The 115343-nt window shown below is 60.8% G+C and carries 107 protein-coding genes, 4 tRNA genes, 1 rRNA gene, 1 other RNA gene and 1 pseudogene (2 of these 114 only partly in view); 44 read left to right on the forward strand and 70 right to left on the reverse strand.

The window, feature by feature from the left end; genetic code table 11:
• On the forward strand, positions 1 to 344 hold the 3' portion of the coding sequence (locus O8W32_02955) for a CBS domain-containing protein (protein WII09800.1). 187 nt of this gene lie to the left of the window's left edge; only the last 344 of its 531 coding nucleotides appear in the window; the start codon falls outside the window, past its left edge; its stop codon occupies positions 342 to 344.
• Between the two features lie 5 nt (positions 345 to 349).
• Here the strand turns inward: O8W32_02955 and O8W32_02960 are convergent, their stop codons facing one another.
• On the reverse strand, positions 350 to 1279 hold the full coding sequence (locus tag O8W32_02960; GenBank protein ID WII09801.1) for a ribonuclease Z: 930 nt from the start codon (positions 1277 to 1279) through the stop codon (positions 350 to 352).
• 33 nt (positions 1280 to 1312) lie between these two features.
• A complete protein-coding gene (locus O8W32_02965; GenBank protein ID WII09802.1) occupies positions 1313 to 1528 on the reverse strand; it encodes a hypothetical protein in 216 nt (71 codons plus the stop codon).
• A gap of 105 nt (positions 1529 to 1633) precedes the next feature.
• On the opposite strand from O8W32_02965, the gene rpe reads away from it, so the two are divergent.
• From rpe to ileS, 3 genes are all read left to right on the forward strand, one after another.
• Positions 1634 to 2290 carry a ribulose-phosphate 3-epimerase gene (gene rpe, locus O8W32_02970; GenBank protein ID WII09803.1) on the forward strand — a complete coding sequence of 219 codons (657 nt, stop codon included), beginning with the start codon at positions 1634 to 1636 and terminating at the stop codon, positions 2288 to 2290.
• A gap of 55 nt (positions 2291 to 2345) precedes the next feature.
• Complete coding sequence (fen, locus tag O8W32_02975) at positions 2346 to 3320, forward strand: flap endonuclease-1 (protein WII10039.1); 975 nt, start codon at positions 2346 to 2348, stop codon at positions 3318 to 3320.
• Positions 3321 to 3449: 129 nt separating this feature from the next.
• The gene (ileS, locus tag O8W32_02980) at positions 3450 to 6410 is read left to right on the forward strand and encodes an isoleucine--tRNA ligase (GenBank protein WII09804.1); all 2961 of its coding nucleotides are present in this window, start codon (positions 3450 to 3452) and stop codon (positions 6408 to 6410) included.
• 107 nt (positions 6411 to 6517) lie between these two features.
• Here the strand turns inward: ileS and O8W32_02985 are convergent, their stop codons facing one another.
• The 3 genes from O8W32_02985 to O8W32_02995 are packed head-to-tail and all read right to left on the reverse strand — an operon-like array spanning position 6518 to position 9697.
• Positions 6518 to 7294 (reverse strand): DUF126 domain-containing protein, encoded by a 777-nt coding sequence (locus O8W32_02985; protein ID WII09805.1) that lies wholly within the window; start codon positions 7292 to 7294, stop codon positions 6518 to 6520.
• Positions 7291 to 8475 carry an aconitase X catalytic domain-containing protein gene (locus tag O8W32_02990; protein WII09806.1) on the reverse strand — a complete coding sequence of 395 codons (1185 nt, stop codon included), beginning with the start codon at positions 8473 to 8475 and terminating at the stop codon, positions 7291 to 7293. The genes O8W32_02985 and O8W32_02990 overlap by 4 nt, the downstream gene beginning before the upstream one ends.
• Positions 8476 to 8512: 37 nt before the next feature.
• The gene (locus O8W32_02995; protein ID WII09807.1) at positions 8513 to 9697 is read right to left on the reverse strand and encodes an MFS transporter; all 1185 of its coding nucleotides are present in this window, start codon (positions 9695 to 9697) and stop codon (positions 8513 to 8515) included.
• 141 nt (positions 9698 to 9838) lie between these two features.
• Here O8W32_02995 and O8W32_03000 point away from each other — a divergent pair, with 141 nt between their 5' ends.
• Positions 9839 to 11056 (forward strand): AAA family ATPase, encoded by a 1218-nt coding sequence (locus O8W32_03000; GenBank protein ID WII09808.1) that lies wholly within the window; start codon positions 9839 to 9841, stop codon positions 11054 to 11056.
• A gap of 73 nt (positions 11057 to 11129) precedes the next feature.
• Here O8W32_03000 and O8W32_03005 read toward each other — a convergent pair whose 3' ends face one another.
• The 4 genes from O8W32_03005 to O8W32_03020 form a co-directional block, all read right to left on the reverse strand.
• Complete coding sequence (locus O8W32_03005) at positions 11130 to 12836, reverse strand: IS1634 family transposase (GenBank protein WII09809.1); 1707 nt, start codon at positions 12834 to 12836, stop codon at positions 11130 to 11132.
• A gap of 425 nt (positions 12837 to 13261) precedes the next feature.
• On the reverse strand, positions 13262 to 19147 hold the full coding sequence (locus tag O8W32_03010) for a DUF4011 domain-containing protein (protein WII09810.1): 5886 nt from the start codon (positions 19145 to 19147) through the stop codon (positions 13262 to 13264).
• 4 nt (positions 19148 to 19151) lie between these two features.
• Positions 19152 to 19919, reverse strand: coding sequence for a phospholipase D-like domain-containing protein (locus tag O8W32_03015; GenBank protein ID WII09811.1), 768 nt, complete (start codon positions 19917 to 19919; stop codon positions 19152 to 19154).
• 633 nt (positions 19920 to 20552) lie between these two features.
• Positions 20553 to 21035: a GNAT family N-acetyltransferase gene (locus O8W32_03020; GenBank protein WII09812.1), complete on the reverse strand. Its 483-nt coding sequence runs from the start codon at positions 21033 to 21035 to the stop codon at positions 20553 to 20555.
• Between the two features lie 427 nt (positions 21036 to 21462).
• Here O8W32_03020 and O8W32_03025 point away from each other — a divergent pair, with 427 nt between their 5' ends.
• Complete coding sequence (locus tag O8W32_03025; protein WII09813.1) at positions 21463 to 22797, forward strand: putative DNA binding domain-containing protein; 1335 nt, start codon at positions 21463 to 21465, stop codon at positions 22795 to 22797.
• Positions 22798 to 22896: 99 nt separating this feature from the next.
• On the opposite strand, the gene O8W32_03030 is transcribed toward O8W32_03025, so the two are convergent.
• From O8W32_03030 to O8W32_03060, 7 genes are all read right to left on the reverse strand, one after another.
• Positions 22897 to 22970: transfer RNA gene (locus tag O8W32_03030), tRNA-Arg, on the reverse strand.
• A 122-nt stretch (positions 22971 to 23092) separates the two neighbouring features.
• The gene (locus O8W32_03035) at positions 23093 to 23287 is read right to left on the reverse strand and encodes a 30S ribosomal protein S27ae (protein WII09814.1); all 195 of its coding nucleotides are present in this window, start codon (positions 23285 to 23287) and stop codon (positions 23093 to 23095) included.
• Between the two features lie 5 nt (positions 23288 to 23292).
• Complete coding sequence (locus tag O8W32_03040) at positions 23293 to 23625, reverse strand: 30S ribosomal protein S24e (GenBank protein ID WII09815.1); 333 nt, start codon at positions 23623 to 23625, stop codon at positions 23293 to 23295.
• Entirely contained in the window at positions 23625 to 24128 is a 504-nt protein-coding gene (locus tag O8W32_03045) for a GTP-dependent dephospho-CoA kinase family protein (GenBank protein WII09816.1), read from the reverse strand. The genes O8W32_03040 and O8W32_03045 overlap by 1 nt, the downstream gene beginning before the upstream one ends.
• A gap of 6 nt (positions 24129 to 24134) precedes the next feature.
• Complete coding sequence (locus tag O8W32_03050) at positions 24135 to 24332, reverse strand: DNA-directed RNA polymerase subunit E (protein WII09817.1); 198 nt, start codon at positions 24330 to 24332, stop codon at positions 24135 to 24137.
• Positions 24332 to 24949, reverse strand: coding sequence for a DNA-directed RNA polymerase (locus O8W32_03055; protein ID WII09818.1), 618 nt, complete (start codon positions 24947 to 24949; stop codon positions 24332 to 24334). The genes O8W32_03050 and O8W32_03055 overlap by 1 nt, the downstream gene beginning before the upstream one ends.
• Before the next feature lie 66 nt (positions 24950 to 25015).
• A complete protein-coding gene (locus O8W32_03060) occupies positions 25016 to 25504 on the reverse strand; it encodes a hypothetical protein (GenBank protein ID WII09819.1) in 489 nt (162 codons plus the stop codon).
• Positions 25505 to 25700: 196 nt separating this feature from the next.
• Between O8W32_03060 and O8W32_03065 the strand changes: the two genes are divergently transcribed.
• Genes O8W32_03065 through O8W32_03075 form a run of 3 tightly spaced genes read left to right on the forward strand, consistent with a single transcriptional unit; the run spans position 25701 to position 28838 of the window.
• Entirely contained in the window at positions 25701 to 26711 is a 1011-nt protein-coding gene (locus tag O8W32_03065) for a deoxyhypusine synthase (GenBank protein ID WII09820.1), read from the forward strand.
• A 9-nt stretch (positions 26712 to 26720) separates the two neighbouring features.
• A complete protein-coding gene (locus O8W32_03070; protein WII09821.1) occupies positions 26721 to 27746 on the forward strand; it encodes an isocitrate/isopropylmalate family dehydrogenase in 1026 nt (341 codons plus the stop codon).
• Between the two features lie 30 nt (positions 27747 to 27776).
• Positions 27777 to 28838: a uroporphyrinogen decarboxylase family protein gene (locus O8W32_03075; GenBank protein WII09822.1), complete on the forward strand. Its 1062-nt coding sequence runs from the start codon at positions 27777 to 27779 to the stop codon at positions 28836 to 28838.
• 2 nt (positions 28839 to 28840) lie between these two features.
• On the opposite strand, the gene O8W32_03080 is transcribed toward O8W32_03075, so the two are convergent.
• The 4 genes from O8W32_03080 to O8W32_03095 form a co-directional block, all read right to left on the reverse strand.
• A complete protein-coding gene (locus O8W32_03080; protein ID WII09823.1) occupies positions 28841 to 29212 on the reverse strand; it encodes an SMR family transporter in 372 nt (123 codons plus the stop codon).
• A gap of 1 nt (position 29213) precedes the next feature.
• Entirely contained in the window at positions 29214 to 29552 is a 339-nt protein-coding gene (locus O8W32_03085; GenBank protein ID WII09824.1) for an SMR family transporter, read from the reverse strand.
• 65 nt (positions 29553 to 29617) lie between these two features.
• Positions 29618 to 30673, reverse strand: a complete 1056-nt coding sequence (gene pylB / locus O8W32_03090; protein ID WII09825.1) for a methylornithine synthase PylB — start codon at positions 30671 to 30673, stop codon at positions 29618 to 29620.
• Positions 30674 to 30890: 217 nt separating this feature from the next.
• On the reverse strand, positions 30891 to 31187 hold the full coding sequence (locus O8W32_03095) for a hypothetical protein (protein WII09826.1): 297 nt from the start codon (positions 31185 to 31187) through the stop codon (positions 30891 to 30893).
• Between the two features lie 245 nt (positions 31188 to 31432).
• On the opposite strand from O8W32_03095, the pseudogene O8W32_03100 reads away from it, so the two are divergent.
• Positions 31433 to 31702 (forward strand): annotated as a pseudogene (locus O8W32_03100) (AAA family ATPase).
• A 584-nt stretch (positions 31703 to 32286) separates the two neighbouring features.
• Here the strand turns inward: O8W32_03100 and O8W32_03105 are convergent.
• Positions 32287 to 33855, reverse strand: a complete 1569-nt coding sequence (locus O8W32_03105; GenBank protein WII09827.1) for a Fic family protein — start codon at positions 33853 to 33855, stop codon at positions 32287 to 32289.
• Between the two features lie 251 nt (positions 33856 to 34106).
• Positions 34107 to 34193, reverse strand: a tRNA-Leu gene (locus O8W32_03110).
• 179 nt (positions 34194 to 34372) lie between these two features.
• On the opposite strand from O8W32_03110, the gene rnpB reads away from it, so the two are divergent.
• The 6 genes from rnpB to O8W32_03140 all read left to right on the forward strand — a co-directional run bounded on the left by rnpB (position 34373) and on the right by O8W32_03140 (position 39763).
• Positions 34373 to 34669, forward strand: an RNA gene (gene rnpB / locus O8W32_03115) — RNase P RNA component.
• Between the two features lie 64 nt (positions 34670 to 34733).
• Positions 34734 to 35414: an HAD family hydrolase gene (locus tag O8W32_03120; protein WII09828.1), complete on the forward strand. Its 681-nt coding sequence runs from the start codon at positions 34734 to 34736 to the stop codon at positions 35412 to 35414.
• A gap of 256 nt (positions 35415 to 35670) precedes the next feature.
• Positions 35671 to 36312, forward strand: coding sequence for a corrinoid protein (locus tag O8W32_03125; GenBank protein ID WII09829.1), 642 nt, complete (start codon positions 35671 to 35673; stop codon positions 36310 to 36312).
• Positions 36313 to 37434, forward strand: a complete 1122-nt coding sequence (locus tag O8W32_03130; protein WII09830.1) for a uroporphyrinogen decarboxylase family protein — start codon at positions 36313 to 36315, stop codon at positions 37432 to 37434. It abuts the gene before it with no gap.
• On the forward strand, positions 37431 to 37745 hold the full coding sequence (locus O8W32_03135; GenBank protein ID WII09831.1) for a hypothetical protein: 315 nt from the start codon (positions 37431 to 37433) through the stop codon (positions 37743 to 37745). Before O8W32_03130 ends, O8W32_03135 begins: the two co-directional genes overlap by 4 nt.
• A 5-nt stretch (positions 37746 to 37750) precedes the next feature.
• Positions 37751 to 39763: a hydantoinase/oxoprolinase family protein gene (locus O8W32_03140; GenBank protein WII09832.1), complete on the forward strand. Its 2013-nt coding sequence runs from the start codon at positions 37751 to 37753 to the stop codon at positions 39761 to 39763.
• 7 nt (positions 39764 to 39770) lie between these two features.
• Here O8W32_03140 and O8W32_03145 read toward each other — a convergent pair whose 3' ends face one another.
• The 11 genes from O8W32_03145 to atwA all read right to left on the reverse strand — a co-directional run bounded on the left by O8W32_03145 (position 39771) and on the right by atwA (position 51003).
• Complete coding sequence (locus O8W32_03145) at positions 39771 to 40271, reverse strand: GNAT family N-acetyltransferase (GenBank protein WII09833.1); 501 nt, start codon at positions 40269 to 40271, stop codon at positions 39771 to 39773.
• A 95-nt stretch (positions 40272 to 40366) separates the two neighbouring features.
• Positions 40367 to 43090 carry an FAD-binding oxidoreductase gene (locus tag O8W32_03150; protein WII09834.1) on the reverse strand — a complete coding sequence of 908 codons (2724 nt, stop codon included), beginning with the start codon at positions 43088 to 43090 and terminating at the stop codon, positions 40367 to 40369.
• 73 nt (positions 43091 to 43163) lie between these two features.
• Complete coding sequence (locus O8W32_03155) at positions 43164 to 43598, reverse strand: GIY-YIG nuclease family protein (protein ID WII09835.1); 435 nt, start codon at positions 43596 to 43598, stop codon at positions 43164 to 43166.
• Positions 43595 to 44539 carry a methanogenesis marker 7 protein gene (locus O8W32_03160; protein WII09836.1) on the reverse strand — a complete coding sequence of 315 codons (945 nt, stop codon included), beginning with the start codon at positions 44537 to 44539 and terminating at the stop codon, positions 43595 to 43597. Before O8W32_03160 ends, O8W32_03155 begins: the two co-directional genes overlap by 4 nt.
• The gene (locus tag O8W32_03165; GenBank protein ID WII09837.1) at positions 44532 to 45113 is read right to left on the reverse strand and encodes a methanogenesis marker 17 protein; all 582 of its coding nucleotides are present in this window, start codon (positions 45111 to 45113) and stop codon (positions 44532 to 44534) included. The genes O8W32_03160 and O8W32_03165 overlap by 8 nt, the downstream gene beginning before the upstream one ends.
• 8 nt (positions 45114 to 45121) lie before the next feature.
• Positions 45122 to 46354, reverse strand: coding sequence for a methanogenesis marker 15 protein (locus O8W32_03170; GenBank protein ID WII09838.1), 1233 nt, complete (start codon positions 46352 to 46354; stop codon positions 45122 to 45124).
• Complete coding sequence (locus O8W32_03175; protein WII09839.1) at positions 46351 to 46803, reverse strand: methanogenesis marker 5 protein; 453 nt, start codon at positions 46801 to 46803, stop codon at positions 46351 to 46353. Before O8W32_03175 ends, O8W32_03170 begins: the two co-directional genes overlap by 4 nt.
• The gene (locus O8W32_03180) at positions 46800 to 47225 is read right to left on the reverse strand and encodes a methanogenesis marker protein 6 (protein WII09840.1); all 426 of its coding nucleotides are present in this window, start codon (positions 47223 to 47225) and stop codon (positions 46800 to 46802) included. Before O8W32_03180 ends, O8W32_03175 begins: the two co-directional genes overlap by 4 nt.
• Complete coding sequence (locus tag O8W32_03185; protein ID WII09841.1) at positions 47222 to 48736, reverse strand: methanogenesis marker 3 protein; 1515 nt, start codon at positions 48734 to 48736, stop codon at positions 47222 to 47224. The genes O8W32_03180 and O8W32_03185 overlap by 4 nt, the downstream gene beginning before the upstream one ends.
• A complete protein-coding gene (mcrC, locus tag O8W32_03190; protein ID WII09842.1) occupies positions 48733 to 49353 on the reverse strand; it encodes a methyl-coenzyme M reductase I operon protein C in 621 nt (206 codons plus the stop codon). Before mcrC ends, O8W32_03185 begins: the two co-directional genes overlap by 4 nt.
• A 21-nt stretch (positions 49354 to 49374) precedes the next feature.
• Positions 49375 to 51003 (reverse strand): methyl coenzyme M reductase system, component A2, encoded by a 1629-nt coding sequence (gene atwA, locus O8W32_03195; GenBank protein ID WII09843.1) that lies wholly within the window; start codon positions 51001 to 51003, stop codon positions 49375 to 49377.
• 145 nt (positions 51004 to 51148) lie between these two features.
• Here atwA and O8W32_03200 point away from each other — a divergent pair, with 145 nt between their 5' ends.
• Genes O8W32_03200 through O8W32_03215 form a run of 4 tightly spaced genes read left to right on the forward strand, consistent with a single transcriptional unit; the run spans position 51149 to position 54851 of the window.
• Positions 51149 to 52120 (forward strand): DUF2111 domain-containing protein, encoded by a 972-nt coding sequence (locus tag O8W32_03200; protein ID WII09844.1) that lies wholly within the window; start codon positions 51149 to 51151, stop codon positions 52118 to 52120.
• Positions 52121 to 52169: 49 nt separating this feature from the next.
• A complete protein-coding gene (locus O8W32_03205) occupies positions 52170 to 52847 on the forward strand; it encodes a hypothetical protein (GenBank protein ID WII09845.1) in 678 nt (225 codons plus the stop codon).
• Positions 52848 to 52906: 59 nt separating this feature from the next.
• Entirely contained in the window at positions 52907 to 53572 is a 666-nt protein-coding gene (locus O8W32_03210; protein WII09846.1) for a DUF6198 family protein, read from the forward strand.
• Positions 53573 to 53609: 37 nt separating this feature from the next.
• Entirely contained in the window at positions 53610 to 54851 is a 1242-nt protein-coding gene (locus O8W32_03215; GenBank protein WII09847.1) for a YcaO-related McrA-glycine thioamidation protein, read from the forward strand.
• Positions 54852 to 55010: 159 nt separating this feature from the next.
• Here O8W32_03215 and O8W32_03220 read toward each other — a convergent pair whose 3' ends face one another.
• The 9 genes from O8W32_03220 to O8W32_03260 all read right to left on the reverse strand — a co-directional run bounded on the left by O8W32_03220 (position 55011) and on the right by O8W32_03260 (position 63260).
• A complete protein-coding gene (locus O8W32_03220) occupies positions 55011 to 55871 on the reverse strand; it encodes a metal ABC transporter permease (protein ID WII09848.1) in 861 nt (286 codons plus the stop codon).
• The gene (locus O8W32_03225; protein WII09849.1) at positions 55868 to 56572 is read right to left on the reverse strand and encodes an ABC transporter ATP-binding protein; all 705 of its coding nucleotides are present in this window, start codon (positions 56570 to 56572) and stop codon (positions 55868 to 55870) included. The genes O8W32_03220 and O8W32_03225 overlap by 4 nt, the downstream gene beginning before the upstream one ends.
• 4 nt (positions 56573 to 56576) lie before the next feature.
• Positions 56577 to 57506, reverse strand: a complete 930-nt coding sequence (locus tag O8W32_03230) for a zinc ABC transporter substrate-binding protein (protein WII09850.1) — start codon at positions 57504 to 57506, stop codon at positions 56577 to 56579.
• 237 nt (positions 57507 to 57743) lie between these two features.
• Positions 57744 to 58028, reverse strand: a complete 285-nt coding sequence (locus O8W32_03235; protein ID WII09851.1) for a DUF2098 domain-containing protein — start codon at positions 58026 to 58028, stop codon at positions 57744 to 57746.
• Positions 58028 to 59692: a coenzyme-B sulfoethylthiotransferase subunit alpha gene (mcrA, locus tag O8W32_03240; GenBank protein WII09852.1), complete on the reverse strand. Its 1665-nt coding sequence runs from the start codon at positions 59690 to 59692 to the stop codon at positions 58028 to 58030. The genes O8W32_03235 and mcrA overlap by 1 nt, the downstream gene beginning before the upstream one ends.
• A 1-nt stretch (position 59693) precedes the next feature.
• A complete protein-coding gene (mcrG, locus tag O8W32_03245) occupies positions 59694 to 60473 on the reverse strand; it encodes a coenzyme-B sulfoethylthiotransferase subunit gamma (GenBank protein ID WII09853.1) in 780 nt (259 codons plus the stop codon).
• Between the two features lie 2 nt (positions 60474 to 60475).
• Entirely contained in the window at positions 60476 to 60901 is a 426-nt protein-coding gene (gene mcrD, locus O8W32_03250; protein WII09854.1) for a methyl-coenzyme M reductase operon protein D, read from the reverse strand.
• A gap of 19 nt (positions 60902 to 60920) precedes the next feature.
• On the reverse strand, positions 60921 to 62249 hold the full coding sequence (mcrB, locus tag O8W32_03255; protein ID WII09855.1) for a coenzyme-B sulfoethylthiotransferase subunit beta: 1329 nt from the start codon (positions 62247 to 62249) through the stop codon (positions 60921 to 60923).
• A 288-nt stretch (positions 62250 to 62537) separates the two neighbouring features.
• A complete protein-coding gene (locus O8W32_03260) occupies positions 62538 to 63260 on the reverse strand; it encodes a DUF169 domain-containing protein (protein ID WII09856.1) in 723 nt (240 codons plus the stop codon).
• Between the two features lie 196 nt (positions 63261 to 63456).
• Between O8W32_03260 and argF the strand changes: the two genes are divergently transcribed.
• Complete coding sequence (argF, locus tag O8W32_03265; protein WII09857.1) at positions 63457 to 64374, forward strand: ornithine carbamoyltransferase; 918 nt, start codon at positions 63457 to 63459, stop codon at positions 64372 to 64374.
• Positions 64375 to 64430: 56 nt separating this feature from the next.
• Here argF and O8W32_03270 read toward each other — a convergent pair whose 3' ends face one another.
• Positions 64431 to 65876, reverse strand: coding sequence for a DHH family phosphoesterase (locus tag O8W32_03270; GenBank protein WII09858.1), 1446 nt, complete (start codon positions 65874 to 65876; stop codon positions 64431 to 64433).
• Between the two features lie 87 nt (positions 65877 to 65963).
• Between O8W32_03270 and O8W32_03275 the strand changes: the two genes are divergently transcribed.
• The 3 genes from O8W32_03275 to O8W32_03285 all read left to right on the forward strand — a co-directional run bounded on the left by O8W32_03275 (position 65964) and on the right by O8W32_03285 (position 68019).
• A complete protein-coding gene (locus O8W32_03275) occupies positions 65964 to 66692 on the forward strand; it encodes a metallophosphoesterase (GenBank protein WII09859.1) in 729 nt (242 codons plus the stop codon).
• Positions 66693 to 66795: 103 nt separating this feature from the next.
• A complete protein-coding gene (locus tag O8W32_03280; protein ID WII09860.1) occupies positions 66796 to 67845 on the forward strand; it encodes an MtaA/CmuA family methyltransferase in 1050 nt (349 codons plus the stop codon).
• A 100-nt stretch (positions 67846 to 67945) separates the two neighbouring features.
• Positions 67946 to 68019, forward strand: a tRNA-His gene (locus O8W32_03285).
• A 365-nt stretch (positions 68020 to 68384) separates the two neighbouring features.
• On the opposite strand, the gene O8W32_03290 is transcribed toward O8W32_03285, so the two are convergent.
• Positions 68385 to 69506 (reverse strand): IS110 family transposase, encoded by a 1122-nt coding sequence (locus tag O8W32_03290; protein WII09861.1) that lies wholly within the window; start codon positions 69504 to 69506, stop codon positions 68385 to 68387.
• 239 nt (positions 69507 to 69745) lie between these two features.
• On the opposite strand from O8W32_03290, the gene O8W32_03295 reads away from it, so the two are divergent.
• The 3 genes from O8W32_03295 to O8W32_03305 are packed head-to-tail and all read left to right on the forward strand — an operon-like array spanning position 69746 to position 72741.
• Positions 69746 to 70441, forward strand: coding sequence for an NYN domain-containing protein (locus O8W32_03295; protein ID WII09862.1), 696 nt, complete (start codon positions 69746 to 69748; stop codon positions 70439 to 70441).
• The gene (locus tag O8W32_03300) at positions 70428 to 71276 is read left to right on the forward strand and encodes a hypothetical protein (protein WII09863.1); all 849 of its coding nucleotides are present in this window, start codon (positions 70428 to 70430) and stop codon (positions 71274 to 71276) included. Before O8W32_03295 ends, O8W32_03300 begins: the two co-directional genes overlap by 14 nt.
• A 10-nt stretch (positions 71277 to 71286) precedes the next feature.
• Positions 71287 to 72741, forward strand: coding sequence for an RtcB family protein (locus O8W32_03305; GenBank protein WII09864.1), 1455 nt, complete (start codon positions 71287 to 71289; stop codon positions 72739 to 72741).
• Here the strand turns inward: O8W32_03305 and O8W32_03310 are convergent, their stop codons facing one another.
• Both O8W32_03310 and O8W32_03315 read right to left on the reverse strand, forming a co-directional pair.
• Entirely contained in the window at positions 72742 to 74058 is a 1317-nt protein-coding gene (locus O8W32_03310; protein ID WII09865.1) for an HD domain-containing protein, read from the reverse strand.
• Positions 74055 to 74546 carry an RNA-binding protein gene (locus tag O8W32_03315; GenBank protein ID WII09866.1) on the reverse strand — a complete coding sequence of 164 codons (492 nt, stop codon included), beginning with the start codon at positions 74544 to 74546 and terminating at the stop codon, positions 74055 to 74057. The genes O8W32_03310 and O8W32_03315 overlap by 4 nt, the downstream gene beginning before the upstream one ends.
• 97 nt (positions 74547 to 74643) lie before the next feature.
• Here O8W32_03315 and O8W32_03320 point away from each other — a divergent pair, with 97 nt between their 5' ends.
• Positions 74644 to 75363: a hypothetical protein gene (locus O8W32_03320; GenBank protein WII09867.1), complete on the forward strand. Its 720-nt coding sequence runs from the start codon at positions 74644 to 74646 to the stop codon at positions 75361 to 75363.
• A 57-nt stretch (positions 75364 to 75420) separates the two neighbouring features.
• On the opposite strand, the gene O8W32_03325 is transcribed toward O8W32_03320, so the two are convergent.
• Both O8W32_03325 and O8W32_03330 read right to left on the reverse strand, forming a co-directional pair.
• Positions 75421 to 76017, reverse strand: coding sequence for a flavodoxin family protein (locus O8W32_03325; GenBank protein WII09868.1), 597 nt, complete (start codon positions 76015 to 76017; stop codon positions 75421 to 75423).
• A complete protein-coding gene (locus O8W32_03330) occupies positions 76014 to 76430 on the reverse strand; it encodes a glyoxalase (protein ID WII09869.1) in 417 nt (138 codons plus the stop codon). Before O8W32_03330 ends, O8W32_03325 begins: the two co-directional genes overlap by 4 nt.
• Positions 76431 to 76559: 129 nt before the next feature.
• Between O8W32_03330 and O8W32_03335 the strand changes: the two genes are divergently transcribed.
• Both O8W32_03335 and O8W32_03340 read left to right on the forward strand, forming a co-directional pair.
• A complete protein-coding gene (locus O8W32_03335) occupies positions 76560 to 77468 on the forward strand; it encodes an Mrp/NBP35 family ATP-binding protein (GenBank protein ID WII09870.1) in 909 nt (302 codons plus the stop codon).
• A complete protein-coding gene (locus O8W32_03340; protein ID WII09871.1) occupies positions 77465 to 77845 on the forward strand; it encodes a hypothetical protein in 381 nt (126 codons plus the stop codon). The genes O8W32_03335 and O8W32_03340 overlap by 4 nt, the downstream gene beginning before the upstream one ends.
• Here the strand turns inward: O8W32_03340 and O8W32_03345 are convergent.
• The 6 genes from O8W32_03345 to O8W32_03370 form a co-directional block, all read right to left on the reverse strand.
• The gene (locus O8W32_03345; GenBank protein ID WII10040.1) at positions 77817 to 78440 is read right to left on the reverse strand and encodes a radical SAM protein; all 624 of its coding nucleotides are present in this window, start codon (positions 78438 to 78440) and stop codon (positions 77817 to 77819) included. The two genes, O8W32_03340 and O8W32_03345, sit on opposite strands and share 29 nt — an antisense overlap.
• Positions 78441 to 78445: 5 nt before the next feature.
• The gene (queC, locus tag O8W32_03350) at positions 78446 to 79132 is read right to left on the reverse strand and encodes a 7-cyano-7-deazaguanine synthase QueC (GenBank protein WII09872.1); all 687 of its coding nucleotides are present in this window, start codon (positions 79130 to 79132) and stop codon (positions 78446 to 78448) included.
• The gene (locus O8W32_03355) at positions 79132 to 79608 is read right to left on the reverse strand and encodes a 6-pyruvoyl tetrahydropterin synthase family protein (GenBank protein ID WII09873.1); all 477 of its coding nucleotides are present in this window, start codon (positions 79606 to 79608) and stop codon (positions 79132 to 79134) included. Before O8W32_03355 ends, queC begins: the two co-directional genes overlap by 1 nt.
• Entirely contained in the window at positions 79605 to 80354 is a 750-nt protein-coding gene (gene mtxX, locus O8W32_03360; protein ID WII09874.1) for a methanogenesis marker protein Mmp4/MtxX, read from the reverse strand. The genes O8W32_03355 and mtxX overlap by 4 nt, the downstream gene beginning before the upstream one ends.
• 138 nt (positions 80355 to 80492) lie before the next feature.
• Positions 80493 to 81479 carry a diphthamide biosynthesis enzyme Dph2 gene (gene dph2, locus O8W32_03365; GenBank protein WII09875.1) on the reverse strand — a complete coding sequence of 329 codons (987 nt, stop codon included), beginning with the start codon at positions 81477 to 81479 and terminating at the stop codon, positions 80493 to 80495.
• A complete protein-coding gene (locus O8W32_03370; protein ID WII09876.1) occupies positions 81479 to 82000 on the reverse strand; it encodes a 50S ribosomal protein L16 in 522 nt (173 codons plus the stop codon). Before O8W32_03370 ends, dph2 begins: the two co-directional genes overlap by 1 nt.
• A gap of 289 nt (positions 82001 to 82289) precedes the next feature.
• On the opposite strand from O8W32_03370, the gene O8W32_03375 reads away from it, so the two are divergent.
• Genes O8W32_03375 through serS form a run of 3 tightly spaced genes read left to right on the forward strand, consistent with a single transcriptional unit; the run spans position 82290 to position 84232 of the window.
• Positions 82290 to 82682, forward strand: a complete 393-nt coding sequence (locus tag O8W32_03375) for a ribonuclease P protein component 4 (GenBank protein WII09877.1) — start codon at positions 82290 to 82292, stop codon at positions 82680 to 82682.
• Entirely contained in the window at positions 82636 to 82932 is a 297-nt protein-coding gene (locus O8W32_03380; protein ID WII09878.1) for a YhbY family RNA-binding protein, read from the forward strand. The genes O8W32_03375 and O8W32_03380 overlap by 47 nt, the downstream gene beginning before the upstream one ends.
• A 10-nt stretch (positions 82933 to 82942) precedes the next feature.
• Positions 82943 to 84232 (forward strand): serine--tRNA ligase, encoded by a 1290-nt coding sequence (serS, locus tag O8W32_03385; protein ID WII09879.1) that lies wholly within the window; start codon positions 82943 to 82945, stop codon positions 84230 to 84232.
• A gap of 26 nt (positions 84233 to 84258) precedes the next feature.
• Here serS and O8W32_03390 read toward each other — a convergent pair whose 3' ends face one another.
• From O8W32_03390 to O8W32_03400, 3 genes are read right to left on the reverse strand one after another with little or no spacing between them, the layout of a single operon-like run.
• Positions 84259 to 85296 carry a tRNA-dihydrouridine synthase gene (locus O8W32_03390; protein WII09880.1) on the reverse strand — a complete coding sequence of 346 codons (1038 nt, stop codon included), beginning with the start codon at positions 85294 to 85296 and terminating at the stop codon, positions 84259 to 84261.
• Positions 85293 to 86441, reverse strand: coding sequence for an HD domain-containing protein (locus tag O8W32_03395; protein WII09881.1), 1149 nt, complete (start codon positions 86439 to 86441; stop codon positions 85293 to 85295). Before O8W32_03395 ends, O8W32_03390 begins: the two co-directional genes overlap by 4 nt.
• Positions 86438 to 86767 carry a hypothetical protein gene (locus O8W32_03400; GenBank protein WII09882.1) on the reverse strand — a complete coding sequence of 110 codons (330 nt, stop codon included), beginning with the start codon at positions 86765 to 86767 and terminating at the stop codon, positions 86438 to 86440. The genes O8W32_03395 and O8W32_03400 overlap by 4 nt, the downstream gene beginning before the upstream one ends.
• A 129-nt stretch (positions 86768 to 86896) precedes the next feature.
• Between O8W32_03400 and O8W32_03405 the strand changes: the two genes are divergently transcribed.
• Genes O8W32_03405 through mvk form a run of 3 tightly spaced genes read left to right on the forward strand, consistent with a single transcriptional unit; the run spans position 86897 to position 89579 of the window.
• Positions 86897 to 88048 (forward strand): pyridoxal phosphate-dependent aminotransferase, encoded by a 1152-nt coding sequence (locus tag O8W32_03405; protein WII09883.1) that lies wholly within the window; start codon positions 86897 to 86899, stop codon positions 88046 to 88048.
• Positions 88045 to 88569: a hypothetical protein gene (locus O8W32_03410; protein ID WII09884.1), complete on the forward strand. Its 525-nt coding sequence runs from the start codon at positions 88045 to 88047 to the stop codon at positions 88567 to 88569. The genes O8W32_03405 and O8W32_03410 overlap by 4 nt, the downstream gene beginning before the upstream one ends.
• Positions 88566 to 89579: a mevalonate kinase gene (mvk, locus tag O8W32_03415; GenBank protein ID WII09885.1), complete on the forward strand. Its 1014-nt coding sequence runs from the start codon at positions 88566 to 88568 to the stop codon at positions 89577 to 89579. Before O8W32_03410 ends, mvk begins: the two co-directional genes overlap by 4 nt.
• A 55-nt stretch (positions 89580 to 89634) precedes the next feature.
• On the opposite strand, the gene O8W32_03420 is transcribed toward mvk, so the two are convergent.
• The 3 genes from O8W32_03420 to O8W32_03430 are packed head-to-tail and all read right to left on the reverse strand — an operon-like array spanning position 89635 to position 92650.
• Positions 89635 to 90831: an NAD(P)/FAD-dependent oxidoreductase gene (locus tag O8W32_03420; protein WII09886.1), complete on the reverse strand. Its 1197-nt coding sequence runs from the start codon at positions 90829 to 90831 to the stop codon at positions 89635 to 89637.
• Entirely contained in the window at positions 90828 to 91001 is a 174-nt protein-coding gene (locus O8W32_03425; GenBank protein ID WII09887.1) for a 4Fe-4S binding protein, read from the reverse strand. The genes O8W32_03420 and O8W32_03425 overlap by 4 nt, the downstream gene beginning before the upstream one ends.
• Positions 91002 to 91006: 5 nt before the next feature.
• Positions 91007 to 92650: a radical SAM protein gene (locus O8W32_03430; protein ID WII09888.1), complete on the reverse strand. Its 1644-nt coding sequence runs from the start codon at positions 92648 to 92650 to the stop codon at positions 91007 to 91009.
• Positions 92651 to 92789: 139 nt separating this feature from the next.
• Here O8W32_03430 and O8W32_03435 point away from each other — a divergent pair, with 139 nt between their 5' ends.
• The 3 genes from O8W32_03435 to O8W32_03445 all read left to right on the forward strand — a co-directional run bounded on the left by O8W32_03435 (position 92790) and on the right by O8W32_03445 (position 101237).
• Positions 92790 to 96725: a hypothetical protein gene (locus tag O8W32_03435; protein WII09889.1), complete on the forward strand. Its 3936-nt coding sequence runs from the start codon at positions 92790 to 92792 to the stop codon at positions 96723 to 96725.
• Positions 96726 to 96804: 79 nt separating this feature from the next.
• Positions 96805 to 97818 (forward strand): 50S ribosome-binding GTPase, encoded by a 1014-nt coding sequence (locus tag O8W32_03440; protein WII09890.1) that lies wholly within the window; start codon positions 96805 to 96807, stop codon positions 97816 to 97818.
• Complete coding sequence (locus O8W32_03445) at positions 97815 to 101237, forward strand: DNA polymerase II large subunit (GenBank protein WII09891.1); 3423 nt, start codon at positions 97815 to 97817, stop codon at positions 101235 to 101237. The genes O8W32_03440 and O8W32_03445 overlap by 4 nt, the downstream gene beginning before the upstream one ends.
• A gap of 58 nt (positions 101238 to 101295) precedes the next feature.
• Here O8W32_03445 and O8W32_03450 read toward each other — a convergent pair whose 3' ends face one another.
• From O8W32_03450 to O8W32_03495, 10 genes are all read right to left on the reverse strand, one after another.
• On the reverse strand, positions 101296 to 102192 hold the full coding sequence (locus O8W32_03450) for a DNA-directed RNA polymerase subunit D (GenBank protein WII09892.1): 897 nt from the start codon (positions 102190 to 102192) through the stop codon (positions 101296 to 101298).
• 12 nt (positions 102193 to 102204) lie between these two features.
• Positions 102205 to 102594 carry a 30S ribosomal protein S11 gene (locus O8W32_03455; GenBank protein ID WII09893.1) on the reverse strand — a complete coding sequence of 130 codons (390 nt, stop codon included), beginning with the start codon at positions 102592 to 102594 and terminating at the stop codon, positions 102205 to 102207.
• Entirely contained in the window at positions 102594 to 103238 is a 645-nt protein-coding gene (locus tag O8W32_03460) for a 30S ribosomal protein S4 (protein WII09894.1), read from the reverse strand. Before O8W32_03460 ends, O8W32_03455 begins: the two co-directional genes overlap by 1 nt.
• 10 nt (positions 103239 to 103248) lie before the next feature.
• Positions 103249 to 103833, reverse strand: a complete 585-nt coding sequence (locus tag O8W32_03465; protein ID WII09895.1) for a 30S ribosomal protein S13 — start codon at positions 103831 to 103833, stop codon at positions 103249 to 103251.
• Between the two features lie 210 nt (positions 103834 to 104043).
• A tRNA-Leu gene (locus tag O8W32_03470) sits at positions 104044 to 104129 on the reverse strand.
• A gap of 79 nt (positions 104130 to 104208) precedes the next feature.
• A complete protein-coding gene (map, locus tag O8W32_03475) occupies positions 104209 to 105099 on the reverse strand; it encodes a type II methionyl aminopeptidase (protein ID WII09896.1) in 891 nt (296 codons plus the stop codon).
• Positions 105092 to 105730: an L-threonylcarbamoyladenylate synthase gene (locus O8W32_03480; protein WII09897.1), complete on the reverse strand. Its 639-nt coding sequence runs from the start codon at positions 105728 to 105730 to the stop codon at positions 105092 to 105094. The genes map and O8W32_03480 overlap by 8 nt, the downstream gene beginning before the upstream one ends.
• 1 nt (position 105731) lies before the next feature.
• Positions 105732 to 106337: an MBL fold metallo-hydrolase gene (locus O8W32_03485; protein WII09898.1), complete on the reverse strand. Its 606-nt coding sequence runs from the start codon at positions 106335 to 106337 to the stop codon at positions 105732 to 105734.
• A gap of 125 nt (positions 106338 to 106462) precedes the next feature.
• Positions 106463 to 109373, reverse strand: a 23S ribosomal RNA gene (locus O8W32_03490).
• A 334-nt stretch (positions 109374 to 109707) separates the two neighbouring features.
• A complete protein-coding gene (locus tag O8W32_03495; protein WII09899.1) occupies positions 109708 to 110121 on the reverse strand; it encodes a DUF61 family protein in 414 nt (137 codons plus the stop codon).
• A gap of 194 nt (positions 110122 to 110315) precedes the next feature.
• On the opposite strand from O8W32_03495, the gene nifB reads away from it, so the two are divergent.
• The 5 genes from nifB to O8W32_03520 form a co-directional block, all read left to right on the forward strand.
• Entirely contained in the window at positions 110316 to 111557 is a 1242-nt protein-coding gene (nifB, locus tag O8W32_03500; protein WII09900.1) for a nitrogenase cofactor biosynthesis protein NifB, read from the forward strand.
• A gap of 92 nt (positions 111558 to 111649) precedes the next feature.
• A complete protein-coding gene (locus O8W32_03505; GenBank protein WII09901.1) occupies positions 111650 to 113431 on the forward strand; it encodes an ABC transporter ATP-binding protein in 1782 nt (593 codons plus the stop codon).
• Positions 113428 to 114510: an ABC transporter transmembrane domain-containing protein gene (locus tag O8W32_03510; GenBank protein WII09902.1), complete on the forward strand. Its 1083-nt coding sequence runs from the start codon at positions 113428 to 113430 to the stop codon at positions 114508 to 114510. Before O8W32_03505 ends, O8W32_03510 begins: the two co-directional genes overlap by 4 nt.
• Positions 114423 to 115175 carry an ATP-binding cassette domain-containing protein gene (locus O8W32_03515; protein WII09903.1) on the forward strand — a complete coding sequence of 251 codons (753 nt, stop codon included), beginning with the start codon at positions 114423 to 114425 and terminating at the stop codon, positions 115173 to 115175. The genes O8W32_03510 and O8W32_03515 overlap by 88 nt, the downstream gene beginning before the upstream one ends.
• Positions 115176 to 115256: 81 nt before the next feature.
• Positions 115257 to 115343, forward strand: the beginning of a protein-coding gene (locus O8W32_03520) for an alanine--tRNA ligase (GenBank protein ID WII09904.1). Its footprint extends 1686 nt past the window's final position; 87 of the gene's 1773 nt are visible here — the first part of the coding sequence; the start codon lies at positions 115257 to 115259; its stop codon lies beyond the right edge, outside the window.

The raw sequence follows: 115343 nt of genomic DNA on the forward strand, positions 1-115343 counted from the left end.
CCAAGGACATCGTCAGCGTCCAGAGCACCGACAGGGTGCGCGTGGCCTCCGAGCTGATGAGGACCACCGGGTTCTCCCAGCTCCCGGTCCTGAAGGGGGACACCCCCGTCGGCAGCATCTCCGAGAAGAGCATCTTCGAGAAGATCCGCGCCGGGAAGACCATGGAGGAGCTCAAGGACGCTCAGGTCTCGACGGTCATGGACGATTCGTTCCCCGTGGTGAACGAAACGACCCCGGTATCCTCGGTGACCGGGATGATGAGCGACTGCGGCGCCGTCCTGGTCGCCAAGAAAGGGAAGCTCGTCGGCATGATCACCAAGGCCGACATCCTGAAACTGGTCTGATGACTTCACCAAGAGCGTCGGCGGATCTCCGTCAGGCCGGTCCTGGAAAGGCGGTACTGGCACATATCCGACGGTATGCGGAGGTTATCCCCGAAGACCGCGCGGGCGTCGTTCTCGACGGGCCCCGTGTCCTTCCCGAACCTCCCGCTCAGGTGCACCAGGAACAGGTACCTGCAGCCGGCCTCCAGCGCGTCGCGGGCCGCTTCGGCCGCCGTGCTGTGGAAGCGCTCCTCCGCCATGGCCGCCTCAGCCGAGGAGTATGTGGATTCGTGGATGATCGCATCGGCCCCTTTCGATGCCTCCACGATCGACCTGCAGGGGCGGGTATCGCCGGTGTACACCACCGACAGGCCTGGGTGGGGCGGGCCCGTGATGTCCTCCAGCCTGATCCCCCTGACCGTCCCTCCCTTCTCGAGCTCGGAGAACTCCGGCCCGGTTATGCCGTATCCCTTCGCCTTCTGGGCATCGATCTTCCCGCGCGAGGGCGGCTCGGACAGCCGGTAGCCCAGGGACGGCACGCCGTGGACGGTCGCGAACGCCTCCGCCTCCAGGTTCCCGATGGGCACCCTGTCCCCCGGCGACAGGTCCCTGGAGTCCACTTTGTAATCGAACTCCCCGCCGCAGACCCTGTTCACCATGTCGAGGGCGTCCGAGAACCCCTCGGGCCCGCATACGGTGAGCGGGTCCTTCCGTCCCATGAGCCCCATCGTCTGCATCAGGCCCGGGAGGCCGTAGAAATGGTCCCCGTGGAGATGCGTCACCAGGACCGCGGAGACCTTCATGAGGGAGAACGGGGAGACCATGAGCTGGCGCTGGGTCCCCTCGCCGCAGTCGAAGAGGACGACCTCCGGCCCGCTGCGGACCGCGACGCACGGGAGGCCCCGGTCCCTGGACGGGACGCTCGCCCCGGTCCCCAGGAACAGAATGTCCATCATCCCGCGCGCCTCCGGATAATGTACCGGACTTCCTCAGTACACGGAGTCCAGGGACCTCTCGGTCTTGGTCTCCTTCTTGTACTGCTTGTAGTGCTCCTTGCACAGATGGACCGAGCGCGCCCCGGAGTCCTTCAGCTTCAGGGAGCATTTCGCAACCTGCTTCATGTTGAGGGAGCGCTCAGCCTCGCAGCTGCAGCCCTCCACATCGCATATCTCGACCTTGGCCCCATGGCCAGCCGTTCCTGACATGCTGCGGTCATCGCCGTCGGGATATAAATTTCGGACGGTCGGACAACAGACCCAGAGGTCGGGCCGACGGCAATACTTTTTACCTGATTCGGCGATTGGCGGTGCATGACCAAGATTGCCCCGTCGATGCTCTCATGCGATTTCTCCAGGCTCGGTGAGGAGCTGGCGAGGATCGAGAGGTCCGGGGCCGACTGGGCCCACCTCGACGTCATGGACGGGATGTTCGTCCCCAACCTGACCTTCGGAGCGCCGGTGATAAAGTGCGCCAGGAAATGCTGCGGGCTGCCGTTCGACGCCCACCTTATGATCGAGGACCCCGTGCGCTACGTAGAGGATTTCGCGAAAGCGGGATGCGACTCGATCACCGTGCACGCGGAGGCCGACGGCGACGTGATGGCCGCCGTGAAGAAGATCAAGGACCTGGGCCTGAGGGCGGGGATCACCATCAACCCGCCGGCGGACGTCAGCATGCTGGACCCCTATCTTGACAAGGTCGACATGGTCCTCATAATGACCGTGAACGCCGGGTTCGGCGGGCAGAAGTTCCATCCGGAGTGCCTGCCCAAGATAGAAGCGGTCAGGAGATGGGCGGAGGACCACAACCCCGCCCTGGACATCTCGGTGGACGGAGGGATCAACCGCGAGACCGGGAAGCTGTGCGCGGATGCCGGCGCCAACGTCCTGGTCGCCGGGAGCGCCCTGTTCAAGCTACCCGACATGACCGAGGAGATCGCGCTGTGGAAGAAGTTCGGGAGGGACTGAGACGGGAGTAAACCTATCAGACCTCGTCGAGGCCGAGCAGATCGAGCCCTCCGACCTGAACGGAAGGAAAGTGGCGATCGACACCTACAACATAGCCTACCAGTTCATGTCGGCCATCCGCCAGCCGGACGGGTACCCGCTCTGCGACAGCAGGGGGAGGACCACCTCGCACCTCACCGGGCTCCTGCACAGGAGCGCCAGCCTGGTGGAGGCCGGCATAGAGCCGATCTTCGTGTTCGACGGCAAGCCCCACCCCCTGAAGCGCGCGACCCTCGACGAGAGGAAGGCCCGCCGGGACGAGGCCGAGAAGGAATGGAGGGAGGCCGTCGAGCGCGGCGACCTCAAGACCGCCCGCACGAAGGCCCAGCAGACCTCGAGGATGACGGACGACGTCAGGGAATCGGCGAGGGAGCTCATCGGGCTCATGGGGTTCCCGATCGTCCAGGCCCCGTCGGACGGGGAGCAGGAGGCCGCGTACATGTGCATCAAGGGCGACGTCTACGCCGCCGCGTCCCAGGATTACGATTCCCTCCTCTTCGGGACCCCTACCCTGGTGAGGAACCTCACCCTCACCGGCAGGAGGAAGGTGCCGGGGAGGGACGTCTACCGGGAGATCAAGACGGAGATCATAGACTCGGCCGAATGCCTGTCGAAACTGGGCATCACCCGCAGCCAACTCGTCGACATGTGCATGCTCATGGGCACGGACTTCAACGCCGGGATCAAGGGCATCGGGCCCAAGAAGGCACTGAAGTACATCCGCGAGAACGGGGACCTGGAGCACGTCCTCGCCAGGATCGGGGAGGACATACCCGACCGCGACGAGATCAGGGACATATTCCTGAACTACAAGGGCGCCGACGGGTACGATACCCAGTACACCGAGCCGGACCGCCAGGGGGTCATCGACATGCTGGCCGGGTACGATTTCTCCGAGGACCGGGTGGCGGCCGCCCTGGACAGGATCGATAAGGCGCGCGCCGAGCAGAAGAAGAAACGCCAGCAAAGGTCCCTGGACGCGTTCTTCTGAGGCCCCTCCGCCCGGGCGCCGAAAGACCCAGACGCATATCCGCTCAGTCTTCGGCAAGCTATATAACATCGGAGCCGATGGTCGGGCCGTGAACGGCGGCAAGATATACCCCGTTCAGAAGGACGAGCGATGATAAAGCAGATCCAGGCCAGTTATTCCGCCCCCAAGGCGGAGAAGGACGTCCAGGAGCTCTGGGCGTCGGAGCATGCATACGAGAAGACCAAGGAACTGAGGGAGCACGGACCGGCGTTCTACTTCCTCGACGGCCCCCCTTACACGACGGGATCGATCCACCTCGGGACGGCGATGAACAAGACGGTCAAGGACATCCTCATCCGCTACTGGAGGATGAACGGCTACAATGTCCGCGACCAGCCCGGGTTCGACATGCACGGCCTCCCCATCGAGGTCCAGGTCGAGAAGAAGATCGGGGTCCACTCCAAGAAGCAGATCACCGACGAGATCGGCATAGACAAGTTCGTCACGACCTGCCAGGACTTCGCCTACGGGCTGCATGCCAGCATGACCGACGCGTTCAAGAGGCTGGGGGTCTGGATGGACTGGGACCACCCCTATCAGACCCTGAAGCTCGATTACATGGAGTCCGCCTGGTGGACCGCCCAGCAGGCGTTCAGGAAAGGGCTGCTGAAGGACTCGTCCAGGGTCGTCACCTGGTGCCCCCGCTGCGAGACCGCCCTCGCCGAGGCCGAGATAGACTACTGGGACGAGACCGACCCCTCCGTGATGGTCAGGTTCCCCCTGGCCGACGGGAGCGGGACGTCGCTCCTAATCTGGACCACCACCCCCTGGACCCTGCCCTCCAACGTGGCCGTGGCCGTCCACCCGGACGAGACCTACGCCAGGGTCCTCATGAAAGCGGAAGACGGCAGGTCCGAGACCGTCATCATAATGAAGTGCCAGGCGGAGTTCGTCATGCAGAAGGGAGGCTACACCTCCTTCGAGATCCTCGGCGAGATGCAGGGGAAGGACCTGGTCGGCACCGGCTACGTCCCGCCCTTCGAGATCGGGGACTGCCTGAAGAGGACCGACTACACCTACAAGGTCGTCACCGCCGATTACGTCGAGAAGGACAACACCGGGCTGGTCCACACCGCGACCGGGTTCGGTCCCGACGACTTCGAGACCGGCAGGAGGTTCGGCATACCCGCGTTCTGCCCGGTGGACGAGTCCGGGAGGTTCACGCAGGACTTCCCGATGATGGCCGGCAAGAAGGTCCGCACCTGCAACGACGAGGTCATCAAATACCTGCAGGAGAAGGACATCCTCTACAACACCTCCAAGATCAAGCACAGGTACGGCCACTGCTGGAGATGCAAGACCCCTATAATCTACAGGAACACCCGCCAGTGGTTCATCGAGGTCCCCAAGGTGAAGGACACCATGCTCTCCGAGATCGACCGCGTCAAATGGACCCCCGAGTGGGCCGGCGCCGCCAGGGAGAAGAACTGGGTGGAGGGCGCCCGCGACTGGTGCGTCTCGAGGCAGAGGTTCTGGGGCATCCCCCTCCCCATCTGGGAATGCTCCTGCGGCGAGAAGAAGGTCGTCGGCCAGTACGACGAGTTGAAGGAAGGCGAGGGGTACACCGAGGGCATGGACACCCACCGCCCCTGGATCGACGGCGTGACCTTCAAGTGCCCCAAGTGCGGCGGCACCATGCGCAGGATCCCCGACGTCATGGACGTCTGGTTCGATTCCGGCGTCGCAGCATGGGCGGACCTCGGTTACCCCCACAGGAAGGAGGAGTTCCAGAAATGGTGGCCCCCGAAGTTCATCGTCGAGGCCCAGGACCAGACCCGCGGATGGTTCTACACCCAGCTGGCGGCCGGCGTCGTCTCCTTCGGGCGCGCCCCGTACGACGAGGTGATGATGCACGGGTGGATGCTCGATTCCAAGGGCAGGAAGATGTCCAAGTCCCTCGGTAACGTCGTCACCCCCGAGGAGGTCATCGACCAGTACGGCGCCGACGCCCTCAGGTTCTACATGATCATGGTCAACGCCCCCTGGGAGGACACCTCCTTCCAGAAGACCGGCCCCAAGGACGCCTGGAAGGTGCTCAACACCTTCTGGAACGTCATCAACTTCGCGGCCATGTACATGTCCATGGACGGGTACGACCCCGCTGAGCACAGCCTCGAGAGCATCATGCCCCACCTCAGGAACGAGGACAAATGGATGCTCTCCAGGACGGAGAAGATGAAGGCGGCCGTGACCGAGGGCATCGAGAGCAGGGAGCTCCAGAAGGTCGTCCGTGCGCTGTCCGACTACATCATGGAGGACCTCTCCCGCTGGTACCTGCACCTGATAAGGGACAGGAGCTGGGACGAGGAGAGCTCGGAGGACAAGACCGCCTCCTACTTCATGCTCCACCGCTCGATCATGAGCGCGGCCATAGCCCTCGCCCCTGTCTGCCCGCACATCTCGGAGATCGCTTACGGCGCCATGGACGGGAAGAAGCTCACCGTCCACATGGAGGACTGGCCCAAGCCCGACATGAGCCTGGTGAACGAGGACCTCGAGCACAGCATGTCCCTGATCCAGAACATCATCGAGACCGTCGCGGCCGAGAGGGCCAAGACCGGGTCCAAGCTCAGGTGGCCGCTGAAGGCGGTCTACGTCCGCGGGGCCGACGAGAAGGTCAACTCGCTCGTGAAGGTCTTCGATTCTGTCCTGGCGCAGCAGGGCAACATCAAGAGCATCGATTACCTCCCGCCCAACGGAGAGGTCGTCGGCAAGAGCGATATCGAGCCGGTGCCGTTCTCGGAAGGGGAGCTCTTCATCGATTTCGAGATCACTCCCGAGATCGAGGCCGAGGGATACGCCCGCGAGCTGATCAGGAGGATCCAGCAGATGAGGAAGGACATGAAGCTGAACGTCGAGGACTACATCAACGTCGACGTGAAGGCCGAGCCCCGCCTCACCGCCCTGTTCGAGACCTGGAAGGACCATATCATGTCCGAGGTGCGCGCCAAGCAGATCGTCTTCACCGACGAGCCCGCCGGCGAGTCCGTCAAGGACTGGGACATCACCGGGAAGAACGTCACCATCGGAGTGGCGTCCACCAGGATCTGATCCCGGAAAAACCCTGGGGGAGAACATCTCCCCTGTATTCTCTTTATCTGAAAGCTCTGGCGCATCCCGCTCCCTCCCGAGAGCGGGATGCATACCGGGCGGCCGGATCAAACGGCCTTATGCAGCAAAGCCCCGACTATGCCGCCGACCCCGTCGACGAGCTCCTCTTCCGGGATGCTGCCGGACTCCGCCCATTTGTAAGAGACGTTCTCGCCGTTCAGTTTCACATCCTCCGAGGCGACCCTGTAGAGGAACGGATGCACGTCCCAAACGGTGTTCCCCTCCCTCACGAGGATCTCCTCTCCGGCGGCGTCCGGGAACCCGACGGAGATCCCGGTCTCCTCGGAGATCTCCCTGCGGGCGGCCTCCTCGGGGGTCTCCCCCCTCTCGACGCTGCCCGACACGAGGGAAATCTTCCCGGGGAACGAGTGCGCATGCTCCGGCCTCTTCAGGTACAGCACCTTCCCGCCGCAGACGAGGACGGAGGAGACGGTGTGCCTGAGCTCCACGCCCTTCAGCTCCACGTACCCGCGGGACCCGTCGACGGCAACCTCATCGCCGTCGCGGAAGAGGGAGACGTCGATACCGTCGACCATGGGCACGGACGAGATGACCGCCCCGGTGGTGACGATGGTCTCGGCGCTCCTGTTCACAAGTGCCAGAGGCGCCTTCCCGTGGACCATGAGGTCGTAGACAACGTACGATCCGACGGTGGACCCCTTCCCGTTCGGGAACATGAACACCCTGCCGGCGATGTTCCCGTCTCTGACATGCAGGTCCCCGGTGGAGCCGTCCACGCCGCCCAGGAAGCTGAACGCCTCCGGATAGGTCACAGCGGTGCCCTCGGCGAAGCCGGGGGATATCGCCCTGCCCTTCATGATCATTCTATCACCTTCAGCAAGTCGGGGATATCAGCGAACATGACCTTCTGGGAGCAGAGGGTGGGCAGGTAGTTGCCGGCCTTGGCGGAATTGGTGGCCGTCCTCCGGAAGGTGCCCTCGATGGGCGCCACCACCATGCAGGTGTCCGCCAGGACGGGGCCGAACTCCTCCATCACCTTCACGTCCTCGGCGCACTGCTCGCGCACGGATTCCGAGGTGCAGAACCAGATCTCCGTGTCCCTGTTCCTCTTCTTCTTCCCCTTGAGCATCGACGCTATGTCGTGCATCTCCTTGGGAGAGAGGTGGGGGCATCCCAGCGCGATCAGCTGGACATCGTCCGCGGTGTTCAACTTGTCGTACGCGGCCTTCATCTCTTCCTTCCCTATGCTGATGTGCTCCAGGCCGGAGATGTCGAGACCGTCCTTAGCCTCGGGGGTGCATCCCTCGGCATGCCAGAGCGCCACGGAACCGGCGGCCGCCATGGCCGCCGAGAGGGTTTTGGCGTCCTCGATCGCGATGTCCCTGAGCCCGCGGAAGTAAGGGACCCCGCGGCCCATCTCCATCCCTACTGCCTGTCCCAGAAGGGAATAATCGAACACCGATCCCCCGAAGTCCGAGACGTCTATGACCTTGGTCGGTCTCCTGTTGGCGTCGAGATGGAGGCCGTAGTTGGCGGTCTTGCCGATAATGGCGGCGGCCAGGGCGCCCGGCCCGCCTTCGCGGTTGGTCCTGGCTCCGAAATACGAATTGGCGACAGAGAGGGCAGAGGACTCCGCCCAGGCGATGTGCTGCCCTTTCTTCGGGACGTTGTCGCCGAGGTACGGGGTGCAGGAGCAGGTCTTCCTTATCCCCATCTTCCCGTACAGGTCGATGATCTCCAGCTGCTTCTCCGCGAACTCGGGGGAGATGTGCATCTCCTTCCAGCGCCCGCGGTCCATGCCGACCGGGTTGAGGGTCGAGGGAACTGAGACCTTGGCCCCTCCGGCGGCAAGGTCGGAGAGGTACTTCAGCCCGCCGTCGCCGATCGTCTTGTAGGATGCGCCCGAAAGATGGGCGGATGCGATGTCCACGAGGCTCTCCGCGCCGTAGACCTTGCCCAGGGCCACGACCAGCTCCATGGCCTTCTGGAAGCCGGCGCCCTTCTCGCCGTCCAGGACGGCCTGCTCCTCATCCGTCAGTATCATGGACGGACCATGGCGTTCCGGCTATTATAGGCTGACCTCACGCCCCGGCCGCGCCTGAAGCATCGCGGCGCTTCATGGCCGCGATGAGCACAACGGCGGTGAACAGCGCCGCGGCCATGCCGAGGATGCCTCCCACATACCCGATGTCGCCGACAGACAGATTGTCAGTGACCGCCCCGCCCAGGATCGAGCCCATGGCAATCCCTACATTGTATATCCCGGACTGGAGAGACATGGCGATGGCGGCGGAGTCCTGCTGGGAGGCATGCAGGGTCTCGTTCTGGAAGGAGATGTTGAACATGGTGTGGGACATCCCCCAAAGGATCACCAGCAGGAGCACCGCGATCTCGAGTTCCGCGGCGGCAGCGAGAGCCAGCATCGACAGCGACGAGAACGTCAGCGCGGACATTATGAAGGCATACCTCGCGGAGCCGTACTTCTTGGTGAAGAGAACGCTCCCGATCAGGCCGGCGAGCCCGAAGATGATGAGCGCGGCGGTGATCATGTTCTCCGACATGCCTGCGGTCTGGAGCATGAAGGGCTCGATGTAGCTGTACGCAGTGTAATAGCCGGTGACGTAGACCGCGATGACCAGGTATATCCCCATCAGGACACGGTTCCTGAATATCTCCGGAAGCCGCCTGACGGTGAAGGTTCCGGGGTTCTCCACCCTTGGGAAGACGATGGCCAGCATGACTAGGACCGCCGCTGCCGCCAGCGCCATGGCGATGAACGCCATCCTCCACCCCAGCGCGAGCCCTATGACCCTTCCCAGGGGCAGGCCGATGACCATCGCGAGAGAGGTGCCGGTGGCGATCAGGCTCAGCGCCACCTTCTGATGCTCCCTGTCCACCACCCTGACCGCCAGCGGGGCCGCGATCGACCAGAACACTGAATGCGCCACGGCCACTCCGAGACGGGACGCCATCAGCATCCAATAGGACGTTGAGATGCCTGACATGAACTGGAAGACGGCGAAGAGGACCACCGTCATCAGGAGCATCCTGCGGTACTCCATCTTCCTGAGGAGGAGCATGATCGGGAGCGACAGGATGGCGACGGCCCAGGCGTAGACGGAGATGATGAGCCCGGCCTTTGATTCCGAGATGCTGAAATCATCCGAAATGGCCGTGAGCAGCCCGATGGGCATGAACTCGGACATATTGAAGATGAAAACGCTGAGGGCGATGCCGATCAGCGGTAGCCACTGCCTGCCGCTCATTTATCTCACTCGGACGGGCTTGTTCTAACCTGTTGAAATAACCATCGCCTGTACGCCGACGATGGCATAAGCAGGTATTGCCGTAATTTTTTTACTGAAGATAGGAAACCGTTAAAAGAGATGTGCGGCCATAGCGATTTGATGGCACAGCGTGCATCGAACAATGGAAACACCATGCTCAGGAAGTTCTCTGTGGAGAACTACAAGAACTTCTGCGATAAGGCCGTCCTCGATTTCACTGCTGTCAGAGACTATTCGTTCAGCAAAGACTGCATCAGGAACGGCCTCCTCGACAAGGCGGTCCTGATCGGGAAAAACGGCAGCGGAAAGACCAACCTCGGTTTCGCACTTTTCGATATAGTCTACACTCTGACCGACAATCAGTCTGAGATCCATCAAACTGATGAGCAAAGCTTCATCAACGGCGACAGCAGAGGGAACGAAGCCGCATTCTGCTATGAGTTCCAGCACGGCGATTCGATCATTGAATACTCCTACAGGAAATCCTCTCCGTTCAAGATCACATATGAAAAGTTAGCAGTCGGCGGGAAAACTGTCTTTGAGATAGAAGATGCAAAACTTACATCCCTGGATGCCCAACTGATGAGTGCGATCGGCGCCGGAGATCTTCAGTTCTCCGCATACGGCGGTTCGCTCGCATTCTTCAGGTACGTGGCCCACAATACGCCGCAGTCTCCTGAATCTCCGGTGTATTGGATAACCGATTTCGTCAGGAGGATGCTGTATTTCAGGTCTGTACAGGACGGAAACGTCTACATCGGCCTGACCAAGGGGCAGGAATCGTTGGACCAGTATCTGATAGAGAACAACTTGGTCGATGATTTTCAGAGATTCCTGAACGATACTGCAGGCTTTGAAATGAAGCTGTCGACAGTGGATACTGAGGCCATGCCGAGCATAGTCGTTCAGAGATTCCGCAAAAAGCCAGTGCTGCTGAGCGCCGTGGCATCAAGCGGAACCAAGGCCCTCGAGCTCTACTACTATTGGAGCAGAAGATTCGATGATGCGTCATTCATATTCATTGACGAGTTCGATGCGTTCTACCATTACGAACTTGCAGAGAATATGCTGAGGAACGTACTGAAGATAAGATCTGCCCAGATAGTTCTGACGACTCACAATACAGGCTTGGTAGGAAACGATCTCCTTAGGCCGGACTGCTATCTGATGATCGATGACGGACAGATAAGATCGTTTTCCGGATCGACAGGCCGCGAGATCCGCAAAGGGCACAATCTGGAGAAGATGCTCCGTAAGGGAGAGTTCGATGGCGGAGATAATCCTGTTCATAATCGAAGTGGAGAGCGAGCCACGATTCCTGAAAAAAACATGAGTTAATCGTCTCGAACCTGAGGTTGAAACCTATTCCTGTGAATCAATCTTCACTGAAATTCTCGGATTTGTAGGTACATCAGGAATCCGCCAAAGCTGATTCCGGAATGTAAGTGTACGGTTTCAGGACCAGGGTCTTTGGCGGATGCGGCACCTTGAGATCATCCATGAACCTGCGGTTCCGTTTGGTGATCTCCAATACCCTCCATTCCCCCTTCTTTCCGATTGCCAGTATGTTGTCCATGGACTGGAGGACGGTCCGCACGGGTTCCCCGTGCCTGCTGTCCCGAAGCTCTTTCGCCATGGTGCACCATAATATCAGAGCAACGAACTTGATCAGCAGACGGCCCTTGGCCGTCTGCGGATCCTTAGTCCTGAACCTGTTCCCGTCCAATTCGTTCTTCATCACATCGAATGCTTGTTCCACATATGTCCTGCAGTCGTAGCAGGACATCATGTCCTCCCAATCCTCTATCCCTTTGCAGAACATCACGAACATGCCGTTGCGGTTCATGGAGAACGACATGGCATTCTTCCTGCGCTCTATCCTGAGTTTCCCTTCCCCATCCACGCTCAGGTCGAAGTATTTCGCATACGGTCCCGCGAGTCTCTTCGCTTCCTTCACCGCCGTGTACGGATTGGTCTCGGACAATCTCTTCTCTATGTCCAGGATCGCTTTGTACACCGTATCCGCATCCTCTGCCGCCTTCTGCCTGTCGTAGCAGGCATACGCCTTCATCCTCATGTTCTCCGGAGCATCCGCGAAACGCGGATCCTCCGGCAGGATGAGTTCGTATTCCGCAGTATCATTGGAGTCCTCATCCTCCGTTTCGGGTTCCGCTCTGGGGACTATGGCCACTTCCGATTCCAGCACGGAATATGTATGTTCATCATGCAGCCTCAGCGAATCGGCATGGTGCTTCTCCTTCACGAGTCTGGAAAGGAGGGCCTTAACACACCTGGTTGCCTTCTTCCCGGGGATCACGAAGGATACCTCCTTCTCCAGCAGATACTTCAGATTGGATGCGGAACCGAATCCCCTGTCCATGATGAGAGAACAATCGCCTTCCTTCAGTTCCCCCACACGTTCCACCGTCCTTTCCAGTGTCCTTAGATCGGGAATCGACCCCGGATACAGTTCGAACATCACCGGTATGCCGGACTTGTCGGTGACAAGTCCGAAGTTCAGCTGTTTCATCTTCTCTTTATCGCGGTTGTATCCCCATTCCGCCCATTCCCTCATCCTGCTGTGGCTGGAAACCGATGTTAGATCGAATGTCAGAGTGCCTTCGGCCCTTGCCAGTCTCCTTTCGAACAGGTTCTCGAGGCTGCCCAGGCTCTCTCCCAGGAACTTTGTGAATTCCGACAATCTGGGAGAGGAGAATCTCCCTTCCAGCCCCAGCATCTCCCCGATCAGGCAGCCGTCGACGGTATCCTCCACGGACGAGAACGGTCCTCCGGATAATGCCTGTGCCACGGCACAGGCGAGTATCCGGTCCCCTTCAGGACCGAAACAATAGAAGAGATCCTCCCTCAGCCCGATGCGTTCAGATATGCTCTTGAGCATATGCGAACCCCCGAATCTCTTCCCGGTTATGTCCTCATCCGACAGGAAAGAATCCGTCCGAGCACGATTTTTCTTGGGAATTATTTTTCCGCTCTCTTCGTCAAGAATCCCGATATATTCATTCACGGTCTTCGGATACTTGCTTCCTGGCTCGTACACAGAGGTGCTTCTGTAAGCATATTTCCTGTTACCCCTCTGAACGTAATATATTTCGGGCATATACCTATATTGTAGGTATATTATAAAAACTCATCGATATATAAAGCGTATTTAAAGAAACAAAATCAGTTTATAAAGAAAAATGTACCCTTACAGGTGTACCTACAAAGATCCGAGAATTTCAGATCTTCAGTGTTTAATCAAAAACCTGTCTTCATGAGCAGAACTGATTCGCCGACAGGTCTTTGCAATCACATTCTGGTCTTTATTTTCTCTATGTCATGCTGTCAATCAAAGATTGACGTTTACGCTTGGATGAGATTCAGCTTTGATGCGTTTTACGTTTCCGCAGGATCCGCCACGATCCCGTTCTTTGAGAGAGGTGTTCGGAATGATTGAGAGCAAATAACCACCGCATGTGCGCCGGCAGACGGCCCTCCGGGGGATCCGGAAGCATCGCGGCATCATGCTCCCGGAAGCCCGCATCACTCTTCCGGGAGCAGCCTCCCGTTCTTCTCGACTATCTTCCCGTCTTCCAATGCGATCTTGATCGCCAGGGTGAGGACCTCGGTGATCTTCGCGCCCCTGCGGCCGTATCCCAGCACGCGGGCGGCCGCCTGGGCGGCCGTGTCCTGGGTCAGCGAGCCGTTTATCCTGACGGCGTCCTCTATGGCGTTCTCCAGCTCTATGAGGGGCACGCAGTCCACCTGCCTGTTCAGTTCCGGATCGCCTGATACGCGGTAAGTCTTGAGGTCCTTCGCCGCGCCCTTCCCCCAATAGGTCACGAATCCCTGTTTGACATCAGGGATGAATATATTGCGGAGCCGGTACTGCAGCATATTCCTCTTTGCTTCGGACAGGCGTTTGATGCCCACCTTCCTGCAATAGAGCTTCACAAGGTAGGTCTCGTTTATGGGCGATTCCGCCTCGATTATCTCGGATGCGTATTTCCCTATGAAATCTACGTTCGATACCGCCAGATCTGGGCTCACGCCTTCCAGGATCGTTATGGCGGCCGGCACATATACGACCGAATTGGACAGCTCGGTCCCCGGTGCCTCCGGCTTTCCGGTCTCCTCCGGAGGAGCATCCTTCAGGCCGTAGTTGGGATCTATCTCCTGGGACTCTTCGCCCGCATCAGTTCTGTTCTCCCTCAGGTCCTTCAGCCTGCTCAGGATGTTCTCCAGCGCCTTCTGCTTGTTGAAGTACCAATCGACAGACCATACATGCATCAGGTTCCATCCCAACCCCCTGAGGACGTCGGCCCTGGCATACTCCCTGTCCCTGGTGTTCTCGGATGCCCTGTAGGACTCCCCGTCGCTGAGTATCCCGAGAATATAATCTGAGGGGTTGTCAGGATCGATGACGCCGATATCGACCTTGAACTGCGACGTGCCCACATTGTAATGGGAGCTGTACCCGTTATCCTTCAGGGTCTCCGCTATGTCGGTCAGGATCATGGTCCCCTCTGCGGCCGGGGCATCTGCCGAAGAATCCGGGAAGTGCCCGCGGTTCTCTGCGAACCTCAGGAACTCCCTCATGTCCCTGACCCCCTTGCTGGAGCTCGACGTGAGCGCGATGTCCGTGTATTTCATGGAGGTGAACACGATCATCTCCGACCTCGCGCGCGATACGGCGACGTTGAGCCTCCTCTGGCCCCCGTCCCTGTTGATGGGGCCGAAGTTCTGGTACACGTGCCCTTTGGAATCCGGCCCGTAACCGATCGAGAACAGGATCACGTCCCTTTCATCGCCCTGCACGGTCTCCAGGTTCTTGATGAACATCTCCTCCGGCATCATGTTCAGCCTGTCGAAGAGCTTGGAGTCCCTCTTGATCATGTCATCGAGCATATCCTGTATGCATGTCTGCTGGGAGATGCTGAACGCGATTATCCCGATGCTCTGCTTGACCAGCGTATCGTCCATAACCCGCCGGTACACCTCGTTGATGACAGCCTTGGCCTCGATGGGGTTGCATCTCTTCCCTCTCTCGTAGACCCCCGGTACGAACCTCATGCCGACCTTCGTCTCCAGGTCGTTCGGCGACGGGAAAGTCAGCATCTTGCCGCCGTAGAACATCCTGTTGCTGAACGCGATCAGGCTCTCGTGCCTGCTGCGGTAATGCCATTCGAGATAGGTCTCCGGCATATTGAGCGCCAGGCAGTCATCGAGGAAACTGTCGACGTCGATCTGATCGTCGTCATCATCGTCCGATTCGATCTTCTTCTGGAAGAACGAGGTCGGAGGGAGCTGCTTGCTGTCTCCGGCGATGACGGCGTTCTCCGCTCTTCCCAGAGCGCCTATCGCTTTGCTGGTCGTTATCTGGGACGATTCGTCGAATATGACGAGGTCGAACCTGGGATAGTCCATGGTGATGTACTGGGACACCGACTGCGGGCTCATCAGGAAGCAGGGGCAGAGCTTGGGGAGTATGTTGGGCACCTCGGACAGCAGGGTCCTGATGGACTTCCTTATCCTGGAGCTGTTCACGGCCTTGTTCAGGATGTAGGCCTCAGACCCGGATATGGAATCGTCCATGTTCTTGGGAACGTTCATGGCCAGTTTGTATTTCAGCGCGTTCCTGTTGAGCTGGGTATAGGTCTGGTCCAATTTCCGGAACTTCCTGATGAAGCCCTCGAAGGTGGACGAGCTGAACATCCTCAGCGCCTCCGATTCCTGGCGGACCGCTGTGATGAACGTCTTGTAGATCGACCTGTAGACCGAATCGACCAGGAGCTCCGGGTCGGTCCCGTTCCGGATCTCCGGCAGCACGGACTGCAGCCCGTACACAGATACTTTGCCGGCATAATGGTTCCAGTTCGTCCAATCGAACAGCTTGGGCATCTGGGCCTCCAGCTTATCGCAGAACGGGAGGGAGACCGCCGGATCGGAAAGGTCCAGATCGGTGTCCAGGTACTCGGCGAGAGCGGAGGCCGAGGCGTTCATGGACTCCCGGGCGGATTTCAGCTGGGACAGTATGCCGCCGGCCGTGACCGCCAGTTCGCGGCACCTGCCGAGGTCCCGGGGATCGATGCCGTAATCCCTGATCGCAGACTGCGCCGCCGAGGCCATCCTCGACCTTTCCCTGAGCTTCTCCACCTCGGCCCCGACCCCGGGGCTGTCCCGGTATCCGGCAGGGACGGACGCGACCGCCAGCAGGCCCGGCCCGATGCGGCTTATCGCATCGGATGAGGAGGACAGCGAATCGAAGGGGGTATCGGGGTTCCGGAGATACGGCGCGGCCGCCTTCATGAAGGCCTTCCTGGCCTTCCCTTTGCCGAAGAAACCGGCCCTGCCCACTGCAGAATATTCCTGTGCCAGATTGTAACTCTCGTTGAACCTGAAGACATCGAGCTTCCAGAGATTGGCGACCTCTCCGATGTCCTGCCCAGCGCCCGATACGGCCGTGCAGAACCTCCTCGCTTCATCGAGCATCCTGACGGTCTCCGGCGAATCGATCATGAACCCGCGGGACACCGCCGACGAGATCTCCGCCTGGGCATCCCTCACAGACGCCTGGGTCCTATCGATGTCGGCAGGATTGAGATTGAAACCCAGGTCCGCATATGCGCGCAGGTCTCTCAGGACCGCCTCGGCCCTGTCCGATATGGACCTCAGGCCGGATTCCACCGAGGACAGGTCGTTCTCCTTCGACATCCGGTCATCGATCGAGAGCATCGCGCCGATGAAGGAGTCGCGCCGGCGCTCGTCCGCCGTATCGATCGGAAGGCCCAGCGCTTTCAGCTGGTCCTCGAACCCGCGGTATGCCCGGACCTTGCCGCGGAGGTCCGCGATCATATCCTCCGTATCGCTTGCCACCGAGGCCGCTATGCATCCGGTCCTGACATGCTGCAGCGTATCGATGTCGGCATCCTGCACCAGGGAGAATGCCTGGTACGCATCGCGCACGGCATCCTCGATATCGGCGAGGTTGGATGCCTTGGGCTTGAGTCCGCCTTCGAGATCGACCCTCAGGTCCCTGACGCCCGGCACGTCATGAGCCTCGAACCTCGAGATCGCTTCATATGCCGACAGCCCGAAGGACCTCTCCTTGTGGAGCTCCGTCACATATGCATCGAGCTTCTTCTTCTGAGCGTCGATCTCGGACAGCAGCTGATGGGCCTTCGGTTCGTCCAGGGGCTGGCATTTCGCCAGCGAGCTCTTCAGCTGGTCTATGACCTTCGATTTCTCGGTCTTGTTGGAATGCAGTTCCAGGCAGTGGTTGCCTATCCCGACCTCCTCGAGACGTTTCTGGACGACCTCGAGAGCCGCACGCTTCTCCGCGACGAAGAGGACCGTCTTGCCATTGTAGAGGGCGTTCGATATGATGTTCGTGATGGTCTGCGATTTCCCGGTCCCGGGAGGGCCGTGCATGACGAAGGTCCTGCCTTCGCCCGCTGCCCTCACGGCCTTGATCTGGGACCCGTCGGCCGAGACGGTGAGGCACAGCCCGTACGGGTCCGCGTCGGCATCCATCTCCTTATCGGACGGATAGGGGACTCCGGCGACGAGGGACCTGACCACCGGGTTCTTCTCGAAAACCGGCATGTTGCTGTCCAGGTCTTTCCACATGGCGAAATTGCTGAACGAGAACACTCCGACGGATGCTCCCTGGAGGACATCCCACCCTTCTTTCCCCGCGATCTGCTGCCGCACGACCTGAAGGACCATGTCGACGTTCACCCCGCGGTCGTCCGCCGGGAGGGGGTCCATGTTGGGGAGATCTATGCCGTACTCCTGGCGCAGCTTCTCGGCCAGCGTCACGTTGAACACGGTCTCCTCGTCCAGTTTCTTGACGGAGAACGTCTGCTGCTTCTTCTTCATCTCGACCGGCAGCAGGATGAGGGGGGCGTAGCGCGGTACCCCGGTGCTCTTCCCTTCGTACCACCGCAGAACGCCCAGGGCGATGAACAGGCAGTTGCAGCCGCTCTCATCCATCTCCTTGTTGGCGAGACGGTAGATGCTCCTGAGCGCCCGCTCCGTCTCGGTATCGGTCAGCGGGGTCCTGAGCTTCCTTCTGGCCAGCTCCTCGCCGAACGCCTGCTCGAAATTCCCTATGTAGTTCTCGGATTCGAAGGGCCTCTCGTTGAACAGGGCGGTCCCCTGCCATTCCTGGGGTTTGGGGTACAGCGTGTATTCGGAACCGTCGGCCAGCTCGTCCTCGAAATGCGCGATGTCCTTGACCAGCAGGGGAACTATCTTCGAGCCCTGCCTCATGTTGATCAGGTTGTTCTTGTTGGTGATGTCCAGGAGCTCCCTCTTCCACCTGTCCACCTTGGTCAGCGGCCTGTCCTCGGCCGCCGTGTAGACCTGTCCCAGGGACTGCGGCGCGGCCGTCCCCTGCCTGCCCTCGTCGCGCTCGATGATCCATTCCCCGTTGATGTTCTTCTTCACGGGAAGGGGCCTGACCGCGGTGCGGGCCTTGGCCACATCGACGGCGCAGATGAAGTTGTCCGCGTCCTCCAGCCTCATGAGGGCCTTCTGGCACGCTTCATCGAAGGGAACGGCCGCCGAATTGGTGAAACAGGTGCATTCCACGGCGCGGATCTCCTTGTTCCTGTACATGCGCGTGTAGCTCGCATTGTCCCAGTTGATGATGTCCGCGCTGAAATCGTCCACCAGCCAGAACCCTGCGAACGCATGGCCGTTGACGATGAAGATGATCGGGTTCAGCCCTATGGACTCGAGGGCCGCGGCGTACACGACCGCCAGGTCTATGCATGTGCCCTCGTGCTTGGTCAGGACCTCGTCCGGGATGCGGATCCTCTGGCCAGACCTTTCGAACCCTGCCGGAGGATTGACGTAGTTGATGTTCTCCTTCTCCAGCGCCGCATAGACCGCGGCCGCCATCGTCAGCACCCTGTCGCGGTCCTCGGATTGGTATCCCTCCAGCGACCTGTCCTTGCCCCATTGTCCGAGGATGTCCGATGCCTTGGACCTGACATCGGCCAGGGAATCCGCATTGGGGGTGACGAATGACGCGACGGCCTCCGGCATGTCAATCCCCGCCCAGTAGTCGAAGGGCTGCACCGTGACGTCCCTGTCGGCGGAGCCGAGGATGTTCCCGTCCCTGTCCTCGGCGGTGAACCTGACCTTGCAGGTCGCGGCCTCGGTGATCGATGATATGTATCCGGGGTCCAGCTTCAGGCTGACGTTGGGCAGCGACAGGAGATCGACGGAAGCATTGGGCAGGAGGGCCTCGTACCGGCATTCGATATCGTCGAAGAACTTCGGATCGGAAGATATCCTGAACGTCACAGCGTCCTTGTAACCGTCATCGTTCACCGCCGAAGCCGTGAGCAATACGTCCATCCGGTTCTGGTACTGAACATAGCTGACTTTTTCATTGAAGACCAATTCCAGTTTCATCATTCGATCACGTTCCGCGGCGTTCGAGAGCAGATTCGATCTCTGCACGGTTCCTTTGGCTGACAGGCCTGACATTCTCTGAGTTCCAAAGCATCTCATAGCTCATGCGAAGCTCCCTGACGACTTCCGGAACGTCGCGTTCCAGGAGCTTCACGACCCATTCCTCCCCATCGGTAAGGGCCGTTTTCGATATGTTCGCGGACCCGACGAAGACGACGCTGTCCCCGTCAGGCCTGTTGAATATGAACGATTTGGCATGCAGACGGGTCGACTCTGCATTCAGTTCCATGCGCACTTCGGTGTTAGGAAGCCGGAACAGCTCGTTCAGGGCCTCGTATTCGGTAGCGCCCATGTATGCTGTGGTGATGACCCTCAGCTTCCCGCGACGGCTGAAATCGGCCAGCCTGCCCAGCAGGAGGCTCAGGCCCGATTGTTTGATGAACGACACGACGATATCAATGCTTTCCGCAGTCTCGATCTGCGCATTCAGCTCATCGGCCAGTATCGTAGGGGTGCTGTGCGTTATGGCCGCGCTCCTGTCCTCGATCTCTGCCTTTTCCTGATATTGGGGCATTCCGGCACAGGATTCCCAGCCCGGATTGGTCTTGCAGTATATGATTATCCGATGCTTCCTCAGAGATACGGCCTGCGGAAGCAGTTCCTTCGGCATGCAGTACGGACAGACCATCCCGTCTATCGTCTGTATGGTTCCGACGCGCTCATCGCAGATGATGCAGACACTGCGGGCATCAGCAAACTTGTACGCGTTGAGCATATGTCCCTAAAGGATAATTTACTATAAACAATAGGCACCGGGCCGGGATCCGCTACGCGGCGACAGTGCCAGGATCGAACTTGGATCATACGGATCATTGTCCGAAATGAAGACAAGGTGCTTTCATGATCGGGAATCGAGAGAGGGGCTCGGTCCTTTTTGCTATCCGATCGGCAGCCGATACCGGAGTCAGAAATGCCTTGCAAAACGCACATCGGCTTGATTGCTACACCTTTTTTTTCAGTCTCTGGTTGACGGCAGATGTTCGTGTCTGGGTCTTATTCGGTCTTGAATCCATTCCTAAGATTTCGGATTTTCTATTCCTAAGATTTCGGATTTTCTATTCCTAAGATTTCGGATTTTCTATTCCTAAGATTTCGGATTTTCTATTCCTAAGATTTCGGATTTTTCAACACGAAGATTTCGGAAGCGCAATGAACTCCACTCCCATATTGCACACTTGAATGAGCGCTTCATGACATCGTGAACGAGAGATCCATCGGATAATGATGAAACGTGCAGGCAGACACAGCGGATTTCTACAATCCAGAGTTGAAAAGACAATCTTACGAAGTCAATCATCGGATCCGGCTTCATCTGAACTGATCGCTGTTCAGCTCATTCAAGGTGCTATCAGTACATTTTTTTCTCGAACCGGAACATCTCGAAATCATCATCTGGGTTATCAGGATCGCGATGGTTCGCGTTGAAGAATTCGGTTATTTTGAAACCGCACCTGTTCAGATAGAAATGGATGTTCCTTTTCTCGAAATAGGGAGTGCATGTCTCCCAGACCCTCACCTGAGGATATGCCTTCTCGATGCAGCACCATGCTTCGTACCCTATCCCTTTGCTGTGCTCCCCGGGCGAGACGAACAGGATATCCAGATCGCCTTTGTCTCCGGACACGTTCACTATGGCCCCTCCTACGGGCCTGCCGTCCAGCATGATCCTGTATGCGGTGCCGTGATCCAGGGACTCCTCGATGGTCTTCCTGGATATCGTCTCTCCGGGTTCTTCGAAATGACTGTCGCGGAGACCGAACTCCTCGGTTGCACCGTATTTGAAAGCTTCCTGGTTGTCTTTTATGAACTGCTCGCGATCCGAATCCTTCAAAGGTTCAAGCGTAACTGAGGACACGGCATTTCATGAAAATCTGCGGGTATATGAGCGATTGCATCCGAGTCTCATCGATGCCATAGATTGACACAAGACGTCGATATTCACGGACGAAAACCATGAACCCTTATCCGAAATTGAATTCAGAGTTCGTGCATGAAATATGATATGTCTGAATCTGTTGATATGCGGATTCCCTGGCATTTTCCTGTCCTCGATATTAAAATCGTAACACTATACTTGCCTATACGTGGACTCCTCTGATATCAGGCACGATGAAGTGCCAGACACAGTCGAACAGCATATGATAAAAAAATTCTCTCCGTCGGAAAAATCCTATTGATTCTCTATTGGTTACTTTTAGAGGGAATAATAAAGGAACAATAAAAGGAATAATAAAGGAACAATAAATTACACTTTATCAATGGACACCGAAGGAAAAATCTCTGAAAATCTCGGCATGGAAGACGAGTTCAGAGAATTCAAGGAGAGCACTACAGAACTGGAAAAGGGACTTGCTTCTCTGACCGCGATGCTCAATAAGAACGGCCGCGGAACAGTATACTTCGGAGTAAACGATAAAGGCGAAATCATTGGCCAAGACGTCGGCAGGAACACCCTGAAGAGCATATCTCAGGCAATAAACAATATGGTCGATCCTCCAATCATCGCAAAGGTGGAGGTCAACTCGTCTAATGACGGAAAGAAATACATATCCGTCTCTGCAAAAGGCACAGACAGGCCGTATGCCTGCCGCGGATCAATATTCATCCGTTCAGGAGAGGAAGACCGTAAGGTGCCGATGTCCGAGCTCAGAAAGATGTTCATGAGTTCTGGAGATAATTTGATCCAGACAACATCCAGCAATCAGGAGCTGAGCTTCAGAGAACTCTGTGACCTGCTGAACGAAAACGGCTTGCATGCCAAAGATGATGAAAATCTGCACAAAAGCCTCGAACTCCTGAACTCTGAAGGGAAATATAACCAGCAGGGCCAGCTCCTTTCCGATCAGAACCCTGCTGTTCTGGCAGTCGTCATCTTCAGAGGAAAAGACAGAACTTTCATGTCAATGAGGAAGGAATTCTCCGGGCATTCCCTGCTTTTGGAGGTTCGGGATGTCATCGGATATGTGGAATCCCTGAACGAGACATTCGTGGATATCCGGCCTGAGGGACGCATCGAACAGAAATTATTCAGCATGACGGCATTCAGGGAAGCTTGGATCAATGCTTGCGTGCATAATTACTGGGTTAACATGATACCTCCTGCGGTCCACATATTCGATGACAGAATGGAGATCATATCCTACGGCGGAAAGCCGTACTGGCTGAGCGATGATGAATTCTATTCCGGCAGGAGCATGCCTGTCAACGAATCTCTCATGCGCATATTCATCTCGACGCGTATGTCAGAGCATACCGGCCACGGAATCCCTGTCATAATAAGCCATTACGGCAAAGATTCCATCCATCTGTCCAATTCCGGGATCGTGGTAACACTGGAATTCACCAGAGAGCGTGCCGCAGCATCCTTCAGGTCTGAAATGCCCACTCTCACCGAGAACGAGAAAAGAATCCTCGATACACTGAGGCTCCATCCTGATTACACACTGACGAAGATCGCCTCATTATCAGGCATGAGCAGATCGTACGTCGGAAAAACTGTCTCCAAGATGAAGAAGATGGGATTGGTCGAACGCATCGGTTCCAATAAATCAGGTTCCTGGGCTGTTAAAGACCGAATTGACAGGAAAAGATGAACCTAGATCGATTCCCTATTGATTCCCTTCCGAGGGAATAATAAAGGAACAATAAAACGAGAGATCTTCCGTTGTTCGGTGTAATGAGAATGCGGCAGGCGGGCCCGCCGGGATTCGAACCCGGGTCCGGGGCTCCGGAGGCCCCTGTGCTATCCAAGCTATACTACAGGCCCTTGAAAACCGGAAAATAAGTTCGATCGGTCTGACGGCCGTTCGGGAGTGATTTAAAAGCGGATGCCGGGGTGCCAGCCCCGGCGCGGCTCCGGATGAGAGGGGAGGAGCCGAAGATCCTGTTTCACTCTTTCTTGTCCTTGAGGAACTCGGTGTAGCCGCACTTCCCGCAGGAAAGGCGGTCCTTGTGCTGTGCCAGGAAGACACCGGGTCCGCACTTGGGGCAGGCCTGCCTGGTCCTGACGACCTTGTCGCCCTCGACCTTGTAGAGCTCCCTCTTGGTCTCTTCCTTCTTCGCGGCTGCCTCTTTCTTCGCCATATTGTTCACTCCTGAGCGGGCGCCGCGTCAGCGGGCGCCTCGGCCTTCTTCGACTCGTCCTCGATGCCGTTCCTCTTGAGGAGCTTGCCGTTCTCGTACTTGAGCGCGGCCTTCTTGTTCGCGTAGACCTTGGCGTATCCCTTGGATTTGCCGACGCCGTACTCGGACGACATCTTCTCGATGACGACGAGGTTCCTGTTGGTGCCGTACTTCTTCGCGATCTCCTCGGCGACAGCGTTCCTTCCGGGGGTTGCCTCCCTCTCGTGGTCGACCTCGAAGCAGACTTCTTTCCTCTCGAAGAGGGCATTGTCCCTCTCATTCGTGTACTCAATCTTCATTAGATCTCCTCCATACTGTCAAGCAGGTGCCTGATGTATGCTCTCGAAGGCCCGTCCGTGTCGACGGCCTTCATCCCTCTCCCGGGCCATCCGTAGACCACCACCGCGCCTTCGGGGGCGTGGAGGATGCACGGCAGCAGAGCCAGATCCTCCTCCCCGATGACACGGAGTATGGCCGCGGACCTCCCGGCCAATGCGTCCGACACCGCCGAGTCCAGGGCATCCGTTATGGTTGCCGCCGGGTTCTCGACGACCGTCTCCGCCAGACCTTCGCTCTTCACGAGGTCGGCGAATCCCGCGGTCCCGTGCCTCTCCGTCATGCCGTCGTAGACGGCGAGGATCGGCACGGCGCCGAGCCGGTACGCCGTGAGGGAGACCACGTCCCCCACTGTAATGAGTTTGTGTTCAGCGTGAATGGTTTTCAGTTCGCTCTCGGATATGTCGCGCCCGACAGGCTTCTTGAACTCCTCCCTCAGGGAGGGGGTCAGCTTCCTGCCGGCCATATGGGATCAGCGGACCTTGAGGGCATAGGTGCCGTTGGCGGTTATGCCCATCTTCTTGGCGATCTCGGACTTCTCGTAGTCCGCGATGGCCACTATCCCCTGCCACTCTTTGGTGGTGTCGCCGCCGCACCTGGGGCAGACGGTGTCCTCGGTGATGAACTGGCAGGACTTGCAGGCACGGTACACCGGACGCGCAGCCGCCATCAGCTCTCACCTTCGCTCTTGGGCTTGGCCTTCTTCTTGGCGGCCTTGCCGTCGGCAGCGGGATCCGCCCCCGAGGCCTTCTTGGCGTCCTCGTCGATCCACTCGATCCTCCCGAGGCCGGGCTGCTTCATGGTGAGCCCGATCTTGCTGTCCTGGGGGGACTTCTCGTTCAGCTCGATGCTGACGACCCTGGCCCTGACCCTGTCCCCGACGGAGAGGGTCCTGCCGGTGTCCTTCCCGACGATCTTCTTGTTGGCCTCGTCCACGTCCACACGGTCGTCCATGATCTGGCTGACGTGCAGGAGGCCGTCGAGCGGACCGAATCTGATGAACGCTCCGAACTTGAGGACATCCACGACGATGCCCTCGATGACCTCGTTCTCGACGAGGAAGTAGGAGAGCTGCTTCATCTTGACAGTCTGGTAGACCGCGCCGTCGCCGTGGACGATGCGCCCCGGCCCCTCGGGAACGGCGTCGCCTACGAGAACGGTGATGGACTTGTTCTCCTCCAGCCTTCCCTCGTAGGTCTCGCTCGAGAGGGAGCCGATGACGTCCGAGATGTCCTCTCCGAGGTCTTTCGGAGGGATGCGGACGTTCCTCTGGGCTTCAGTAATCATATACATGGCGGATCCCTATGGAAGCGCCCTAAACCGCGCATATATTTAATGCCTGCTTATCCGCCGTTATAAAGAATAAAGATAGGCCGGGCCTTCTGGCGCCCCTCGGAAGGGACCGGGCGGCAGGCCCCTGCGCTCGGCCTCTTCGGAGAGCGCCGGATCGGAACCGTCGGTGCGCATGAGCCGGCATACCTTGCCGTCGTCGCGGTATCCGGCGCCGAGCGTGCACACCGGGTTCAGGACCTCCTTCCCCGATACCGCCCCGCAGAGCTTCGCGCCGATGTCGCAGGTGAGCGACAGGATGGTGTCGCACCCCGCGATCTCCGGTGTCTGGCACTTGCGGACGTTCGAGGCTATGCACGAGGCCCCGGTCGACCCGTAGCCGACGATATCGATGCCGTCGGCGGACAGCCTCTCGCCCAGGCTGCGGGCGTTGGCGTCCCCGCCGATCCCGCAGATGCGCGCGCAGGTGTTGCAGGTCCACATGTAGACCTTCCTCCCCCTGCACTGTTCCAGAAGCTCGGGGTACCTGCAGGACCTGGCCATGATCTGCATGGCCGGATGATGCGCCTGCGCATATAGAACCGTTTCCGCCGCCGATCATGCCGCGATGCAATCCTGACCTGATGTGCCAGATGATGAAGTCAGCTCATATCCGCGTCCCGTCGCCGCCGTTCAGGCGCGCGCAGTTGCGCATTTCGCGGGATAATTTTAAATGAAGGGGGCAGGATAGCGAGCGCAAGTGACATAAATGGTCTCGGAAAAAGAGAAGGTCACTCCCGAGGAGAGGGAGGCCTACGAGAAGAAGAACCTGAAGAAGATCCCCGTCAAGGACATCAAGGTCACCAAAGGCATGACCGTGGATGACATGCTCAAGGCCATGGGCAGGGCGGGAGGGTTCACCGCTCAGAAGCTCGCCGACGCGACCGACATCGTCGAGAAGATGAACAAGGACAAGAACTGCCTCAAGATCCTGTCCTTCCCGGCATGCATCATGGCCACCGGCACCCGCGGAGTGCTCGTCGACATGGTGAAGAACCACATGGTGGACCTCATCATCACCACCTGCGGATGCCTCGACCACGACATATCCAGGCTCTACGCCGCCTACTACAAGGGCGACTTCATGATGGACGACGCCCTCCTCAGGGAGAACGAGGTCAGCAGGCTCGGGAACGTCCTGGTCCCCGACGACTGCTACGGGTACGTCCTCGAGGACAACCTCCTCCCCCTGTTCGACGAGATCTTCGCCGAGACGAACTCCCTGACCACCCACGAGATCATAGACAAGGTCGGAGAGCACATCGCCGATACCAAGCCCAAGGGATACCAGGACAGCCTGCTCTACTGGGCCCATGTCAACAAGGTCCCGATCGTCGTCCCCGGGATCACCGACGGCTCCTTCGGATGCCAGCTCTGGATGTACTATCAGACCCACAGGAAGCTCAGGATCGACCTGTTCGGCGACGAGCAGATGCTCTCCGAGATGAGCAACGATGCCAAGAAGACCGGAGCCATCATCATCGGCGGCGGCATTTCCAAGCACCACGTCATCTGGTGGAACCAGTTCCGCGGCGGCCTCGACTACTGCATCTACCTGACCACCGCCGAGGAGTTCGACGGATCCCTGTCCGGAGCGAGGATCAGAGAGGCCGTCTCCTGGGGCAAGGTGAAGGCGTCCGCCAAGAAGATGACCGTCGAGGGCGATGCGACCATCACCCTCCCGCTCATCTACGCGGGCGTGGCCAACAGGCTCCTCTGAAGAGAAGAGATGCCGAAGAAACTCCTGGTGCTCCCGGGCGACAACGAGGGCCCCTCCGTCATGGATGCCGCCGAATCCGTCATCAGGGCGGTCTCCGACGGCATCGAGATCGTCAGGGGCGAGATCGGGGCCTCGGCCCTGAAACGCACCGGGAGGGCCCTCCCCGCCGAGACCGTGTCGTATCTGGCCGAGGCGGACGCGGTGCTGTCCGCCCACTGCGACATGTCCGGGACCGGCCTCAGGAACCCGCTGGAGGATGTCAGGAGGCAGATGAACCTCTTCGAGGAGGTGCGTCCCTTCAGGCAGCTCAGCAGGCACCTCGGGGCCAATAAGGCCGATGTCCTGCTGATCACTGAGAGCCCCGACTCGCTCCCGCCGGTGAGGGAGTACTCCACGCTGTACGGCATCACCAGGGAATCCGACATATCGTCCGATGCCTCGGAGGAGCTCTTCGCCGCCGCCCGCGCGACCGCCGAAGGCCTCGGCAGGCATGCGGCATGCCTCGTGACCGGCAGCGGCGCCGAGCCCGAATCCGACAGGCTCCTGGCACAATCGTTTTCAAATGCTTTCGGGGGGTCGGGCATGAAGACGGACATCATGTCCGAGGAGAAGGTATCATGCAGGCTCGTCCTGGACCCCTCCGAATTCGATACCGTCGTCTCCGGCCCCGGCCCGGCCGGGTTCCTGCGCGGGACCCTCTCGGGCATCATCGGGGGCAGCGGGCTCACGCCCGTGGGCTTCATCGGGAAGGAGTTCGGGATGTTCATGCCTTCCCGCGGGTTCGGGGAGGTCAGCCCCCAGAGGGCGTCCAACCCCACCGCCGCCATCCTCGCAGCGGCCATGGCCCTGAGGCACCTGGGCGAGTCCGACGGGGCGCGCGCCATCGAGGACTCCGTCAGCTACATGTACGAGCGGCGCCGGACCACCGCCGACATCGGCGGCAGGATCTCGCCCTCGGCCTTCACCAAGGGCGTCCTCAAGCACATGGAGGCTGCGGAAGGCGAACCGGCCGGCCCGAACCCGGCCGTACGCTGATTTAATACCGACCGCCACATTGCGCCATCCATGAAGGACATGGGCCACCGCGCGGCCGTGGAGGCGGCGCTCGGATTCGAGAAGGGGGACCGCACCCCTGTGAACAATTTCGCCCTGGTCACGGCTGCCAGGAGCTACGGTTATACGGTCAGCGAGGCGAGGTTCAGCCCCAAGCTGTCGGCCAAGGTGTCAGTGGACTATGCGATGAGGACCCTTTCGGACTTCGTCAAGCCGGTCGTCGATTCCCAGGTGCCGTTCGCCGACATGGGCATGGACGTGGATTTCCCGGAGGACGACTACGGGCGCGTCCGCTCGAAGCTGGTCAGCGAGCCTGAGGACGTCGATAAACTGGCCTTCTTCGACCCGTCCGCCGCCTCCGAGTGCCCCAAGTTCACCAAGTGCTTCACAGAGGCCCTGGAGGAGACCTCGAGGATACTCCCGGAGGACCTCGAGGTCTGCGGGCTCACCTGGGGCCCCATAAGCACCGCCGGTTACATCATGGGCGTGGAGGACATGCTCATGGCGACCATGATGGGCAACGAGGAGATGGTCGGGAAGCTCGTATCCAAATGCGCGGACTTCGTCGCCGACCAGCAGATGACCCAGTGCGCACACGGAGCGACGGTCATGTGGATGGCCGATCCGACATCCTCGTGCGACATCATCTCCCCGGAGATGTTCCCGGAGTTCTCCGCCCCCGCCCTGAAGAAGACGATCTCCAAGGTCAAGAAGGCCTCCGGGGAGCATGCGTTCCTGCACATATGCGGCAACACCCGGCCGATCATCCCGATGATCGCCGGCACAGGCGCCGACTGCCTCAGCTTCGATCATGCGGTCCCGGTCAGGGAGGCCAAGAAGCTTGCCGAGGGGAAGATCGCGCTCATGGGCAACATCGACCCGGTGAGGTTCATGATGATGGGCACGCCCGAGATGGTGACCCCCGAGTGCTACCGCATCCTCGACGAGGGCGCGGCGGACGGGGGCTTCATCCTGGCCCCCGGCTGCGAGTGCCCGATCAGCGCGCCCGACGCAAACGTCATCGCCATGGGGCACGCCGGCCGGGACTACTGGCGCGACCGGGGCCGGCTCTGAGCTCAGGAGCTCCCGGCGCCTTCTCCGGAACCTGATCCTTTGCCGCGGCCTTCGGCGACCTGCAGGAGCAGGATGCCGCCAATCAGCAGTGCCAGGAACAGGAACTGGACGGCGCCGAGCACCTGGTCGTAGATCAGGATCCCGAACGCGGTGGAGAAGACCGTCCCGCATCCGGTCCAGGCAGCGTAAGCGGTCCCCGTCGGAAGGCCGAGCTTCAGCCCGCGGTACAGGAACCAGACGCTGACCAGGCTGATGAGGAAGGTGAGAACTGACCAGGACGGGATGGTGAAGCCTTCGCTCTCGTTCATCGTGGTGGCCCAGACAGCCTCCACGACACCTCCTGCAGCGATGTATATCCAAGGATTGATGCCCATTTCACTCACCCGAAAGTTCCAGTCCGGAGATGCCGATCAGGATCATCATGACCGCCAGCACCTGGAGCCAGTTCAGTTTCTCTTTCATGAAGGACACACTGATCGCGAGCGTCACAAGAGCGCCCACGGCAGTCCATATGGCATATGTGACCCCGACGTCCAGCCCCCCGTCCATTCCCTTGGACATGAACATGAGGCTGCACAGCATGAAGAAGGCGGAGACAAGGTACCAGCAGTACCTGAGGCGGGAGTCCGACGGATATCTGCCCCCTTTTTCCAGAGTGAATACCCATGCGGGCTCGAAGAAACCGCCTATGATTACGAATAGAAGCGGGTCCATGAACGATCACACACGGCCCGGCCGCATCCGGCCGGGCATGCTGGCTTAACGAAAATGGATTTTATTTAATTTTTAGGGCGAATCCTGGCCTCGAGAGGCTCGATAGCGTGCCTGAACTCGTTCTGCGTGGCGATCTTCTTCCCCATGTCCTCGACGAGGTCGTAGACGTGCTGGACCGAGCGCACGCCAGACTCGATGTCCTTCTCCGGCTGCGCCACGCCCGCGAAGTGCTTGTGGGGGACGATGATAGAAGTGATGGTGCTGGCACCTGCGTCCAGGCGGGATTTCATCCCCTGGACACCCTCGACGTCCAGGGTCGCGGGGATGAACCTGTCGGGGAACAGCAGCCTCATGACCGCGATGGACTTCAGCTCCATCTCGGAGTCCATCGGCTTGAGGTTCTGCAGCGGGGTGCCGGCCTGCGGCACGAAGGTCATGCAGCGGATCTGCTCGCACTTCTCCTCTCCCATCATCAAGATGGAGTCCGCACGGTCCTCCATGGTCTCCCCCAGGCCGACCATCATGCCGTCCTCGGTCAGGAGCCCGGCCTCTCTGGCCCACACCCTCTGGTTGTACCTGAAGTCGTAGTCCTGGTTGAGGCGGAGCTTGGCGTACAGCTCCCTGTTGTGGGTCTCCTGGTACACCGCGAAGAAGTCCGCTCCGGCCTCCTTGATGGGGCGCATGGCCTCCTTCCCCACCGCTCCCGGGGACACCATGATCGATATGCCCAGCTTCCTGACGCCCGAGATGATGTCCAGGAGCTCGGCGCAGTTGTCCTTGTACATCATGTCGTCCTCGCCCATGGTGAGGTCGACCAGGTCGATGCCGGCATCCTTCAGGTCGGCGGCGGTGGCGATGATCTCCTCCGGCGTCTTCCTGTACCTGTCGATGCTGTTGCTCTTCCTGAAATAGCAGAAGGTGCAGTTGTTGTGGCAGTAGGTCGAGAAATAGACGAAACCGTAGGCGAACACGCGGTCGCCGAACTGCCTGTCCCTGACCTCCCTCGCCTCGGCGAAGAGCTCGTCCCTGTCCTTCCCTTGGACGGACAGCAGCTTCACGATGTCGTCCCTGCTGGCCTGTTTCCCGTTCCTGATAGAATCTATTATGTCGCTTGCTTCCATCGGCAATGCCTCATAAACACATGCGGACCCTGGCACCTTCAGGTCGGCATTCCGTACCAACGGAGTGGAGACCGTCCGGCCGAGCGGCCTCCGCCTAAGCGTTCATGCATCCGAAATGCATCCAACTCTATTTAACGTGATTGGACGGATGGAGGCAGCGGCCGGCCGTCCGAATCCATATCCTGGACTGGATGGGGGCCGGAACGGGCCCGCGGGCTCATTCCTTCCTTATCTTGGCGATGGCGGCCATGACCTCGTCGGCCGCGTAATCCGCGCACCTCATCTCGAAGAGGTCCTCGGCGACGCCGTCCTTCCTGTGCCTGCTCCTGAAATCCCCGTCGTCCATGACGCAGTCTATCAGGGTCGACACGCTCCCGCCGCAGTCCTTGGTGCTGTAGTACTTGGAGCCTACCTCGGAGCAGATCTGCTTCAGCTCATCGTCGGTGAGCTTCATGTTCGAATAGGCCACTCCATGCAGGTTCGCATAGTAGACGAGCTTCTTGCGCGGCATCATATGCTTCCGCAATCGTCAAGCGCCGTATTAAATCCAACCATCCGGAGGCCCCTGACATTGTACGAGCGACTCTGCCGGCGGTCGGACCTGATTCACTTTTTTATACGGACCGCGATGGGTCCCTTATGGCAGGAAGCGACAAGACTTTGGATAGATCGAGCTATGTCGACGCCCTCATGGAGATGTCCGGCGACGGCAAGATCAAGATCGTCTGCGGGATGCGCGGGGTCGGCAAGACCGAGATCATGAAGCAGCTGATGGCAAGGCTGAAGGAGGCCAAGAAGGACTGTGTCTACATCGATGCGGAATCCGCCGACTTCCTGGAGGTCGATTACACCGATGCCCTCATGAAGAAGATCTCAGAGGCCGCCGGCAGCGGCCCGATGACCGTCATCGTCGATGAGATCTCCCAGATCGGCGGCTGGACGGCAGCGCTGTACAACCTCACCCGCAGCGGGAAGCTGGAATTCTACGTCACATCGTCCGTGGACCCCTCCGATGTCCTGAAAGGCGCCTCGATCGCCAAGGACTACGAGCTGCTGACCGTCCGCCCGCTCTCGCTCCGCGAGTTCATGGACCTGAACGGGATCGCGGGCGAGAGCAACGGAGCGGAGCTCTACCGCATCTACGGCGGCATGCCCTGCGTCAGGACGTCCATGGGCCCGACCGGTGCCCGCAGGGCCCTGAGGTCCCTGTACTTCGAGATCCTCTACAACGCCCTCGATAAAGGCGCCGACGCCGCAGATATCCGCTGCTTCGCGGATTACATCATGGAGCACATCGGAGAGAGCATCTCCAAAGAGGACCTCAAGGGATTCCTGGACAGGAGGGGGATGGGCACCAAGAAGCTGATCGAGGGGCTGGAGCGCTCCTATCTCGTCAAGGCGTTCGCCCCCGGCATGTTCAAAGGGTCCGATTACAGGTTCTACGCGGCCGATATCGGTCTCAGGAACTCCCTTCCCGGGGTCAGGAGGGACTGGAAGGCCGAGACCGAGAACATCATCTTCGATGAGCTCGTCAGGCGCGGGCAGGAACCGGAGGCCGGCAAGGGCGACGGCGAGTCCCTGAAATCCAAGGGGATCGACGGCATCGCCGCGACCTACATCATCACTGACTCGCCTGTCTTGGACACCGAGATCCAGTCCGGCCTGAGGTCGGGCAGGACCGTGCAAATTGTCCCGGAGACCGAGGAGCACAGAGGGACCAAGCTCTCCGCGTTCATGCTCGTAGAGTGAACCCGGGAGCCGTGCGGCCCCGCAATTCCCTTCAAGGTCATCAGCGGAAACCGTTTGATGGCCTTGGAAAAGAAGTCTGGGTCAGTCAGCGGCCTCTCGGCTGACTGCCGAACAGCATCTATGTCCTGCCGATTCGGCATCGTATCGGCAGGGCATCGGATCTTCTTCCCGGACCAGGAATAGACTTTCATGTTGACTTCTTTCCCGGTCTCGGTCAGAAGACCCAGGCCGATCAGGGTCTTGATGTCCGCTCTGGCGGTGTTCAAGGATACATTGTATTGATTTTCGATAGATTTCACTGTGATAAAGCCGCCGCCCATCAGGTCTGCAAGCACCTTTATCTGCCTGTCATTGAGGCCGCGACCGGACGATTCCGCCCTGGCCGCACGTTCTTCTTCGGTCTTCCTTCTGAGATATCCCTTGAACCGGTCCATGGACTCCCTGAGGGCTTTCAGATTGTACAGGATGAAATACGTTATGTCGTTGCCGTCTGTTTCCCCTAAGACATATGATTCCTCATACCCTCCCTTATGGTCCTTGATATATCTGGACAGGGCAAGGTATTCCATGACCCGATATCCGCTCTTCAGCTCGTACCAGTAGAACAGAGCGCGCGCGACACGCCCGTTGCCGTCTTCGAACGGATGGATGAAAGCGATCGCATAATGCAGGATTATCCCCTTGATCGCAGGATGCAGGAACCCGCTCTCATCGTTGATGAAATCGCACAGCTGCTGTACGGACGGCCCTATCTCTTCCTTGGGTATCGGCTGATGGAACACCTCCCCGGTAAGAGGATCCTGCACAACGACATTGTCGTTATCGCGGAACCTGCCTTTGTGCTTCTCATCCATGGTCCCTTCAGCGACGATCCTGTGTATGTCCCTGATAAGGTCCGGCGTAAGCTGCTGCCCGATGCGGTCCTTGATGAACATCATGGCCCTGTAGTTGTTGACTATCATCCTTTCCGACTTGTCTTTCGGACGGCTGTTCCTGCGCAGCATCTCCTTCGCTTTATCGGCGGCAGTTGCCGCACCTTCCATCTGGCTGGATGCGATGGATTCTTCCATAAGCGAATTGACAGAGTAGCAAACATCGCTGCGAAGTCCCGCAGTATCTGAGAACGGCCACGCCGCGGCCCTGACGTCGAATTCGCGGAGCATCTTCAGGATCCTGTCGGATATGCAATAGCGATACCGGGTCGTCCCGAATACGAGGGTATTGCTGCTGCCCATACGAACCAATTTCATCCTGGCCCATACGGTGTCCGGATCGAATTTCCCGGTATCCCTGAGACAGACTTCCGACCAGTGAAGGTATTTTCCGTTGAACTCTTCGGCATACTTCCCGGCCTCTTCGGAAAGAACGTCTTTGATCTTCTGCTCATCCGATAACACAGTTTCGGTTTTCGGAGGATCCCTGGGCAGATGCATGATATGTCATGGCAGACTGATTATAAATCCCTACCAATTTGATATTGAATTGGTATGTTATTGGCAGGGAAGGCCACGTGAATCCATGACGGCCTTTCATCAGTTTTCGGAACTGCAAACGCATCCGCAGAACAGAACTCCGTCGCCGAAAGGAACCTGGCATGAGAAATAACGATATCTGGGTCAATCGGCAGGATGCATCCGCATCGATCGCGCAGATTGCACCGGAACAAAATCAGAGTTAGTTAAAATGGTGCAAGGGACGTGATTTGAACACGCGGACCGCTAGGGACTAGCCCCTCAAGCTAGCGTCGTTGGCCATGCTTGACTACCCTTGCAACAGGTTTCTGGGATACATGACTTATTTATAATCCTTGCGTTGAAGGCCCGAAGATTCCCCGTATTCCCAGTAATTCTGATGCCGTGAAGCTTCCCGATATCGGCCGTGAAATGATCCTTCGGCGGCCGCCGGCTTCTCATCAAAGATAAATATCCAGTATGCGGATGGGGAAACGTCAATAGAGAGAGGACGGCTGACGGTAGGGCTTCGGCCCGGCCGAGGAAGTTCCCTCCTCCGCGGGCAGGACGAGCCGGGAAATCCGGCAGGGCGAGAGCCCTGGCAAGGGCCCAGAAACGACACAGTTCCGGTAAATCAGGATGATCCGTATGTCGGTGACGTTCCCGGAGATATGGTGAAACGGCGACTCCTCGTCGGAGCAAGCTCGCACAACCGGGATGACATGCCTGTGACCGGTGGGTAGAGTGCGTTAGTTGAATGCCGTCTGAAACAGAAGGGGGGCTACTACTCTCAATTGACACTTCCGCCGGTGCGCCCGGCGGACCGATTTCCATTATAAGCCCAAGGAGCATTCCGGTTCATGGCTCTCGATCCTTCTATAAAGGCCGTCGGATTCGATATGGACGGCACGTTCATGCACACGAAAGTGGACTATCCGAAGCTGTCCCGCGTAGTGTATGACGAATTCGAGAACCTCGGGGTCCCGGAGGACGTCCTCCTCACCGACAACTACAAGCTCACCATGGACAGGGGCATCGAATGGCTCAGGACCCACGGAGGCTCGGAGCACATCCCCGGGATCAACGAGCGCATAGGCAGAAGGGCGACCGAGATCGAGATGGAGAACGCGGCCATCGCCGTCCCCTACCCCGGAGCGGTCGAGGTCCTCGACATGCTCATAAGCAAAGGGTACAGGGTGGGGATCCTGACCAGGGGAGGCCGCAGATACGCTACCACCGTCCTCGGAGAGGCCGGAGTGCTCAGGAAGTTCAACGCTATCGTGGCCAGGGACGATTATCCGGAGGAGGAGGCTAAGCCGAACCCTCTCGCCATGGACCACCTCGCCGCCGCTCTGGGCGTGAAGAGCCGCGAGATACTGTATCTCGGCGACGGCATCGTCGACTTCATGACCGCCGATGCCTCTGGAGCGTCGTTCATCGGCGTCGAGACCGGTCCCAACAGCGCGGATATGTGGCACAAGAAGGTCGGCTGGGATATCCGCATCATCCCGAGTGTTGCCGAGCTGAAGGACCTAATCTGAGCGGCCCGCCTGATGCAGGCTCTCCGACGGGATTCTGAATGCACTTCGGCGTCCGTTTTTCTATTCTCTTCGGATGCCGAATTGATTCATAGATTATTCGTTTATGAATCATTTATATAGTTTTCAACCAAATTTGATATAAACAATTGTTAATTGGTTGGATATCTCATTCATCCACAGTCATCATTAAATAACTATTGTTAAATTCATATTCTAATAATTCGCAAACAAATATGCGATTAAGAATAGTGATGAAATGGCTGACAAAGAAGAGATAATCGGAAGGCTCACATCCTCCGTACAGAACTACAAGAGAGCTGATGCGGCGCAGGCCGCGCGCGATGCCCTGGATGCGGGCGTAGATCCTCTCGAAGCGATCAACGACGGGCTCCTCAGGGGGATGACGGTCGTCGGAGACCAATTCAGCAGGCACAAGGCGTTCCTGCCCCAGCTGCTTACCGCCGCAGCGGCGATGTACGGGGCCCTGGACATCCTGCTCCCGGCGATTCCTGTCGGGGAGCACAGGGAGACCAAGACGGTCACCCTCGCAGTGGTCGAAGGAGACGTGCACGACATCGGCAAAAATATCGTCAAGACCCTTTTGACTGCTGGCGGTTTCGAGGTCCATGACCTAGGAAAAGACGTTTCCGCAGAGGACATCGCGGATACTGCCCAGAGCAGCGGTTCCACCGCGATCGCCCTGAGCGCTCTCATGACCACTACGATGTTCAAGATGAAGGACACGATCGACCTGCTCGAGGAGAACGGCTACCGCGACAATGTGAAGATAAGCATAGGCGGCGCCCCTACATCGCCGGCTTTCGCAAAGGACATCGGGGCCGACCACTGGGACAGGAACGCGCAGGACATCGTCAGATGGCTGAAGGAGAGTGCCTGAATGGCCCGCAAGATGAACCACCTGGAAAGGGCCTCGGCAGCCCTGGCCGATGAAGATGCAGACAGGCTGACCGTCTATCCCATCGCCTGCGGCGTCTCGAGAAGGCTCATCGGGAACGGGAAGACCACATACAGGGAATGGTGCCAGAGCCCCGAGAAATTCGCAGAGGGGTTCGTGGCCGCCCAGAAGGCCTTCGATCTCGATTTCTCCATCGGGCTGATGGACCTCTCGGTCATTGCCGGCGACTTCGGCGCAGGAGTGAGGTTCGACGAGGAGAACACGCCCTTTGTGGACAAGCCCCTGATCAAAAACCTGGAGGATTACGACAGGCTGGAAGAACCGGACCCTGAGAAGGGGAGGACCAACGTCATAATCGAGGGCAGCAGGCTGGTCGCCGAGAGGCTCGGGAATGAGGTCATCACCTCAGCGTTCCTCGAGGGGCCTCTCCTGGTGCTCAGCCAGTCAGCCGGGGCAGAGAAGCTGTTCTTCGACTCGTTCGAGGAGCCGGACACAGTCAAAAGAGCGCTCAGGACGGTCACGGAGTACGAGAAGAAGATCGTCCGCAGACTGGGGGCCACAGGCACCAATGCAATCTGCTGGGACTACCTCTGGGCCAACTATTCCTGCCTGGACGACGCGGAGTACGGGGATCTCGAAGGCGACGTCTTCGCGCCGGAGCTCAACGAGGAGACCAGAAGAAACGGGATGGCCGTAGCCATCCACAACTGCGCCGACCTCCCCCATCTGGATACCCAGGTGAAGAAGTTCAGGCCGTCGATCTACTCGATGGCATACTATCCCCTGATCGAAGGATCGAAGACCGCTTCGCAGGTCATCGACGGAGGATACGCCGACAATACCCTCATCGCCGGGAACCTCGACCCCCAGCTCTTCGAGCGCGGGACCGTCCAGCAGGTCGACGAAGCCACGCGGGCACTGTGCCAGGAGGCCAAGACTGCGCTGTGCAGGAGGGGACTCAGGTCCAGGTACTGCATCGCGAGCGGATGCGAGGTGCCCCCTACCACGACCTGCAGGCTGGAGAACATCAAGGCGGTATCGGACGCCGTCAAGAGATACGGAACCCTGGGCGAGCGATCCCAGGGATCCGGGAGGACGGTATGAACGGTTTCTTCAGAGCGATGGAGGCAGAGGGCTTCTCAGGCTGCGCTACGGCATCGGTCAGGAAGATAGCCTGCCCGAACTGCGGCTTCCGCTTCTCCCTGGTCTATGCCCGCGCAGTGGCATGCAGGGGATGCCCGGAGGCCTGCAGGGGATGCCCCCAGGTGAGGTGTGCCAGATGCGATTCGGAGTTCCCTGTGGGGATCTCCCCCGACGTGAACGGGAAGGCCCAGGAGAGGACCCTGGCGGACCACATATGCAGGATAGTCAACGAACACAACGAGAGCAGAGGAATAGAGACAGCGAACAGGTGAATGGAATGGCAATAGGTCTGGGAATAGATACAGGCGGAACGTACACGGACAGCGTCATCCTCGATATGGACAGCAAGACAATACTGAGCAAGGCGAAAGCCCTGACAACGAGGAATGACCTGGCGATCGGAATCTCGGAGAGTATAGGGAAGCACGACAGGGATCTCCTGAAGAAGATCTCCCTGGTCTCCCTTTCCTCCACCCTGGCCACCAACTCGGTGGTCGAAGGGAAAGGATGCCGCGCCGGGCTCATCTGCATCGGGAGGGGCTACGAAGGGCCGGTCGCCGCAGACGCTTATGCGCAGATCGCCGGATCCCACGACCTCAAAGGGAACGAGAAGATCCCCCTGGACGAAGAAGGTGCCAGGAAGGCACTGGAATCCATGAGGGGAAAGGTGGACTCGGTCGCCGTAACAGGCTATCTGAGCATCAGGAATCCCGGACATGAGGACCGTGTGGCGGACCTCGCAAGGAAGATCCTGGATGTCCCGGTCGTTAGAGGGCATGACCTCTCCTCCGGCCTCGGGTTCAACGAGAGGACGACAACAGCACTGATGAACGCCCGCCTCATCCCTGTCATCGCCGACCTCATACGGTCAGTGAAGCAATCGCTGGCACAATACGGGATCGGCGCACCTCTGATGATCGTGAAGGGGGACGGGACTGTCCTGAACGAAGAGACGGCCGCCGAGAGGCCGGTGGAGACTGTGCTGTCCGGTCCTGCATCGAGCCTGACGGGAGCGAAGGCCCTGACGGGAGCGAAGGATGCGGTGATGATCGACATCGGCGGCACCACCACCGACATCGGGGTCCTGAGAGACGGCTTCCCCCGGCTCGAGAAGGAGGGGGCGCTCATCGCCGGGAAGAGGACCAGGGTCCTGGCCGCCGCCGTATCCACCTACGGCATCGGCGGAGACAGCAGGATCATCGTCAACGGCACCGCCATCGGCCTGACCCCTGTCCGCGTCATCCCGATATGCATCGCGGCGTCCAAATGGCCTCACGTGAAGGAGAGACTGAAGGCGATCTCCGAACGCGAGCCGAACCGTGCCGGCGAGACCGTCGAGGAGGAGAGCATCCTCCAGGAGACGGAGTTCTTCACGCCTGCCCGGCCGGTCACCACGGAGACCATGCAGGAGACTGACAGAAAGCTCCTGGAACTCATCGCGGACAGCCCTCTGACACTCGAGGAAGCGGGGGAGGCCATCGGCGTGCTCCCTTACTCGTTCAACGCCGCAAGGCTGGAGAAACTGGGTCTCGTGACCAGGATAGGCGTGACCCCCACCGACATACTCCGTGCCGAAGGCAGTTATGACGGTTACGACGGAGAGGCCTCTGACCTTGCAGTGAGATATCTGGCCAAGAAGGCAAGGCTCGGGAAGGAAGAGTTCATCTCGCAGGTCAAGGACGCCATCGAGACCAAGATCGCCGTGAGCCTGGTGAAGGACCTCATGCTCGAGGACGGAGGTTACGAGAAGCTCGGCCCCGCGGCCGAGGAACTCATCCGCAAGGCGATCTCCGGGAAGGACGGGAAGGACTTCAGCGTGTTCCTGAAGCTGAACAAGCCCATCATCGGGATCGGCGCGCCGGTCGGCGCATGGCTTCCGAAAGTGGCGGAGATATTCAACACGCAGCTGATCCTCCCCGAGAACTCATCCGTGGGCAATGCCGTGGGCGCGGTATCCGGTTCTGTCTCCAAGACCGTCAGAGTGCACATCCAGCCCAGGGAGGGCTCGATCGGTGCGGATCCGGCATCCGAGGTGTTCCTTGACGGCAGGAAGTACTCCTTCCCGACGTTCTCCGAGGCGCTGGCCTTCGCCGATGCCGAGGGCAGGAAGCACGCCGAGGAACTGGCCAGGGAATCGGGCGCGTCCAATGTGTACGTGGAGTCCGATGTAGAGAAGAAGACGTTCGGCACATCCTCAGACCCCGACGGGCGGATCCTGCTCGAGGCCGATGTGATCCTCAGGGCCACCGGCAAGCCCGATCTCCTCGAGGAGGCCGGGAACCCGGCCTGAGGAGCGGTCATATCCCCCGGAGGGCTCGCTGATGCTCTCCGGAGCGCCTGTCCCTGTTGACCCAGATGTTGCGGCTGTCGAGCTGGATGTCCCTGTACTTCAGGTCCGTCCTGTCGCGGAAGTCCTCGGACTCCCAGAACTCGTTGGCAGGGTTCTCCTTGAAGATCACCGCGTCAGCGCCGCAGATGCCTTCCTTCCTCAGCTGCTCCAGGGACCTGCCGACCAGCCCGTGGCCGATGCCGCGCCTGCGGTACTCCGGGTCCACGATCAGGTGGTAGAACCTCCCGCTGCGGCCGTCGCTCCCGCAGAGCACGATGCCGACCAGGCGGCCGCCGTCGAAGGCGGAGAAGCAGAACTGCCGGTTGCGGTCGAGGAACCTCGCTATGCTCTCGGCGGAGTCCTCCTTCGATCCGACGCCGATACCCCCGCTGTCCATCCACATCCGGTAGGCCTGGGCGTAATCGGACGCCTCTGTGTTGCGGAAGGTTATGCCGTCCTCGGAGAACATGCCTGTCAATCGGCGGTTCGGTATAAATCAGATGCGCCCGGATGTGCCAGCGCAGAAAATGGGAAAGGGGGAGGGCTCCCGCCCTCCCTTGGGTTTCACTCGTAGCCGCGTCCGAGGACGTGCTTCCTGTCCTCTTCCTTCTCCTCTTCGAGGCGGTTGTAATCGAACCTCTCGATGTTGTCGGCGAAGGTGGTGTTGGGAGGCATGAGCTTCTTGGCCATCTGCATGACGGTGCTCATCATGGACATGATGCCGTGGCCCAGGTTGACGCCGAACCTCGACATTCCGCAGGTGACGTGCCCGGGGTTCATGACATCGTGGGGGTCCTCGAAGGTCTTGAACTCCCTCATGAGCGAGACTGCGTTGGGGTCATGGACGTTGTCGAGGTTCCAGGCGAAGAAGATGCCGAACCCGGTGGTCCTTCCTCCGTACTCGGCGGCCCTGTCGCCGAGGTAGAAGTTGAAGGCGAAGGCGGTCATGCCCAGCATGGACTCGTCGTCCTTGAAGTAGTAGGGCATCCAGAGGACGGTGTTGTCGTCGACGACCTCGCCGATGATCCCTCCGAGCTCCATCTTCATGTCGTCGAAGCCCTTGTAGCAGACAGGCACGAAGGCCCCCCATCTCTTGGCGGGGATGATGACCTCGGCGGGGATCTCTCCGACACCGGCCTTCCTGGCCCTGAACTCGTAGCACCTCTCGGCCCACTCGTGCTCTCCGACCTCGGGCGCGGTGGCCCTTCCGCCGGCGCGGGCGACGAGCTCCTCGACCGCCGCCTCCTCGAGCGCGATGTGCTTGTCGTCGCCCTGGAAGGTGACGAGGAGGATGTTCTTCACGTCGGGGGCGTGCACATGGGCGCGGTGCTGGTTCCTGAAGTGGTTCTCGTCGGACCAGCTGATGTGCAGGGGGGTCACGCTCGCGTTAGCGATGATCCCCTGGATGACGGGGTCGGCCTCGGCGAGGCTGTTGAGGAACTCATAGGCCACGGGCTTCACGGTCCCCCTCGGGTAGATCCTGAAGGTGGCGGAGGCGAACAGGCAGAGGGTTCCCTCGGAACCGGCGAAGAACTGGTTGAGGTTGTATCCGGAATAGTAGGATCCCATGTTCTTGTAACCGGTGTTGATGACGGTCCCGTCGGGGAGGACGGCCTCGAGGCTCAGCACGTTGTCCTTGGCGGACCCGTACTTGTAGGAGCCGATACCCATACCGTTGGTCCCGAGCCAGGCGCCGATGGTCCCCGCAGGGAACGAGGAGGGCATGGACCCGATGAGGAACCCTTTCTCCTCAGCGGCCTCGAGGGCCTCTTTCCAAGTGGCGCCGGCCTGTATGGTGGCGGTCATGGAGACGGGGTCGATGGAGATCTTGTTCATCTTCGACGAGAAGTCGACGACGAGGCCGCGCATGGCGGGCTGGGACCCTCCGAGTCCCCAGGTGGAGTTGCCGCGGGGGGTCACCGGGATGCCCTCCCTGTAGGCGACCTTCATGATCTGGGACAGTTCGGAGGTCTTGCTGGGCCTGAGGACCGCGTCCGGCATGTTGTCGAAGGCGATGGTCGCCAGCTTGGGCAGCGGGGCGAGGTCGTGAGTGTAGAGGATCTTCTCCTCGGGGCTGGTGTTGACGTTCTCCTTGCCCAGGATGTCCTTCAGCTCGTCGAGTATCTTGTCGTTGATGGCGCGCTTCAGCCTGTCGCCGGAGTGCACGTCGTACTCCCCGGTCTTGAAGAACTCCTTGAGGGCCTTCATGAAGGCAGCGGTGCCCTCGTCGCGGATCGCATCGATCCTGTCTCCGACGAGGACCTTCCTGGCCTCCCTGCCGCCGAGCTTGGCCGCCTCGCCGGCGGCATTGTCGGAATCGGCGATGAAGTACGCGGTGTACCTGTCGGCCACGGCCCCGTGCGCTTTCCCGCCGACGGCGGCGATGTAGGCGCCGGCGTTGGCAAGGGGAACGATAACCCCGGCCTTCCCGGCCGGCTCGAAGGCCGCGGCGGCCTCGGTCTTGGCGCCGTTGGCGGCGGCCGCGAGGCCGTCGGTCTGGACGGTGTCGAGCTCGACGAACTCGGGCTCTCCCTGGTACTCCAGGGTGAAGACGGTCTTGCCGCCTTCGGTGCAGAAAGTGAAGTTGATGGGCTTCAGCCCGGGGTCCCTGATGACGGCGTTCTCGAAAGCAACCGCGTCATCGTCGGAGGAGAACGCGTAAGAGACGGCCTTCCTGACGCCTGCGGGATGGAGCTTCAGGGTAACGGCCGTGACGATCCCGAGGGTTCCCTCGGACCCGGGGATCAGCTGGATGAAGTTGTATCCGGACATGTAGCTGCCGATCTCGTCGTAGCCGGGCTCGATGACGGTCCCGTCGTTGAGCACGATCTCGGCGTTCAGCAGGTTGTCCTTCGCAGGTCCGTACTTGTAGGTCCCGTTCCCGACGGCCTCGGAGGCCGCCCAGGACCCGACGGGCTCGCTGAGGTCGAAGGGCATCGATCCCAGGACCATGCCCTCGGCCGCGGCGGCCGCGATGATCTCTTTGAACCCGGCGCCGGCCTGCGCCTTGACGGCGTGGTCGGCCTTGCTTACGGAGACCTTGTTCATCTTGGACAGATCGACGGCGATCCCTCCTCCGCAGAAGGCCGCGGTGCCGAGCGCGGCGACGCGGATGCCGGCCGCCATCCTGACGACGGCTGCGACCTCCTCGGCGGAGGACACGGTAACGATCACGTCGGGGGAGAACTCCTTCTCATCCTCGATCCTGACTTTCGCCTCGCCGACAGCATTCCTGATGTTCTCCACGACGCCGAGGGCGGCTTCGCGGTACTTGTTCTTGGACTCCATGATGATACACTCCACTGCAGGGGCAGCGTGTCTACTATATGGGGTGCACGTAACCTATCTTATTTAATAAAACTTAGGTAGCGCCAGCCGTCCCCGGCATGCGGAAAAAAGACAGCCTGGCCCTTTGTATCATGGCGGCCTTCTGGGGGGCGTCCATGCGGTACAGGTGGGACCTGCATCCGCAGTCCGAGCAGCCGAAACCTTCCATCTCCGCTACGCCGCCGCAGTCGGCGGCTATGCGCCCGAGCTGGCACTCCGAGATCGGGTCGGGATAGGATATCCAGGCCTCGGACGAATCGCAGCGGACTGTCAGGTAATCGATATGCCAGCGGAGCTTCTTGTCATGTGCCAGATGGCGCATGACGCGCTGATCGATCCCGCCCATGGCGCTCCCCACGTAGCAATAAGTGCCCGCGCGGAAATGGTGCGTGCCGAGGGACCCCACGGAGATCTCCTCGTCATGCCCGAAGGTGACGAAGAGGGCATAGGTCCCCCGGCGGACACTCATCGCTTGGCCTTCAGCGAGTCCTCGTACTCCACCTGGGACCTCGTCTTTATGCGGATCAGCATGGAGCTGTCGTTGATCTTGGACGGGGAGATCTCGCAGACATCGCCCAGCCGGCGGCCGTAGATCTCCATGTTCTCGATCTGCTCGTGGTACTCGTCGTAGGATATCTTGGCCCTGAGGCCGTCGAGGTGCATGACCAGCGGCGCCGGCCTGAGGCACATGTCGATGGGCTCGAAGTTCTCGAGCAGCGCCTTTATCTCCGACGGGTGGACGAACGGCGGGTCCTCCTCTATGGCCTTCTTCTTCTCCTCCAGGACCTCGCCGACGCGGTCGCCGACCTCGGAGAGCTTGGCCCTGTCCTCAGACTCCCTCATGCGGGAGGCCTTCCTGCCGATCCCGCTGACCACCGCGTCGCAGGTGCCGGCGACCTTGTCGCTGTCGGGCTTCGGCCCGCAGATCAGCACGGTCGGGATATCGATCTTCCTCAGGATCAGGTCGGCCTTGAACTCCACGCAGGGCTTGAAGTTGCCCAGCATGAACACGCAGGCGTCATACTCGTCGATGATGGACGATTCCTCGAGATTGATCTGCGAGGTGTGCTTGCCGCGTCCCCTGGCGAGGCCCATGACGACGGTGACGGCGCCGAGCCTCCTCAGGTACTCCGCGACATCGCATATCGGGTGCGGCATGTGGTGGCGGCCCAGGGTGGGGCCGACGACAGCGATCTCGGTCCCCGCCAGGGGAACCTCCTTCACCTGCCCGCCGATGTCCTTGCAGAGGGCTTCGATCATCTGCCGGTCCTCGCTGGGGACCGACATGGTGACGGTCAGCATCTGCGCGCTCCTGTTCTTGAGGAGCACCACGCCCCCGACGTCCTCTATCATCTCGAACAGCTCGTCGGAGCGGTACACTCCGCCGTCGTACATCAGAACCTCATACATCGGGGACCACTCCTTTCGATACGGCCGCATGGATCTTCTCGGCAGTTGCGATCTGCTCCGGCCGGACGATCTCCTCGGTGGCCATCACGGTGACCGTGCTGCTGCCGCTGATCACCCTGCGGTTCCTGATGCCCTCGGGGAGCACCCTGGCGAGCGCCCCGAGAATGTCCTGGATGGGCTGCTCGGCGGACTCGACGGGGAGGGCATCGACCTCGGCCGAGGTATCGACGCCGTCGACCGTTATGTCGAGGCGGTCCGTCTGCTGCACGCGGTCCCTCCCGTAGGTGTCCCAGAGCTTCTTCAGCATGCCGGGCGCGTACATCTCGTCCCTGATGCTGATGTACACCTTCCCCCTCTCGGCCCTGGTCATGGCGACGTCGCCGATGCTCTTGGCCGCCGGCTTGGACCTGAGCCTGACCGACACGATGAAGAGGGGCTCCTCCGGCCTCAGCAGGAGGTACGAGCCCTCGATGGCGGTCAGCTTGCCGACGTCGTACATTATCTCCTCGTACAGGGACCGGTAGCGGTCGTTCCCGTACTCATCGGTCCCGTTGACAGTGGTTTCTGCTGGCATATCGCGCCTCACATCAGCCCGGAGCTCAGCAGCGCGCCGCCGACGGCGCCGATGTACTGGGAGTCGGGCGGTACGATCGGAGGCTCCCCGAGGACCGATCCGACCTCCTTGACCAGCCCCTGGATCAGCGATGTGCCCCCGACCTCGATGATCGGGTGGCGGACATCGATCTCCTGGAGCTGCTGCTCATACACCTGCTCGGCGACCGAATGACAGGCCGCGGCCGCGACGTCCTCGAACTTCTTCCCCTCTCCCAGGTTGGTGACGAGGTCCTGGATGCCGAAGACCGAGCAGTAGGAGTTCATCCTGGCGTTCGCCCAGTTCCCTTTGACGGCGAGGGCTCCCAGGTCCTGGATGGGGATCTTCAGCCTGTTGGCGGTCATCTGCAGGAACCTGCCGGAGGCTCCTGCGCAGATGCCTCCCATGGTGAAGTTGTCGGGTATGCCGTCCCTGACGGTGATGGCCTTGTTGTCCATGCCGCCGATATCGATGATGGTGGCCTCGCCCTTCTGACGGTCCGCGAGCCAGACGGCGCCCTTCGAGTTGACGGTGAGCTCCTCCTGGACGAGCTTGCATTTGTCGGCGAACTCCTTCCCGAGGGTGTAGCGGCCGTACCCGGTGGCCCCGATGCACTCGATGTCCGAGTACTTGTAGCCGGCCTGCTCCAGGGCCTCGTCGAGGACCTGGTGGGCGGTCTGCGTGACGACCGCGCCCGACGGGGTCCAGGACTTACCGATGATCTTGTTGTCCTCCATGATGACGGCCTTGGTGGTCGACGATCCGGAGTCGAGCCCGGCGGTCAGGCCGGACTGCTTCTCCCTGGCCAGCAGGTCCTTCCTGGTGACGATGGTGACGAGCGCCTCCATCCTGGTCAGGAGCTGGGCCGCCTTGAGCCTCTCGGTGAAGGAGTAGGTGACGACCGGGAGCCTGGTGTTCTCCTGGATGAACCTCCTGAGCTCGTTCCTCACCAGGGCGGCCTCCGCGCACCTGAAGCAGGTGGTGATGAACACCGCATCCGCGTCGTACTTGCCGTCCACGAGGCTGGCGGCGCGGGCGATCATCAGCTGGAGCTGCTGGGACTTCGGCTTGAAGCCGAACCTCTTGATGGCATCCTGCACCTGGCTGTAGGAGACGTCTGGGTAGACGATCTTGGCACCGACCGCGCGGGCGGCGGACTCGATCTCGAACTGGACACCACTGTACTCAGTCCCGCAGGAAAGCTGTGCAATCCTGATGGTCACTGCGCCGCCCCCTTCGCGCCGAGCCCGGCCAGGAAGTCCTTTATCTGGCCGACCATGGCCTTCGCCTCCGCCTCGTCCTCCGGGTATTTCACGGTCAGGGCGGGGATCCCGCGCCTGTGGATGAGGTACTTGGTCATGCTGTTGGAACGGTCGCACCCGACGCAGCCGAAGCTGAACGGGGCGTCCTCGATGATGATGGCGGCGTCCGCGGCCTCGATCATGGGGCCCCAGAGGGCCATCCTCCCGCGTATCCCCGAGGGCACTTCGACCCCCGCGTACTTCAGGCCCTTGATGACGTCGTCGAGGGTCACGTTCATAGGGGGCATGTCGACCTCTATGTTGTCCACTTTCTCCTGGATGACGGCCATGGAGCTCAGGGGCTCATGGCCGAACCTCTCGACGAGATCGAAAAGGATCATGCTGTTGGGAGGGTCTATGAATACCTTCATCTGAATGCCTCGCAGATTTCTTTGAGTTGGGTGACTGGAAGGGGTTTGCGCTCGGAGGGCACGCTGTAGGACGCGTCCCCGGAATCGAAGCTGTCCAGGGCGGCCTGGATGAGCGGAAGGCACTCCCATTCCGCCTCCAGCTGGGCAAACCCTGGGCGGGTGCCGTGCTGGGCGCGGCATCTGCGGGGGTCTCCCTGGGGGTAGCCCCTCCTCTTCGAGAACACCTGGTTGCGGTAGGTCTTCCTGACCTCCGCCACGATCCTGCGGGATGTCTCGGCGTCCGCCTCGTACAGGCACCCGTAGCATGTCTCCTTGACGCTGATGCCGGCGGCCATCGTGTGCACGGCGCGCACGAGCTGGTCCGGGGTCAGCTTGGAATCGGGGGAGATCATGAGGAGCCTCGTCTCTCTCTGTTCGCTCATTGCCTATCCTCCATGATGTAAACTGTGCTCTCGTCGTCCAGGGTCTCCAGGACCGAGAGGTCCCCGATGTACCTGCCGAGCATGTTGGTGCCCTCCGGCTCCTCGCCGGTCGGGCCGTACTGCTTGCTGTCGGTCAGCCTGATGCCGATGAGGCCGTGGTACGGCCTCGACTGGTTGGTGATCCCGATGTCCCCCTTCCTGCATTTCTTGAAGAGGTCGTCCTGCGGGATCAGGTCCTGGCTCCTCGCGTCGTCCCCGTAGAACGTGCACATGGGCGACCCGGGCATAGACAGCTGGACCTTCAGCTTGCCGACCGGCTTGTGGCTGAGGCCGGTGACCTTCCTGAAGTAATGGGAGGTGGCGGCGTCGCCGGTGGTCACCTTGATCTTGAGGATGCTCTCCTTCGGGACGCCGAAGACCTCGACCTCTCCTTTCTCCAGGGCCTGCATGGTCTCCTCGGGCGCCTGGTCGGCGATGACGGCCCCGTCGGAGGTGTCCCCGGTCCTCCTGACCTTGATGCCGAAGCGGGCGAGGAATGCCTCCCCGTCCTTCTGGGTCATGCCGACGGCGAGCGCCCTCGGCGGGTCGGTCTCCACGGCGATCCTGTCCCCGGCGGCCGCGCGGGAGACTATGGCCATCCCGCCCGCGACCCTGCCGGCGATGTTGAGCGCGGGGCTGAGCTGGCGCCTCTCCCTGTAGAACAGGACGTGCCCCTCCCCGGCGCCGGAGTTCCTGACCGCGACGGTGCCGACGTCCCTGACGCCCGCATCCTCCGGCGACATGTCGACGTCCATGTCGTCGCGGCATCCCATGAAGGTGCCGGTGGCCTCAGAGACGTCGATGTAGCCCTTGGACGCCAGGATCAGCAGCTGCTCCGCCGATTTGGGGGAGGAGCGGTCGAGCTTCACCAGCACGCGGGTCTCCACGGAGTACCCGTCCTCGAGGCGGTAGCCCAGGTCCTTGGTGACCGCGACGTTCTCCCTGCTGGTCTCCGATACCACGGGATGGATGCCGATGATGTGCTCGTTCTCCTTGAGGACGTTCATCAGGTGCCTTCCGACGGTGATCTTCCCGATCTTCCCGCCTCCGCAGCCGGTGACCTTGTCCATCGGCTTCCTGGCTATCATGAGGTAGGTCGTCTGATTGTCGTTCCCGCCGAGGCTGAAGAAGACCTCGTAGCGCTTGAACGACCCGGACGCCTTGTCCTCGCGGAAATCGGTGGCGAACGAACCGAAGGCGAGCACCTCCCTGGTGCTCCACCTGAGGTTCACACCCTCGATGGAGGGGATGAGCGCCCTGAACCTCTTGGCATCCTCCGTATCGTAGAGGTGCACCACCATCTCCCCGCGCGGGGTCAGGAGGGCGAAGTCGTTGGAGACCTCGGTGACCTTCTCGGTAGAGAGATGGACGGAGATGTCGGAGCCGCTGACGTACGGCTCCCCTTCGAGGGCGTCGGCCAGGGTGGCCCCGTCCTTCAGCTCCTTCTGCTTCCCGTTGACGGTGACCTTCATCGGTCCCCCTCCCTCGGCAGCAGCTTCTGCACCTTCGAGGCGATCTCGTCGAGCTTCTCCTGCGAGCAGGTGACGCCCCTGACCACTCCGGTCACGATCTCCATGATGGAGCCGCGGGTGTTGATGTCCTCCGGCGCCGGCATGACGTCGCGGGTCTTGACCCCGATGGCCGCGAAATCCTCGAAATCGAGCGGGCACTGGGACACCACGATGGACGGCTTGTCGACGTTCCTCAGTATGAGCCTCGCCTTGTAGATGACGTGGTTCCTCACGTTGCCGAGGTGGATGAGGACGACCTTGTACTGGTTGATCCTGTCGACCTCGATCGGGTCCAGCCCGAACCTCTGGCCGGTGGTCACGTCGGGCGCATCGGCCGGGGTGCCGTTCCCGGCGTTGACCACGAGGACGGATGCGTTTATGCCTTCCTCGCGGAGGGCGTAGGTTATCTCGCACACCGGTTTGGTGATGTGCCTCCTCCCCGGGCCCATGGCGACGACGCAGACGTCCTTGCCGCTCTCGGAGATCGTGGCCCTCTGCGCGAGGCCGCCACCGATCCCGAGGCCCTGGGACTCCCTGCACTCCACGAAGCTCAGGTGTCTTCCGATTTGCTGCTTCATTCGGTTCCCCTCCGGGGGCTCTCACTCCTGCTGGGGCTCTTCCTCGTTCCTGATGTCCTCATCGTCGCTGCCGCGGAGGTCGAACTTCTCGATCAGGGTGGCGGGATCGCCGATCTCGACGACCTTCCCCTTCTCCATGAAGGCGGCGCGGTCGCAGCAGTTCCTGACGAAGTCCATGTCGTGGCTCACCACGATGAAGGTCTCGCCGAGGGTGTCCCTGGCGCGGATGACCGATTTGGCGACTATGACCTTGGTGATGGGGTCCATGGTGCCGGTGGGCTCGTCCAGGACGATGATCCTCGGCTCCTTGATGAGCACCTGCGCGAAGGCGATCCTCTGGCACTCTCCCACGGACAGCGTGTCCGGCAGGGCCTCGAGGATCCTGGACACGTTCTTCTTGTCGAAGCCGACGCTCACGAGCACCTGGATGGCCTTCATCCTGGCGAGCTCGGCCGGCATCTTGATCCCGATGCTGGTGGTCAGGTTCTGGAGGACGGTGTCGAAGGGATAGAGGGTGTACTCCTGGTGGAGGACGCCGATGTACGGGGTGGCGCGGCCCTTGTTCTCGTACCCGTCCTTGGACATGTCGATCCAATCGTCGCCGATGCGGACCTCGACCTTCCCCTTGGTCGCGTTGGACTGCCCGCAGATGAGCCTGGAGGTGGTGGTCTTGCCGGCGCCGGAATACCCGATGATGCCGAAGATCTCCCTCTCCTCGATCTCGAAAGAGATGCCGTCGACGGCCTTCACCACGCCTCTGTCGACCGAGAAGAAGTGCTTCTCGGCATCCACCAGGCGGACGATCGGCTGCCCGTCGTCCACATGCTCGACCTTGTCGAAGTGGTAGCCCTCCATGAACTTGGAGGTGACATCGGACGGCTTCCCTTCCATCTTGACCTTGCCGTTATCGAGCCAATAGGCGCGGTCGGCCATCTTGTCGATGGCCTCCGGCCAGTGGGAGGCGAAGACCATCGCGATGCTGTGGTCCCTAACATAGGTGACGAGCTTGTTGTGGATTATGTCCGCGGTGTAGGGGTCGAGGGTGCCGGTGGGCTCGTCGGCGACGAAGAACAGGGGGTTCTTGGCAATCTGCCTCGCCAGGACGATCCTCTGCTTCTCTCCTCCGGACAGGTCCCTGGCTATGTGCATGGTCCTGTGGGACATGTTGACGAACTCGAGCAGCTGGATCGCGCGCTCCACGCGCTTGGGGGTCCCCTCGGGTATGGCCTCCATGACGTTCTCGATGACGGTTTTGTCTCCGAAGAGGGCGAAGGTCCTCTGGAGCATGATGGCTATCCTGCCGAAGACCTCCTCCCTGAGGTCGTCATGCTCTTTGAGGGCCCAGAAGTCGACATCGATCCTCTGGGAGTCGCTGCCGCATTTGGTGCACGGCTTTCCCTCGAAGGGCAAGTCCAGGTTGCCGCATTTGGTGCAGCGGTTCAGGTGGTAGATGATCTTACCGCTGTCCGGCTTGTAGTCGATGCTCCCCCTCAGCATGTGGAGGAGGACCGATTTCCCGGCACCGCTGCGCCCTATGAGGCCGATGATGTCCCCCGTTTTTATGACGGTGCTGAAATCATCGAGCACGGTGCTACCGTTGAACTTCTTGGTCACGTGCTCGACCGTGACCAGTTCGACAGACTTTGGCATGTCTTATGGGATGGTCCTTTCTTATTTAATATAAACCGCACGCAACAATCGATAATGTCCAGCAGCCAAAACCCGGCATGGCGGGCAGACCGGGCGCGGGCGCGGATGCAAAACAGTTTTATTGGATGGTACCATTCATCCATCCATGGACAGTGCCGTCTCGAGGAGCCACATGGGCGGTCCGGTACCCAAATTCAACGACTACCACATATGGAAATCTTTATATTGCCTCAGCACCGCGTCGCCGATAGGCCGCAAGAAGCTCGCCGAGCTCATAGGCCTGGGCGAGGGGAGCACGAGGACCCTGCTCTCCATCCTGCAGGACGCCGGCGCCATCTCGGTCAAGAAGAAAGGGGTAACGCTGACCCCCGAGGGCAAGAAGCTGTGGGAGACGGTGGTCATGAGCACCGCGGAGGTGGACCTGGGCACCCTGACCATAGGGGAGCATGACTGCGCGGTCAGGGTCCCGCATGCCGCCGGCAAGATCACCTACGGCTGCGAGGAGCGCGACAACGCCATCAAGAACGGGGCCCTGGGGGCCACGACACTGGTGTTCTCCAACGGCCAGCTGACGTTCCCGGGGGACAGCTACCCCCTCGACGAGAAGTACGACCGGATCCTGAAGAAGACGTTCTCCCTCTCCGATTCCGATGCCGTCATCATCGGCACCGCCGACAGCTACGCCGCCGCCGAGGAAGGCGCCGTCTCTGCCGGCCTGGAGCTCCTGGGCGGGCTGAACCTTCAGAAGGATAATGCCGCCCCGGTGTCCATCCTCGGTTCCGGGAACGAGCTCCTGGCACTTGCGTTCATGGTGCACGACCTCGTAGGCGGGCTCCCGGTCTGCGCCAAGAGCAAGGACAATCTCGGCATAAGGATCGAGAACGGCAAGGTCATAGACAACGCCTACACGGGGGCCGTCCTCGAGGAGGTCCTCAAAGTGGGGACGACCATCAGGAGGATCGCCACCTCCGGGCCTTACAAGGGGATACGCGTCATCGTCACCCCCCTGGAGGTGAACAACCGCGTGATCGCGGCCATAGGCGTCGTGGACCTCAGAAGCATGACCGGCCTGGACGACACGCTGAAACTGATGGACGAGGACCCGGACCTGAGATGATCCTCGTTCGAAATATTCATATAGAAGCTAAAATAGATTGGGTGGTAATATGTCAGAAGTCAATGGGCCTGAAGAGCCCCTCAAGATCGCCGCCGGACTCAGAGGAGTAGTCCATGCGTTCTACCTGACGCCCGATGTCCTCGATGAGATGAGGGCGGAGGAGGCCAAGGTCCGCGCCGCGGGCGGCAACATCAACGTCGACAACCGCGGGTTCTCGGAAGCGCTGACCCGCGACCATGTCATCGCGATAATCAAGGACCCGAGGTTCAGGCCCCCTCCGGAGCCCACGGTCCTGCTGATGGACGACAACGGGGACATCCTGGGAACCGAGGTGTTCCCCTTCACCATCAACAAGTACCTCAACAGGGACGATGTCGTCTGGCTCTCTGATGCCTTCGTGATGTTCCCGCTGGTCCAGGGCCACGGCGGCGAGAAATTCGTGATGCCTCCCGTCAGCTTCCCCGAGCTCAACCCGAGCAACGGCTGCAAGGACGTCATCTCCTGCAGCCCGGCCCCCACCTGCGACCTCCTCATGAGGAAGCACTACGACTACCCGGACGACCCCAAGCTCGCATCGGTGCTCATCGCCTTCAACGACTGCCCGGTGGACCCGAACTTCAAGCCGGACCTGAGCAAGCTCGTGATCCCGAGGACCGAGGTCATAAAGAAAAAGAAGACCCAGCGATCGGATCCGCTCCGACGCTCCAAACCTTTTAACGCTCCCTGACGGGAGCGGCGTTATATCGGAACCAGCAAATAATGAATGATTCTGGGTTCCGACAGCGAATGTCTGCAGAGAAACCCGATTACACGAGGAGGCAGATCGCGAAGAGATGCATCCTCCTCGCGGCCGCGCTCTATATCATGACGATAGGGATATCGATGTCCAAGCTTGCAGGTCTGGGCACCACTCCCATATCCTGCATCCCGGCGACCCTTTCCTACTCCACGCCGCTGTCCATGGGCGCCTGGACCGTGATCTTCAACTTCCTCCTGATCTGCATCGAGGCCGCCGTCCTCGGACGCCAGTTCAGGCCGGTCCAGTTCATGCAGCTGATCATGGCCGCTGCCATCGGGATCTTCACTGACATAAACCTGGAGGTCTTCTCCTTCATCGACCCGGGCAGCTACGCGGAATCTTGGGCCTGGTGCATCCTGTCCGGGGCCATACTGGGTCTCGGCGTCATGCTGGAGGTCCGTTCCAATATCCTGGTCGCCCCCGGCGAGGGGGTGGTCGTCGCTTTCACGACCAGGTTCAAGGTCCCGTTCCCGAGGATGAAGATCGTCTCCGACACCTCCATGGTCATCACGGCCGTCATCCTGTCCCTGGCCATGCTCGGGGATCTGGAAGGCGTGCGCGAGGGGACCATATTCGCGGCGCTGACCGTCGGCATCTGGGTCGGTTTCTTCAGGAAACATCTGGGAAAGGCGGCCGACCGCTTCACGGCCTGAAGGAAAGGCTATATCCGGCCCCGCTGTTAACGATTGTATGCTTTCACTCAACCGCTGCCCGAAGTGCTCGAAGGAGACGGGCATCAGGGTCGTCCCGCCGGAGGACACGCTGTCGAGGATCGTACCCCTAATGAAGAAGGCCGGCATGCAGCCTCCCCGCGACATCACGAACCTTGACCGCGTCGGGATCCCGGTGTTCTCCGTGGACCGCCCGGCGGCCTTCGAAGGCGACAAGAACCATTTTTACAACGGCAAAGGGCCCACACCCGAGCAGGCCGAGGCCTCGGGGATCATGGAGGCCATGGAACGTTACTCGGCGGAGCCCAGGGAATCCGACGAGATCGCCTACGGGACCTATGATGAAGCATGCTCCATCGGCCTCACCGTCAATCCCGAATCGCTGATCCTGCCCGAGCCTTACAAGGGAGTATGGATGAACCAGCAGATCGGCTGGTGCATGGGCTACGAGATGTTCCGCGGGCAGAACGTGTGGGTGCCGGCGTGCGCCGTGTACCACGTGTACAAACCCCAGGGGGACATGCAGCTCTTCAAGTCCCACACCAACGGGATCGCGGCCGGGAACACCATGGAGGAGGCCATCCTGCATGCGCTCCTCGAGGATATCGAGAGGGACGCCTGGTCCATAGCCGAATACAGGGAGAGGGCCCCCTGCGACATCGTCATCGAGGATGAGGAATCCGTCCCCGGGAAGCTGCTTGCCAAGTTCAGGGATGCCGGGATCGATGTGCACCTCAAGGAGATCACCTCGGACATCGGGATCACCACCATCGGAGCGGCCGCCGACGATTACACTACCAAGGACCCGGAGATGCTGACCATCGGCGTCGGGACCCACCTGGACCCGCAGATCGCGGCGATCCGCGCCCTCACCGAGGTCGCCCAGAGCAGGGCCACCCATAAGGACGGCACCAAGATCAACGCCCAGCTCCAGAAGGTGACCGACGAGATGGGCTATGAGGGGGTCAAGAAGGCCAACCGCCTCTGGTTCACCGATTCCCCCGGGAAGAAGAAGCTCGAGGACATCCCCAATCTCGCCACCGACTACGTCCTCGATGACATCGAGGTCGTGCTGGGTCATCTCATGGACGCAGGGTTCGACATGGTCGTCTGCAACGACCTGACCCGCCCCGAGGTCAATATCCCGGTGGTCCGCATGACCGTCCCCGGCCTCGAGGTATACGCCATGGACCCGGACAGGGAAGGCGGAAGGCTCACCGGCATGTGGCCTCCGAGATACGGCCGGACGGACGCTGATTGAAGGATCAGCGCCTGGATCGCGGCGGCCTGCCGGAAAACAGAAGCACGCCGCGCTTCAAACGGCAAGACCCAGATGTCCCCTCCCGGATTCGGGAGATTATCTGGGATATCATATCGGACCATAAACATCCGAAAGGGCGTATTCCGGTGCGGCAACGGTTCATTCTTCCGCGGCCGCACCGAGTGCCAGCCTCCTGACAGCCAGGACGGCGGCGAAGGACGCTCCGAGCACCATCACCACCGTGGCCCCCGGAGGGGTGTCCATAGCCAGCGAGAGCAGAAGGCCCAGGAAGGACATGGCGAGAGCTGAGAAGACGCCGACCGCCATCGTCCCGGCCATGCCGCGGGAGACGATGCTCCCGATGGCCGCCGGCACCGTCATCAACGCGATTATCATGACTATCCCGACCACGTTGGCGACCATGACGCAGGTGACCGCTATCAGGACGTGGAGCAGAAGGTCCAGGGCCGTCACGTTCATGCCTGAGACCTTCGCGTGCACCCTGTCGAAGGTCATTATGCGGAAATCCCTGTAGAAGAACATCACGGCAGCCAGCACAGACGCGCTGACAGCCGCCATCACGGCAAGTTTCCCCGAATCTATGAGCAGCATGTTCCCGAAGAGGATGGATTCGTAGGACGAGGGGACGATGACGCTCCGGTCCATATAGCACATGAACACCACGCCTGCGGCCATCCCGACAGCCCAAAGCGCTCCGATGACCGTGTCCTCCCTGACACCGTCCGCCCTCCTGCATACAACCATCACGACGGCGGCCGCCACACTGAACAATAGCGCCCCGGCCATGGGGCTCATCCACGATATCCCGTAAACCGACATCACATAGTAGGCGAACCCGACGCCCCCGAAGGTCGTGTGGGCGATCCCGCCCGTAACAGCGACCTTGCGGCCGACCACCACGTAGGCCCCCACGGTCCCGCACAGGATGCAGGCGAGGGCAGTGGCGGCGAACATGTTCTGTATAAGCGGTATGGAGAAGTAATAGGCAAGATCTGTCACAGAAGGCCGCCTCCGCAGGCTGCGCCGGTAAGGGCCGACGGTTCGACCTCCGAGACCGTCCTGTCCACATGGACGGCCCTGTTAACGCAGTGCGTTATCCCTTCGAGATCGTGGGTGATCATGACAACGGTTATCCCGTCCCGGGCCGCCTTCGTCAAAATTTCGTACACTTCCCCTCTGAAGGCGGGATCGAGGCTGGCGGTCGGCTCGTCGAGGAGGAGGATGTCCGGCCCGGAGACCAGGGCCCTCGCCAGGAGCGTCCTCTGGATCTGCCCCCCGGACAGTTCGCCTATGCGCCTGTCTCTGAACGATTCCATGTCCGCGTACTCCATGGCCTTGCGAACAGCCTCCTCCTGCGAAGAGGTCCGGAAAGGCAGGATCCCCTGCCTGCACCTCAGGCCCATCCTGACCACCTGCTCGGCGTACACTGGGTACTCTCTGTCGAATGCGCCGAACTGCGGAACATACCCTATCCTGCGACAGCCCTCCCTCGGAGGAACGCCCATCACCTCGACCGTCCCGGCCGACGGCTCGATAAGACCCAGTATGATGCGGAACAGGGTGGTCTTGCCGCCGCCGTTCGGTCCCACCACCGCTATGAAGTCTCCGGCGCGTACGTCGAGATCGACGTTCCGCAGCACCGTCCCGCGGCCGTAGCCGGCGGAAATGCCGCGGAGGGCGATGAGGGGCGCGGCCTCCATGCGATCACGCGGTCCCGCCCAGGTCGCCCCTGAGATACGACAGGAACTCCGAAACGGATGAGAGCATGTCATCGGCCGTGGGGTTCACCACATGGACGGTTATACCCGCATCCTCCAGCGCCTGCCTGCCCTCGTACCCCTCGTCCGTGACCGATACGTAGATGGCTGAGCAGCCCTCGTCCTTGACGATGACGGCCGCCTCGGCGGGGGTGACCTCGCCGTCCTCCTCGACGGAGATCATATGGAAATCCGTTCCGAACCTCTCGGCATACTGCTCGAGGAGGTACTTCCATGCCGGATGCCACACCATCACGTGCACGTGTCCCGAGCCCGCTACCTTGGCTAGCGATTCCATCTCGGCATCTACGGCATCGACCTTCGCCAGGTACTTCCCCAGGTTCTCGGAGTAGTCGGAGGCGTTGTCCGGATCGAGCTTCGATATCTCGGCGGCCATGAACTCCGCGATCTTCCTGAGGTTGTCGGGAGAGGTCCATATGTGCGGGTCCGATGCGGAATCGGCCTGTTCCTCCTCCCCGTGATGGTGGTGCCCGTTGGGGAGCGCTGTGTACTCGATGCCGTCGGCTATGCTGACTATCTTCACGGATGATGGGATGTCCTTGGACACAGCATCGAAGAAGGCGGTCTCCCACTCCACTCCGGTCCCTATCTTGAAGTAGATCTCGGACTTGTAGAGGTCGGATATGTTGCTCGGGGTCGAATAGGCCTCGTGGGGACTGACATTGGACCCCATCATTGACACGACCTCGTACCTGTCGCCGACGATCTCCCCGGCGATGTCCTTCTCCCAGCTCATCGTCACGGCGACGGTGTCCTTCTTCTCATCACTGTCATTTTCGAGAAGTACGAAGGCCGCGCCTGCTCCGGCGGCGATGACGGCCGCCGCAGCGATCAATGCAATCGTTGCAGATTTCATCGGGATTCCGATTTTTGAAATTATTATTAAAAACCGACTGAAATGTTAATAACAATGCGATACGAAAGCCAATTTAATTATTAGATTTCGGCTGAAATGTTAATAAAAAAATGCCTGCCCCGTATAAACACATTGATAAAACGGCGCCGAAAGCAGCGCCGAACAAACAAGTGAGAGGAACAATGAAAAAATTCCCGCCCCGAAGGGCGGGTAAGAGGTTTCGGAAGGAAGGAGCGCTTACCCTCCGCCGGACGGCATCATGTCGTCGATGTCGACTTCCCTCTCCATCTTCTGGAGATCTTCCACCGACTGACGGCCTGCCATCTCTTTGGACTTGCGCTCCTTGAAGGACACAGCCTTGTATTCGGAGGGGTCGGCCTTGACGACCGTGTCGGCGGCATAGTACAGGCCCGTGTTGTCGAACCTGTACCAGGTGCGTCCCCCCTCTTCCCTGATGTCCGTGATCTTGCCGACCCTGGACGTCGGGGCGTACTTAGCTATATCCCCCTTCTGCAACGCCATCATCCCTTGATGACCGCGGTCCTCTCTCCGGCAGGCTGGAACTCCCTGAGTCCGCCGCGCCCAATCTCCTTCGTGATGTTCGCGAAGTCGAAGATCAGGTCCTTGTCGGAGAAGGCGATCTTGATGAGCGGGGAAGCGACGAAGGCATCGCCGCGCGCGAGGTGGGCGGCCTTGGGGATTCCCGCGTAGCCGGACAGGTGTCCGACGTTCATGGCGTAGTTGGGGTAGTTGGGGCCCCTGAGCTCCATGGGCAGGCCCTCATCAGACCTGTAGGCGTAGGAGTTGGCGGAACCGCACTGGTCCTGCAGATCGAATCCGTAGAATCCGAGCCTTCCGGTCCTCTCCTTGTGCTGGAGCATGGACTGGTACCACAGGTTGAGACCGTTGTCGGCCACACCGGTGGCGAACGCTCCGACGATACCGGTGGACGCCGCGGTGACGGTCGCACGCTGAGATCCTCCGAAGTGGGTCTCCATGACGGCCGGGTAGCGCTCGTACATCTCGAGAGCGTAGGACGAGATCTCGTCTCCGAGCTTCATCTGCTTGTCGTAGTCGTCGGGCTTGATTCCGCAGAATCCGCCGTACCTGTCGTTGATCACGTCGATACCGTGGTAGACGTAGTCCTCGAGGATGTTGTCGGTGTAGGCCGCAGAAGCGTACTGGGTGAATCCGACACCTCCGGACATGTATCCGCCGAGGTAGATCTGGTCGTAGATGATGGCCGCGAGCGCGACGGTCTCGAGCGCTGCCCTGGCGGGGTCGTCGGGGTAGACGCGGTCGGACTGCACCATGTCGTCCAGGAATCCGAAGGTGATTCCTCCGGGCTCGTTGGGTCCCCTGACACGCCTTGCGGGCATCATGGATCCCATGGTGATGGACTGGTGCTTCGCGGAGTACGCGAAGTCGGCGATGGCCGCCTCTCCTGCTGCGAGCTTGTAGGAGGAGATGAAAGCCATCGAGATCTGCATGGCAGCGTGCCTGGAAACGGTGGCGCCGTCCATGAGCCTGCCGACCATGGTCGGGACACGGACCGCCTGCATGACGGTCTTGCCCATGGCCTTCTTGAGCTGCTCAGCCTGGTCCTTGGGGAAGTTCTTGTTGATGTCGATGACGAACCTGGGGTCGAGCTCATCGATGAGCTCGTCGTCTCCGGAGAACACCTTGACGTAGGAGTCGTAGACGAGGGCAGGGTTGCACTCGGCCATGTGCTCCTGAACGACAGCTCCTCCGGGCATGGTGTGGTTCACGGTCTCGAGGTACGCGTTGATGGTCTCGGGGGTGACCTCTTTTCCAAGCCTCTTCTGGATGGTGTTGTGCGGAGAGTCGAGTCCGACGAGGACGGTCCTCCTGATGTCATCCCAGGCCTGCTGGATGGCCGGGTTGTTGATGCAGTGGAGGTCATCGGGCTCCACGAAGATGTCCGTGTGGGACAGCTGGTAGGGCATCCAGGCCCTCTGGCCCAGAGGCACTCCGATGTCCTCGTTCATCATGGGGAATCCACGTTTCTTGGCGATCTCCATTGCCTCTTTCTGGAACTCCACCTTGGATTTGGACTGGTGCCATCCGCCGTAGCAGTAGTACTTGGTCTCGATGTCGGTGGGGGCTTCCTTGAACTTCTTCTTGCATGCTTCAAGGAAAAGTTTCTCTTTCGCTTTCTCTGCCATTTCACTCACCTTTTACAGTCCAAGGCCTGAATCCTCCCAGGGTCCTGAGCTTGTGGATCCTGATGTAGAAGTCAGTGACCTCTTTGTCATCCCTCATGTCAACGCCGTCAGCCCTGAAGATGGTGGTCCTCTTCTTCAGGTCGGTCATGGACGCGGGCTTCCCGACAGCGATCTTCTTGTCGAGGGGCAGGGCGACCTGGTCTTTCACGTAGACGACCTGCTTGAGCTTGTCGTCCCAGACGTACCTCTGCCAGGCATCGAACATGAGTCCGTGCTCGTCGAGACGGCAGGAGTGTCCGTGAACGGTCGCACCCCTGATCCCGGTCAGAGCGGGGTCGAAGGTCTCGTTGTCGATGAGCTCTTTGGCGATCTGCTCAAGGTCCCTCTCGCGGACCTCGATGATCTGCCTTCCGGAAAGGGTTCCGGTGTCGATTCCTCTGTACCTGGACATGTACATCCATGCCCTCTGGTAGGGGGAAATGGGGGCGAAGTAGACGGAGTCGGTGAACTGGATGTACCTGATCCTGTCACCGGCTTTCGCTCCGGGGATGGGGGTGACGAGTTCCCTGATGGGGCACTTGGGCTCCTTGCCCTCCTCGATCGGGGGGTGGACGCTCTTGTAAGCCGCTCCGGGGACACGGTGGCCCATCAGCCTGACGACGTCATCCATGGGTATGTCGCGGAGTTTCTTCAGCTTCACTTTGGGGTCCATGTACCTGCGCCTGTTTTTCGCAGGGATGGAGTTACCCGGATAGAACTGTCTCTTGTAATCTGTTGCCATGTTTAAGCACTCCTGTAATCATGCAGAGACGGTCTGTATTTGGTGTACCTGCCGATCTCGATCGTGTACCCGAAGGGTACGGTCGCATCGAATGCGTCCTTGATCTTCTCGACGGTCGCCTCGAGCATGTCCTTATCGTCCATCTCGAGTTCGATGTAGAATGCGCCTACCTCACAGCGGAGTTCCACCTCATGTCCGTTGACATTGATGATCCTGCGCTCTGAATGGTTGTTCTCAGCCCCCTTGGCCGGGCCGCTGGAGATCGTCTTGGGCAGGCTCTCGCCTCCCATGTTGATCTGCCTGATGTGCTCGATGCTGTCGATGGCGTTGAGCACCTTCTCGGTGGTTTCCGCCGAGAGGAGCCTGTTCGTCATGATGCGCACCTCGGGGAGAGGGACGTTGGCATATTCCACTTCGATTTTCGCCATTTACAAACCCTCGGTCTCTTCAGATCTTGTTCCTGATCTTCTTGGCCTCGGCTCCGACGAACTGCATCGGAGTGTTGAACTCGGGCATTCCTCCGAAGACATCCTTGAAGAGACCGGAAGTGGCCTCAGCAGAGAAGGTCTGGGTTCCGCCATCGAGGCAGTTTCCTGCGGTGACAGCGGGGATGAGGGTTCCCTTGGCGTGCCTGGTAACGACGTGGTTTCCGTGGAACAGTCCGGGTCCTCCGCCTCCGTAGATGGAGTGAGAGAAGAAGGACATTCCGACACCGACACCCTCAGCACGGCCGTAGTCGACTCCGGGGAGCGAGGACTCGTGCTCGAGAAGGTCGTTGTAGTACAGAACAGTGGAGGGTATTCCCTGGGCCGCACGGGCAGCACCGACGTTGACCATGACGGCGGCGACCTCTCCGGCCGCGGCGTAGGCGTTCCACATGGGAAGGTCATCGGTGGTGTACATCTTGTATCCGGACGGGAGGGTCTCTTTCACGCGGATGACTCCGTCGTCGATTGCCCTCTCCATGAGGGAGGCGATAACGGTTCCGACGGTTCCGGTCTTCCCGTTCTTCTTGACGAGGGAGTAGACGAGGTTGTTGGCGTTCAGTCCCTGGTAGGCGAGGGCGAGCAGGTGCTGCCTCTCGAAGGGCCCGACGGCGTCTCCCATCTCGTAGGCGGCGCAGGTCTCGAAGATCGAGGAGAGCGCGGCGCCCTGCATGGCGTTCCTCTGGACGAGAGCAACGACGTGGTTCGCCATGATGTTCCTCAGGGCGAATCCGGCACCCTCGTTCATCTGCGGGGGCTCGAGGATGGATTTGACGTTGGCTCCGACGAAGTTCACGGTCTGCGGGTATTTGCCCCAGACGGCGGCCTTCACCATGTTGGCCTTGTACATCGGCACGTTGTACCTGTCGATGATGGCCTCAGTGACGGCAGCGCAGACAACGGTGAATCCGGTGGTGTACTCGACACCGGCGGCCAGCCTGTCCTCGGGAACGATAATGGTGAGCAGCTTTCCGTCGTTCTTCACTTCGACGAGGGTCTCGTCGTCCTCAGTGACCTGAACGAGCGCTTTGATGTCCTCGGCGAGCTTCTTGGCGTCCTTGACGATGGGCGCGTCGATCTCTTTGCCGCGGATGATGCTGCCGGCCATCGCACCGGTCTTGAGAGCCTTCTCGATTCCGGCGAGATTGACCGCGATGGTCCTCTGTGTAAGAGAGGCAATCTTCTGGATTGCCTTGTTGCGCAGCGGACTGATGGCTTCCAGCGGCACATCTTTTGCGATGCGTTTGCCGTAGTCATCATACAGGTCTATTACGTCCTGGTATTTCGGCATTTTAAACCTCCTTTTTCTTCTGCTACACAGAAAAAACAAATCTTCTGTGTTCCCCTTGCGGATTGAAGGAATGGCTGGCACGTTTATAAAACATTGCAAAATCGCATGTTTTCAACCAAAAATTATCATTTTTAGCTATAACTAAAAGCTGCGGACTCGCCCTGACAGGCAGGGATGCCCCCGCCATTTGTATTTAATGATTTGCGCCGTTAACACAGTTCTTTTGTTAACGGCATAAAAAATGCATTTGAATGAGGCTGGGACGGTACTTCGGCCGTCCCGCGCGGTTCAGTCGCGCTTCGCCTTCGCCATCGGGCCGGCGGTGTAGCGGCCGAGGCGGGAGACGTAGCCCTCGATCCGGCCGTACGGGATGCCGACGGCCATCTCATCGGCCTTCATGTCCGTCTTCTTCCTGCACCCAAAGCATCCGATGGAGATGTTAGGCGCCCCGGTCACGATCGGAATGACTGTGATATCCTCGCATGCACACTGGAAGGGGGACGTGGAGAACGATACCCGGCCGCCGCGCTCAGCGGTCTCGAGCGGGACCACCCAGTAGATCCTCTCGGGGATGTCGACGATCTCGACCGTGTCGGGGACGAAGTCGGCCTTGGCGAGGGGGCAGACCGCCTCTCCGATGACCTTGTACGGGATTACCTTCCGCTCGGCGATCATCTTGGCCGCGGCCTCGGGGGTGTCGTGCATGCCGATCTTGGCATGGAACTCGCCGGACGCTACTTTCTCGGGGGTCTCGGCCATGCCGAGCGCCGAAGACCCCACATGGCAGGATTCGTCCTCGGCCGCCATCGCGAGGCAGGCGCCGTTCTTGGCGGCGAACACCGCCTGGCAGTGGCTCATCTGGGCCTCGGGGCGGGAGCAGCATGCCGGGAACTCCTCCCCCTCGCGGATGAGCTTCACCGCTACGGGTTCATGCCTCAGTTTCAGCGCATCTTTCAGCTGCTGCGCGTAATTCTTGTTCGTGTCCAGGAGGGTCTCTCCGGTGCAGGTCATGATGGCTTCATTGCGTTCCGCAGATTTAACGTTGAATATCCGTTAACTATAGTTTCGGACACTGCCCGCCGCCGATATGGCCCGGAACGCGCGTTTCGAACAGAGCGGACCGCGAATTATCATGTTCTTATTACAGCGAAACAGGAACGGGCCGTCAACAGCAACCTATTACTATTTTCGCGTATATCGGAAGGGCATGGGAAAAAGGAATCTGATCTCCGTTGTTGACATGAAGGATGAGTGGCCTGCCCTCGTCGATCTCGGCATCAAGCTCAAGAAGGAGAGGGGGCACCACGGCGACCCCCTCAAGGGCAAGACCCTCGCCATGATGTTCGAGAAGCCCAGCACCAGGACCAGGACTTCCTTCGATGTCGCCATCACCGAGCTCGGGGGGCATGCGCTCTACCTCGACGTCAGCAAGATGCAGATGGGCCACGGGGAGACCGTGGAGGACACCGCGAGGGTCCTCAGCCGCTTCGTGCACGGCATCATGTACCGCGCCTTCGACTACAAGATGATGGACAAGCTCGGCGAGTGGGCCACCGTCCCCGTCATCAGCGGGCTCGACAACCTCGAGCACCCCTGCCAGGCACTGGCCGACATGATCACCATCAAAGAGAAGTTCGGCAACTTCCACGGGAGGAAGCTCGTCTTCCTCGGCGACGGCAACAACGTCTGCAACTCGCTGCTCTACGCCTGCGCCATCATGGGCATGGACATGGTCGCCTGCTGCCCCGCCACCAGGATGCCGAACGCGGAGATCCTGTACAATGCGACCCAGATCGCCAACGCCAACGGGAGCAAGATCATCGCGTCCCACGACCCTCAGGAGGCATGCAAGGACGCGGACGTGCTCTACACCGACACCTGGATCTCCATGGGCGACACCATATCGGTCGAGGAGGCCGTGAAGCTGTTCCAGATGTACCAGATCAACGACGACCTGCTCAAGATCGCGAAGCCCGACTGCATCGTGATGCACTGCCTCCCCGCCCACCGCGGGCAGGAGATCACCAACGATGTCATCGAGGGCCCGCACAGCGTCGTCTTCGACGAGGCCGAGAACAGGCTCCACGCCCAGAAGGCCGTCCTCTACACCCTGATGAAGGATTGAAACCGGGGCGGGCCGCAGCCCGCCCCCGTCTTCCGGAATCATGCATTTCCGGGTATTCAGTCCCGGCCGGCATCCCCAGCGCGTTCCGTCTGCGCTTCTATCTCGGCCTCGGCGGCATCGAGGAAAGCTTCCTCCGATCCTTCCGGGATCGTCGCCCCTGCGGCCACCGAATGGCCCCCTCCGAGCCCGCCCACCTTGGCAGCGGCATCTTTCATGACAAGTGCCAGATCGAGGCCTTCCGATACCAGTTCCCTCGGTGCGCGGGCCGAGACCTTGATGCCGTCGTCGGAAGCGGCGAAGGCCACTATCGGCAGGCCTGGGTCAGTGCCCTCGGAGCCGAGCAGCATCCCCGCGACGATCCCCACCACGGTGTCCCTGATCTCCTGCCCGGCGTCGAACCACTGAAGGTAGCGGCGCCTGCGTATGAGGTGGTTGGCCTTCACGAGGTCCAGCGCGGCGGCGATGTTTTTCCTGTGGTCGGCACGGTTGCGCTCGGCGTCGGCCATCGCCGAGAGGTCGCCCCGGCAGAGCCTGTCCCCGGTGCGGCAGTCATCGTATCTCCCGCAGGAGTTCAGGAGGGTCGCGAACTCCTTGGCATCGTGGAGGCCGGAATGCGGCCTGTAGCGCTCGATCCCATAGACCTCGCCGATGATGGCGGGCCGGTCCTCTGGAACCGCGTTCGAGAGGAGCTCGTCGGCGATCACCGCCCGGTCCCCTGGATCGAGGTCGCACCAGGTGCGCCTCTTCCCGTCGGCGCCGGCCTCGGCGATGCCGTAGCGCCCGAGCAGGTCCTGGCAGGCCTCGCGGGTGTCGGTTAGGCCCTTCACTGCCGGCTCCCCGTACTGCAGGTATGAGACGACCCCGCGGCTCTCCCTCCCGAAATAGCGGATCCCTTGGGAGACCGAGACATCGCCCTCGGCGACCGCATCCTCCAGGATCAGGCGGTTCCAGCTGACGAGCTTGGAGCAGCGGTCGTCCTGGAAATCCCCCAGGGCGCCGACGACCGCGAGATATGCCAGATCGCGGTTCCGGGGATCTATCTCCTTCGCCAGGAGGTAGGTCATGCCGGCCCCGCAGACCTCGTACGAGCCGGACCTGCCGTAGAGGTGGGGGTTCAGCTGATAGGCCCTGCGGAAGCTGTCGAGCATGGTCTGCCCGCGCTTCCTCCATTCCGGGTCGGGGACGTGGTGGTCGGTGACGATGATGCCGTCCCTGGTGAAGCGGGACATGTAGGCGCTGCCCAGGTCGCATACCCAGACGAGATCCCGGCCGCAGGAGTTTATCATCTCCACGGTGTCCTCCGAGATCTTCTTCTCATAATCGACGGCGAAATCCTTGCCCAGGCGCTCCAGGGCGGCCGATGCGATCGCGCCGGCGGATATCCCGTCGGCATCGATGTGCGTGACCACCAGGACCGAACCGGCGCCCCTGACGGTGCCGGCGGCTTTCCTGAGCTCTGATGACAGCCTCGGGTCGATCCCGTCGGGCACGGCAGCTTCCATCGGACCCGTATACGGGCAGCAGGGTATTAAGCGCTCGCAGGCTGGAGGAAGGAAAGACGGATTAACCCCCGTTCCATGGGACATGCCATGGGAGCGAGGACGGTCAGGATCATGCCGGGGGCGACGATAACCAACGACAGGTGCCTGATCCTGGACGACGGCCCTACCGCGGTGGTCGGGGACCTCCACCTGGGATATGAGAGCGCCCTCGAGGACGAGGGCATGTTCATCCCCAGGATCAACACCGAATCCGTGCGCGAGAGGCTCAACGAGGTCATCGACCGCTACGAGCCCGGGCGCATAGTCCTGCTCGGGGACATCAAGCACGATTTCCGCCGCTCCAGCTACAAGGCCAGAGAGGAGGTCAGGAGCATCGTGAAGCTGGTCTCCGACGCGGCCGAGACCGTGGTCATAAAGGGGAACCACGACAACTACCTGCAGAACATCGTGGGCGACATGGGCCTCACCGCCGTGGATAACATAGATATCGGAGGTTTCAGGCTCGAGCACGGCCATGTGGACTCCGGCGTGCGCCCGGTGATCATCGGCCATGAGCACCCGTCCGTGAGGATACCCGGGGAGCTCAGCGGAAGCGTCAAGCTGCAGTGCTACGTGGTCGCCAGGAAGGAAGGGGTCATCGTCATCCCTCCCTTCAGCCGCTTCGCCTCCGGCAACGACCTCAACCCCGGGCCCGATGCCGTCATGGCCCCCGCCCTGAAGGCGTGCGACATAGAGAACGCCGAGATCTACGGCATCAGCGAGATGGGCCTGATGGAGTTCGGGAAGCTCGAGGACATCTCCATGCTGAGCATCTGAACAGGCGGCCGCCCCGAGCGCGGCGCTGCCGGCACCGCCTGCCTGCGGTTCATCTTCTTTTTTATAGATGCTTGCGCATTCGTGAGCCAAGGAGACACAAATCATGGCAATGACTCCCAGAGAAAGAGTAACCGCAGCTATGAACAAAGAGAACCTCGACAGGCCCCCGGCGGCCATCTTCACCCAGTCCGCCACCATCGGCCAGATGGACGCCACCGGCGCCGCCTGGCCCGAGGCCCACAAGAACGCTGAGGTCATGGCGAAACTCGCTGCCGCTCAGGCCGATGTCTTCGGATTCGAGTGCTGCAGGACCTCGTTCTGCCTGACCGCCGAGGCCGAGAGGCTCGGATGCGTCGTCGATGTCACCAAGAAGGACGCGGCCCCCATGATCAAGAGCCACCCCTTCAAGTTCGACTGCATGGAGGGCGTCTACGACGACCCCGCCGCGCTCATGCCTGCCGACGAGTTCCTCAAGGGAGGCCGTGTCGCTGAGGTCATCAAATCCGCCGCTATCCTCAAGAAGAACAAGGGGAACGACTACTGCATCGTCGCCGGAACCACCGGGCCCTTCACCCTGGCCGGCCACATGGTCAGCACCGAGAACCTCATCTTCGGAATGATGATGGCCCCTGAGGAGGTCGACAAGTGGACCGCCGCCATCACCCCCTACTGCAAAGAGTACGCCCAGGCCCTCATCGACAACGGCGCCGACATCATCCAGATGTCCGAGCCCTCGGGATCCACCGACATGCTCGCCCCCGAGATGTTCCAGGAGGCCGCCGGCAGGGCCGTCACCGCTTCCCTCGGAGCCACCAACGGCGGCCTCGGCAACATCCTCCACATCTGCGGAGACGCCTACCCCATCATCGACCAGATGGCCGCCTGCGGCCCGTCCGTGAAGGGTATCTCCATCGAGGAGAAGGTCGACCCCTACAAGGCTGTCGAGAAGGTCGGCGGAAAGACCGTCCTGGTCGGAAACGTCGGATCTGTGAAGCCCCTCTTCCAGGGAACCCCCGAGGAGGTCAAGGAAGGCGTCTTCAAGTCCTGCGACGCCGGCTTCAACATCATCTCCTCCGGATGCGGAATCGCTCCCGCTACCTCGGACGAGAACATGAGGGCCTTCGTCGAGGCCGTCAAGAACTTCAAGCACTGAGTTCCTGACCCCGAAACCCTTTACCGGGAGGCCCGGCCTCCCGGCCTTCTTCTCACAATATTTATCTATAAAAACGGGATAGACCGGTTCTGACCAGATGGCTGGGATAGTATAGCCTGGTTAGTATAGGGGACTGTGGATCCCTTGACTCGAGTTCAAATCTCGGTCCCGGCCCTCCCTTCGCATTATTCCATTCAGGCAGCGCCCGCCAACCACATTATCAGCCCCGTTATTCCATTCAGGCAGCGCCCGCCAACCACATTATCAGCCCCGTTTTGGTTAAACTTTGCGTAGCTTCCGCTGTGCGACCGCCTTCTGCAGGTGCTGTGCCTCAGCTCTCGTGCGGGCGGGATCTCCGCCGGGCCGCCATCTTATTCACGCCCATCCGCCCCTCCGGGACGGAGGACCTCACCGCGTATCCGGCTGTCCCTCGGCTTTGCGCCATCTTTTGCTTCGGCCTGCCGCTGATGCGGCGGCCAAATGGTGCTCGGCGATTAAGGCCCCGGGATGCCCGCGCTCGGCGCCCGCATATCAGGGGTTCAGTCCGCCGCCGGATCCCCCTCCGCTTCCTCCGCCATCTCGGCGGAGCGTTCCAGGAGCTCCCTGTCGGTGCTGAAGGGCCTGCGGTTCCTCAGCACCGACCAGACCACGGTCACCAGCTTGCGCGCGGCCGCCACCTGGGCCTCCCGGTGGGAGACCCCCCTCGCCCTCAGCCTGTTGTAGAGGGCCGAGACCACCGAGTCCTCGGCGGTGCGGACGTGGACGATCGCCGACTGGCACAGCAGCCTGCGCATCTCTCTGTCGCCGCGGTGCGTGGTCGCGCACCGGTGCGAGGTCTCCGCCGATTCGCGCACCTTCGGCACCAGGCCGAAGTACGCCGCCAGCTGGGCCGACGACCCGAAGCGCTTCACGTCGATGATCATAGAGACCGCGTACGCGGCCGAGACCGCGCCGAACCCCGGGATGCTCATCACCAGGTCGAAGTCGGTGATGTGCCCGAACGTCGCCCGGATCAGCCTGGCCTCCTCGTCGGTGCGGGCCTTTATCGACCTCGCCTCCGACACGAGGAGCCTCAGGCAGGTGTCCCTCGAGTCCCACATCTCCTTCATCGCCTTCTTCGAGAAGATGTCGGAGTAATCCTTGCTCAGCCTGATCCCGTGGAGGAGCATGTGCATCCTGGCCCGGCGCTTGAGGTCCGCCAGGTGCCTCTTCTCCGCGAGGACCGCGCGGCATATCTCGCGCCGTTCCATCCAGACCGGGGACGGCATCTTGCAGACGGCGAACTCGCGCTCGCCGTTCAGCCTCCGCCGCATGTACCCCGCGAGCTCGGCCGCATCGTTGGCGTCGGTCTTCTTCACGGACTTGGTGATCCGGTAGAGGTCCTGGGCCTGCGCCACGACCGTGTCGATCCCGAGGTTGGTCAGGACCCAGTAGGTCTCGTGCGTCTTCGTGGAGTTCTCGATGAGGACATGCGCCTCATGCCCGCGGAGCGCCTCCGCGATCCGCGCTATGTCCTCGGGCTCCGACGGCTGCGTGCCGTGGTCCCTGTTGAAGCGCCTCAGGAACTCCTCCTCGTCTTCGCTCGGCTTCCCCGGGCCCGCATGGACCGCGCAGCATACCGCGGTCTTCTTGTGCAGGTCCATCCCGATCGCTATCCTCAAGCTTTCCTTGCCTCCCTGCCGCAACCTTCCCCGGAGGCCTGCCGAGGCGCCAATCTTTATCTCAGGTCGGCGATATTCCTCTCGGCCTGCGGTTTTTTGTTGCAACTATGAATCAGCAGGTCGCTTTTTGAATGGGGCGGTCTTTTCCTGCACTGCGGATCGATTTCCGCTGATTCCCGTGAGCGGTTTTAATAAACGGGCGGCTTATCTGAGCCGGGGCACGGTCCCCGGATGATATTATGACTCTTGTAAACAGCAGAAGAGACGACAGGGTGATGGTGTTCATCGACCTGATGAACATGGAGCTGAGCGTGAAGCCGTTCGAGGCCGAGAAGTTCAGGCTGGATTATCCCATGATGGTAAGGGAGCTTGTAGGGGAACGCGACCTGGTGGGCGCTTATGTTTTCGATACCGGGCTGGACGGCGGGCAGAACGACAAGATGCGCCCGTTCCACGATAAGCTCAGCTATCAGGGTTTCCGTGTCATGACCAGGGACTCCTACGATCCCGAGAGGAAGGAGCAGAAGGAGATCGACGTGGCCATGGCCTGCGAGATGGTGACCCATGCCCTCCAGGACCATTACGATGTCGCTATAGTGGTGAGCGGGGACGGGGATTTCGTACCGGCCATACAGCATGTGCAGTCGGCAGGCAAGATGGTCGAGGTGGCATCGTTCTCCAATTCGGTGAGCGGGCGCATAAAGCGCTTCGCCGACAGGTTCTATGCATTGGAGAAGATGCCCATACTGAGCGCGTTCAACTACCCCAACGAGAAGGACCCAGAGGAAAAGACCGGCGCCGATAAGGACAGTGCAGAGAGCGCCGCCGCGGCGGATGCCCCGGAGCATGCCGATGAAGCTCCTGCGGCGGCCGCTGTCCTGCCCGAACAGCACGAGCAGAAGGCCCAGGAGGCGGAGCGATATGAACCGCGATGATTTCGTCTACTCACATGTATCGAAGTTCGGCATCAACGACGGGGACTGGAGGTACCTCACCCAGTCCGCTGCCCTGAAGTTCGAGATGGATAAGAAAGGCAACGTCTCGTCCATATACAAGGGGCTCTACGTCTACCGCGACCGCGATTCGGAGGAGAACATACTTCCCGGGGAGACGTGGATCGTCTCCCTCACCCTCAACCCCAAGACCGAGAGCAATTACTTCGCGAAGGGGATCATGAGGATCGACGCCAGGTTCCTCTTCGACCTGGAGAAGGACCAGATGGACGAGATCGCCGATGCCGTCTGGAACAACTGCCGGAAGGAGATCGAGGAGAGCTTCGCCTCGAGGTTCGAGGCCGAGAAGAGCAAACTCGTCGAGGAAGCGGTCGCCGAGAGGACCGCGGCATACAAGAGCCAGATCGATGAGGCCAACGCCAAGGTGTCGTCCCTCGAGAACAAGATCGAGGAGGATGCACAGATCATCGATTCGCTCAAGAAGAAGCAGACGGCCCCCGAGGCCGCTCCCGATGCCGCCGCGGCCATCCCCGGGTTCGAGTCCGTCGGCAGGCAGTTCCCGACCGAGATCGATGTCATGCGCATCGGCCCCGATACCCTCTATTCCTCGGATTTCAGCGGCAGGTACAGCGCGCATGTCAGCGCGGACAGGAGGAAGCTCCTGATGGTGCCGGACGCCAACGGGCCCGTCATCTGCATCGAGAACATGGTGACCATCGCCGGCCTCAGCTACATGGTGCCGTACAACGGCCAGGAGCATGAGCTGATCAGCAAGTACAGCCCCGTCCACGGCGGCGTGCTGATATTCATCTCGTGAGGTCTGGCACATGGGAACCGAGTGGAAAGGCAAGATCGAGAAGGTCGATGAGCACAGGTGGAGGATCCCCAAAGAGGAGTTCCCCTGGATGAGGACGGACGCCGTCCTCTATTCGAACGACCGCCTCATATCGACGGCGCTCGGGGACAATTCGCCACAGCAGGCGGCCAACGTCGCCGCCCTGCCCGGGATCGTCGGGAACTCCATGGCCATGCCCGACATGCATTGGGGATACGGATTCCCCATCGGCGGAGTCGCCGCGGTAGACGCCTACGAAGGCAGCATCTCCCCCGGAGGGATCGGGTTCGACATAAACTGCGGGGTGCGCCTCATCAAGACCGACCTCACCCTGGAGGACATCGGCGACGTCAAGCCCCTGATGGACGAGCTCTACCGGAACATACCCTCGGGGCTCGGCTCCAAAGGGCTCACCAGGATCACCGACAGGGACCTCTCGGACATACTCGAATCGGGATCGGAATGGGCCGTCGAGAACGGCTACGGCTGGGAAAGCGACCTGGACGTCACCGAGGAGAAGGGCTGCATGAAGGACGCCGACCCGGCCGGGGTCAGCGACAGGGCCCGCAAGCGCGGGCTCTCGGAGCTCGGCTCGATCGGCTCCGGCAACCATTTCCTCGAACTGGATGTGGTCGACGACGTGTTCGACGAGGCCACCGCCAAAGCGTACGGCCTGAAGAAGGGCTGCGTGACTATCACCGTCCACTGCGGCTCGCGCGGACTGGGACATCAGATAGCCACCGAGTACGTGCAGAAGATGGAGCGCTACATGAAGGCGTCCGGAGTGCAGCTCCCCGACCGCCAGCTGGCCTGCGCCCCGCTGTCGTCCTCCCTCGGCGCGGAGTACTACCGCGCCATGTGCTGCGGCGCCAACTACGCATGGGCCAACAGGCAGATGATCACCTCGTGGGCCAGGGAGTCCTTCGAGAAGATCCTGGGGGATTCGGCCGAGAGCATGGGGATGGAGGTCGTCTACGATGTGGCGCACAACATCGCCAAGATGGAGGCGCACACCTCCGACGGCAGCAGGCGTGACGTGCTCGTGCACAGGAAGGGCGCCACCCGCGCGTTCGCCCCCGGCAGGCCGGAGATAACCCAGAAATACCGCGACTTCGGGCAGCCCGTCCTCATACCCGGGGACATGTCCACCGGCACCTACGTGCTCGCCGGCAGGAAGGGCGCCATGGAGCAGACCTTCGGATCGACCTGCCACGGCGCCGGGAGGCAGATGTCCAGGAAGACGGCCGTGGAGCAGCTGAACATCGCCGACATCAGGAGGAGGATGGCCGATGAGGGGATATACCTCAGGTCGGCCTCCGACGACGGCGTCCTCGAGGAGGCGCCTCAGGCCTACAAGAACGTCAGCGACGTCATCGAGGTGGTCTGCGGGGCCGGCCTGACGGCCAAGGTCGCGAAGCTCACCCCGATAGGGGTCGTGAAGGGCTGATCAGAGACCCAGCACCTTGGAGGCCGCCTTGGCCACGGCCTCCTTCCTCCCCTCGGGGCAGGCGACCTGCACCGTCCATCCGTAGGGCTCCCTGGACTGGAGGGCCTTCGCGATCGCGGAGGTCCTGGTGAGGGACCTGACCTTCCCGTCCGGGTCCACGATGGAGACATCGGTCTTCCCGATCTTCACCTGGGTCTTCATGACGGACGGGGGCGCGCTGATGACAGCGACCTCCGATGCGTCGATCCCCGCCCTGTCGGCGATGGCCTTCTCGAGGTCCAGGCGCTCCCTGAACCCGGAATAGCGTCCCAGCAGCGCGATCAGGTCGTCCCCGGTGTCCTGCTCCGAGACCGTCAGCGCCCTCTTGTAGAACCTGCGCCCGAGGATGCTCCTCATGAGCTTGGAAGGGACGCCGCCGTACGAGATCAGCGCCTGGGTCATGTCGGAGTCATCCCATAGGTAGATGTCCGAGAGGTCGAGGTCCTCGGCCGCGCAGACCGCTTTGACGACCATCCTCTCGATGATCTTCGCAGTCGGATGGAAGTAGACGGAAGAATACATCAGGGCGCGGGACACCATCAGCCCCTCTGCGGCCGGGGCCCCGTTCCTGGATATGCATATCCTGTCGTTGACCACCCTCATGGTGGTGAGGAGGCGGTCCAGGTCTATCTTGCCCATGACCACCCCTGTGTAATGGGCGTCGCGGAGGAGATAGTCCATCTGGTCCGCGTCCACCGGGCCGTGTATGATCTGGTGGATGTAATCCTTGGACGGGAAATGGTCCACCGGGCCGTCGAACCTCATCATGTCCAGGTCGCGCTCGGTGCTCTCCGGGAACGCTATGAGGTCGCAGACCTCCTGCGCGTCGATGCCGGCATCCTCCAGGATGCTGCCGATGGGCTCCGATCCCCCACAGATGTCCCCGTCGCGGTCCAGGTAGTACTTCCCCCTGCCGGTGATGAGGTTCCTCGCGAGCTCCATGTGGTCGAGCCCCGTGGCCTCCTCCATGACCCCTTCCAGGGTATGGGAGAACGGCGAATGGCAGATGTCATGCATGAGGGCGGCGGTCCTGACCGCGTCCGAGTCCTCTCCGGACAGCCCCAGCGCGTCCGACATCCTGCAGGCGATATGATAAGTCCCGAGGCAGTGCTCGAAACGGGTGTGGTTGGCCCCGGGGAAGACATAATACCCCAGGCCGAGCTGCCTGACCCCCCTCAGCCTCTGCATCTCGCGGCGGTCGAGGATATCCAGGCATATCCCGTCCACGTTCACGGCCCCGTGCACGGGGTCATAGACCGTCTTCACCTTCCCGTTCACTCGCCTGCCTTCCAGAGCTTGTCGCCGACGTAGGCGAGGGATTTGACCGCTTTTCCGGGCTTCTTCGCCGCCAGGTCCGCTCCGGACCTGAGCGCCACCCCGATGGCCAGGGGCATCTTGTTCTTCGAATCGCGGATCCAGACGCAGTCGCCCTCGGCGATGCCGGGATCGCATTCCACGATGCCGGGGCCCATGCAGTCGGCGCCGTTGGTGATGAACGGCACCGCGCCCATGTCCACTGTCACATATTTCTTGACAGGCTTGTACCTGATCACACCTCTCACGGTCAGGAAGGGCTTCCCTTCGTATACTATTCCCAGGATGTCGTTGCCGACGAACAGGAGATCGAAGTCCGTGCTCTCGGCGCGGTCGACCGGCTCCCCTTCGCTGAAAACCGGGACCCCCAGAGCAGCCTCGATCTCGTCTGCGAAGGCCTTGACCTCTTTGTTCCTGAGCCTCTTCCTCTTGCGGATCCTGATATCGGCCATATGATGCCCCATATCCGCCCACGCAATAGTATGTTTCGGTCCTCCGGCCCGCGTGCGCCGTCATGCTAATAATCGGGCACACGATACACCGTGCTACATGGGAATCAACATAGCACTCTGCGAGACCGAGGCTGAGAAGGCGCCCTGCCGCAGCCTCAAGTTGGAAGTACGCCGCGCCAGGACCGATGCCGCGGGGTTCGACGATTACATGATCTATGAGGAGAAAGTCTCCCTCGATGATGCCAGGAACGTGTTCCCGGACTTCGAAGGGTTCCTCAAGAGGAACAGGATCAACGCCGAGACGGACGCCGTCTACATGGACAAGGTCAAGAAGGACGAGGACCGCGAGGCCCTCGCGAAGTACGTGAAGAAGACGGCGACCGGATGGATCGACCTCACCCGCATGGACGCGGCCACCAGAGAGAAGGCGCTGAAGGCCGCCGGACCCGACGACCGCACCACCGCCTGGGACGACCTGGACTTCGATTCGATGAACAAGATGTGCTCCGAGTGCCCGCTCTCCTGGGACAAGGGGCGCGGATGCATGGGGACCTTCGGGCCCGCCACCAGCAAGCTCCCCGAGATCGCCCGCAAGTACGGATGCCCCATCATCGGAGCGACCTTCGAGAACGCCGCCGCGATGAAGAAGCTGACCCCCGAGGATGCGAAGGCCGTCCTCAAGGAGGTCGAGGTCCTGAAGCCCGCCCTCGAGAAGGAAGGGAAGATGGCCGTCCACAGGTACATGGGGCCCCTGGAGAGGATCGAGGCCGCGGCCAAGGTCTCCTCCGAGTACAACTGCAGGTTCTATTTCTTCTGAAAAAACCGCGGGGAGAACGGGCAGGCCGGGACAGGGCCGTCCGTCCCCCGATTTTCATTACCGGCACTGACTTCGCTGCAGCCCGGCGTTCCGCTCCATGAGCCGGGACATATTGGCGGCGAGGCTCTTGAGTCCCTTCATGGCGGCCTCGTCCTTCTCATAGCCGGGCGAGTCCAGGGCCCTGAACAGGGGCAGGGGGAACGCGCCGGCCACCGAGACCTCGTTCCTGAGGAGCCAGAACGTCAGATGGCCGTATGCCAGCTCCCCGCCTTCGTGGGCGCAGACCGTGACGACGCCGCCCACTTTCCCCCTGAGCCCGTGGTCGCCCACCGAGAGGCACAGGTCGGCCCTCTCGAGGAACGCCTGCATGTTGGACGGGACCGACCCGCCGTAAGCGGGAGCAGCGAGGATGATACCGTCGGCGGACCTCATCTCGTCGAGGATGTCGTTCATGTCGTCGTCCTCTATGATGCACCTCCCGTCCCCGCGCATCTCGCAGGTGCGGCAGTCGTTGCACAGACCCAGTTCGTTATCGTACACGGTTATCTGCTCGGTCTCGATCCCGGCCCTCTCGAACTCGTCAGACAGCGCGATGCAGATGTTGCTGGTGTTCCCGATCAGACGGGAGCTTCCGTTCAGTATGACTACTTTCATTCAAGTTCCTCCGGTTTCTTCACGGGCGCATCCGTCTCGATGGCGTACAGGATGTTACCGTCGGTATCGAAGAACGAGGTGGCCACTCCCATAGGCAGACGCTTGGGGTCGAGCTTGAAGCTCACGCCCTCGTCGATCAGCCTGCGGTGCAGGTTGTAGGGGCTGTCCACGCCGATGAATATCCCGGTGTCGATCCCGATCTTCTCAGACCGGAATATGCGGATTATGCAGGAGCCGCGCCTGACCACACACTCGTTCCCGCCCGCGTACACCGTGTCCATCATCAGTATGTCCCTGTAGAACCCCAGCGCCCTTCCGGGATCGGCGGACGGCACCGAGACCATGAAGACGCTCTCCGGGAGCCCCTCGGTCGTATACTCGAAATTCCCTCCTCCGGGATCGCCTATGGGCATGGCTGGCGGTATCCGCGAGCAGATAGACAAAACCTGCGGTATGGAAGCGGGCATGCCGGCGTGCGGCCTTCCGGCACCCGCACAAAACCCTATATCGTCATCTGGGGATTACGGGACGAGAGGTAAGAAATGTCAGCACCAGTGTTAAGCGCCGAGGATATCGAGGACCAGACGAAACTACAGAACACCCTGTCGAGGATCAAGCACGTCGTCATCGTGATCTCCGGCAAAGGAGGAGTGGGCAAGTCCACCGTCTCCTCGAACCTTGCCGAGGCGCTCACCATGGACGGGTACAGCGTCGGCATCCTGGATGTCGACATCACCGGGCCCAACATCCCCAAGATGTTCCACGTCGAGGACCAGAGGCTGACGGTCGAGAACGAGAAGCTCGTCCCCGTTCAGGTCCCCCCTGCGCTCAAGCTCGTCTCCATGGCCTTCCTGCTCCCCAGCCAGGACGATGCCGTCATGTGGAGGGGCCCCGTCAAGATGGGTGCCGTCAGGCAGCTCCTCGAGGATGTCGAGTGGGGAGACCTCGATTACCTTGTGATCGATATGCCCCCCGGGACCGGAGACGAGGCCCTGTCCATCGTCCAGCTGATCCCCAAGGCGGACGGATGCGTCGTCGTCACCACCCCCCAGGACGTGGCCCTCCTCGACTCCAGGAAGTCCGTGACCTTCGCAAGGCAGACCGGCATCCCCGTGATCGGCATCATCGAGAACATGAGCGGGTTCGTCTGCCCCCACTGCGGGCAGACGGTGGACATCTTCAAATCCGGAGGCGGCGAGAACACCGCCAAAGACATGAACGTCAGGTTCCTCGGCAGGGTCCCGATCGAGCAGGGCGTCATGGCTGCCGGGGACAACGGCATGCCCATCGTCGTCGCCGACCCGTCCTGCGCTTCCGCCAAAGCGTTCATGTCGATCGCCTCGGAGGTCGAGCACATAGTCGAGAAGGAACCTGAGTACCTCCGCGCCCAGCACGAGGCCTTCGAGAGGGCGCAGAAGGAAGCCCAGGAGAAGGCAGGGCGGCAGCAGTGAAGATCGGCGTCCTCACCGAGGGGGACGGCCTGAATTCTCTGGTGGCAGAGGATTTCGGCCGCGCCCCCTTCTTCCTCATCGTCGACGGCGACACCCTCGATTACCAAGTGATCGAGAACGAGTTCGCCAACGGCGACGGGCCGGGCTATAAAGTGGCCAAGGCGATTGCCGACCTGAAGCCCGATCACGTCATCTGCGGCGGGATCGGCACCCACGGCCTGAAGATCCTCGAGGATGCCGGCATCCGTGTCTGGTACGATTACGACGACACGGCTGAGAACTGCATCGGCACGGTCAAAGACCGTCTGGCACTCGAGAAGAAGTTCGAAGGGAAGCAGCGAAGGGGGCTCAGACCCCCTTCCTGTCCCCCCATATGATCTTGTGGAGCTGGGGCAGGACCCTGACGTCGAGACGGTCGGCGACGACCCTTTCGGCGATATCCTTCAGTCCGATGCCCCCGACCGGGCTGAATATGACATTGGCCTCGGTCGGATGCTTCCTTATGAAAGCGACAGCGTAATCGTAGTCGCGCCCGTCGGCGATGACGAACTTGAGCTGGTCCTTGGATCCGAGATGTGCCAGATTGTCTAGGTCCATCCTGTCCTGCATGCCGGACGACGGGCATTTGATGTCCATGCTTATGATGAGGTTCCGGGAATCCGGCAGGCCGGCGATGCTCACCGACCCGTTGGTCTCGAGGACCAGGACCTTCCCGGCGGACACCATCGCTGATATGAGCTCTTTTGCATCATACTGCAGTAGCGGCTCGCCCCCGGTCAGGCAGACCGACCTCACATCGCCGATGAGCGCCATTATCTCCGGGACGGACATCTGGGACTTCGCATCCGACGGCTCGAGCGCGTAACCTGTGTCGCACCATGAGCAGCGGAGGTTGCAGCCGGCCGCCCTGATGAAATAGGTCAGGCGGCCCATCTGCAGGCCCTCGCCCTGGATCGAGAGGAAGGTCTCCACTATCTTCAATTCCCGGCGCCGTCCTCGTAGGGGATCTCGTCGCGGTAGCCGGCCGCCCTGAAGCCCTCGAGCCTCAGGCGGCAGGAATCGCAGTGCCCGCATGCTTTCTCCCCGCCGTTGTAGCAGGACCATGTGAGCTCCAGGGGGGCTCCGAGCTTCTTGCCAAGGCGGACGATGTCCGCTTTGGAGAGGTAGAGCAGGGGAGTCATGATCTTGACCGCATGCCCCTCGACCCCGGCCTTGGTGCCCTTCTCGAGCATCTTCTGGTAGGCCTCGAAGAAATCAGGACGGTCGTCGGGATATCCGGAGTAATCGACGGCGTTGGCGCCCAGGTACACGTATTCGGCGTCGATGCTCTCAGCCAGACCGGCGGCGACGCTCATGAAGACGATGTTCCTGGCCGGGACATAAGTTATCGGGATGTCCTCGTCGAGCTTCCCCTCCCTGTCCATCGGGACGTCGATGTCCTTCCTGGTCAGGGCAGACCTGAACGACGAGAGGTTCAGGTCGATGACCACATGAGCGACGTTGTAGTGCCTGCAGACCTTCTCGGCCGAATCGAGCTCCTTGGTGTGCCTCTGCCCATAGCGGAAGCTCAGCGCGGTGCACTCGCACCCGTCCGCAAGCGCCTGGGCGAGGGTGGTGGTGGAGTCGAGCCCGCCGGACAGCAGCACGACTGCCTTCTTGGACATCAGAACCTCACCTCGTACCAGGCGGTCTGCCCGCGTTCCTCGTCGAGGCCCACGGCCAGAGACCTGATGTTCGCCGGGATCTGGATCTCGCGGACCATCTTCTCCGTCATCATCTTGGACATCTCCTCGGCGGTCGTGGTCGGGACCGGCAGCATGCGGACGTCCATCTTCGGGAACATGTACCTCTTCCCGTTGCATTCGACATGCACATCCTCCCCGTCCTCGGTGATATGAACCTCCTTTGACTGCGCAGGAAGGAGCACAGCGTGGTCCATGGCGTCGACCATCTCCTTCAGCTTCTTCTTGAGGATGACGAAGTCCATCACCATCCCGTTCTCATCTATATCCCCCTCGAGCCTGAGGTGGACGATGTAGCTGTGGCCGTGCAGCCGGGAGCACTTCTCATGCCTGGGTATGAAGTGGCAGGCGGAGAACCTGATGCCGGAGTACCCTCCGTCAATCTCGATGGAGCTCATTGCCTCAGCCCCGCAAGCTTCATGGCCAGGACCAGGGAGTCGGAGAAGTCGGTCTTCACGCGAGAGGTGTCTACGAACACTTTGTCGCTGTTGAGGACCGGGGCCCCGAGGGCGCGCATGTTGCCGATGAAGTGCATCGCCCTGAAGAGGAGGTTCCCGGAGATCCCTTCGGGAGCGATGATGATGTCGGCCTCTTCCACGGCATCCTCGATGAGGATCTGCGCCTCGTAGGCGTCGTAACCGGCCTTCACCAGCCTCTTGACGACCTCCATCGAGTCGGCGATGGTCTTGTCGACCGCGTCGTTCCTGCCGATGTCGTCCGAACGGCCGCCGGACATGACGGCTATCCGCTGGGTGCTGAACCCCAGTTTCTTGGCCAGGGCCGCGCCCTTCTCGGCCATCTCGACCTTGTCCTCGACGGTCCATCCCTCGTCTATGCCCACAGGGGCCATGAGGAACAGCCTCCCGCGGTACTCCATGAGGACGATCCTCTGGAGATCGTCGACCCCCAGCGCCTTCTTCACATGGGGCAGGAGGACAGCGGAGGACATATCCCCGCGGACGGCCGCGTCGATCTTCCCGTCGGCCAGGTCCCTGGCCAGTTTCTCCGGGTCGGTGTAGATGGAGATATTGGGATTGTCCATCACGCGGACGCTCGTCTCAACGAACTTCGATTCCGGAGCGCGGCCGATCCCCACCTTCACATCGGGGAGGTCGCCTGCGAGAAATTCATCAGACTTTACCATGAAAGACCCATGCTCGCCATCGTTAATAAATTTATAATTCCCGGGAGCGCGGCGCGGCATTAACCCAGAACACCGGGCCGGCGGCCTTCCGAAACTCCGGTCCGGGCAATGCCGGACACAGCATCGCGGCGGACGGGATCAGCAGATCGTGTCGAACCGGTAGTCGCTCCAATCCCTGAGCCCCAACACGATCTCCGCCTCGGTCACGGTCAGCATCGGCTTGGGATACCTGGCCTGGTCGTCCATGGCCACCCGGGGACAGGCGGTGCTCACGAAAGCGTCGACCCTGTACGGGAGAAGGGCCTGGGGGGAGATCTCGTCCGTCGCCAGCATCACGACGTCCTTGCCGGCGTCCCGCAGGAGCCCGGCGATCCTGTCCGCTTCGGAGCGGCGGTTCTGGCCGACCTTCCCGCAGACGATCACCATGAAGGCCTGAGCCGATCTGGCACTTTCGATGGCGGCGAACCTCCGGCGGAGGATGCGGTCCTTCTGATCTTCGACCGAACGGGCCTCTCCGGTCACCGGGTTGAGGACCGTCATCTTCTTCTTCAGCCCGAACGCGGCCGCAAGGGGATGGAAATCGCCTTCGCCGATGAACAGGAAACCGTCGGTCTCATCTTCGGCAGCAACGGCCGCGGAGCAGTCGCATCCCAGGACCTGGCCCGGATAGCAGAGCCTGCCGTCCCCCTTCCCGATGACAGCGGTCTTGCCGGCCTTCTCCAGGATCTCCTTCGCCCTCGGGAGGAGGTGTATGTACTGGACGGAGGCGAGGAGTCCCACCCTGCCGGGAAGGTCCGGGAGGATCTTCTCCAGAGGCCCGTCGATGTCCACATCGGCCCTGGCCTCGATGTAGAGGACGTCCGGGTCCTGCGGAAGGTTCGGTATCGGAGAGTGCCCGAAATGGACGAGCGCCTGAGCGAACCTGCGGAAATCGGTGAAGAGATCGCATGCGCCGTAGCACGGATATCCCAGAACAACGGGGACCGCACCTGTATCTTTGAAAATCCTGTCGGAGAGCTCTGCGGCGCGGACCTTGAGCCCTTCCGGAAGCTGGAGGGCGACAGAGGAGTATCCCCTGCCGCGGATCCAGCTTTCGATGTTATCGATCTGGAGATCGAACAGCATCAGTGGATGAGTTCCTGCCCTTTCTCGACGTCGATGTAGCAGGAAGTGGGGAGTTTCATGGAGGCCCTCCAGAGGGCATCCTTGACCTGAGGGACCTTGTCAGCCGTGGTGTAGACGGTGTAGACAGCCTGGTCCATCTCGACACGCGCGGCGGTGCCGACGGTCTTACCGAAGGCGCGGCGCATTCCGCTGGACACACGGTCCGCTCCTGCTCCGGTAGCGAGCTTGTTCTCGCGGAGGACGACGTGGGGGTAGACCCTGACTTTGAAGTGGTAGTCGGTGGGACCGAGCTTGCCGAGGACCCTGTTGGCGGCGACACGGCCCGCCTCGATGGCGGTGTGCCTGATCTGCACGCGGGCTTTCACTTTGAGGGAGAGCTTTACGGGGAACTCGTCTTCCCTGGTGAGGTCTCCCATGTCGAACTGGCTGATCCTGACCGCCGGAACTCCGCCCATGTACTCGCGACGAGTATAGGCCATTCCGGTAATCCTCCTGTACATCGATGCTGGCTTTCTTACCATGATACCACCTGAAGGTAGCGAACGGAGCGAGTATCCCCGTTCCGTATTTAATCCCTTGGTAGGGATAACTGAGCCTTCCGATATGGCCAAACAATATAAGGGTTCGCATCGGCCGGCCGGTCCGGGCACTCTAGGACATGAGTACCGGCGGCCCGAGGGGGAATCCCGGATGTGCCAGTATCCCGTACGGCATATGAACCTGACCCGTCTCTCCGTCCCTGTGGGCGGCGGAACATCCCTTTCGGAGCAATGCTTTATATCGGAATCATGGTTGGAGAGCCCGTTCGGTATGGCAAAGCACCCCGCCCGCTCGGCCGTCAGGTACATCGGAATGAGAAGGTCCGCCAGATTGGCGGAGCTGTCCGCCGAGGCCGTCCGCGAGGGCAGGGAGGACCGCGCAATACGCTATGTGAGCCTGGCCAGGGCCGTCTGCGGGAAGTCCCAGACGCCCATGCCCGAGGGCTTCGCGTACTGCAGGGAGTGCCTCCTGCCGCTGCTGCCGGGCGTGAACTGCACCGTGAGGCTGACAGGCGGCAAAGTGGTTTCCGCCTGCCCCAGGTGCGGGACGGTCCGCAGGATGCCGTACATCAGGGAACAGAAAGAGGCCCGTTTCGAAAGGACGGGGAGGCATCAGAATGACGGAGAGGGAAGCGAAGAAGGAGTTAATCAGGCGCAGCGTTGACATCGACCCGACCGTCCGCATCGGGAAGGACGGGGTCACCGAGAGCATCGGGGCGGAGATCGTCGCCCAGCTCAAGAAGAAGCGCCTGATCAAGGTCAAGGTGCTGGGGAACTGCGAGGAGGACGCGGACGCCGTGGCCGCCAAGCTCGAGGAGCTCACCCAGGGCGTGGCCGTGGATGTGCGCGGAGGGGTCATCGTCATGACCGACAAACGTACCTGGACCTCGCTGTGCCAGAAGAAGAACGATTGAAGGAAGACAAATGCTGGACATCAACATCATCAGGGAGAACCCCGAGAAGATCAGGGACATGCTGAAGAAGAGGAACAAGACCACTGAGAGACTCGACAAACTGCTCGAGGCCGACAAGGAGTGGAAGTCCCTCACCAACGAGAACAACGACCTCCGCAAGACCAGGAACGCCGTCTCGAAGGAGATCAGCAAGATGCCGGCGGGCGCCGAGAAGGATGCCAAGATCACCGAGATGCGCGCGGTCGGCGACAAGATCGCCGCCAACGACAAGCGCATGGCGGAGCTCGAGGAGATCAGGACCGACTGCCTCCTGAACATACCCAACATCCCCGCGGACGACGTCCCCATTGGGAAGGACGACACCGAGAACGTCGAGATCAAGGTCTGGGGAGAGAAGAGGAAGTTCGACTTCAAGCCCAAGACCCACTCTGAGCTGATGCTCGATCTCGATATGGTCGATTTCGAGAGGGCCGCCAAGATTACCGGCTCTGGGTTCTACGTGCTCAAGGGCGACGGCGCCAGGCTCGAGAGGGCACTCATCAGCTTCTTCCTGGACACCCACCGCAAACAGGGCTACAAGGAGGTCTTCACCCCCGTCATCGTCAACACTGCCGCCGTCACCGGCACCGGCCAGTACCCCAACCTCAAGGACGACATGTACCACCTGGAGAAGGACGACATGTGGCTCAACCCCACCGCCGAGGTCCCTGTGACCAACCTCCTCCAGAACGACATCCTGTCAAAAGAGGACCTGCCGGTGAAGCTCACCGCCTACCTCCCCTCCTTCCGCAGGGAGGTCGGTAAGCACGCCGATACCGCCGGGATCATCCGCGTCCACGAGTTCAACAAGGTGGAGATGGTCAGGTTCGAGGAACCCTCCAAGTCCTGGGCGGCCCTCGAGGAGATGAGGGGCGACGCCGAGGAGCTCCTGCAGAAGCTCGGACTGCCCTACCACGTCCTCCTCCTGTGCACCGGGGACCAGAGCTTCTCCTGCGCCAAATGCTACGACCTCGAGGTATGGGCCCCCGGAGAGGAGAGGTACCTCGAGTGCTCCTCGTGCTCCAACGACCTGGACTTCCAGGCCCGCCGCGCGAAGATCAAGTACAGGCCCGAGCAGCACCTCAAGTCCGAGTTCGTCCACACCTTGAACGGCTCCGGGCTCGCCCTCCCCAGGACCATGGTGGCCATCCTCGAGAACTACCAGAACGCCGACGGGTCCGTCACCATCCCCGAGGTGCTCAGGCCCTACATGGGCGGGCAGGAGAAGATCGTCCCGCCCGAGAAGAAGAAGACGTTCTGACCGCCAAACCGTTTACCGGCCTTCCTTCATTCCCCCGGCCCGTCGGGGCCGGGCTCCGGCATCCCGCCGGAACCGCCGGGCCTTATCCTCTCGCCGCCCATGGTATCCTCGAGCTCCCCGAGGATCCTCAGCATCTCGCCGACATCGGCGGAGCAGGCGAGCTCCTTCCTGTACATGCGGCACCCGTGTATCCCGGCAGCGAAGCGCGGGACGTAGCTGCGGAGCCTCATGAACCCTTCCTCCGGCCCCTTCTCATCCAGCACCATGCCGATGAGCTGCCTGCACCAGGCGGCCTGCTGGGACACCGTCGGGCAGGGGAGGACCTCTCCTGTCCGGAAATAACGGTCTATCTGGGTCACCAGGAACGGGTTCCCCACGCCGCCCCTCGCGACCATCACGCCCCGGGCGCACGAGGTCCTCACCGCTTTCACCGCGTCGGCGAGCGTGTATATGCTCCCGGAGACCACCAAAGGGACGGACATCTCCTTCCCGAGGCCGGCGATCTCATCCCAGTGCGGATCGCCGGTGTACCTCTCCTCCCTGGTGCGGGCATGCAGCGCGATGCAGTCGACATCCGCCGCCTCCAATTCGGAGATCACCTCGGGATAGTTCTCGGACGAAGCGGATTGGCCCAGGCGTATCTTGGCGGTGACCGGGACGCCCACCGCCCTCTTCACGGCGCGCACGACCGCCCCGCAGTTTGCCGGGTCCTTCATCATCACTGCACCCGACAGGCTCCTGGCTATCTTGTTCACCGGGCATCCCATGTTGATGTCGATGAAATCTATGTCTGGGTCATAATCCAGGGCCGCGGAGGCCGCCTTCGCCACCGTCTCCGGGTCGGACCCGAACAGCTGGACCCCCGACGGGCGCGCATCCGACCCGATGTACTCCCAGGACCTGTCGGTGCCGCGGATGAGGCCCATCGCAGAGACCATCTCCGACACGTCCGCGGCCACCCCGAACGGCTTCATGAAGCGGCGGTAGGCCCTCGATGTGTAACCCGACATAGGTGCCAGGATGACCCTGCCGTCTATCTCCAGCCCGCCGATCCTCCAGGTCAAATATCCATCTTCCTGAAATCTTCGAGTATCCGGCCAGCACCGATGCTCTCCTCGTAGCCGGGAGCGGAGAGCTTGGCCCCTATCTCCTCCACGCCTTCGCGCAGGGAACGGGAGGTCACGCCGTAGCGTATCGACACGAGGGCCTCGACCCATGCCCCCAGGAGGTCGCACGCCTTGACCCTCCTGCCGTCGCGCACCGGATCCGACGAGACTGTGAAGGGGTCGCAGGCGAAGAACTCCAGCTCGGACCTCCACCCTTCCGGGATCAGGGGCATGATGCGGGAGTTCATGAGCTCGCCCTCGATGCCGTCCAGCAGCTGCGGGAGGCCGCTGACCCTGGTCTTCACGGGGGTGATGACGTCCTTCGTGAGGACCTCCGGCAGGTCGTGGAACAGCCCGGTGAAGAAGTCGCAGTACACCTGCTCGGCGGACGCCCCGGCATCGCGGTCCGCCAGGTACGCGCAGTCGGCGACCAGGAGGGAGTGGCCCAGGACCGTGGTCTTGGGTATCCTGGGGGTCCTCGCCCACCTCTGCTGGAACCTCAGCTGGCCGATGATGTTCACGAAATGCCAGAGCTTCGAATCCGGGGACATCATCTCCCTTACCCCGGCCAGGTCCCGGTGCTGGAGGACCTGCCGGTCGATCTCGTCCTTGGTGTCCTCTATGCCGTAGACCGAGCGGTTCGCGTCGTAGATGGTGATGAACTCCCAGCGAGTCGCCAGATAATGGGCGGCGCGGATGATGGCATCCTCTTTGGTGTCCTTCGGCGACCCCAGGTACCCGCGGAAGCTTTCCGTGAACCCATCCGGCATGCCGCCGACGCGCTTCGAGAACTCCGCCAGGACATATTCGCTGACCTCTCCGGCCTTCTCCTCCTCGATCCGGTGGAATATCTGCGGCTTCAGGTCGGTCAGGGCCACCCTCTGGATGAAGGAGAAGAGGCAGCGCTCGATGAGGGCCGGCCAATCGACCCTGTTCCCGACGTCCTCCTCGCACTTCCCCAGGATCCATGCGATGGCCGCCTTGTGGGCCTGCTTGTCCAGCTCGGTGAGGTCCAGCGTGCGGAGGTGGTCGTTCCACCTGTGCATGTTCGAGGCATCGAACATGTAGTAGACCATGGCGGCGTTCAGCGCTTTCTGGGTCATCTGCCCTCCGTCAGATCCTCGATGGCCGCGCCGTTATATGCCTTGTATTCTCCGGTGAGGTCTATGAGGAACCCGTCGTCGGGGAAGCGGGACAGCTCCGCGGAGATCGCGCGGTCATTTTCATAGTCCTCGATAGCGGCCCTGTTCCTCCTGGAGCATATCTCGAAAGCCGCGATGCCGGCAACGATCATGATGTATCCGGGGACCATGAGCGCTCCCGGGACCGGCCCGTCGGACAGGCCGGTGCTGTCGAGCATGGCGAGCACCGAAACGACGATGCCTGCCGCCAGCAGGACCAGAGATACCTCCGGGAGTCCGAACTTCATGTTTTCGGTAACACACGGACGATGTTATAAAGGTACCATTGGGAGCCCTCGGGACACCGCACGGCATCCGACGCTGCCTCCCGCGCCCGCGCGTCCGAGATATATAGGGGCTTCCTCATATGCCCGGTTATGAACAGAGGCATGAAAGTCTCGGACAGGCTCCAGTCCGTTCCGATGTCGGGGATCAGGAAGATGTTCGATCTGGCAGGGCCCGGGTCCATCAACCTCGGGCTCGGAGAGCCTGACCTCGACCCGCCGAAGGAGGCTGTGGAGGGCATGAACGCGGCCGCGCTCGCGGGGAAGAACAAGTACTCCCCGACGGCCGGCATCCCGGAGCTCAGGAAGGCCGTGGCCGAGCGTTATTCCATGTACGCCGGCGGCCTGGGAGCGGAGAACGTCATCATCACCCCGAGCGGCTCCACGGCCCTCCTCGAAGTGTCCCAGTCGTTCGTGGACCCCGGGGACGAGGTCTTGGTCCCGTCGCCCGGCTTCGTCATCTACGGCCCCCACGCGAAGCTCGCCGGCGGGAAGGCCGTCGAGTACCGGCTGACCGAGGGCGACTTCCAGCCGGACACCGACGATATCCAGTCCAAGATAACCCCGAGCACCAAGATGATCGTGGTCACCAACCCGTCCAACCCGACCGGCGCCGTCCTGACCGAAGAGACCAGGAACGCCCTCGCCGACATCGCCGCGGACAAGGATGTCATGATCCTCTCCGACGAAGTCTACGAACCGTTCATCTACGAAGGGAAGCACCAGTCGTTCCTCCCTTACCTGGACCGCGCGGTCGTCGTCGGAGGGTTCTCTAAGATGATGGCCGTCACCGGATGGAGGCTGGGGTTCGTCATTTCGGGCCCTAAGCAGACTGACGCCCTCATCAAAATGCAGTACCATGTCTGCGCCAGCCCGGGGATGCCGGCCATGTACGGCGTCCTGAACGCCCTCCCGCACATCGACCCCTACCTGGACAATGCCAGGAAGATTTACAGGGCAAGGAGGGACCTCATCACCAAGAGGCTCAACGAAGTGCCGGGGTTCAGCATCCTGCCGCCCAAGGGCGCGTTCTATGCCTTCCCCTCCTACGACATGGACATGAAATCGGCAGACCTGGCCGCCGAACTGGTGAAGGCCGGGCTCATCTGCACCCCCGGCTCCGCGTTCGGGACCTACGGCGAGGGGCATCTCAGGTTCTCCTACGCCGCCAGCGAGGAGAAGATCTCCAAGGGGATGGACATACTCGAAAGCACCGTCAGGCGCATCAGGAGGGAAAGCGCATGAACGGCGACGACCCGAACGCGCACCTCTTCGGGGACGATTTCCCCGAGGAAGGTTCTGAGAAGGCGGATGAGGCCCAGGAGTTCGTCTACGGGAAAAACGGGAACAGGGTCAGCGCGATGAACGACCTCTGGTTCGAGAACCTGTCGAAGCAGGTGGAGGCCATGGAACTCCCCGACACCAAGGCGAAGATGCAGATGGTGTTCAAGCTGACCGCGCAGGCGGTCCTCGACATGTTCGCCGACTCCCAGCCTCCGGAATCCGCGCCTGACACGTTCTCGGACTTCGACATCTTCATGGGCGTGGCGCTCACGAACATGGAGTACGGGGTCAACCTGTTCGCGGAGCAGCAGAAGGCCCTGCAGGCGGTTGACCCCTCCAAGTTCAAGGACGACGAGGAGTACACCCGCGCGCTGTCGGACCTCGAGGACGCCTGGTGGGACATCCCGCAGCCTCTCCTGGGCGGCAGGAACCCCAACGACGCGATAAAAGAGACCCTCGCCAAGTACGGGCTGAACCGATGACGTACGTTTCGGCTTCGGCCCCCGGGAAGTTCGTCATCCTGGGGGAGCATTCGGTCGTCTACGGCAAGCCTGCGATATCCGTCGCCATGAACATGCGCTTCAGCATCCGCGTCAAGAGGAGCGACAGGTACATGGTCAACAACCAGCCGGCGGCGCCCTACAACATGAGCCCCCACATGAGGTACATCTCGGACAAGATAGGGACTTCCCCAGTGTCGATCTACGTCGACGGCAGGGTGCCCTCGGGCTCCGGCCTAGGATCCTCGGCGGCGCTGTCCAACGCCTACGCGGCGGCTATCAGCTGCCTGGAGGGGCTGCCCACCGACGAGGAGTCCATAGCCAGGCTCGCCTATGAGGCGGAGTACGCCGCGCAGGGCAGGGGCAGCCCGATGGACACCTCGGCCTCCGCTCACGGCCATGCGATAGCCCTCAACGTCCCCTACGACGATGAGGACTTCCTCTGGCACATCGACAACGGAGAGAGGTCCTGGGACATATCCAAGATAGACGTCCCCGAGATGCACTTCGTCATCGGCAACACCGGGATCAAAGCAGCCACCGGCCCCCTGGTGGAGAAGGTGAGGGAGTACACCGAGAGCAGCAGGTTCGCCTCGGAGATCATCGAGGAGCTCGGCGACGTCGCCCTGGACGGCATGAAGGCCATGAAGAACAACGACCTCGAGGAGCTCGGGGCCCTGATGACCTACGACCACCGCCTGCTGTCGATCCTCGGGGTATCCTGCAACGAACTGAACCACATGGTCGATGCCGTCCTCCCGTACTCCTACGGCGCCAAGCTGACCGGCTCGGGCGGAGGAGGGTGCATGGTAGCGCTCACCGACCGTCCGGACAAGGTCTCCAAGGAGATCCGCGCCCACGGCGGCACGCCTTATATCGTCAAGACCGGTGTCCCCGGCATCACCGTGAAGATGCGGGAAGGGGACGGCAGGAACAGGCGCCGCTGGAGGCAGAAGAAGAAGGGCGCTCCGACCGGCAAAAGCAAAGAGTGAGAAAGATACGGCCCCGGGGGGCCGGAAAAAAGGGGCCTTCCGGCCCCCGGTATTTTCAGATGAGGTCCTCGAACCCCTCGACGACCTTGGGGAACTTCTCCTTGATCGCCTTGAGAAGGTTCTCGACGTTGACATGCTCGATGTCGGCGTCCTTGATCAGCTTGACGACCTGGTTGATGGTCTCATCATCGAGCTCGGCGAGGCGCTCCTTGGCCATCCAGTCGCGGTAGAGGTTGTCCTCCATCCTGTCCCTGATCTTCTTGTCGTAGGGCTTCAGGGCGGCCGCGGAGTAATCTCCTTTCTTCTTGCACTCAGCGAGGACCTCTCCGGCGTACATCCCGGAGATGCAGGCATGGCCGATGCCGCCTCCCGTGATCGGGTCGATGAGCCTCGCGGAGTCTCCGACGAGCAGGACATTGTCAGCGGAGTAGCCTTTCTCCAGGCCGGGGCAAGTGGAATCGAACCCTCCGTCGATCTCGAGGATCTGGGCGTGCTTGAACCTGGGGTCCTCGGCGATGAACTTGTCGAGGAACTGCTTCGGGCGGACGCCGTTCTTGCAGAAGGTACCCATGATCCCGATGCCGACGTTGGCGACGCCGTCGCCCTTGGGGAAGATCCAGAGGTACCCTCCGGGAGCGACCTCGAGGCCGAGGCGGAACTCGCAGAACTCCATGCTGCAGTCGATCCCGGCCATCCTGTACTGGATGCACGGCTCGATGTCGTTCATCTTCAGGTTGGTATCGATGCCGCACCAGCGGCCGACCTGGGACTCCACGCCGTCAGCGCCGACGATGCAGTCGCAGTAAATGTCGAGAGGCTCGCCCATGGAGACGCAGTGCGCGCCGACGATCTTCCCGTCCTTCATTATGGGGCCGGTCATCCAGGTGCGCATCATGAGCTTAGCGCCCGCCTTGACGGCGAGCTTGGCGATGCCCTTGTCGAACAGGTGCCTCTCGAGGACGTATCCGACCTCGGCGCCGGCCTTGGTCTCATCCAGCTGGAACGAGGTCCCGTCCGGGGAGACGATGACCGCGCCTTTCATGTCGGCGCGTATCCACTCGGGCTCGGGCTTGATCCCGATCTCGGCGAACATCTTCTTGGAAACACCCTCGGCGCACCTGAGGGGCGCGCCGATCTCGGCCTTCTTCTCGATGAGTATGGTGTCGATGCCCTTCTCGGCGCAGGATTTGGCCGCCATTCCTCCGGCGGGCCCCGCTCCGACGACAAGCACCTCGCATTTCAGCTCCTTCATTCCTTCGCCTCCATGGACAGGGCCCCGACAGGGCAGAGCCTGACGCAGCGGCCGCAGCGGTTGCAGGCATCGCTGAACGTCAGCACGTAATCGCAGAGGAAGATAGCGTTCTGGGGGCAGCATCCGACGCATCCCCCGCAGTGCAGGCATTTGTTCGTATCAACCTTCATCCGATTCACTCCTTGTTCTCAGCCGGGGCCTCGTCCGGGTCCTTGGGCACGATCAGCGCCTCGGCGAGCTGCTTGGCCTCCTCCTTGTGCTTCTCCTTCCACTCGGCCAGAGGAACGGAGAACTTCTTCTCGGTCTCCACGCGCATCTCGATCCCGCTGTTGTAGGCGCAGAACGGGATGATCTTGCAGTCGGGAGTGACGTAGTGGATGGAGCACCTCCTTACCCTCTCGACATCGTAGTTGTAGGAGTCCTGGAAGTGCATGGCACCGACGTACATGGCCCCCCAGGAGAACTTGGCGAGGGCGGCCTTGGACTTCTTGCTCATGATGCTCACGAGGGCGTTGATGAGGTCGTTCTTGGTCATGCCCTCGGGCAGACCGGCCTCGTTGATGCAGTTGAGCAGGAGCTTCCTGACCTTCAGCACCGTGAGCTTCTTGAACGCCGCCGTCTCCGCCTTGTGCGATATCTCGTCCATGCCCTTCACGAACCTGTCGACATCGATCATCCTCGGCATGGGCATGACGTTGTCCTTGTCGTCGATGAAGAGGTAGGTCGCGAGCCCGCAGTGGGGGTGCGTCGGGAACGTGATCTTGTTCTGTCCCAGGATGATCGACGCGTAGTTCGAGATGCCGGCCACGGTGGGCACCGGGTACCAGTCGTCCATGGTGGTGAATCCAGTCTCGTCGTTGATCGCCTTGGCGACGTCGGTGAGGGTGATCCTGCCCTTGTCGACCTCCTCGTGGGTGACCCTTCCGGTGAACGCGACAGGCTGGTAGTTCACTCCTCTGACGACCTCCCTGTGCTTGATGGCGAACTTCAGTATGTCCCCGATCTCGTCGTCGTTCAGGCCGCGGACGGTGGTGACGACGAGGACGATGGACGGGCTGTGGCCGGTCTCCTCCCTCAGCTTCATGCAGTTGGCGATGACGCCCTCCTTGACCTTCATCATCCAGCGGCCGCGGGACCTCCTGTAGATGTCGTCGTTCAAGCCGTCGAACTGGAGGTAGATGGTGTTGAGCCCGGCCTGCGCGCAGGCCTTGAGCTTGTCGTAATGGTTGCAGAACTCGATGCCGTTGGTGGCGATCTGCACCTGGGCGAAGCCCCTCTCCTTGGCGGCCTTGATGACGTCGACCAGCCTGGGATAGACGGTGGGCTCTCCTCCGGAGAACTGGACCGCGGTGCATTTGATGGGCTCCTCGCTCCTGAGGGCGTCGAGCATCTTGCAGACGGTCTCGAAATCTGGCTCATACACATACCCGGCATCGTTCGCGTTGGCGAAGCAGATGGGGCATTTCATGTTGCACCTGTTGGTCAGGTCGATGTTGGCCAGGGCGGTGGGCGACATCATGTCGATGCGCTCCCCGTCGATGACGATGTGGACGTTCTCGCCGTCCTTGAGCGACTTGTCCATAGGGTTCCTGAGCCCCGTGCCGTCCTTCGCGTATTTCTCGGCCTGCAGGTATTTCTTGGCGTCGGACCAGTAAAGGTCGCAGAAGTGGCCGTGCTCCGGGCAGTCCTTCTCCATATAGACCTTCCCGTCCTTTTCGAAAACATTGGCCTCGAGCAGTTTGCCGCACTCGGGGCATATGGACTGCGTCTTCTTCGGCAGTCCGACGGCCGCCGAATAGGGCTTCACAGTTGCGCTCATGACGGTTGCATTTGTTTATTATTAAATAATATTCTCCGTCGATTCGGCACGGGGCGCTCCCCTGCCAGAGGGATAATGCGGCAGTTGCCCCTGACTGCAGTGCGCCCGCTTATTATCCCCGGAGGGCGAAACGCCTGCCATGAAAGGGACAGCGATACGGGGGGACCGCAGGGGAGGCATGCCGTTCGCCCTGGCGGCGGTGGCGATCCTCCTGTCGGTCACCGCATACGGAGCGGTGCAGGCGGAGATCGAGGGAGCCAGGGACGGGGCGGAGGACTCCTGGAGGTCGGTGAAGGCGATAGATTCGGCGGCCGACGGCATAACGGCGTTCATAGAGCAGGGGATGGGGGAGAACGTACGGTCGGTGAGCCTCGATCCGGACGCCGGCGGGCTGGACGGCCGCCGCGCCGAGTTCTCCGAACGGATGGAGCGGTGGATGGGGTCCATGTTCCCGGCCGAGGACTCAGGCGTCCTCGTGAAGCTGAAAGGATGGACTGCGGAGCTGAACGTGGAGGACCTGAGGACCCAGGAGGGCCTGTACGCCGCGGACGGCTACACGCCCGCGTACCTCTACGCCGCCGGGACCGCTGACCTGACCTTCGAATCCGACTCCGGGAAAGCGCATCGGACGGTGGAGCTGAGGGCGGACGGAAGCTGCGCCCTGCCCCTCGCCATCGAGCGCGGGACGCTGTTCGAGAGCCTGCTCGAAGGCAACGGATCGATGATGTCCCAGATGATGCAGTACCAGCTGTCCTCCCTCGCTCAGTCGAGGATCATGAGCGGATACGGGGCATACGTGTCCGGAGAGAAGGGGACGGATTCTGTCATCACCGCCGAGGACGTGAAGGAGGCGTACAGCACCGTTCTCCGCGCAGCCGAGAGCATCGTCTTCAGGGACGCGGACGGGGAGATCGTCGGAGGCACGCGCGACATCGGGATGGACCTGGTCAGGAGCAGGGGAGGGCTGACCGTGGACCTCTCCGGCATGTACTCGCAGATAGCCTCTGCATCGATGGACAGGCTGATCGGGAAATGGTTCGACTACTTCCTCGGGTCGGAGATCATCAGCGCCCTCGACGGCGTCGCAGATACCCTGGCCGATGCCTGGGACTCCCTGGTCTCCTTCCTGACGAACAAGAAGACCGACTACTCGGCCGCTCCTTATATCAAAGAGGTCACCGGGAGGTCGGACTTCTCGGTGCGGGGATCGTTCGAGCTCCGCGTCCCGTCCCCGGCCGAGAACATGGGGGAGGTAAGCATCACGGTGCCCTACCCGGAGGCGGACCTGCTGCATTACGGGACCGTGGACCATTTCAAGAAGACCTACCGCGCGGACACAGACGGGCTCATGGAATGGATCACCAGCGTAGCGAACGGCGCGCTGGCACAGATAGCCGAAGCGCAATCGATGGGGACCGCCGCGATACAGGACAGGGGGAGCTTCGCCGATTCGGTGAGGGCGTTCGCGGAGGAGAACGCCTCCAGGTGCGACGCCGACTTCCTGAAGATACTCACCGCCCAGGTCCGCGCCGAAGGATACCCGGACCCGTTCTACACGGCGATATACAGGACCATCGAGGAGAACAGGGCCGACATCTGGACCACGGACCCGGAGGCGATCCTCCGGGACCGCCTGCCGGAGATCCGCGGCCTGCTGGTGTCCGCCTATTCCGAAGCGGGAGCGGACAGTGCCCTGGCGGAGAGCTACGCCGATGCCGGGATCGCCTCGCTCACGACCGCCGCCTGGAACCTGGCACAGTTCAGGGAGTACTCCGACAAGGTCGATGCCGAGGTCGCCGGGCTGTCGGCCCTCTGCGAAGTGGAGAAGAAGAGCAGCGCGATAATCCAGAAGGGCTGCGCCAAGATCCTCAGGCTCCCGCTGATAGCGACTTCGTTCGATACCGAGAAGCGCTTCGCCGAGCTGGCAGAGGAGTTCGCCCAATCCGTCGGCGCCGATCCTTTCGAAGGGCTGCGCGAGTATGGGAAGGAAGGGACGTTCGAGCTCCTGGGAGATGCCTCGAGCTTCGAGAAGCTCACCGTGGAGACGGATTCCCGCCCTTCGGTCTCGATCGCTAGGAACAGCGGGTCCAGCTCCCACTGCACCGACCTCTGCACTTTCGGGGCGGATTTCTGCTCGGTGTTCTCCGTGGAGGTGAATGATACCGTCACCTACAGCGTGACCGGGAGCGGCCCGCTCCAGAGCAGGCTCGGGACGGGCAACTGCGTCTTCAGGGCCTCGGTCCCGGTCAGCCTGAAAGCGGACGTGCCGGTGGTCTCCGGATGGCCCCTGAGCGGTTTCGAATACTCCGCAACCGACACCATAACAGAGGATGCCTGGAAGAAACTGGCAGAGTGGGCGGGAGAGCTGGCCGACCCGCTCATCAGCTACCTGCGCACAGTTGGCGAGCTCGGAGAGAGGCTGGCCGGTGCCGTCATGGAGATCGTGCGGGATTCCGGCATAGTCCGGGAGATCTACGAGCTCATCGGCTCCCGCACTGAGATGCTCGGCGAGGCGGTGGAGAAGATCCTCAACGATTCGGCCGGGAAGGTTCTGGAGTCTCTGACCGGAGAGGTGCAGGAGATCATCGACATCAAGGCCAGCAGCCAGACCGTCGGGATCGGCTACATGGGATGGAAGCTTACCTTCACGGTCTACGCCAAGAACATCGACAAGAGCTCCAAGGACCTGCTGAAGATCGGCGCCGAAGGCACCCTCGGGGGCTCCCCGATGAAGGCCTGGCTCACAGTGTCCCAGAACAGCAGCGGGTACAAGGTGCACGGGGGCTTCGGGTACACCGGCGACGGCTGGGGGATAAGCGGGACCTTCAACCCTTCGATGTACAGATCGGACCGCATCCTGACCGTCGACGGTCATTACGGGGACACAGAGGTGAGCATCTCCTTCCCGGAGGTCCAGGAATACCGGCGGATCGATGTCCGCCTTTCCGACATCCCCGGCATGGGCACCGTGCTCTCCAACCTCCCGTCCCCAGTTCCCGGCACCCTGATATCGGTGGACGCGGGCGCGGAGCTGAAGTACAATGTCCCGATGGAAGAGGGCCTTCTGATAAACGAGGCCGAATCCAACCCTGCGGGGGAGGACAAGGGCTCGGAATGGGTCGAGCTGCTGAATTTCTCCAGGTCGGAGATCAGCCTCGACGGCATGTCGCTGAGGAACTCCCGCGGCGCAACATGGGGGCTGAGCGGCACGATCGGGCCCATGGAGCACAAGGTCGTGACGTTCCCCGTAGCATTCCTGAACAACAGCGGCGAAAAGCTCGAGCTGCTGGCCGCCGACGGGTCCGAGATCGGCCATACGCCGAAGTTCAGCGACAGCGCCAACGACAGCACGACGTACCAGAGGACGGTCGACGGGTGCACCCAGTGGAAACGCGGGGAAGGCAGCCCCGGCGAGAAGAACTCGGGGCTCTTCGATGCCGACGGTTACCTGCTCTCTTCGGCCAAGGACATTGTCAAGGATGCCGCGCTGGAGGCGATCGACGAAGCAGGGCACGTGACGGACATGGACGGCCTCAGCCTGCTCTGCAAGAAGATAACCCAGAAGGTGATGGACAAGGTAGCGGAGGACATATCGGGGATGATCGTCGGCGCCCGCCTGTTCGCGGAGTGCCGCCTGCATGATGCGTCCGGAACGGCATGCACCGGGTTCCAGGCGTACATCGAGGTCGACCGCGGCACCGCCTCCGATGCCCTGAAGCTCCTGATGGGGCGCGCCGCCGAGCTGTTGCTGCACATCGACGACCCGTACAAGGTCAGCATCGCCGATGTGGCGCTCGGGGACGTGTACATCGGCGCGGAGGCGTTCGCCGGGATCGGGGTGCCGAAGTTCATCGACATGAGCGGGTCCCCCGAGACCAGCGCATCCATCGACGTCAACGTCAACGCGGAGGCCGTCTCGAACCTGCTGGGACATGACAGCGGAGCGAAGTGGAAGGTCAACGCCGGCATCGTGGTCCGCGACTGCCCGGCGTCCGCCGTCTCGTTCGGCAGCAAGTACGACAGCAGCATGAAGCACGACCTCTGGCTCATGCGCATGACCGTCTCCGGGAAGTGAACATCGGAGGGTGTTCCGGGCGCCGAACGCAGGCGTCCCGGCACATCCTTATTTATGCGCGATTACAATGGACTTCCATATGGCCGGAATGAACACGCAGATACCGACGGTCCTGACCGCCGAGGAGCTCATGGACAAGGCATTCCGCAGGGCCAGCAGGATCAGTAAGAAAGGCAGCGACTCCTTGGACACCAAGAAGAAGACCGCCCTTGCCAGGATCACGGCCTCGGGCGACATAGTCGAGACGACTCTCGTCGGCTACATCCAGAAGTTCCCCAGGATGGAGAAGGAGGACGACTTCTTCCCGCAGCTCGTGGACCTGGTGATAGGGATAGACCGCTACAAGAAGGCCCTGGGAGCCCTCAACTGGTGCGCCGGGAGGACGGAGCTGCTGAAGAAGCAGTCCCTCCGCGAGGTGCGCAGGACGAAGGACCCGGAGATAATCGAGTCCATCAGGAAAGGCTTCTACGGCAGGCTGGGGTCCTATGTCGACCAGATATCCAAGGACCTGCTCTTCCTGCAGGATGCCAAGAACAAGTTCAGGGACCTCCCGTCGATCGACCCCAAGATCCCGACCGCCGTCGTGGCCGGGTTCCCGAACGTCGGCAAGAGCAGCCTGGTGACCTGCATCAGCACCGCGGCGCCCGAGGTCGCCCCCTACCCGTTCACCACGAAAGGGATCACCATCGGGCACATCAAGGACGACTGGAGGATGTTCCAGATAGTGGACACCCCCGGGCTCCTCGACAGGAGCTTCGAGGACAGGAACGACATCGAGAAACAGGCGGTGCTGGCACTTAGGTACCTGACCGACATCATGATCTTCGTCCTGGATCCCTCGGAGACCTGCGGGTACCCGATGGAGAAGCAGGAGGACCTGCTGAGGACCGTCCGCGAGAACTTCGACGGCGTCCCCATAATCGTCGTCGAGAGCAAATGCGACGTCCTCAGGACTGACCATGACGCCATCCGCATCTCCGCCGCCACCGGCGAGGGGATGGAGGAGTTCAGGCAGATGCTCATCGGGAAGCTGAGGGAGATCCTGCGCAGCAGGCCCCTCGAAGAGCCGGAGGCTCCAGAGGCATCCGAATGAGCGAGGTCGCCGTCAGCGACGAGATGAGGGCTTATTTCAAAAGCCTCCAGGAGCAATCCGACGCGATCTTCGACCTGGCCGAGAAGGCCAGGAAAGAGGGCAAGGACCCGGTGGAGAAGGTCGAGATACCCAGGGCGGAGGACCTGGCCTCGCGTGTGGAGGAGCTGCTATCCGACTATCACGTGGAAGGCGTCGCGGACCTTATCCGCCAGAAGACCCAGGAATACGGGAACAGGGAGATCGTCGCCATCAAGGTGGCGGAGGAATACGCCAAACGCCCGGGCGAGAGCCTCGACAAGACCCTCGACAGGGCCGTGAGGCTCGGCCTCGCCATCATCACCGAGGGCATATTGGTCGCTCCCCTGGAGGGGATCGCGACCACCAAGATCGGCCATAACGCCGACGGGTCCACCTTCGCCGACCTGGTCTTCGCCGGACCTATCAGGGCGTCCGGAGGTACCGGGCAGGCCATGTCCGTGCTCATCTGCGACGTCGTGAGGCAGGCGCTCGGCATCGGGAAGTACATCCCCACCGAGGGAGAGATAGCCAGGTTCGATGAGGAGATCCCGCTGTACAAACAGTGCCAGCATCTCCAGTTCACCCCCACTTCGGAGGAGATCAGGACCATCGTCAGCGAATGCCCTGTCATGGTCGACGGCGAAGGGACCGAACGCGTGGAGATTTCCGGTTTCAGGGACCTGCCGCGCATATCCACTAACCGCGTCAGGGGAGGCGCCTGCCTGGTTATCGCCGAAGGCATGTGCCTGAAGGCATCCAAGCTGAAGAAGCACGTCGACAAGCTCGGGATCAAAGGCTGGGACTTCATCGGAAAGTACCTCGACATGCACAAGGCGGTCGACACCGACACCAAATCCAAGAAGAAGGTCGTCGAGCCCGCCTACAAGTATCTCAAAGATATGGTCGCGGGAAGGCCCATCTTCGGCCATCCCTGCCGTTTCGGAGGCTTCAGGCTGCGTTACGGCCGCGCCCGCACGTCCGGTCTCGCCGCCCTCGCCTACAACCCGGCGAGCATGTACGCCATGGACGAGTTCATGGCGATAGGGACGCAGCTCAAGATTGAGCGCCCCGGGAAAGCCTGCGTCGTCACCCCCGTCCGTTCGATCGAGGGCCCCACGGTCCTCCTGAACAACGGCGACCTGGTATACTGCGGCACCAAGGAAGAGTACATTAGCATCAGGAACAAGGTGGCGGAGGTCGTCGACAACGGCGAGATCCTCGTGCCGTTCGGGGAGTTCTGCGAGAACAACCACGTCCTCGTGCCCTGCGGGTATCCTACGGAGTGGCACAGGGAGGAGATAAAAGCGGCGAACGGAGGCGTCCTGCCGGACGATTGGGAGGACCCGACGTACGAGCGCTCGAAGGAGATGAGCAGGCAGTTCAAAGTGGCCCTCCACCCGAAGTTCAACCTCTTCTGGTCGGACATAGAGCTGCCCAGGCTGAAGGCCCTGAGGGGATATCTCGCCGAGAAGGCGAAGTTCCGTGACGGCCGCATATTCGTACCTACCGACCGCCAGCCTGTCCCCCAGCGTAAGGACGACGACCCGACGATGAAGAGGGTCCTGGAGGACCTCGGCGCCCTCCACCGGATGCAGGGGAACATCATCGCCATCGAGCAGAAGTACTGCCTGCCGATGATCGACTGCCTCGGCCTGAAGGTCGAGGGCGACAGGCTGGTGGAGAACGGCGATTTCGACGGGGAGGACTCGCTCGATGCCGTTTCCAAGGCGGCCGGCTACAAGGTGATGGCCCGCGCGATGACCCGCATCGGCACCCGTATGGGAAGGCCGGAGAAGGCCAAGGAGAGGACCGGGTCTCCGCTGTGCCAGTGCCTGTTCGCCCTCGGCGAAGAGGACAGCCCTAACCCTCAGAAGGACACCCTGTCGGTAATCAAATCGCTCCAGCAGGAGAACCACCTGGCTGCCGCCAGGAAGGTCATCAATGTGGCAATGGGGGCCCGCAGATGCCCCGTCTGCAACCGGGAGACGTTCCGCTGCTGGTGCAGGGACTGCGGAGTGCATACCTTCCCGTTCGAGAAGGCGAAGAAAGAGGGCGCCAAGAACTCCACCGTCGCCGTGAACGTGGAGGCCGAGTACAAGGCGGCCATGGACGCGGTCGGCGAGAGCGACTCCAAGCAGACCCTCAAATGCACCGATAAACTCACGTCCCGCACCAAGACCCCGGAACTGATGGAGAAGGGGATACTCAGGCGCAGGCACAATGTGTCGATCTTCAGGGACGGAACCATACGTTACGACATGACCGATATCCCCATCACCCACTTCAGGCCGAGGGAGATCGGGCTCACCATCGAGAAGGCGCATGAGCTCGGATACACTCACGACTGGAACGGCGCGCCGCTCACCGACCCGGAGCAGATCGTGGAGCTGAAGTGCCAGGACATCATCCCCGCGAGGGAATGCGGAGATTACATGGTCCGCGTTTCCCAGTTCGTCGATGACGAGCTCGAGCTGATCTACCATCTGCCGAGGTACTACAAGTGCGATAACCGGTCCGATCTGATCGGGAAGGTCGTCTTCGGGCTGGCCCCGCACACGTCCGGCTGCATCCTGTGCAGGATCATAGGGTACAGCAACATCCGCGGATGCTACGGCCACCCCTTTTATCATGCGTCCAAGAGGAGGAACTGCGACGGCGATGAGGACTGCATAATCCTGGCCCTCGATGCCCTGCTGAACTTCTCCAGGGTGTTCCTGCCGGACCGCAGGGGAGGGCTGATGGACTGCCCGCTCGTCCTGACCACCAGGCTGGACCCGAACGAGATCGACAAGGAAGCGCACAACGTCGACTGCAGGAGGTTCTACCCCCGCGAGTTCTACTATGCCGCCATGGACATGAAGGACCCGAAGGAGATGGAGAAGCAGATGGATCTGGTGGGAGGGAGGATCGGCACCCCGGCGCAGTACGAGGGGCTGGGATTCACCCACGACACCCCGGACATCTCCGAGGGGCCCAAGGAGTCCGCATACACCACCTTAGGCTCCATGAGGGACAAGATGTACGCTCAGCTGAACCTCGGCATCAAATGCCGCGCGGTAGACGCCAAGGATGTGGCGCTCAAGGTCATCAACAAGCACTTCATGCCCGACATGATCGGAAACCTGAGGAGCTTCGCCACCCAGACCGTCCGCTGCACCAAATGCGGTACGAAATACCGCCGTGTGCCCCTGGCAGGCGTCTGCACCAAATGCGGCCACGAGCTGAACCTCACCGTGCACGAAGCGTCCGTCCGCAAGTACCTCGAGGTCTCCAAGGACGTCTGCGAGAAGTACGATCTCGATAACTACACCAAGGAAAGGATCGGCATCATCGAGGCCAGCATGGACTCACTGTTCAACAACGACAAGATCAGGAAGACCAAACTGACGGACTTCTTCTGAGGGCCGATCCTGATGAATTGAAAAAAAACCGGCCCGCAGGGGCCGGAAATGTTTTTGATCAGTAGCCGCGGGGCTTGACAGGGTGCTCTTCGGCGCCCACGAGGGCGTCGGCCTGCGAAGCGATGGCAAGGGCCTCGGCGCTGAGGATCTCGACGGCCTTGTCGAGGACCTGCCTGGCGGTGAGGGAGCCGTCGGTCTCGAACTTGAACAGGAAGCTGTCGTCCTTCCAAGTGATCTTGACGACCGGCTTGTCATCGTGCATGAGGGCGGAAGCGGTGCTGCCGAAGGAGATGGCCTTCCATTTGTCGGCGACCTCGAGCCTGCCGTCCCTGACCTCGAACAGGCCGGGGCAGGTCTCGGCGAGCTTCAGGGTGTCGGAGTCGGACGCCCAGTTGGGGTCGATCTCGATCTCCGGCTCGTAGGAGTAGCCGACACCGAAGGCGGCCTGCCATTTCACGTGCTGCTTGGCCGTGCCCATGACCGCAGTGGCGTAGATCAGGACCGCCTGGTCGGCGGTGAGCTCCACGATGGGGATGAACTCGTCCTTCACCTTGAGCGAGCTGTCGCCCAGGGGGAGGAGGTCTCCCGACATGACGGTCGCGGGCCCGTGCTTGTTCAGACTGTACATGATGGTGCAGTGCGGGCAGCCTTCGCCGCCGCACTCGCACTTGTCGCGGAACGTGAACTGGGAGTAGTCGGTGGGCACGGGGATCATCCCGAGCCTGTGGGCGATGACCTCGTCGAAGAGGGAGGTCACGCTCTCGTACTCCTTGGCGTTCTCGTCGAGGTCGTTCTCGTCCTGGATGGGTCCCAGGTGGAACTCCACCTTGTCGATGGCCATCTTGGGGATGTCCTGCAGCATGGTGCGCCGGAGGGCGTTGGCCATCGCCGGCGAGGAGTCCTTCAGGATGAACTTCGCCTTCCTGTCCTCCATCTCGACGATCTCGATCTTCATGACAGGTCCTCCTCAGACCCTGCGTCCCCTGCGTCCGCCCTTGGGCTTGGTACCGTCGTGGGGTATCGGGGTGACATCCTCGATGCGCCCGATGGTGAGGCCGGCACGTGCGAGAGCACGGACAGCGGCCTGGGAACCGGAACCGGGAGAGGTCCCCTTGTTGCCTCCGGGGGCCCTGACGCGGACATGGATGCCGGTGATGCCCTTCTCGGCGGCGACCTCGGCGATCCTCTCGGCGGCCTTCTGCGCCGCGTAAGGCGAGGACTCGTCCTTGGCCTGCTTGACGATCATTCCGCCGGTGACCTTGGCCAGGGTCTCGGCCCCGGTGATGTCGGTCAGGGTGATCATGATGTTGTTGTAGCTCGAGTAGATGTTGGCGATTCCCCATTTCATCTGTGCCATCAGTTGTCAGCCTCCGTGATTCCTGCCTCTGCCGCGTCGGCCCTGGCGGCCGCCGCGTTCTCTGCATCTGCCTGGGCCCTGGCGGCGTCCCTGGCCTCGGATCCGGCGCCGGCGTTGGCGGCCGCGACCCTCATCGGGTGGTTCTCGTCGGTGAACGGCGAGGCGGGGTTGTAGGAAACAGTCCCCTCCTCTTCCCTGAGGACAAGGTATCCGGGAACGGTGACCTTGTGCCCGTCGACGAAGATGTGCCCGTGGTTGATGAGCTGCCTGGCCTGCTTGGGGGTCGCTGCGAGCCCCTTCTGGTAGACGATGGTCTGCAGGCGCCTGCTGAGGATGTCCTCGTCCTTCAGGACGAGGATGGCGTTGAGGTCCCCTCCGGTGACGGGGAGGACGCCGAGGCGTGCGCATTTCGCGATGAGCGCGTCGGTCTCGATCTGAGCCTGCTTGTCGCCGGTCCTGAGACGGGCCTGGAGCTCCCTGGACTGCTTCCTGAAGTTCCTGAGCATGGTCTCGGCTTTCCAGACCTCGGTCTTGTTCTTCAGACCGAAGGCCCTGACGATCTCGTTCTCCTGCTTGATCCTCTCTCCCTGCCAAGGGTGGGAGGGGGTGTCGTAGGTCTTCCTCGAGAATTTAGGATCTCCCATTCAAAACACCTCACTGAGTCTTGGGTGCAGCGCTTGCGGCTTTTGCATCCGATTTCTTCTGAACTCCGACTGCGAGGCCCTTCCTTCCGTTGGACCTGGTCCTCTGACCCCTGACCTTGTGGTGGGTGTCGTGCCTGACTCCGCGGTAGTTGCGGATCATCTTCATCCTGTTGATGTCGTCGTCCTGCATGATCCCGAGGTCCTGGCCGATAAGATGCATGTCGGCGCCGGTCTCGTAGTCCATCTGGCGGTTGACGGCCCAGGAAGGAGCGTACTGAACGTAATCGATGACGAGCTTCTCAAGGTCCTTGATCTGCTCATCGGAAAGGGATCCGATCTTGGCGGATCCGTCGAGCCCGGATTTCTTGACGATGATCTGGGCGACCCTCTTTCCGACTCCTTTGATGCTCTGGAGCCCGATGACGACGTGCTTCTGACCGTCGATATCGGAGTTCGCCATACGGACGATGTAGTTGAAATCCTCGCCCTCGGTCTTCGCGGGGCCTTTCTGCTGCTTGCCGGCCGCGGCCTTCTTCTTGTCCGCGACGGTCTTGGGCTCCGCAGCCTTCTGATTGCTAGCTTTGGGTGCTGCCATATTCTGTTCCTCCGTAAATGTTCCCGGCGCCTTCAGGCGCAGGGAATGCTCAAGCGCGGGGCCCGCACCGGGACGCGCTCTCGGTTTTCGTCCTGGCATGCAGAACGGGTCCCGAGTTTACGTTGGATGCTCGATTCCATTATAGTATAAAAACATGGGCGCAGAGACAGCGCACGCGGCCGTCAGAGCCTGCCGAGCTGAAAGTATTGATGGTGCCGATGGCCGGATTCGAACCGGCGAACCGCTAGGGAGCAGATCTTGAGTCTGACGCCTTTGGCCAACTCGGCTACATCGGCTTGCTGTTCCCCAGAAGCGTCCGGGGATATTTAGGTTCCTAGTGCCGGACGGCCCAGAGGGCCGCCGGCCGAGGATCCCTTACGGGGAAGTGGTGATCTCCCCGCGCTTCCCGTCGATGTAGAAGGTGTACTCGAACTGGGAGACCATGCCCCCGTCGACCTCCTTCAGGATGTTGAAGCCGGAGAGGACCCCCTTGCGCAGCAGGAACCTGACCCACTTCTCAGCGTCCGGGTAGTCGCAGGACCTGGCGCAGAACGGGGAGCTCGGGAACTCCTTCTTGGCGTACTCGAGGAAATCGTCGGCGCCCTCGTTCCCGGTCTTCTTGTCGTTGGACAGTATGACGATGTTCCCCCATTTCCCGTTGACGACGTACCCTCCGCCGTTGGTGGCGAAGGGCTCGATGGCCACCGTCATGCCGGATTTGATCACAGTCTGGTCGCCGGAATCGTAAGGCGGCACGGAGAATCCCGCGTGGAGGTTCCAGCGGTCGATCTGGTGCCCGCAGAGGTTCTCGACGACCTTGAAGCCGGAGCCTTTCACGCTGTTCTCGATCACAGAGCCGACATCGCAGAGCCTGACGCCGTCGCCGATGAACTCGCCGACGGTATCCCTCGCCTTCTTGGCGGCGGCCACGAGCTCGGTGTAATCGCGGGTGCCGACCTCGACGGTCCCCGCGGTGTCCCCGATGTAACCGTCGAGCATGCCGCCGCAGTCGATCTTGACGACGTCACCGGTCTCGAGGACGGTCTCGTCCTTGCAGGACGGGGTGTAATGGGCGGCCTCGTCGTTCCTGCTGATGTTGCAGGGGAACGAGAGCCCGCACCCGTGCTTGCGGATGTACCCCTCGACTTCCTGCGCGATATCATACAGCTTCGCTCCCGGCTCGCAGAGGCTCATGCCGAGCTCTCTGGCGGCGCCGGATACCACTCCGACCTTGCGGAGCTTCTCCAATCCGTCCGCGTCAAGCATTCAGAACATCTCTTATCATTTTGTCAGTGATCGGTCCGGGGCGGACGATCTCGTACTCCCTGTCCTTGAGCCATACGATGGTCGACGGCCTGTCGGAGGTGCTGGGCCCGGCATCGATGTAAGTGGACACCGTATCGCCGAAGGCGACGCGCGCCATCGAGATGTCGGTGGCATCGGGATGGAAATGCCTGTTGGCCGAGGTGGCGACGATGGGGCCGGCGCGCTTGGCGAGCTCGATGGCCATCGGGTGGTCGGGGATGCGGATCCCCACCTTGTCCGAGGATGCCGTGACGATGTCAGGGACCTCGGGCCTCTTCTTTATGATGATGGTCAGGGGCCCCGGGAGGAACGCCTTGATGAGCTTGTCGGCGTTCTCGTTGAGGACAGCGATGGATTCCATCATCTTCCTGTCGGCGACGGCCACGGAAAGGGCCATGTCGAACGGGCGGTTCTTGGCAAGGTAGAGGTTCTTCACAGCGGCCTCGTTGAATATGTCCGCTCCGATCCCGTAGACGGTATCGGTAGGGTAAACGACGAGTTTTCCCTCGGAGATATCCTCTGCACCTGACATGGCGGCCTGGATGCAGTCATCGTTGAGCCCGTTGGAGCAATCGCACTTTATGATCCTCAATTCACCAGCCTTCCATCATCGTCAAAGCGGTCCTCACTGACATATTTCCGTCCGCTGAGACCGTTCCGTGTCCAGGATAGAGGTATGAGATATCAAAATTGCGCAGCTTCTCGAGCGACGCTATCATGTCCTCTGCAGACCCTCCCGGGAAGTCCGTGCGGCCGACACCGCCGTCGAACACAGTATCCCCGGAGAACAGCGAATGCGAGATCTCATCGTAGAGGCAGATGCTCCCGGGAGTGTGCCCGGGCGTCTCGATGACGCGGAGCCTGTATCCTCCGAGATCGAAAACATCCGTCTCCCCGATCGGCCCGCAGACCATCGGACGGACGCCCGAACCGGCGATGGCACGGGCCTCGCGCCAATCGGCGTATGCCATACAGCCGAACTCGTCCTGTATGTCCGGAGCTCCGCCGATGTGATCGGCATGGCAGTGCGTGAGGATCATGAGATCCAGTTTCCTGTCCCCCAGTATGCTGCGGATCTGGGATATCACGCCTGAAGAATCGTCGCCGCACCCGGCATCGATCAGGCAGGTCCTGTCCGATACGAGCAGGTAGATATTGGAATTGAAGCCCCTGTGCGCTTCTATCAGATGTATCGTCATCCGAATGAGGATAGAACGGCGGAGATGATAAACGAATCCGTCAGGAACAAAAAAAAACAGAAAAGAATTGGAAAGAAAAAATGGAAGAGAGACTTTCATACGAAACCTGTTTGACTGCTAGACCACATCCAGCGGCAAAGCCGTTAGTAAGCCAGGACTGAATACCTCGGATGGCCTCGGTACTTACATCCGGCTCCTATCAAACTCCTCATATACAGAGTGGCTTATAGTGCCTCTTTTTCAAGGTTGCTTCGAGCTTAGATGCCTTCAGCTCTTATCAACTACCGCGTGGCTACTCAGCTTGCCTTGTCAGACAACTGATAAACTAGAGGCGACGAATCCATGTTCCTCTCGTACTAATGGATCCTTCTCGTCAGGCACTTACAATTCCATCAAAAAGCAACAAAACTGTCTCGCGACGTTTTAAACCCAGCTCACGATCCCTTTTAATGGGCGAACAACCCCACCCTTGGCAGCTGCTGCACCACCAGGATAGGGAGAGCCGACAGCGAAGTAGCAAGCCACGGGGTCGATATGAACTCTTGCCCGTGACAACTCAATTATCCCCAGGGTAATTTTTCTGATATCAATCACCCCCATTTGGGAGGTTGATTGGTTCGCTAAGCCATAGTTTCCTATCTCCGAACCCTATTGTCTGGTTCCGAGTCAAGCTAGCTTTTACCTTTACATTCTTCGTAAGATTTCTGACCTTACTGAGCTAACCATTGGGCGCCCTTGTTATCTTTTTGAGGGCGTGGCGCCCCACCCGAACTGCCCGCCTATAGCTGTCCCCTCGAAAGGGTGAGTCGTAAGAAGCGATAAGGTCGGTATTTCACTGTCCTCTCGGAGCGATGCTAGCGCACCGTCCTGGGTAACGAGTCCCGACTATTCTACACATATCGCCTCCTACAACAACAACAGGTTGCAGTGAAACTCCATGGGGTCTTCGCTTTCAGATGGAATGATCTGGATTGTGCACCAGATTGATTGTTTTCACTAGCGTCAAGGTAGGGACAGTAGAAACCTCGTTGAGCCTTCATGCAAGTCGCCAATTAAGCGACAAGGTATTACGCTACCTTAAGAGGGTCATAGTTACCCCCGCCGTTTATCGGTCCTTCAACCGGTTGAAACCGGAGTTCAGATGCCGACACTGGGCAGGCTTCGGCCCCAATACACATCCTTTCGAACTAGCTGGGACCTATGTTTTTACTAAACAGTCGGATTTCTCTTGTCACTGCGACCAGTAACTCTCATTACTGGCACCCTTTATCCCGAAGTTACAGGGCTATTTTGCCGAATTCCCTTACCTTGATTATGCTAACACGCCTTAGGCTACTCACCTAGGGACACCTGTGTCGGTTCTTGGTACGATTCCTACAATTGTAACTATGGTGGGTTCACTGGGACCAGGGATCATCAGAAGCGGGATTTCTCCCGCATCATCACGCTTTCAGGAGTTTCTCACCATTACGGTTCTTCGCTCCCTTACACGCTTGAACAAGCAGACAAACTTGCTCCAACTACCCCGATCCTGCACCATAGGCAAAGAAAGTAGAAGTTCAGGAATATTAACCTGATTCCCATTCGATATCCTCGATTAAGAGATACCTTAGGATCGACTAACCCTTGGCTGACGAACATTGCCAAGGAACCCTTGCCCCTGCGGCGACATGGATTCTCACCATGCTATGCTGCTACTCACTCCATGATCCTCGTTGGTACACGGTCCATAGGACCTCACGGCCCTACTTCTGCCCATGCACCACGCCCCGCTATCAAATTACATTGCTGTATTCTTAAGTATCGGTACTCAGTTTAGCCCCGTCCATTTTCTGGGCCCATAATCTAGACCGGTGAGCTGTTACGCTATCTTTAAAGGGTGGCTGCTTCTGAGCTCACCTCCCGGTTGTATTGGACTACTGACGCCATTTCATGTTACACTTGACTGAGATTTGGGGACCTTAACTTAAGGCTGGGTTCTTTCCCTTACGGTAACCAAGCTTACCCCGGGTTACCTTGCATCCGATGTCTACGGTGAACGCAAGTTCGGAGTTTGACAAGACACCGAGAGGTTTCCCTCCCTAAGCATCCAATCGGTGCTCTACCTCACGTTCTGCCTCGATCGAAGTCTAGCTGCGACTAGTTTCGCGGGGAACCAGCTATATCCGGCCTAGATTGGCCTTTCACCCCTATACCCAAGTCATCCAAACGATTTGCACATCAGAACTGGTTAGCTCCTCCACCTCCCCTTCGGAAGGCTTCAAGCTGCTCAGGCATAGATCGACCGGCTTCGGGTCTCCGCACCATTGACTAAAGGCGAGCACACCTTGTCCCTCGTAAAAACTGCGGACAATCGGTTTCCCTTCGGCTACCTAATTTAATAGTTAACCTCGCCAATGACCAGAACTCCATGGATCGGTTTTCTAACCGAACTATACAACACTGGTCCACCATTGCTGGCTTCTTCCCTTTCATGCCGTATAAATCTATAACCGTATGGTTTCAGGTCTTTTCATCTCCCGTTAAGGGTACTTTTCAGATTTCGCTCACGCTACTACTGCACTATCGGACTAGAGTAATATTTAGAATTGGAGGCAAGTGTCCCCCATCTTCACGCGAGATATCCAACTCACGTTACTCTGGACATCCATCAATCTCCGTACAGACCTTCTACTAAGGGGCTATCACCCTCTATGGCGTAGTTTTCCAACTAACTTCGTATATTTCTGCCCAAGGAGTAAATGGGTCCACACCACATCTCCCCATGCTTTCACATGAGGATTCAGTTTGTTCTATGCCGCGTTCGATCGCCTTTACTAGCGGTATCTCGGTTGATTTCTTTTCCTGCGGGTACTAAGATGCTTCAATCCCCCGCGTTCCCTGTCATTACTGACAATTCCGAAGAATAGGAAGTCCCATTAGGTGATCGTCGGATCATAGGCTTCTTGCACCTTCCCGACGCTTATCGCAGCTTGACACGACCTTCATCAGTTCTCTAGCCGAACCATCCCCCATACGGCGTAGCAACGCCGCTGGCGTATGATCTAGCACACGTCCAGGTTTCGTATGATCGATCGTCATAGGGTATTGTTCCGCCTCTCTTCCTGTGCGGTACCCTCAATCTCTTCCCCGCATGAGTCATCCTCACCGGGTGCATGATGATGAGTCAGGTTTCGCGCCCAACTCAGCAAAAATCCCAGATGCGAGGGTTATATTTAAGCCTTCGCATTCAGAAGATTTTCGCTGTTTTTAGGCAGCGAGCCTTCCCTCTATAATTCGCAAGTAATTCTTGCGGATCACACGATGTTACACATCGCGCATACCCCTCTACACACAAGTAGTATATATAATTAACGGGGGACCGGTTTCGTCACGGCGTGAAAACTGTGAAAATGAGGCCAGGAATGCATTTTTTGAGCCTCATGAGGTCCGGGTAGTACAGGCGGATGCGGTCTTCGGAGTGCACGCGGCGCTCGAGGATCCTGGCGACGACCGCCGTCTCGACCGTTCCGTCTATCTTCCAGCCCCCTTCCTCGGAGGTTGTGTCCGTCGAGACGAACAGCGGAAGCTTGAGCAGTATCTTCTCCTGGTCCGTGCAGATCGAGCTGAGGTAGTCTATGCCGGCCCTGCTGAAGGATGCCTTCTCCCCGCTGCGCGTCTCGAAGGTGTCGCCGCCGTTCTCTATGTAATCCATGAGCGTGCGGCGCCTGACTGGCAGTTCGCTGTTCATCCCTGCGAGCATCGCCTTGATGTTGCGCGGATCGTCCTCGATGCCGAACTCCATGCTCTCCCGGCCCTCCTTCGTCTTCCTTTGCCTTTATCTTATTTATTATATTAAAGGAGGTAAGAAACATGGCCGGGCCGCTGTGCCTGCCGCCGGGCGGCCGCAGGGCCCTTCTCCGCGCACGTGATGCCGGATACAACGCAGGCCTGACGGGCCGGCAACTCGCTTTATAACTGCACCCGATACGTGGTCGCGTGTCTGTCAATCCCGAACTCGAGAAGGCTCTGCAGGAACACCCGTGCTACAGCGAGGCCGCCCACACTGCCTATGCGCGCATGCATATCCCGGTGGCCCCCAAGTGCAATATCCAATGCAATTTCTGCAACCGCAAGTTCGACTGCAGCAACGAATCCCGCCCGGGAGTCACCAGCGAGGTCCTGACCCCGGAGCAGGCGGCAGCGAAGATCGCCTACGTGCGCGAGCACGTCCCCAACCTGAAGGTGATCGGCATCGCCGGGCCGGGGGATCCTCTGGCCAACGAGGAGACTTTCGAGACCCTCGCCCTCGTGAAGGAGAGGTTCCCGGACCTCACTCTGTGCATTTCGACCAACGGCCTCGCCCTGCCGGACAGCGCGGAGAGGCTGTACGGCCTCGGCGTCAGGTTCGTCACCGTGACAGTCAACGCCCCGGACGAGGAGACCGGGGCCGAGGTCTACGGATCGGTCATCTGGGAAGGCAGAAGGCTCACCGGGAGGGAGGGGGCGCGGATACTGCTGTCCCGGCAGATGGAAGGGATCGAGAAATGCGCCGCCCTCGGGATGCTGGTGAAGGTCAACATCGTGATGATCCCCGGGAAGAACGCGGACAGGATCCCCGAGATCGTGAAGATGGCCAAGGCCAAGGGGGCCTACATTGTCAATATCCTGCCGTTCATCCCCGTGAAAGGGACCGCTTTCGAGAACCTCCGCCCTCCGACCGCGGAGGAGAGGAAGGCCCTCATGGACCTGTGCTCGGCGGACGCCCGCATGATGCGCCATTGCCGCCAGTGCCGCGCGGATGCCGTGGGCCTGCTGGGAGAGGACCGCTCGGCGGAGTTCGCCGGCTGCGGGTACGGGTCCGGCAACGGCTGCGGGCCTGCGGAAACCGGCCCTAACATGGTATCGTTCCGCACCGGGAAGTACGTGATAGCGCTGGCCTCCGAGAACGGGAGGAACGTCGACAGCGGCTTCGGCAGCGCCTCCCGCTTCCTTGTATACTCAGCTGACGGCCCGGACATCAGGTTCCTCCGCGAAGTCCGCCCGGCCGATCTCGCGAAAGAAGTGGCAGGGCGGTCCCACAAGGAGCATGTAGAGGAGATCGTGACCCTTCTCGACGACTGCGACATCATAGCCGTGAAGGAGATCGGAGATATGCCGAGGGCGGTCATCGAGGGACGTGGGAAAAGGGTCATCGTCACCGAGGGCGGAGTGAGGGAGACCGTGTCCTCGGTGCGCTGATCCCCCGCCGGGCATCCCGGCGGCCCTGTTTTCCCTTTATTTTGGTTTTATCTCCATTTTTTTAATATATTTAGGAATGCTTAAATTATTTCATGGAAGCAAGAAAGAGGCTGAGAAGGCTCACTGCCTATGCCGGCCGCTACAGGTACCTGACATACGCCTCGCTGGTGCTGTCGACGGCGAGCGCCCTCCTGTCCGCGGTCCCGTATTATTACATATGGAAGATACTGGACGAGATCATCGGCTCGATGCCGGATTACAGCGAGGCCGACGGCGTGGTCGGATACGGCATCGCCGCCCTCGCCTTCACAGCGGCCTCGGTCCTGGTCTACATATGCGCCCTGATGTGCTCGCACCTGTCGGCCTTCCGCATCGCCAAGAACATGAGGAAGGATATGCTCGAACGCATCCTGAGCCTCCCTCCCGGGGCCCTTGACGCAGCCGGGACGGGGAAGATCAGGAGGACCGTCTTCGATTCGGCGGCCGCCACCGAAACGTACATGGCCCATCAGCTGCCGGACCGGGCCGGCGCCTGCGTCCTGCCGGTCGCCTTCGCCGTCCTGCTGTTCCTATTCGACTGGCGCCTGGGCCTGGTCTCCGTGCTCGTGGTCGTCATGGCGGCCGCCGCCATGCTCAGCATGGCAGGCGGAAAGGCCCTCAGGAAATCCCTGGAGTCCTACCAGACGGCGCTCGCCGGCATGAACCGGGAGGCCGTGGAGTATGTGCGCGGCATGTCCGTGGTGAAGACCTTCCAGCAGACCGTGGACTCATTCCGGGAGTTCAAGGCGTCCATCGACGGTTTCGGCGAGTGGGCCGTGAAGTACACCATGTGGTGCCGGAAGCGCATGACCGCTTTCGTGGTCATCTCCAGTTCGGCCATCTCCCTCCTGATAATCACCGCCCTCGCCCTGAACGGCGGGACGGACTGGTCCTCGGGGTTCCTGTCCGACTTCATCTTCTACGTGGTGTTCACGCCCATCATCTCGCTCCTCCTGCTGAGGATAATGTACTCGAGCAGGGAGGGGATGATCGTGGACGATGCCCTCGCCCGCGTCGATGAGCTCCTGGCACAGGAGCCGCTCCCCGAGCCGGAATCCCCGAAGGCCCCCGAGAACATGACCGTGAGGTTCGAAGGAGTCACGTTCACCTATCCGGGCTCGGAGACCCCTGCCCTGAGCGGGGTCGACATGGAGATCCGCCAGGGGGCCGTGACCGCTCTCGTGGGTCCCAGCGGGAGCGGGAAGAGCACCGCCGCCGCCCTGGCCTGCCGGTTCTGGGATCCGCAGGAGGGGAGGGTGACCATCGGCGGCATCGATATCAGGGACATCGGCAGCGCGAAGATGGGCGAGATGGTCTCGTTCGTGTTCCAGCGCAGCGGCCTGCTCAAGGACACCCTGCTGAACAACGTCAGGGCCGCCCGCCCGTCGGCGACCGAGGAGGAGGTGGCCGAGGCCCTGCGCAGGGCTCAATGCAGCGACATCGTGGCCAAGCTCCCCGAGGGGCTCGGCACCATGCTGGGGCCCGGGGGAGCGCACCTCTCCGGCGGGGAGGTCCAGAGGCTGGCCATCGCCCGCGCCTTCCTGAAGGACGCGCCCATCGTGATCCTCGACGAGGCGACGGCGTTCGCCGACCCGGAGAACGAATACCTCGTCCAGAGGGCCTTCGAGGAGCTTTCCGCCGACAGGACGGTGCTGATGATAGCGCACCGCCTGACCACAGTGCGCCGGGCAGACCGCATATACGTGATGGACGGAGGGAGGATATCCGAGTACGGGACCCATGACGAGATGGCCTCCGGGAACGGCAGGTACAGCCGCATGTGGAAGGAGTACACCGAATCCGTCGACTGGAAGATCGGGGGGACGCCGCAATGACGCTGAGATCGCGCACATGCGAGCGCCTGGCACTCACCGACGAAGGCTATGACAACTACGTCAGGAGCACGGCCGGCAGAGTGGCCTTCAACTGCACCCTCATCATACCCGTGATGGCGGCGTTCCTGCTCATATGCGACGTCATGGGAGACAACAGCTACGACTTCGACATCAGCGTCTGGGTCTATGCGGCCATCCTGTGCGTTTCCGCCGTCCTCTCCTATGCCGTCTACCTGTGGTCCTACGACCGCTCCTACACCGATGTCTACCGGGAGAGCGCGAACGTCCGCACGGCGATAGCCGAGAGGCTCAGGAAACTGCCGATGTCCTTCTTCGAGAAGAAGGACCCCACCGACATCACCGAGAGGATCATGGGGGACGTGACCCAGCAGGAGCAGGCCATGTCGGAATGGTTCCCGCTCATGGCGAGCGCCATGATCTTCGTCGGAGCGATGAGCGTGGCGATCCTCCTCTTCAACCCCCTGCTGGGCGCCGCCGCCCTGTGGCCCGTGCCGATATCGATCGCCATGGTGTTCCTCTCCAAGAGGGTCCAGAACAAGTACAACGGCCGCAAGGCGAAGGCCCTCCTGGAGGTCAACGAGGGCATACAGGAGTACCTGGAGAACCTGTGCGACCTGCGCACCAACGGCGCCGGGGAGGAGTACCTCGCCGGCCTGAACAGGAAAATGGATAAAGCCGAGAAGAGCCAGATATCGGCGGAGCTGGCGGTTTCGGTCTTCGTGGTGGCCGCCCAGCTGCTGCTGAAGTTCGGCATCGTGACCACGGCCGCCGTCGGAGGATGGATGCTGACCGAAGGCAGCGTCAGCGTCTACGTGTTCATCGGCTACATCATCCTGGTAGGAAGGGTCTACGACCCGCTGGACCAGGCGCTGCAGATGCTGGCCGCCATCAACTCCGCCGAGTACAACATATCCCGCCTGAAGGACCGGAGCAGACCGGCAGGCAGGATTTCTCCCCGAACGGGCATACCGTGTCGTTCGAGGACGTGGGATTCTCCTACGAAAGCGGGAACGCTGCCCTCAGGCACATCAGCTTCACGGCGGAGCAGGGCACCGTGACCGCCCTCGTAGGGCCCAGCGGGAGCGGCAAGAGCACGGCGGCGAAATTGGCGGCCAGGTTCTGGGACATCGATTCCGGGAAGATAACCCTGGGCGGGACGGATATCTCGGAGATCGATCCGGAGACGCTGCTCTCGCATTACTCCATCGTGTTCCAGGACGTCGTCCTGTTCAACACGACCGTCCGCGACAACATCAGGGTCGGGCGCCGGAACGCAACGGATGAGGAGATCGAGGCAGCCGCCGAGGCGGCCGCCTGCGGGGAGTTCATCAGCAGGCTGCCTGAAGGGTACGATACGGTGATCGGCGAGAACGGGGCCAAGCTCTCAGGCGGCGAGAGGCAGAGGATCTCGATAGCCAGGGCCCTCCTGAAGAACGCCCCCGTCATCCTCCTGGACGAGGCCACCGCCTCCCTCGACGCCGAATGCGAGAGCCAGGTGCAGAGGGCGATATCCGCCCTCATAAAGGACAAGACCGTGCTGGTGGTCGCCCACAGGATGAGGACCGTCCGCAATGCCGACTGGATCGTGGTCCTTTCCGACGGGGAGATCGCAGAGCAGGGGACGCCCGGGGACCTCCTGGCCAAAAAGGGGATCTTCGCCGGGATGGCGGAGCTGCAGTCCTCTTCCGGCAGCTGGAAGATGGGCTCTGCGGACAGGGCCTGAGGGCGGCCCTGCGCCCCCGGGCCTTTTTTTAAACTACTTATAGGGGCACCCTATAGCGCGCACACATTCGGAAGTGCGCGCATGGAAGCACAGGAACTCAGAGAAGCATACATCAATTTCTTCAAAGCAAGGGGCCACGTCCAGATCCGCTCGGCCTCGCTCATCCCC

It is taken from the genome of Methanomassiliicoccales archaeon LGM-DZ1 (assembly GCA_030168595.1).
Lineage (GTDB): Archaea > Thermoplasmatota > Thermoplasmata > Methanomassiliicoccales > Methanomethylophilaceae > Methanomethylophilus.

Coding starts and splice junctions, on each gene's coding strand:
- O8W32_03505 (WII09901.1), top strand. CDS start 111,650: ATGGAAGCAAGAAAGAGGCTGAGAAGGCTCACTGCCTATGCCGGCCGC.
- mcrB (WII09855.1), bottom strand. CDS start 62,249: ATGCCGAAATACCAGGACGTAATAGACCTGTATGATGACTACGGCAAA.
- serS (WII09879.1), top strand. CDS start 82,943: ATGCTGGACATCAACATCATCAGGGAGAACCCCGAGAAGATCAGGGAC.
- O8W32_03005 (WII09809.1), bottom strand. CDS start 12,836: ATGCCCGAAATATATTACGTTCAGAGGGGTAACAGGAAATATGCTTAC.
- O8W32_03375 (WII09877.1), top strand. CDS start 82,290: ATGGCAAAGCACCCCGCCCGCTCGGCCGTCAGGTACATCGGAATGAGA.
- O8W32_03135 (WII09831.1), top strand. CDS start 37,431: ATGAACGGTTTCTTCAGAGCGATGGAGGCAGAGGGCTTCTCAGGCTGC.
- mcrC (WII09842.1), bottom strand. CDS start 49,353: ATGAAGCAGCAAATCGGAAGACACCTGAGCTTCGTGGAGTGCAGGGAG.
- O8W32_03155 (WII09835.1), bottom strand. CDS start 43,598: ATGAGTGTCCGCCGGGGGACCTATGCCCTCTTCGTCACCTTCGGGCAT.
- O8W32_03000 (WII09808.1), top strand. CDS start 9,839: ATGGCACAGCGTGCATCGAACAATGGAAACACCATGCTCAGGAAGTTC.
- O8W32_02965 (WII09802.1), bottom strand. CDS start 1,528: ATGTCAGGAACGGCTGGCCATGGGGCCAAGGTCGAGATATGCGATGTG.
- mcrG (WII09853.1), bottom strand. CDS start 60,473: ATGGCAACAGATTACAAGAGACAGTTCTATCCGGGTAACTCCATCCCT.
- O8W32_03410 (WII09884.1), top strand. CDS start 88,045: ATGAACGGCGACGACCCGAACGCGCACCTCTTCGGGGACGATTTCCCC.
- O8W32_03200 (WII09844.1), top strand. CDS start 51,149: ATGGACAGTGCCGTCTCGAGGAGCCACATGGGCGGTCCGGTACCCAAA.
- O8W32_03215 (WII09847.1), top strand. CDS start 53,610: ATGCTTTCACTCAACCGCTGCCCGAAGTGCTCGAAGGAGACGGGCATC.
- O8W32_03330 (WII09869.1), bottom strand. CDS start 76,430: ATGCCCATAGGCGATCCCGGAGGAGGGAATTTCGAGTATACGACCGAG.
- O8W32_03420 (WII09886.1), bottom strand. CDS start 90,831: ATGAAGGAGCTGAAATGCGAGGTGCTTGTCGTCGGAGCGGGGCCCGCC.
- O8W32_03035 (WII09814.1), bottom strand. CDS start 23,287: ATGGCGAAGAAAGAGGCAGCCGCGAAGAAGGAAGAGACCAAGAGGGAG.
- pylB (WII09825.1), bottom strand. CDS start 30,673: ATGGAAGCAAGCGACATAATAGATTCTATCAGGAACGGGAAACAGGCC.
- O8W32_03370 (WII09876.1), bottom strand. CDS start 82,000: ATGGTAAGAAAGCCAGCATCGATGTACAGGAGGATTACCGGAATGGCC.
- O8W32_03125 (WII09829.1), top strand. CDS start 35,671: ATGGCTGACAAAGAAGAGATAATCGGAAGGCTCACATCCTCCGTACAG.
- O8W32_03185 (WII09841.1), bottom strand. CDS start 48,736: ATGAAGGTCACCGTCAACGGGAAGCAGAAGGAGCTGAAGGACGGGGCC.
- O8W32_03295 (WII09862.1), top strand. CDS start 69,746: ATGACTCTTGTAAACAGCAGAAGAGACGACAGGGTGATGGTGTTCATC.
- O8W32_03315 (WII09866.1), bottom strand. CDS start 74,546: ATGGCCGATATCAGGATCCGCAAGAGGAAGAGGCTCAGGAACAAAGAG.
- O8W32_03045 (WII09816.1), bottom strand. CDS start 24,128: ATGGCCGGCAGGAAGCTGACCCCCTCCCTGAGGGAGGAGTTCAAGAAG.
- mtxX (WII09874.1), bottom strand. CDS start 80,354: ATGGTAAAGTCTGATGAATTTCTCGCAGGCGACCTCCCCGATGTGAAG.
- O8W32_03235 (WII09851.1), bottom strand. CDS start 58,028: ATGGCGTTGCAGAAGGGGGATATAGCTAAGTACGCCCCGACGTCCAGG.
- O8W32_03485 (WII09898.1), bottom strand. CDS start 106,337: ATGACGATACATCTGATAGAAGCGCACAGGGGCTTCAATTCCAATATC.
- argF (WII09857.1), top strand. CDS start 63,457: ATGGGAAAAAGGAATCTGATCTCCGTTGTTGACATGAAGGATGAGTGG.
- O8W32_03140 (WII09832.1), top strand. CDS start 37,751: ATGGCAATAGGTCTGGGAATAGATACAGGCGGAACGTACACGGACAGC.
- mcrA (WII09852.1), bottom strand. CDS start 59,692: ATGGCAGAGAAAGCGAAAGAGAAACTTTTCCTTGAAGCATGCAAGAAG.
- O8W32_03080 (WII09823.1), bottom strand. CDS start 29,212: ATGGGCATCAATCCTTGGATATACATCGCTGCAGGAGGTGTCGTGGAG.
- O8W32_03455 (WII09893.1), bottom strand. CDS start 102,594: ATGGCACAGATGAAATGGGGAATCGCCAACATCTACTCGAGCTACAAC.
- O8W32_03445 (WII09891.1), top strand. CDS start 97,815: ATGAGCGAGGTCGCCGTCAGCGACGAGATGAGGGCTTATTTCAAAAGC.
- O8W32_03460 (WII09894.1), bottom strand. CDS start 103,238: ATGGGAGATCCTAAATTCTCGAGGAAGACCTACGACACCCCCTCCCAC.
- O8W32_03205 (WII09845.1), top strand. CDS start 52,170: ATGTCAGAAGTCAATGGGCCTGAAGAGCCCCTCAAGATCGCCGCCGGA.
- O8W32_03400 (WII09882.1), bottom strand. CDS start 86,767: ATGAAGTTCGGACTCCCGGAGGTATCTCTGGTCCTGCTGGCGGCAGGC.
- O8W32_03230 (WII09850.1), bottom strand. CDS start 57,506: ATGAAATCTGCAACGATTGCATTGATCGCTGCGGCGGCCGTCATCGCC.
- O8W32_02960 (WII09801.1), bottom strand. CDS start 1,279: ATGATGGACATTCTGTTCCTGGGGACCGGGGCGAGCGTCCCGTCCAGG.
- O8W32_03270 (WII09858.1), bottom strand. CDS start 65,876: ATGGAAGCTGCCGTGCCCGACGGGATCGACCCGAGGCTGTCATCAGAG.
- O8W32_03160 (WII09836.1), bottom strand. CDS start 44,539: ATGTATGAGGTTCTGATGTACGACGGCGGAGTGTACCGCTCCGACGAG.
- O8W32_03425 (WII09887.1), bottom strand. CDS start 91,001: ATGAAGGTTGATACGAACAAATGCCTGCACTGCGGGGGATGCGTCGGA.
- O8W32_03120 (WII09828.1), top strand. CDS start 34,734: ATGGCTCTCGATCCTTCTATAAAGGCCGTCGGATTCGATATGGACGGC.
- mcrD (WII09854.1), bottom strand. CDS start 60,901: ATGGCGAAAATCGAAGTGGAATATGCCAACGTCCCTCTCCCCGAGGTG.
- O8W32_03040 (WII09815.1), bottom strand. CDS start 23,625: ATGAAGATTGAGTACACGAATGAGAGGGACAATGCCCTCTTCGAGAGG.
- O8W32_03320 (WII09867.1), top strand. CDS start 74,644: ATGGGAATCAACATAGCACTCTGCGAGACCGAGGCTGAGAAGGCGCCC.
- O8W32_03510 (WII09902.1), top strand. CDS start 113,428: ATGACGCTGAGATCGCGCACATGCGAGCGCCTGGCACTCACCGACGAA.
- rpe (WII09803.1), top strand. CDS start 1,634: ATGACCAAGATTGCCCCGTCGATGCTCTCATGCGATTTCTCCAGGCTC.
- O8W32_03095 (WII09826.1), bottom strand. CDS start 31,187: ATGATGCCGCGCAAGAAGCTCGTCTACTATGCGAACCTGCATGGAGTG.
- O8W32_03300 (WII09863.1), top strand. CDS start 70,428: ATGAACCGCGATGATTTCGTCTACTCACATGTATCGAAGTTCGGCATC.
- O8W32_03130 (WII09830.1), top strand. CDS start 36,313: ATGGCCCGCAAGATGAACCACCTGGAAAGGGCCTCGGCAGCCCTGGCC.
- O8W32_03325 (WII09868.1), bottom strand. CDS start 76,017: ATGAAAGTAGTCATACTGAACGGAAGCTCCCGTCTGATCGGGAACACC.
- O8W32_03060 (WII09819.1), bottom strand. CDS start 25,504: ATGCAGATCATGGCCAGGTCCTGCAGGTACCCCGAGCTTCTGGAACAG.
- O8W32_03145 (WII09833.1), bottom strand. CDS start 40,271: ATGTTCTCCGAGGACGGCATAACCTTCCGCAACACAGAGGCGTCCGAT.
- O8W32_03180 (WII09840.1), bottom strand. CDS start 47,225: ATGAGCGAACAGAGAGAGACGAGGCTCCTCATGATCTCCCCCGATTCC.
- O8W32_03085 (WII09824.1), bottom strand. CDS start 29,552: ATGGACCCGCTTCTATTCGTAATCATAGGCGGTTTCTTCGAGCCCGCA.
- O8W32_03430 (WII09888.1), bottom strand. CDS start 92,650: ATGAGCGCAACTGTGAAGCCCTATTCGGCGGCCGTCGGACTGCCGAAG.
- O8W32_03165 (WII09837.1), bottom strand. CDS start 45,113: ATGCCAGCAGAAACCACTGTCAACGGGACCGATGAGTACGGGAACGAC.
- O8W32_03055 (WII09818.1), bottom strand. CDS start 24,949: ATGATTACTGAAGCCCAGAGGAACGTCCGCATCCCTCCGAAAGACCTC.
- O8W32_02990 (WII09806.1), bottom strand. CDS start 8,475: ATGATACTGACGGATGAGGAGCAGGCCGTCCTGGACGGCGAGAAGGGC.
- O8W32_03210 (WII09846.1), top strand. CDS start 52,907: ATGTCTGCAGAGAAACCCGATTACACGAGGAGGCAGATCGCGAAGAGA.
- O8W32_03280 (WII09860.1), top strand. CDS start 66,796: ATGGCAATGACTCCCAGAGAAAGAGTAACCGCAGCTATGAACAAAGAG.
- mvk (WII09885.1), top strand. CDS start 88,566: ATGACGTACGTTTCGGCTTCGGCCCCCGGGAAGTTCGTCATCCTGGGG.
- O8W32_03175 (WII09839.1), bottom strand. CDS start 46,803: ATGAAGGTATTCATAGACCCTCCCAACAGCATGATCCTTTTCGATCTC.
- atwA (WII09843.1), bottom strand. CDS start 51,003: ATGCCAAAGTCTGTCGAACTGGTCACGGTCGAGCACGTGACCAAGAAG.
- O8W32_03335 (WII09870.1), top strand. CDS start 76,560: ATGTCAGCACCAGTGTTAAGCGCCGAGGATATCGAGGACCAGACGAAA.
- O8W32_03380 (WII09878.1), top strand. CDS start 82,636: ATGACGGAGAGGGAAGCGAAGAAGGAGTTAATCAGGCGCAGCGTTGAC.
- O8W32_03225 (WII09849.1), bottom strand. CDS start 56,572: ATGGAGGCCGCGCCCCTCATCGCCCTCCGCGGCATTTCCGCCGGCTAC.
- queC (WII09872.1), bottom strand. CDS start 79,132: ATGTCCAAGAAGGCAGTCGTGCTGCTGTCCGGCGGGCTCGACTCCACC.
- O8W32_03070 (WII09821.1), top strand. CDS start 26,721: ATGCCGAAGAAACTCCTGGTGCTCCCGGGCGACAACGAGGGCCCCTCC.
- ileS (WII09804.1), top strand. CDS start 3,450: ATGATAAAGCAGATCCAGGCCAGTTATTCCGCCCCCAAGGCGGAGAAG.
- O8W32_03355 (WII09873.1), bottom strand. CDS start 79,608: ATGAGCTCCATCGAGATTGACGGAGGGTACTCCGGCATCAGGTTCTCC.
- dph2 (WII09875.1), bottom strand. CDS start 81,479: ATGCTGTTCGATCTCCAGATCGATAACATCGAAAGCTGGATCCGCGGC.
- O8W32_03495 (WII09899.1), bottom strand. CDS start 110,121: ATGGAGTTCGGCATCGAGGACGATCCGCGCAACATCAAGGCGATGCTC.
- O8W32_02985 (WII09805.1), bottom strand. CDS start 7,294: ATGATCATGAAGGGCAGGGCGATATCCCCCGGCTTCGCCGAGGGCACC.
- O8W32_03150 (WII09834.1), bottom strand. CDS start 43,090: ATGGAGTCCAAGAACAAGTACCGCGAAGCCGCCCTCGGCGTCGTGGAG.
- O8W32_03010 (WII09810.1), bottom strand. CDS start 19,147: ATGATGAAACTGGAATTGGTCTTCAATGAAAAAGTCAGCTATGTTCAG.
- O8W32_02995 (WII09807.1), bottom strand. CDS start 9,697: ATGAGCGGCAGGCAGTGGCTACCGCTGATCGGCATCGCCCTCAGCGTT.
- O8W32_03450 (WII09892.1), bottom strand. CDS start 102,192: ATGAAGATCGAGATCGTCGAGATGGAGGACAGGAAGGCGAAGTTCATC.
- O8W32_03465 (WII09895.1), bottom strand. CDS start 103,833: ATGGCAGCACCCAAAGCTAGCAATCAGAAGGCTGCGGAGCCCAAGACC.
- O8W32_03105 (WII09827.1), bottom strand. CDS start 33,855: ATGCATCTGCCCAGGGATCCTCCGAAAACCGAAACTGTGTTATCGGAT.
- O8W32_03305 (WII09864.1), top strand. CDS start 71,287: ATGGGAACCGAGTGGAAAGGCAAGATCGAGAAGGTCGATGAGCACAGG.
- O8W32_03440 (WII09890.1), top strand. CDS start 96,805: ATGGCCGGAATGAACACGCAGATACCGACGGTCCTGACCGCCGAGGAG.
- O8W32_03275 (WII09859.1), top strand. CDS start 65,964: ATGGGAGCGAGGACGGTCAGGATCATGCCGGGGGCGACGATAACCAAC.
- O8W32_03015 (WII09811.1), bottom strand. CDS start 19,919: ATGCTCAACGCGTACAAGTTTGCTGATGCCCGCAGTGTCTGCATCATC.
- map (WII09896.1), bottom strand. CDS start 105,099: ATGCTTGACGCGGACGGATTGGAGAAGCTCCGCAAGGTCGGAGTGGTA.
- O8W32_03075 (WII09822.1), top strand. CDS start 27,777: ATGAAGGACATGGGCCACCGCGCGGCCGTGGAGGCGGCGCTCGGATTC.
- O8W32_03025 (WII09813.1), top strand. CDS start 21,463: ATGGACACCGAAGGAAAAATCTCTGAAAATCTCGGCATGGAAGACGAG.
- O8W32_03260 (WII09856.1), bottom strand. CDS start 63,260: ATGACCTGCACCGGAGAGACCCTCCTGGACACGAACAAGAATTACGCG.
- O8W32_03065 (WII09820.1), top strand. CDS start 25,701: ATGGTCTCGGAAAAAGAGAAGGTCACTCCCGAGGAGAGGGAGGCCTAC.
- O8W32_03405 (WII09883.1), top strand. CDS start 86,897: ATGAACAGAGGCATGAAAGTCTCGGACAGGCTCCAGTCCGTTCCGATG.
- O8W32_03435 (WII09889.1), top strand. CDS start 92,790: ATGAAAGGGACAGCGATACGGGGGGACCGCAGGGGAGGCATGCCGTTC.
- O8W32_03050 (WII09817.1), bottom strand. CDS start 24,332: ATGGCGGCTGCGCGTCCGGTGTACCGTGCCTGCAAGTCCTGCCAGTTC.
- O8W32_03395 (WII09881.1), bottom strand. CDS start 86,441: ATGACCCAGAAAGCGCTGAACGCCGCCATGGTCTACTACATGTTCGAT.